Genomic DNA, 115,343 nt, shown 5'->3' on the forward strand with positions numbered 1-115,343 from the left:
AGTAATACCAGCGCAAATCCTACCCCCTTATACTTCAGGAAACCAAAAGACGCGCCCTCTGGAATCAGCTCTTTCGGAATAATATTGTCTATGGTAACAAAGGCCCAGTACAAGGTGAGCGCCGTAATCCCAATGGGTGCCAGTATAAGCAGTCCCTGAAAGAAGTAACGCAACAGTCTCGATGCAAATACTTTAAATCTAAGCTTTGGCGACATGGTTCATGATTAGAGCCGCAAATTAGTCAATAAAGCAGAAAGCATAAAGCACCCCGCCCTTTCCATGTTGCCACATGTAAAAAATAGTTACTGGAAACTTTGGAAGTTTGGAAAGTTTCCATAGTTTTGTCCTGCATAACAACAGGGTTATGCCGTAAACAATATGGAAGCACAGGAACGCATTATGGACACGGCTTTCGGCCTTTTTCGTCAGTTTGGTACCCGCTCGATTACCATGGATGACATCGCTGAAAGAATGGGTATCTCCAAAAAAACACTATACGCCCATTTTACCGACAAGGATGATATGGTCACACAGACCATCAGCCGGTTCATAGAGGTAGTAAACGAGGAATGCCTGACCGACCGCAGGAAATCCAGGGACGCCATCGAAGAGCTTTTCCTGGTAATGGATATGATCGACCGCCGTTTGCGGAATATGAACCCGGTAATTATGCTGGATCTCCAGAAATTTCACTCAAAAGCTTTCCAGGTTTTTGAAGAATACCAGAATAACACACTGGCCACCATGATCCGTGAAAATATGGAAAGAGGTATCAGCGAAGCAGTGTACCGGCCCGATATTGATATCAATATATTAACACAGTACCGCGTTCACGGGTGTATGCTCTGTTTTGAACCTGAAGTCTTCCCCGGTACATATGATATGAACAAAGTGCAGAGAGTGTTGCTGGAGAATTTTTTATATGGGGTGGCTTCTTTAAAAGGATACCAGCTTATTGAAGAATATAAACAACTATCGCAAAATAAATAATACTATGTTATCAATCAAAAGGCTCACCAGTATGGCTTTTATGGGGTGGCTGCTATCAGTGGCCACCAACGTCATGGCCCAACAGCAGGTTACCACCGAGCCGATTAGCCTGTCTGCCCAGGAAGCGGTAGACTATGCACTGGCTAATCAGAGCGCCGTGAAAACCGCGAAACTGGACGAACTGATTCAGCTGGCAAAAAATAAAGAAATCAGCGGTATGGCACTACCCTCCATTACCGGCGCCGGCTCTTATCAATACAATCCTATTGTACAGAAGCAAATGTTCAATGCCAAAAACTTTGGCGCACCCACTGATTCCTTTACTGCCATATCATTCCAGCTTGCACACAATATGCTGGGAGAAGTAAAGCTGACACAAACCCTCTTTGATCCCAGCGTACTCGTGGCATTACAGGCACGCAAAACCCTGGAAACACTGGTGTCGCAAGGCGTTGCCAAAAGTAAGATCGATGTAAAGTCAAACGTATATAAGGCCTACTATAACGTACTTTCCGCCAACAAGGCATTGGATATCCTTTCCGAAAATATCACTTCGCTGGAAAAAATTCTCAGCGAAACAAAGGAAATTTATAAGAACGGACTGGTCGAAAAATTGGATGTAGACAGGCTGGTAGTGCAATATACCAACCTGCAGACAGAACAAACCAAACTCCGTAATCTCGTTGAGCTAGGCACCGCCTCCCTCAAATACCAGATGGGAATGCCGCTTAAACAGGCTATCACGTTAAGGGATACACTCTCTACAGAAAAAATCGTAGCCGATGTACTCGATATGGATAAATTCGATTACTCGCAACGTATAGAATACCAGTTACTGGAAACACAAAAGAAAGCGAATGAATATGACCTGAAAAGATACAAGCTGAAAGGTCTGCCATCTCTGCAACTGTTTGCATCTACCGGCGCACTCAGAGGCAGCGATAAATTCGATTACTTCCAGGGCCCCATGTGGTATGGCTACGTAAATACCGGACTTAACCTTTCTCTCCCTATCTTCACCGGTTTCCAGCGTAAACGGCAGGTAGATCAGGCATGGCTCGCCGTAAAGAAAAGCGAGGTAGCCATCGAAAATGCAAAACTGGGCATCGACCTGGAGAGGGAGCAATCGGCTTCTACTTTCCGGAACAACGTACTTACACTGGAAGCACAGGAAAAAAATATGGAACTGGCGAAGGATGTACATCATACCACCCAGATCAAATACAGGGAGGGCGTAGGTTCCAGCCTGGAAATGACAACAGCTGAAAACGATCTGCTCACTGCACAGAATAATTATTTTACCGCTTTGTTCAATGCCATCGTTGCCAAAATAGATCTGCTGAAATCATACGGCAAACTATAAGCTTAATTATTTCAATCACCATTCACTACTAATTATATGACCAAAAGATATTCCTTCCTGATCCCCATCATCACAATTGTACTGGCTGCCTGCGGCGGCGGTGGTGAGAATAAAGCCGCAAAGCTTCAGCAGCTGAAGCAGGAGAAAGTGAAATATAATGAAGACATTGATAAGAAAATTGCAGCACTCGAAAAAGAAATAGGCGTAAAAGATTCTGTACAGAAAATGAAAGATGTAACTGTTACAGAAGTAACAGATACTTTATTTGAACATTATATTGATGTGCAAGGCAGTGTAGACGCCCGCGAAAACGTAAACGTTTCTGCCCGTGTACCAGGCGTTATCACCGGCATCTTCGTAAAAGAAGGACAACAGGTGAGCCAGGGACAAACATTGGCGCAGGTAGATGACCAGGTGCTGAAAGCAAATATGGCGGAACTGCGCACCCAGATGGAACTGGCCAATACCCTGTTCGAAAAACAAAAAAACCTGTGGTCACAGAAAATAGGATCTGAAGTACAATACCTCAATGCTAAAAACCAGAAGGAAAGCCTCGAAAGGAAAATGGCAACCCTCCAGGATCAGCAGTCGCAAACCCGCATCATTGCTCCTATCAGTGGTACCGTGGATGCCGTTATCGCTAAAGTAGGCGACAATACTGCACCCGGCGCTCCGGCATTCCGCGTGGTAAATGCGAATAACCTGAAAATCACCGCCAACGTTGCAGAAGCCTATGCAGGCCTGCTCAAAACAGGAGATCCGGTAGTGATTTCCTTCCCGGATATTAACCGCGAAATACGCAGCACCATTGGTTTCGCTTCCAGAACTATTGACCCCCTCAGCCGTACCATCAAAATAGAAGTACCGCTGAAACCAGATGCCGGCCTTCGTCCAAATATGATAGCCCATATCAGGATCGTGGATTATACTGCAAAAGATGCAGTGGTGATCCCGGTTAGCGTAATACAATACACCTCCGGTAAACCTTATGTAATTGTAGCACAAAATGCCAATGGTAAACTGGTTGCACAACGCAAAACCGTTGAATTGGGCCGTACCTATAACGATAGGGCAGAAATAAAGAATGGGTTAGGGAAAGGTGATAAGATTATCACTACAGGTTTTCAGGGGCTGAATGATAACGACCTGATTAAATTATAAAGCTCGTTCAAACGGCTAAAACCAAGTGTATGCAAGACAATCTCAATAAAGAATTTAAGCCTACCAGCTGGTCCATTGATAATAAGGTGAGCGTTTACGTAGCCACTATTATCATTGCGCTCGCAGGTATCCTTTCCTATATTAATCTGCCGAAGGAACAGTTTCCGGAGGTGGTGTTCCCGCAGTTCTATATCAATACCATCAATGCCGGTACTTCTCCGGAAGATATGGAAACAACGATCACCAAACCTATCGAAAAACAGCTGAACGGTATTTCCGGTGTAAAGAAGATCAAAAGTACTTCTATGCAGGATTTCTCCGCTATCACCATCGAGTTCAATGCCAACGAAGACATTGAAGCCGCCCGTCAGCAGGTACGCGAAAAAGTGGATGATGCGAAGAAAGATCTGCCAACAAACCTTACCCAGGAACCGCAGATCGTGAAAATAGATGTGTCGCAGATTCCCATCATGAACGTAAACCTCTCCGGTGACTTCGACCTGCAAACCCTCAAAAAGTATGCAGATGATATGAAAGACCGTATCGAGGCGCTCAATGAAATTACCCGCGTAGACCTGGTGGGGGAGCTGGAACGCGAGATACAGATCAACGTCGATAAGTACAAAATGGATGCGGCCAAGATCAGTTTCGATGATATCATTGGCGCCATACAGGGCGAAAACATTACCATCTCCGGTGGTCTTGTAGCCATGGATGGACAAAAACGTACCCTGAGTGTAAAAGGAGAATACAAAGACCCCGCAAGAATAGGTAATATCATTGTACGCGGGCAATCCGGTGCCACCGTGTACCTGAGAGACGTTGCCGATGTGGTGGATGGTTTCCTGGAACAGGAAAGCTATGCCCGCCTTGAAGGTAAAAACGTAATCACACTGAACGTAATCAAACAAAGCGGTAAAAACCTGATCGACGCATCCGATAAGATACAGGCGATCACAAAAGATATGCAGGAAAATTATTTTCCTAAAAATCTGAACATTACTATTACCGCAGATCAATCTAAGTCTACCCGCGTAACCTTACATGACCTGATCAACACCATTATTATCGGCTTCCTGCTGGTAACCATTATCCTCATGTTCTTCATGGGAGCGGTGAATGCGATCTTTGTGGCGTTGTCAGTACCGATCTCCATGTTCATCGCATTTTTGCTGATGCCGATGTATGGCTTTACACTGAACATGATGGTATTGTTTTCCTTCCTGCTGGCATTGGGTATAGTGGTAGATGATGCCATTGTGGTGATAGAAAACGTACACCGTATTTATAATGAGCGAAAGGATCTGGGTATTGTGAAGGCGGCGAAGATCGCCGCGGGAGAGGTGTTCCTGCCGGTGTTTTCCGGTACGCTGACGGTGTTGGCGCCTTTTGTTCCGCTGCTCTTCTGGCCTGGTGTAATCGGTAAGTTTATGTTCTACCTGCCGGTAACCCTCATTACTACACTCGGTGCTTCCCTGGTAGTGGCCTATATTATTAACCCCGTTTTTGCCGTGGATTTCATGGACCGTCATGAAGGAGAAAATCATCCAAAACCAAGGTTTGATAAGAAGTTTGCGATTCTCTCCGGTGTATTTGCCCTCGTGGCATTGATTGGCTATGCCAATGGCAGCGTGGGCGTGGGCAACTTTGTGATCTTCCTGTACCTGTTAATCGTACTGGAACGTTTCTGGTTAGGTGGTGTGGCACGCCGCTTCCAGCATAATTTCTGGCCCAAAGTGCAGGAACGATATAAGCTGATCCTGAAGTGGTGCCTGTTGGGATGGCGTCCTGTATGGATTGTGATCGGTACTTTTGGTTTGCTGATATTTAGTATTGTACTCACGGCTATACGAAATCCACAGGTAGTGTTTTTCCCGCAGGCAGATCCGAATTTTATATTTACTTATATAGAACTACCTAACGGTACTGACCAGAAGTATACGGATTCTATCACGAAGATTGTGGAAAACCGCATCACCAAAGTGGTAGGAAACAAGAACCCGATTGTAGAATCTATTATCTCCAATGTGGCTAAAGGCGCCGGTGATCCGTCGCAGATGGACCTTAGCGTACAACCGCAAAAAGGTAAGGTAACCGTTGCGTTCGTGGAATTTGGCGCGAGGAATGGACAGTCAACCGTTCAGTACCTCGACAAAATCCGTGAAGCAGTAAAAGGAATACCGGGCACCAATATTACGGTAGAGCAGGAGCAGGGCGGCCCGCCAACCGGTAAGCCTGTGAATATAGAAATCAGCGGCGACAATTTTGATGAGCTGACCAGCACTTCGTTCAGGCTTAAACGTTACCTCGACTCGTTACAGATCGGTGGAGTGGAAGAACTGAAAAGTGATTTTGAAGCCAATAAACCGGAGATCGTGGTGAACATTGACCGGGAAAGAGCCAATGCAGAAGGCATTTCCACCCGTCAGATCGGGATGACGCTCCGCACAGCCCTGTTTGGTTTTGAAGCGTCGAAGATCCGTGATGCGAAAGACGAATACAAGATTATGGTACGCCTGGACGAAAATCAGCGTAACAATATCAATAACCTGATGAACCTGAACCTGGTGTACAGGGATATGAATATGAACGGCGCTATCCGCCAGGTGCCTTTATCGGCCGTAGCGGATATCCACTACTCCAATACCTATGCAGGTATCAGGCGTATAGATCAGAAAAGGGTTATTACATTATACTCCAACGTATTGACAGGGTTTAATGCCAACGAGGTGGTGCAGCATATTGAAACATCCCTGCACGACTTTACCCATCCGGCTTCCGTGGTCATCAAAATGACCGGGGAGCAGGAAGATCAGCAGGAAACGATGAACTTCCTGATGATGGCGATGCTGGGGGCTTTTGGTTTGATCCTGATGATTATGGTAACCCAGTTTAACTCCATTGGTCGTCCGATGATCATTTTCATGGAAATCCTCTTCAGTATCATCGGGGTGTTCCTGGGCTTCTCCATCTTCAAGATGAGTATTTCCATCGTAATGACCGGTGTAGGTATTATGGCGTTGGCGGGTATCGTGGTACGTAACGGTATCGTACTGGTAGAATTCACTGATTTGCTGATCCAGCAGAAAATGCCGGTATATGATGCTGTAGTGGAAGCTGGTAAAACCCGTATGACCCCTGTAATATTAACGGCAATTGCTGCAATATTGGGACTTATTCCGCTGGCAGTGGGCTTTAACATCGATTTTGCATCGTTGTTCAGTGAGTTTAAACCGCATATTTTCTTTGGTGGGGATAACGTGGCGTTCTGGGGGCCGCTGGCCTGGACCATGGTGTTCGGATTGGTGTTTGCCACCTTCCTTACACTGGTAATGGTGCCGGTGATGTATGCCATGAATAAGCGCTCCATCGATGTGCTGGATAGGTATAATATGCCACGGTGGCTCAAATACGTGCCATTCCTGGTATTAGTTATAAAAATATTCATGAAACGGGACGATGTCAGAAAAATGCATGATCCTAAGTATTTATCTCCCAAGCCATACGACTTCTTCCCGGAGCCGGAAGCAGCAACAGAGGAGCCGGTACAGGGAAAAAAGGCAGATAGAATCTCCGTTAATTAAATTTTTTTTCAATACAGTGTAACAGTTGTAGGTTAACAGTCTCCGTCCCGATTCTTCGGGACGGATTTTTTTTTGTATATTGGGGTCGAAATCGTTTTTTTTCTTTCATTAACAAATTTTAACATTTGGAATGAGCGGCATTTGAATTGCCTTTATTACTTTTGACCCTTCAGACAGTTACACGTTACTAGCCATATACAGCCTTAGCCTTATATGCCATATGATAAGTAGGAAATAAAACATTAAAAGACAGTCTGTTTTGAATAGTTAGGCGACATTTAGCCTGTAATAGCAATCAAAAAGAGAAATAAGATAATCAGTACAGCTTTCTTGACAACAAAAGGACCGCCATTAAAAGAATACGAAGGCGCAAGATTGGAAGACCATGGAGTACGTAGCATCGTTAGCATTTGCTGAAGAGAAGGACCGACAGGATCCATTGCATAAATTCAGAGATCAGTTTTATTTTCCACAACGTAACGGAAAGGATGCTATTTATTTATGCGGCAACTCGCTCGGACTACAGTCAAAGAATGTGAAAGCGGCGATAGAACAGGAACTGGCGGATTGGCAACAATGTGCGGTGGAGGGTTATTGGTTGGCAAAGAATCCATGGTTATATTATCAACAATATTGCAGTAAGCCGCTGGCGGGCATTTTAGGGGCCAGTCAGCAGGAATTGACGGTGATGAATACGTTAACGGTAAATCTGCATCTGATGATGCTTAGTTTTTACCGGCCAAACAAAGAGCGGTTTAAAGTGTTAATGGAGGCAGGTGCTTTTCCCAGCGATCAATACGCTGTAGAAACCCAGGTAAAGTTCCATGGCTACGATCCGGAGAGTGCAATTTTAGAAGTTTCCCCGCGACCCGGAGAACATTTGATAAGATTAGAAGATATTTTGGAGATTATTACCAGAGAAAGTGATAGCTTAGCACTGGTTTTATTTGGAGGTATAAATTACTATACCGGACAGTTTTTTGATATACCCGCTATAACAGCAGCTGCCCACAAGGCAGGCGCTTACGCAGGTTTCGACCTTGCACACGTAGCTGGAAATATACCGGTAGAATTGCACAATTGGGAAGTAGATTTCGCCGTTTGGTGCTCTTATAAGTACCTGAATGGCGGTCCCGGCGCGGTAGGAGGCGCTTTTGTGCATGAAAAACACGCCAGTAACCGCGATTTTCTTCGTTTAGGTGGCTGGTGGGGCAATGAAGAGAGTGCACGTTTTAAAATGGAAAAAGGGTTTGTGCCTAAAAAAGAAGCTGAAGGATGGCAGCAAAGCACCGCTCAGGTGTTTAATATGGTAAGCCTGAAAGCCTCCCTGGAATTATTTGAAGCTGCTGGTATCGGCGCTTTAAGAAGCAAGAGTGAAGGAATGACCAACTATCTTGAATTCCTTTTGCAACAGTTGAACGGCATAAATTTCCAGATTATTACACCGGAAAATTGTAATGAACGCGGCGCTCAGTTATCTTTGTTGTTCCAGAACAAAGGTAAAGAAATACATCAACGGATGACCGATGCCGGTATAATCGTTGACTGGAGAGAGCCCGGAGTTATCAGGGTAGCACCGGCACCCTTGTATAACTCCTATCAAGACGTATTTCATTTTTATGAAATCATAGCTAATATTGCTTCAAACGCTTAATTAAGTAAGATGACTTTTGAGAGAAACGAACGCCCCCGCAGGCCTTATTCTTCTGATACCAACAAAGAGAATGATCCCAATAAGGAGAAAGGCGATGACAAACCCAATTTAAATAACGAGCGGGAAGGCGGCAAACCCGACTACAACAGTGGTGGCTCTGAGGGGCGCACTGGTTACAATCGAGAAGGCGGATATCGTCCGCGTACTGACTACAATCGTGATGGCGGCTCAGGTGGCGGCTACAACCGCGAAGGCGGAGGTGGTTACGACCGTGGCGGCGGCGGTGGCTACAACCGTGATGGTGGTGGCGGTGGTTACAATCGTGATGGCGGCTATGGCGGCGGCGGTGGATACGATCGCGGCGGTGGCGGCGGTGGTTACAATCGTGGCGGCGGCGGATATGATCGCGGTGGCGGTGGTGGTTATGATCGCGGCGGTGGCGGCGGTTATGATCGCGGCGGCGGCGGTGGTTACAATCGCGGTGGCGGCGGCGGTTACGATCGCGGCGGCGGCGGTGGTGGTTACGATCGCGGCAGCGGCGGCGGTGGATACGATCGCGGCAGCGGCGGCGGTGGATACGATCGCGGCAGTGGCGGCGGTGGTTACGATCGCGGCGGTGGCGGCGGTGGTTACAATCGCGGCGGCGGCGGCGGTGGTTACAATCGCGGCGGTGGCGGCGGTGGTTACGATCGCGGTGGCGGCGGCGGTGGTTACAATCGCGGCGGTGGCGGCGGTGGTTACAACCGTGGCGGCGGCGGTGGCGGTGGTTACCGCGGCGGTGGAAACCCAAGACAGGGTGGAAGACCTCAACGCTTTGAGCCAAAACCTGATAACAAAATTTACTTTATCGCCCTCCTGCCAACTGCAGAAGTAGGTAAAGAAATTATAAAGATCAAACAGGAATTTGCAGAACAATATGGCCCGATGTACGCATTGAAAGTACTTCCCCATATCACCCTGCAGGTGCCTTTTACAGCTGATCCGGCATTGGAAAAAGCTTTCTGCGACGAGCTGACAGAGTTTGCCAAAACACAGGCACCTTTCGAAGTATCCCTGAAAGGCTTCGGTACTTTCCCGAACAAACAAAACCGCGTACTCTTTATTAACGTGGAAAAAAGTGAAACCATGTCGGCTATGCACCGTCAGCTGATCAACTTCCTGCGTAAGGAATTTGGATTCAGTACCATGCTGGCACGTACAGGATTTACACCACACGTTACCGTGGCCTTTAAAGACCTGGAAGACGAGCAGTTTAATAAAGCATGGCCCGAATATGAAAACAAGGAATACGAGGCTACCTTCAAGGTAAACAACCTCTACTTCCTCCGTCACAACGGTAAGTCATGGGAAGTGCTGCAGAAATGCAAATTAGGTGGTGCCTGATAAAGTCCCTCCTCTAAAATAAAAAAGGCCTCCGCAAATGCGGGGGCCCTTTTCGTTTAAAACACAGACAGTATAACAGTGTAGGTTATACGAAGTTAATATCTCTATTGCCGGATCACCTTGCCCGATCCTCTGATATCTGCATCCACACTGGCATCGCCGGAATAATATACCCGGCCGCTTCCATTGATCCGCGCATCCAGTTTTTGTCGTACCACCAGGCTATGCTCGCCTGAACCACTGATGGTAATATTGGCTCTTTGCACTTCCATACCCATACCAGCCACTCTGCCACTGCCGTTAATTTCACTGTTGTGTGTATTGGCAATGCCTTTCAACGCAATATCCCCCGAGCCGTTGATGGTGGTGTTAAGATTGCCGGTCGCCAGCAATAATGAAGCATTGCCACTGCCGTTCAACTCATACTTAAATAAGGCAGTATGTATGGTATCCTGATTATCCAGGGAGCCCGAACCATCATACTCTACCCGCTGAAAAATCGGGTTATGGATGTATATCCTGACAGGCAAATGATTCCGCAAATGTACCCGGTTACGTAAACGAACATATAAATTGTTGCCGCGGGTACCGGTTTCCACTACACCTATAATATTATCTTCTGCCTTGATCTCCAACGTAGTACGATTGTCCTGTGTAAGGTGCACCTCGAAATCCCCGGATACCTCTATGTCCGTAAAAGGACCAGTATTGCGGGTTTCCGACACTACATTGCCGGACCCGCTGATATTATCTTTCGTGCAACTGGAAAGTATAATGCTGAAAATCACGATCATTAACAGCAGCCATCCAATGCTTAAACTGGTGTACGTTATAATCACTTGCTTTTTCATAGCTGTCATTTTTTAAGGGGCTTTAAGAAATGACGTATTTGAAACCCGTTACCCCTACGTGGTCCGTTATTTTAAAAATGGGGGGAGAGGATCGGGGCAGCAGAAGAGGCCGTGGGAGAGGAAAGCGTCGAAAAAAAATAAGCCGGCCGTACAGACGTACGGAACCGGCTTTTTGATTAACCCCTATGAAAACAAACTATTGCTCTTTTTTATTTTGCTAATTTAATTTCTCCTAAATCGGTGGATTTTCCTTCCTCCACCCTAACATCTGTAACAGTTGCAGGTTTAAAGGGTGCTTTCGCTCCTTTTATAACGGTGTACGCACCCGCCTTCGCATTGGCAAAATTAAAACCGCCATCCGTAACAGGCGATGTTAATGTATCTGTTCCCTGAATGGCCCAGGCCTCGGTGGCTCCCTCTGCCGGTGTTACTTTACCTGCTATGGTTCCACCATCAACGCCCTTAAATGCAAAGGCTCCAAATGCTACAGCTGCAAGTGCTAACATGCTTACTTTTGGTAAGTAAAGATGTCAGCATTGTTCTATAACTGTTTTTATGAGATGTAAAAGAACTTGTTGTTAGTGCCGATTTTGCAATTACGGTGCCACAATATTTTCATCGGCAGCCATTTAACATATCTTTTAGAAAGCAAAAAGTTAAAAGCATAAAGCCCAAAGCTATTAAAGCGAATGACCAGAGCAAATGGATTAATATCCGCTCTGGTCATTCGCTTTAATAGCTTTGGGCTTTATGCCTTCAGTTTTACGCTTATCTTCTGTTTAATTTACTCAGGAGTCGCAGTATTTCCAGGTATAACCATACCAGGGTTACCATCAAACCAAAGGATGCATACCACTCAAAGTATTTCGGTGCACCCTGTGCCGCACCCTGTTCTATCATATCAAAATCAAGGATCAGGTTCAGCGCAGCAATACCTACCACCACCAGCGAAAAGATAATACCAAAAGTACCACTGCTGTGAATAAGCGGCATCTCAATGTTAAAAAGGCGCAGTACCAGGGCAATCAGGTAAAAGACTGCAATACCCAGGGTCGCTGTCATTACAATAGACTTAAAACGCTCTGTAGCGCGGATTACACCGGTGCGATACAATACCAGCATAGCAATGAAAGTACCAAAAGTAAGCCCCACAGCCTGTAACACAATACCCTGCCACTTGGCTTCAAACATCGCAGAAATAGCGCCGAGGAACAAACCCTCTGCGATAGCATAGGCAGGAGCCAGGTAAGCAGACCATTCTTTCTTGAAAATAATTACCATCGCCAGTATAAAACCAACAATAGCACCACCTATGGCAAGTGGTAACACATTGTTACCCCCTCTTGAAAATTCGCCCCAGGAATAAACTGCTGCTGCCATCAGCATCAACAGCATGAAAGACATTTTGTTAACAGTACCACGGATGGTCATGGCGTCCCCTGTAATATGAGGTGCTTTATCAAATACACTTTGCTTCAGTACAGGGTTGTTCGATTGAAATAATGCCATAAAGTATAGTTTAAATTTATGGGTTAAAAATACGATTTGATTTGAAATAAGGACATTAGAATCCGGTAAATCCCGATAAAATTAGCATTTTTATAACCAATAACCAGTGGTTATCACCCATAACAATAAGTAATGGGAATGCCTTATTGAGTTTGTAATAGTCTACTAAAGTTGTGTACTTTTGTGATCGGATCGGGAATATTATTGGCAGGTAGCATATTACTACCGCCCGATTACCTAAATTTACATCTTTAAAAAGAATATATAGATGCCTAATACTTCGATTCAACAGCTGGAGGATGTAGTGATAAAATTTGCAGGCGACAGTGGAGACGGGATGCAGTTAACAGGTACCCAGTTTTCAAATAACACCGCTTTATTTGGCAATGACCTGAGCACATTCCCGGATTTCCCGGCAGAAATCCGTGCCCCGATAGGTACCTTGCCCGGTGTGAGCGGATTCCAGCTACATTTCTCTTCTAACAGAATATTTACCCCGGGCGATGCCTGTGATGTACTGGTAGCCATGAATGCTGCTGCATTAAAAGCAAACCTGAAGAGTCTCAAAAAAGGAGGGATCATCCTGGCCAATACCGATGGTTTTGACAGCAAAAACCTCCGCCTGGCCAACTATCCGGAAGGAATCAACCCCCTGGAAGATGGTTCCCTGGCTACATATCAGCTCCATACCATGGATGTCACAAAAATGACACGCGAAGCGCTGAAAGACATGAACATGGGGATGAAAGAGAAAGACCGTGCAAAAAATATGTTTGTACTGGGTTTCCTCTACTGGATGTATGACCGTAATATGGAGAATACCGAAACCTTCCTGAAAGAGAAATTTGGGAAAAAACCGGAAATTCTCGAGAGTAACCTCCGGGTTTTGCACGCCGGTTACAACTTTGCTGATACAGTGGAGGCCTTTACTACCCGTTACAGGGTCGAAAAAGCCCGCATGGAACCTGGTACCTACCGCAGCATTACCGGTAATACCGCCCTGGCCTATGGCCTGGTAGCGGCTTCCCAGAAGGCAAACCTGCCGATCTTCCTGGGTACCTATCCCATCACACCAGCTTCTGATATCCTTCATGAACTGAGTCGCTTCAAAAATTTTGGTATCCGCACCTTCCAGGCGGAAGATGAGATTGCAGGGATCACCTCTGCCATCGGTGCTTCCTATGGCGGACATATGGGGATTACTACCACCTCCGGTCCGGGTATGGCCTTAAAGGGCGAAGCCATGGGACTAGCTGTAATGCTGGAAATTCCCCTGATTATTGTAGATATCCAACGCGGAGGACCCTCTACCGGTTTGCCTACCAAAACCGAGCAATCTGACCTGCTGCAGGCCTATTACGGCCGTAACGGAGAATGCCCGATGCCGGTAGTTTCCGCATCTACACCGGCAGATTGCTTCGACGCTGTATTTGAAGCATTCCGCATTTCGGTGCAACATATGACACCCGTGATTTTCCTCAGCGATGGGTATATCGCCAATGGTTCCGAGCCATGGCGCTTCCCTAAAGCTGCCGATCTGCCTCAGATTGAAGTGAAATTCAAAAAACAACTGGAAGAGGGAGAAGAAAATTTCCTGCCTTATCACCGTGATGAAAACCTGGTGCGCCCATGGGCGGTTCCCGGCACACCCGGCCTCGAACACCGCATTGGCGGCCTCGAAAAACAGAACATCACCGGTAACGTAAGCTACGATCCGGAAAACCACCAGCTGATGGTGAAGATCCGCCAGGAAAAAGTAGATAAGATTGCTGATCATATTCCGCTGCAGAAAATAGAACTTGGCCCCGAAAAAGGTAAAGTACTGGTGCTCGGCTGGGGCTCTACCTACGGCGCCATTAAAAGCGCAGTACTGGACCTGCTGGCAGAAGGACATGAAGTGGCACACGCTCACATCCGTTATATCCGCCCCTTCCCCAAAAACCTGGGAGAAATACTACACAGCTACGATAAAATACTGATTCCGGAAATTAATAATGGTCAGCTGATCAAAATTATCCGCGATCAGTTCCTGATCGATGCACAGGGCTACCATAAAATTATGGGCGTACCTATCACCAAAGGCGAACTGATTACAAAGATCAGAGAAATGCTGGCATAGGCGCTGCTGCAACATATTTTATTTTATTGCACAATAAAAAATCCTGTCCGTAGTGACAGGATTTTTTGTATTTTCCTTTATGGGGAGACAATTTACAGCTACTGCTGCCCATGTATTTCTTGTTTAAGACAACTATTATGTATAACCTTTTTCGTGTATTGCTAACCGTTATTACTGTAGCTGTATTGTTTTTGCAGGCACACGCCCAAACCAATACCTTTGAAGTGCGGGTCGCGAACCATGCAGTAGGTACAATAGAGGCTAACCGGAAGGTAAACGGACCTGCCAAAACCATTATAATTAAAACGCGTATCCAGGTAATGTTGTCTAAAGTAAACAGCGATATCCTGAATGAATACAGTAATAACGTGCTTACTACTGCAAAATCTTCCCGCATCTCCGGGAAAAACGGGGAAGATAAACGAACCACAACGCTTCGTAATGGTAAAGAATATACGGTTACTGTAAATGGAGAAAAATCGGTTATCAATAACGCTGAAATAGAAGAATGTGTGGCCGACCTCTATTTTGTTGAACCCAAACAGGTTACACGGGTATTCTCTGAAACATTAGGCCGCTTTCTGCCATTAAAATCTATCGGTGGGGGAATGTATGAGCTGATACTGCCCGAAGGGAAAAAGAATGTGTTTAAATATGAAAACGGCACCCTTGTACTGGTAGAAGTGAATCATACTTTTGGCAAGGCCCTCTTCGTGAAACTATGATGAATGTGATTACAATGATTATCCTGATAAATGAAGGCCGGCGCGGGGAATATATGAACCGCTATAGTTGTCGCTTATCAGGATAATCATTTTAATCAAATTAATCACCGTCATTGTTTACTGTCTCTGAAAAATAACATAAACAACACTAATACTACTGCTGCGATCCCTGCAGGAATGAGCCAGATGGCATGCCAGTCGTGCATTGTTTCGCTTGTTTTGTAAGCGGCTACAATTGGGCCGGAAATAAGAAACCCAATCAGCATACCTACACCATAGGTGGCCAATGTAACAAACCCCTGGGCAGAACTCTTGAATTCTTCACCGGCTACCCTGTCGGTATATATCTGACCGGTTACAAAAAAGAAATCGTAACAGATGCCATGTAAAATGATTCCGGCTATCAGCATCCAGTAATTGGTATCCACATTGCCGTAGGCAAATAATGCATAACGCACTACCCATGCCAGCATACCCAGCGCCAGCATCTTTTTTACACCTAAACGGGCAAAGAATAACGGCATTACCAGCATAAACAGGAATTCCGACATCTGCCCCATTGACTGTTTACCGGCAGCAGCTTTCATCCCTATTTCATTGAGGAAGGGGTTGGTAAAGTTATAGTAGAAGGCCAGCGGAATACAAATAGCGATAGAGGCGAGGAAAAACAACAGGTAAGAGCGATTTTTTAACATTCGGATGGCATCCAGTCCCAGTATTTCTCTTACAGAGATCTCAGTACCTTTTTTAGCAGGAGGTGTTTTGGGCAAAGTGAAGCTGAATATACCCAACAGCAAAGACACGCCTGCAGCCATTTTAAAGGTAAGGTCAAGCGAATTTGACTGCTCCCATTGCAACCATCCGATCAGCAGGCCTGCAATGATCCATCCTACGGTGCCAAATACGCGAATAAAGGAAAACTCTTTGCTTGGATCACTCATTTGCCGGAAAGAAATAGCGTTTACCAGCGCCAGCGTTGGCATATAAAGGATCATGTACACCAGCAGTACCGGGTAAAAACTATCAAAGTCTGTCATCCCGGAACAGATCCATAACAGTGCAGCCCCCACCAGGTGGATGGCGCCCAGGATAACCTGCGCGGAAATGAACCGGTCTGCAATAATACCAACAATGAAAGGAGCTATCACGGCTCCGATCGACTGGGTCAGAAAGGCATAGCCCACTCTTTCATCGGTGGCGCCCTGCAGATTCTTTAAGACAAAAGTGCCTAATGTTACAAACCATGCTCCCCAGATAAAGAACTCGAGGAACATCATAAACGAAAGTTGTACCCTAACAGCTAATCTCATAACGACGAATGCTTTTATTGATTGAATCTTAATGAACTATTTAAGATAGTAAAATACAGCTAACTGTTACGCAAATTAATGATGGATAAAAGAAACTCCGGTGGTTCACAAAGTACTTGTCCTGATTTTTTTACCTGGCATTACGGCTATCTCAGAACCTGCGGCCAGCAAGGCGCTGCGGGGTGTTTGCTGTAGCATGTTTTCAAAGTTGGCGCCATAGAGGGCACGGGTGTTGCAATGAAAATCGAAACTGGTAACCGGATGGGTATGCCATTGCGGATGTGTTACCTGGTATTCACCGGTAGTAAGCTGATCCACTTTGGTATATCCCCAGTAATGTTCTGTAATAAATTCTTCTTCGCTGCCAGTTGTGATGGGTTGGGTAGCCTGGAGTGCAGTGGCGGTTAAATGATTCCATTCGTCCTGCACTTTCCACCGGTAGGCTACTTTAAAAGTGCCTGCATCCGGGTATTCCCAGCTGTGTTCCATGGGATGGGTGGCATACTTCTCCTTGTAAATGGTGTTGGCCACAAACGTGATCAAGGGTTTAGGCACAAGCTCTTTTACGAATACCACTCCTCTTTTCCAGGTCCCGTTTTCTTTATAGCGCACATAAAAGCGAAGGTTTACTTCCTCAAAGGTGCGGTGACCGGGAAGATAGAGCCCTTTTACCCTGGTGTTCTGGAACAGGAAGCCTACCAGGCTGGCATAGCAGGTATTATTCCAGGTATCCAGCTCTGTGTGTACAGGCAGATATGGCCGGAGTACGGCCGGATCAGCTTCAAAGTTGATCATCAGCAGGTTTCTCCAGGCTGCAGTAAGGAATGGGCGCATAGTTAACTGGCTTTTACTAGCTTGGCATAATACTTACAGGCCGGTCTGAGTCCGCATTCGCCGCATTTAGGGCTCCTGGCCACACAAATGTAGCGGCCATGCAAAATGAGCCAATGATGGGCTATATGGACTTTATCTTTTGGAATATGCTTTAGCAGTTGTAATTCTGTTTGCAGTGGGGTGGTAGCATTTACCGTGAGGCCAATCCGGGCAGATACCCTGAATACATGTGTATCTACCGCCATATTGGGTTGCTGATGAACAACGGAGGTAATCACATTGGCTGTTTTCCGGCCCACACCGGGTAGTTTGATCAGTTCCGGTACCGTAGCCGGTATTTCGCCGTTGAAGTCTGCTACCACCATCTCTGCCATGCCTATGAGGTGCCTGGTTTTGTTGTTGGGGTAGCTGATACTTCGGATAAGTGGAAACAGGTCGTCAAACGTGGCCTTGCTGAGGGCATAAACATCCGGGTACTGCGCAAAGATAGCAGGGGTGGTCATATTCACCCGTTTATCAGTGCATTGGGCAGACAGGATAACAGCTACCAGCAGTTGGTATGGATTGTCGTAGATAAGTTCCGTTTCGGCATTGGGCGCATGTTCCTCAAAGTACTTGAGAATAAATGCATAACGCTCTTTTTGAGTCATGCCATAAAGATAGGAAAAATGAAAAAAGTAAGGCTGCGATTACTTTTCTTCCTGGGCTTGTTTGTTGGCAGCGTAGTCAAAAATCACCTGAAGGGTAGCCACTCTGGGAGCATAGCGAACGGTATTGAGGGCCGCTTTCGTGTTCTCAAAGCATTTTTGCTCTTCCTGGGTCAAGGAAAGTTCCTCCTGGTGATGTTTTATATCGCTTTTTGTAACAAGACACAGGGTTGATAGTACAGAAAGTGTAAAATTACTCATGCATTATTGTTTTAATACTAAGAATAGGTTCTGTTTTATAACGAAAGAAGCGCGGAATCTATTGTTAATTTAAGATAAATTTTTAAGATCTGCAAGGGTAGGGCGTGCTTACTGTTTGGGGGCGGGGGCAATGATGAAGAGGTCTTCATTGTCCTTCTTCATATAATATTTCTCCCGGGCGAATTTCTCCAGTTTTTCGGGACTGGAAAGGAGTTCCTGTTGTTCTTCCCGGGTTTGTTTGATTTCCTGTATAAAAAATGCCTTTTGGTTCTCCAGCTTATTGACTTCTGACTGGAACTGGTATTGCGACATCAGGTTGGTTTTGTCCAGGAAGGCGATCCAGATGATAAAGGCAGCAAAGGCTATGAAGAACTTATTCTTCAGAAACTTTGGCACTTTATTATTGATGGATGTGGTCCAGGACATAAGGCAATTTACTAAAGAATTACGAATTATAAATTACGAATTACGGGATTAGAGATAATCCCCAATTCGTAATTCATAATTCGCAATTCGTAATTTTTATTTCTTTACGCTGATGGAATTAGTAGGGTAGATAGCTACTTCGCCCAAAGCTTCTTCGATGCGGAGTAACTGGTTGTATTTCGCCATGCGGTCAGTACGGGAAGCAGAACCGGTTTTGATCTGACCGCAGTTCAGTGCCACGGCGAGGTCAGCAATAGTGGTATCTTCTGTTTCGCCGGAACGGTGACTCATGATGGAAGTATAACCGGCTTTGTGGGCCATGTTAACTGCATCGATGGTTTCAGTTACAGTACCGATCTGGTTTACTTTTACCAGGATGCTGTTAGCGATACCTTTATCGATACCTTCTTTCAGACGCAGTACGTTGGTTACGAATAAATCGTCACCTACCAGCTGAACGCGGTCGCCGATAGATTCGGTCAGTTTTTTCCAGCCGGCCCAATCATCTTCTGCCATGCCGTCTTCAATAGAAACGATAGGATATTTGTTAGCCCATTCTGTCCAGAAAGCAACCATTTCATCGCTGCTGATCACTTTTTGGGAGCTTTTGTAGAATTTGTAGCTTTTGGTTGCTTCGTCGTACATTTCGCTGCTGGCAGCATCCAATGCAATAGCTACCTGGGTGCCTGGTTCGTAACCAGCCGCTTTGATAGCTTCCAGTACAGTTTCGATAGCTTCCTCGTTGCTCTGGATTTCTGGCGCAAAACCACCTTCATCACCTACGTTGGTGCTGTAACCTTTCTTTTTCAGTACAGATTTCAGGTGGTGGAAAATTTCCACGCCCCAGCGCAGGCCTTCAGAGAACGAAGGTGCACCTACCGGTACGATCATAAATTCCTGGAAGTCGATTTTGTTGTCCGCGTGCGCACCACCATTGATGATGTTCATCAATGGAATAGGCAGGGTGAAAGCGTTTACACCGCCGAGGTAACGATACAGCGGCTGGTTGCTTTCTTCAGCAGCAGCTTTGGCTACAGCCATGCTCACTGCCAGGGTAGCGTTAGCGCCCAGTTTGGCTTTATTTGGAGTACCATCGAGCTGGATCAGCATTTTATCGATGCCGGCCTGGTCTGTAACTTCCCAGCCAATCAGCTCTTCAGCAATGATATCATTTACGTTGTTAACGGCCTGCAGTACGCCTTTGCCCATGTAAACACTCTTATCATTATCACGCAGTTCCACAGCTTCGTGCTTTCCTGTAGAAGCGCCGGATGGCACTGCTGCACGACCAAAATGTCCGTCTTCGGTGGTTACATCAACCTCAATTGTAGGATTACCACGGCTGTCGAGAATTTGCCTGGCATGGATTTCTGAAATAATACTCATAATTCGAAAATTGTTATTGTTAGCGATAGATAGCTTTTTAGCTATTAGCTTTTAGCGGTTAGCTTTTAGAAAATGCAGCAAATCTTAATACATGGTAATTCCGATACATTTACTCAAAGCTAACCGCTAAAAGCTAATAGCTGGCGTTGCCAGTCGTTATTTCCCGGAAAATTGTCTCCAGGCTTTGCGAATTGCTCTGCAAAGAAAGTATGTTCCGGTTATTAATCAAAGCAAATTGTAACAGGTTTTTTCTTACCAGATCCACCTCACTGGTAAATAATTGCCAGCTACGGTCTTCCCGGGCCACCACACGGGTGATTCCGCCGATGGCCAGTAACTCGGCTTCAGTGACCGGCTCCGCAAAGGTAACCTGTAAATAATGCTGGGCAGTATTGTTTTGCTGCAGATTGGATAATTTATCGTCTGCAACAATTTTTCCCTTGTTGATGATGATCACCCGGTCGCAAATCGCCTCCACTTCCTGCATGATATGGGTGGAAAGGATCACGGTTTTATTTGCGCCTAACTCACGGATCAGCTGCCGGATGTCTGCCAGTTGATTGGGATCCAGACCGGTAGTAGGTTCGTCGAGGATCAGCACTTCCGGGTCGTGGAGTAATGCCTGGGCCAGGCCTACCCGCTGCTTGTAACCGTTAGAGAGCGCCCCGATCTTTTTATGCTGCTCCGGTTCCAGCCCGGTGAGCCGGATCACGTCAGAAATCCGCCCTGCACCCGCTTTGCCCAGCTGATGAACACCCGCAATAAATTCAAGGAACTCCCTCATATACATATCGTAGTACAGCGGATTCGATTCGGGCAGATAGCCTACCCTTTTCCGTACTTCCAGCGACTGTGTTACAACATCAAAACCGCATACGCTGGCTTTGCCGCTGCTGGGTGGCAAAAAACCGGTAATCATTTTCATGGTAGTGGATTTTCCGGCGCCGTTAGGCCCCAGGAAACCAGTGATCTCCCCCTTTTTCAGTTCAAAGGAAATACCATCTACCGCCCGCTGTTCGCCGTAAATTTTGCTGAGTTCTGATACCTGGATAGACATGTATGCTTGCACGTTTTGCGGGGGCTAAAGTACTATAAAAAGGGGATAAACGATAACGCCTCCGGCAGAAGGCTGGGCAATGACCTTTCTGTGCCGGCATCGCCGGGCCGCCGCTACGCTTTTTATCTAGTAAGGAACGGTTTTAGGACCTTCCATCACGCTTTTAGACTAATAAGGTACTAGTTCTCCGAATTATATATATATTTAGGCCTGAATTAACGACCGTTATTATGTGAACTAAAACAGGGAGCCCCAGATTGGCATATAAGTTGCATTTATGCGGCTACCTATACGTTATATAACCTATACAGGCAAAGCACTACATATAAAATCACCTTCATGCTTCAACCCAATATTTGATGTCAAACTTTCTAAAAAAAGCAATGGGCCTTTTTGTGGAATTTGAACCCGAAGAAAACAGCGATGTCAGGAGGCCGGAAGAGCCTTCCCTGTCGCAAAAATTCCCGCTTAGCAGTTCTTCAGGATCCGCGCCCGCCAGGCCACCAGGGCCTGTTGCCCTGTCTGTTGCAGACATGGATAAATTTGAACAGCACTTCAGTGCGCTGTTTGAAAAAAGCAACTTCCCGGGGCCAGACTATTACGAGTTCTGGAAAATGATGGAAACACTGGAAGCGCATGTAAAGGACGAAAACGCCCGCATGCAGGCGGTGTATGCTACCCTCAGCATTCAGGGGCTTACAAAAAATAAGCTCGTTGAAAGTGCTGCGCAGTACAAACAAATCATTGAAAAGGACAGAGCCGAGTTTGAAAAAGCAGCCAACGACAGAGCCGCTACGGAAGTAGATGGCCGTCATCAGCAGCTGAAAGACATGGAAAAGAAAATGGCCGATAACGCCGCCCTGATCCAGCAACTCACTAAGGAAATTACCGAAGCACAGGCTAAAACAGAACAGTTGAAGGCGCAAATGGCAGAACAGGAGGAAAAAATAGTTGCCAACCGCCAGGGCTACCAGGTGGCTTGTGAGGCTATGGTAAGAAAAATAAACACTGATATTCAAAAAATAGAAACATCGCTCTAAACGCTATGGAAACGCAAATCTTCCCTGCCAATGAATCTGGGCAGAAACTGAAATCTTACTGGAACAGACCGGGTGGAAAATTCGGAATCCTGATCGGAATAGGATTACTGGTGCTGATCGGATATTATGTAATCCCCATCCTGACTGCCGTAGTATGGAATACCCTGAATTTCGGTATCGCACTCGTATGCCTTGGCATTTTCCTGTACTGTGTTACACACCGTAAACTCCGTTTAAGTCTGTTTTACCTGTACGAATGGCTGATGAAAAAACTCGTGGGCCTCGTCATTGAACTGGACCCTTTCCTGATCGCAGAAGATTACATCGGCGACATGGAAGAACAACGGGAAAAACTGTACAATCAATCAGTAGAGGTAGACGCACAGAAAGAAAAGATTGACCTCAAAATCAGCGAAAAGGAAAAGGAAATGACCCAATTGCTGACCCGTGCCAAAGCTGCGCAGAACAATAACATGCTGCCGGAACTGGGTAACGCTACCCGCCAGATCGCGCGTGTAAAGGAATACATCGCACAGCTGACGCCAATACGCGATAACCTCGCCCGCATCGGTGACTACCTCACCAAAGTACATAAGAACAGCGGTTACATGATTGAAGATGCCCGCAATGAACTGGAATTGAAAAGAGACCTTTACAAGTCTGTCACCTCCGGTAACAAAGCGTTGTCATCTGCACTCAAAATTTTCAACGGAGATCCGGAAAAGAAACTGATGGTAGAACAGTCGATGGAATTCCTGAAAGAGGATATTGCCACCAAACTGGCCAGCATGAAAAAGGCCATCAATTATTCTACGGATTTTATGCGCTCTATAGACCTGGATAATGCCACCTATGAGCTGCAGGGCCTGAAAATGCTGGAATCTTATGATCCTGATAAAACATTCAAACTGGACATACAGAAATGGGAGCCTTCCCGTGAACCCCAGCAACCTGGTACGGTACGTACCGATAACTACAACGATCTGTTAAGCTAAACAAACATTAACCTCTAATAAACAAATATTACAACTATGGCTGTGAAAGTAAAACCTGGTGGAAAGGTGGTGGGCATCGTACTGTTGTTAGGTGCCATCTATGCAGGAAAAGTTTTATGGTGGGATAAACGCCCGAAAGAAGCCAAAGCGGCTACCGAAATTGGTAAAGTATCTTTGCCCGATGCAGCAGAAGCTTCCCTGAGCGGCAACGCAGTAAAATTACCGTTGCCTGAAAGTACAGAAGCATTAAATGGAGGTACCAAAATATCCTGGCGTGTAATGGCATGGAACTCCCAGTTTGCACTGATGTATGCCAACGGTGGCGCCAATACCACCAAAGGCTCCCTGATCGATAAAGCAAAATTGCAGCTGCAATTGGTACGCCAGGACGACTGTAATAAATCCCTGGCCGACATGGTGAAGTTTGCACAGGACTATAAAAAGAACCCTAATACCACTGGTATATTCGCTTCCTTTATGGGAGATGGTATGCCGGCATTCTTCGCCGCACTGGCTAAAGAACTGGAGCCTCTTGGCCCGGACTATCAGCCTATTGCTTTCTACACCATGGGTAAAAGTTATGGTGAAGATAAACTGATGGGACCTGTAGAATGGAAAAGAGATCCCAAAAGCGCTCTTGGTAAAACAGTTGCAGGGGTACTGCGCGATGGTGATATCAATATCATGCTGAAATGGGCCGGTGATAACAATATTCCCGTAAATCCGGATGAAACTTCGTACGACCGCAATGCCATTAACATCATTGCTGCCAACGACTTCCTGGATGCCGGTGCAAAATATATTGCCGGTTACAAAGAAACCCGTAAACTGGTGATCGATGGTAAAAAGACCAGCAAAGATACCACAGTTGGTGTAGATGGCGTAGCCACCTGGACCCCGGGCGACGTAAACGTGGCGCAGAAAAAAGGCGGTCTGGTAAATATCGCATCTACCCGTGAGTACTCTTCCCAGATGCCGAACATTACTATCACCATCAAGAAATTTGCTTACGATCACCGTACAGATATCGAAAACCTGATCATTGCATTGGCACAGGCCGGCGACCAGGTACGTTCTTACAACGAAGCAAAAGCTTTTGCCGGCGATGTGTCTGCAAAAGTGTATAACGAACAGAATGGCGCCTACTGGCTGAAATACTATAACGGTGTGGAGGAAAAAGATGCGCAGGGCCTGAACATTCCTTTGGGCGGATCCATGGCATTTAACCTGACTGATGCCGCTAATACTTTCGGCATGGGTAAAGATGCGATTGACCGTTATAAAATTGTGTATGGTACTTTTGGGGAAATCCTGACCAGGATGTATCCTGAAATTATGCCTACTTACCCGGTATATAGCCAGGTAGTGGATAAATCCTTCCTTGCATCAGTAGTGGCTAATCACCCTGAGTTGCTGGAAGGTGCTGCGATCAAGGAAAAGTATGCCGAAAACATCACTTCAGAAGTGTCTTCCAAATCCTACCAGATACAGTTTGAAACAGGTAGTTCTGTGATCAAGGCCGGTTCCCATGCTGTATTGGATGAGATCCTGAAAAGTGCGGTAGTAGCAGAAGGACTGAAAGTAGGTGTTTATGGCCATACCGATAATGTAGGTAATCCAACCGCCAACGAAAAATTATCCAACGAACGTGCAGAAGCGGTAAAAAATTACCTCATTGGCAAAGGCCTGGCAGAAGCGCGTATCGAATCAAAAGGTTATGGCGATACCAAACCTATTGCGGATAACACTACCAACGATGGTCGCGCAAAGAACCGCCGCGTACAGATCGTATTAGGTCAGTAACTGTGATGAATATGATTATTTTGATGGTCCTGATGAACGAAAATTTAATTTGGTTATCAGGATCATCGAAATAATCATTTCAATCATTGTCTCCATTCCTTGACTGAAGCACTTTAAACGTGATAAAATCTTTTTTTGAACCGCTACGTGTACTTAACCGCAGAGCAATGTTATCGCTCATCATTGCGGAAGTAATTATCGCCTTGATATGCTGGCAACTCAGCGGTGGTGGCTTAATTCCAACGCCACTGAAAGTGTTGCAAACACTGGGCAAAATAATACAGGACCCTTCGTTTATCGATAACCTTTTTAGCAGCTTGGTGCTGACGATCAAAGGGATGTTCATCTCTATCGTTATAGCTTTGATCATCAGTTATTTGTCTATCGTTCCGTTTTTCAATCCTATTGCGCGTTTCGTTATCAAGTGCCGCTACCTCACCCTCACCGGTTTAACGTTCCTGTTCACCCTTTGGACACAGGACGGCCACGAACTGAAACTTAGTTTGCTGATCTTTGGTATCGTTCCATTCTTCGTTACGTCCCTGCTGTCTGTAATAGACGGCATTAACAAACAGGAATTCGAACTCTGTACCACATTGCGTATGAACAGCTGGAAAACGCTGTGGGAAGTCATTATAGTAGGACGGCTGGACCAGGTTTTTGAAGTAATGCGTCAGAACTTTGCTATTGCCTGGCTGATGATCACCTCCGTAGAAGGACTGAGCATGAGCGAAGGCGGCCTGGGGGTAATGCTCATCCGTGCCAACAAATATGTACAGCTGGATGTGGTATTTGGTACCCTGGTAATCATTTTTCTGCTGGGTATCTTCTTTGACTATATTCTCGGTAAATTCCGGGAATGGTTGTTTCCTTACACTAAACTTACGACCCGCTGATGAACGCAAACGTATATACGAAACATGCACCGTTACTAACAGCGGAGCATATTACACTGCAGTATGGTGAAAAAACGATTCTTCGTGATATCAATTTCACCATTCATGATATTCATCGCCCTGATATGCAGCAGGGACAGGTAGTTTCATTGATCGGACGAAGCGGTATCGGTAAAACCCAGTTGTTTAAGATACTGTCGGGCCTCATTCAACCCACGCAGGGAGTAGTGAAAATAGACAGCGACCAGCACTCTGTAAAAGCGGGCGAAGTAGGTATTGTACCACAGAATTATATTCTCTTCAATCACCGTACTATTTATCATAACCTGAAAATAGGTTTGGACAACGCCACCGTGAAGCTAACGGAGGATGAGAAAAAACGCATTATTGAAGATTATGCAGGCACTTTTCAGCTGACCGAACACCTGAAGAAGTACCCTGCACAGATCAGTGGCGGGCAACGGCAGCGTGTAAGCATTATTCAGCAGGTACTTACCGGTAACAAATTCATTTTGCTGGATGAGCCCTTTTCCGGATTGGACATTCTCATGATAGATAAGGTTATTCAGCTGCTGATAAAGGTGTCCACCCTCCATGAGGAAAATACCCTGATCATTGTAAGCCATGATATTGAAAATGCTGCCGCTATTTCCGATACCGTTTGGATATTGGCAAAAGAAGAAAATAAAGAGGGTGCTACCATTGTACAGGAATATGACCTGTGTAAAATGGGATTCGCCTGGCAGCCTGAAATCCGTAAAGAGCCCGGATTCCAGGAGCTGATCAGCACTATCAAAAAGCAACTATGATTTTTCTTGCCCAGGATTAACGGTGATTACGGTGATTTTCAGGATTGTATTTTTTTAATTTTATTAGATTCAAAAAGATTAGCGAAGACAAAAGCGGGTATTATATCCGTTTTTATCTTCGCTAATCTTTTTAAATCACTACAAAATACAATCCTGAAAATCATCGTAATCACCGTTAATCCTGGGCAAGAAAAATTCCGCTAAATGCTCTTTTCCCTACATTTGCATATTATGAAGAGAGTCATCGGTTTATTTTGTTTACTACCACAATTATTACAGGCGCAATCCATTCCGGTAAAGGACTACCCGAAGGGCTATTTCAGAAACCCGTTGAATGTTCCGATAGAGCTGGCCGGAAATTTTGGTGAGCTGAGGCCTAATCATTTCCATTCGGGAATGGATATCAAAACCCAGCAAAGGGAAAACCTGCCGGTGCATGCCGCGGCAGATGGTTATGTGAGCCGCATTGGCGTTTCCCATACGGGATTTGGAAATGTATTGTACATCACCCACCCTAATGGGTACACGACTGTATATGCGCATTTGAACAGTTTCTTTCCTGCGCTGCAGCAATATGTAAAGAAGCAACAGTACCAGGCCGAAAGCTGGGCAAGCGATCTGACCATTCCAGCCGGCATGTTTCCGGTAAAGAAGGGGGATTTTGTTGCCTGGAGCGGTAATACCGGAGGCTCTGCCGGCCCGCACCTCCACTTCGAAATAAGAAATACCCAATCGGAAAAGCCATTGAATCCATTGCTCTTTGGTTTTGATATTGCAGATACCCATGCCCCTGATGTGTACCGCATTGCGGTTTACGACAGGGAGAAGAGTGTGTATGAGCAACAACCTATCATGCTGCCCGTGAAAAAGGTGGGTGGCGAGTATGTTACCACGCAACCGGTTATTAAGATCAATGCTGCTAAAGTGGGACTCGGCGTCAGTGCAGTAGACCGTATGAATACCGGCAACATCTATGGCATATATGAGGTTACGCTTTACAAGGACGGGGAACCGGATATCGATTTTCAACTGGATAATATCGGCTATGAAGAAACCCGTTATCTCAATGCACATATAGATTATAAAGTAAAGAAAGGCGGTGGTCCTTACTACCAGTTGCTCTTTTCTTTACCGGGTAACCAGCTGGATATTTACCACGACCTGAAAGGCGATGGCACTATTGATCTGCAGGACGGTGCGGTACATGAGGCGAAGCTGCTGGTAAAAGATGCTTATGGCAATACTTCCACCGTAAAGCTGCATCTGCAACAGGGCGGACCGGAACCAGCGGAAAAAAGCTGTGCCAACACCATGTATCCTGACTCACGCAATATCTTCGAAAATAACCAGGTGGAGTTTTACCTGGATGAGCAAGCACTGTACGACAACATCTGTTTTAATTACCTCGAAACAGCGGCTGTTGGTACCAAAGCTTATTCCAACATTTATCACCTCCATAACGCATTGGTGCCGGTGCATGATTTCTTTGATGTGCGTTTGCGCGCTTCCAGGACTGTACCGGAAAATTTGCAATCTAAAATAGTAATGGTAAGGGAAGGACTCGGCAGCAGCGTTTCTGCTACCACCCTGGAAAACGGTTGGTATAAGGGTACTTTCCGCGACTTTGGTAACTTCCACCTGGAGGTGGATACCATAGCGCCCAAAGTAACACCGCTGGGTGCAAAGCAGGGCGCCAACCTGTCGAAGGCAGCGAAAATAGCTTTTGCCATGAATGATGCCAGCGGGATTAAAAGTTACCGGGCAGAGCTGGATGGCAAATGGCTGCTGTTTTCCCGTAAGAGTAATGTGCTTACTTATACTTTTGATGAACACTGCCAGCCGGGTACGCATCTCCTGGTGATGAAAGTAACAGATGTAGCCGGTAATGAAGGAACATACCGGTTATCTTTCAAACGCTGATCGTGTGTCAGCATGATTTGTAAAAAACATTTCAAACAGCTAAAATTTTTATATGAAAAACCTAAAAGAAGGTAGTAAGGCTCCTGTTTTTAAAGGACCTGATCAACATGGCAACGTTGTATCCCTGACCGATTTTAAGGGGAAACGCGTGGTGCTGTATTTTTATCCGAAAGATGATACACCAGGATGTACAGCCCAGGCCTGCAACCTGCGCGATAACTATGATGCCTTGTTGGAAAAGGGATATATAGTGGTAGGTGTAAGTACCGACAGCGAACAAAGCCACCAGAAGTTTATAAAAAAGTTCGATCTGCCATTTACCTTACTGGCAGATGAAAACAGGAAGATAGTGAACCAGTATGGTGTTTGGGGCGAGAAACAAATGATGGGACGCGTATATGACGGTATACATCGTACTACCTTTCTCATCGATGAAAAAGGTGTGATTGCACATATCATTAAAAAACCTGACACAAAAAATCATACAGAAGAAATCCTGGCGCTTTGGGAATAACCAGCGGATATTGTCTTGCTCAGGATTAAACTGATTAAGATGATCAGCAGGATTTTTTATTACTGATAATAAGATTAAAAAAGATTAGCGAAGATAAAAGCGGGTATCCGCTTTCGTCTTCGCTAATCTTTTTATAATCAAAAAGTAAAATCCGGTTGATCATCTTAATCAGTTTAATCCTGAGTAAGACAAAATTCCCATTATCTCTTCTGGCGCTGTTTCTTGAACAGGTTACCAGTTTTAAACTTATTACCTTCAGGGCTACCTACACGATCCATTGCACAACGGAAACCAACAGTGTTAGTGGCCATGTCTTCCTGCATGTAACGGCGTGTACCTGGTGAAAGCCAGTAAGCACGGTCGTTCCAGCTACCACCCTTGATCACGTGTGATTTATCGTTGATCAGTGTGGTTACGCCATAACCATATTCCACCTGTGAAAGAGAGTCACCATCCAGGTAGTTGATCACATCACCTTTCTGGTAGTTAAGGCGGTTCGCACTTTCTTCATCGGTTACGTCACGCATTTTCAGGTGACCGAGACTGTCTTTTTCGAACTCTTTATTTTCATTCTGGTAAACAGTCTGGAATTTATTACCACGGAAGTAGTTGAAGTCTTCACCATCGATCGGGTTCAGTGGTCTGTAAACGTCCAGTACCCACTCAGCTACGTTGCCGGACATGTTGTAGATGCCGAAGGTATTAGGGTAGAAGGAGCGGATAGGACCAGGGATGGAAGCACGGTCATTCAAACCGCCGGCCACACCCATGTTATCACCGGAACCACGCTTGAAGTTGGCCAGGAACTGACCCTGCATGGTACCACGGCGGATATCACGCAGTCCGCTGGTGTTAGTACCCCAGGAGTATACCTGTTTGTTCATGATCAGCTCTTCCCCGTGTTTGCCTTCTTTTTTGGAAGGACCAGGGTTTTGACCGATATATCCCAGCGCGGCATATTCCCATTCAGCTTCTGTAGGAAGGCGGTAGTTGGGTAACATTACGCCGTCTTCAAAAGCAGCGTTACGCGGTGTTCCGTCTGCATTTTTAAATTGATCCTTGGCACTTTTACTCATTTTGCCGGGAGTACCTTCGTACAAACCTGCGGTGTAAGATTTGGTGTCAAAGGTGTTGTCGTCTGACTGGTTACCAACGTCTGCTTTAGACAGCAGCCCTTTGTCCATCAGCAACTTTTCGTTCACGCGGTTGGAACGCCATTTACAATAGTCGGTTGCCTGTTTCCAGGTAACACCCACCACCGGGTAGTCGTTGTAGGCCGGGTGACGGAAATAGTATTCTACCAGTGGCTCGTTATAGGCCAGTTCACTACGCCATACCAGGGTATCGGGCAGTGCATTGCGGTAAACATCCGGGAAGGACTCGCCATAAACGCGGTTCAACCAGTAAAGATATTCACGATAATGTACGTTGGCTACTTCAGATTCATCAATGTAGAAAGAAGAAACAGTAATACGACGTGGAATATTATTCCAGTCGCCCATTACATCCTGCTCCGTGGCGCCCATGGCAAAGGTACCGCCTTGTACAAAAACAAGTCCCGGCCCCGTTTGCTGGGCTACATTTTTAGCTACGCTGAAACCGCCCATTTTCTGGTCGTTGTAGTTCCAGCCCGTAGCGGAAGAAGATGTCTTCTTCTTACCGAAAAGTCCCCCGCCGTCTTTATGACAGGCGCTCATGGATAGCATTACGCTGGTACCTACGAGCAATGATAAAGAGGTTAATCTACGCATGCGATACAGCTTTAGTCTAGTATATTTACAGTAAACGCAAATGTACTCTTTTTTATTTTATGGCGAAAAAAATTAATTTGTAATTTGCTGCCAATCGTCCCCGCTGACAAAGGCTCTCCTATATCAACCGGTCGAAAAACTGCGATTAAGATAATGAAACTCAATTATATTTTTATAGGGATCATGCTGGTTTTCTTTTTAAAGAAACAGGAAGTGTATGCCCAAAGCAGTCTTCGGCAATATAAAAAACATTCCATCCTGGCTGCCGGCGCCTGGTATAAACTGGCTGTTGCCGCCCCCGGGGTCTATAAAATAGATGTGGCCTTCCTGAAAAGTATGGGTATCGGTACACAACAATTAAAGACCGCCGCCATTCGCATTTTTGGTACCGGTGGCCGTATGCTGGGAGAGCCGAATAATACCCCCCGGTATGATGATTTACCGGAACTGGCCTTGCAGGCATCAGATGGAGGGGATGGTTACCTGGATGGGAGTGACTACCTTCTTTTTTATGCCCCAGGGCCTGATGGCTGGCAATTTAACCCATCCTCCGGTACATTTAACCATCAGCACCACCTCTATGCAGATAAGGCCTGGTATTATTTAACGGTAGGAGGAGAAGGACTTCGGATCCAGACAGATACCAATCCTCCGGCAACGGGGATACCTGAATACGCTTTCGACTATCACACGTTTTATGAACGCGATAGTATCAACTTCCTCAACAGCGGTAAACAATGGTGGGGACAGGAATTCAGCCAGGTAGTGGGATTGTCGCGCAGTTATCGGTTTACACTGCCTGCGGCGCCTGCCGGCCCGGTGAAGGTAAATATGCGGGTGGCAGCCCGCAGCAGTGGCGGATGCAACTTTAACGTCGCTATCAATAATGTAGCTGCCATCAGCAATTTATACCTGCTGCCGGTAACAGATAATATATTTGAAGGCGTGGCTACCGCTGCTACCGGCAGCGGTACTGCCAATACCGCCCGGACGGAGCTGGAAGCATCCGTGGTTTTTTCTCCCAATAATATCAATGACAAGGGCTGGCTGGATTACCTGGAAGTACAGGCACGCTGTGCGCTGGTAATGCCGGCAGCCGGCGTACTGGATTTTCGCAGCGCCCTTCACGCCGGCAGCGGACAAAACAGCCGCTTTGCCCTGCATAACGCCGATGTGCAAACGAAGATCTGGGATGTTACAGATCCGCTGAAACCAATATCGGTAATATCCCGGCAGGAGGGCGACTCACTATTGTTTACCGGGGAAAACGACCGGCTGCACGAATATGTGGCCTTCCGGGATGGAGCGGCATTATTGCCCGTTTTTGAAGAACAGGTACCTAACCAGGACCTGCACGGCAACGGGGCGGCGGATATGATTATTATTACCACTCCTGCGCTGCAGGGACCTGCAGAAAGGCTGGCGGCGATGCATCGTGCAATGGACCAGCTTTCCGTACAGGTTACTACCGTTGACCAGGTGTATAACGAATTTGCTTCCGGTTCTCCAGAACCGGGCGCCATCCGCGACTACGTGAAAATGTTCTATGACCGGCGGCCAGCGCCCCGTTACCTGTTGTTGTTCGGGGCCGCCTCCTACGATTACCGGCAACGCATAAAGAACAATACCAACGATGTTCCGTCGTGGCAAAGTGAGGCCTCGCTGGATGCCATCCGTTCCTACGTATCGGACGACTATTTCGGTATCCTGAAAGATGGAGGGGATATCACCCAAACCGGAGTGCCTGACCTGCTGGATATTGGTATAGGACGTATCCCTGCGCGTAACGCGAGCGAAGCTAATCTAGCGGTAGATAAGATAATCCGTTACCGGCAACCGGCAGGCTTTGGCCCCTGGCGTAATCAGGTGGCGCTGCTGGCCGATGATGAAGACAGTAATCTGCATTTTAAGGATGCCGAAAAGATGGGCGCTATCCTCACGGCTGCTGCCCCGGTAGTGAATACCGAAAAAATATACCTGGATGCTTATCCCCAGGAGGCAGGCGCCGGAGGCGCCACATACCCGCAGGTAAACAAAGCTATTGCGAACAGGATTAACAGGGGAACGCTGATACTGAACTATGCAGGACATGGCAGCAGTTCCCGCCTGGCCGCAGAAAATATCATGGATGGCAATAGTATTAAGGATTGGCATAACGACGATAAGCTGCCGCTGTTTATTACTGCCACCTGCGATTTCGCACCATATGATGATCCGGGTATCACTTCCCTTGGTCATAAAATACTGTTGCAGCAAAGTGGTGGGGCTATTGCGCTGATGACAACCACCCGGGCGGTTTTTGCAGCATCGAACCAGTTGATGAATGCAAATTACCTGAAAGTGGCTTTTACCCCCGGCGCCGATGGCCGCATGCCCGCATTGGGAACTGCTGCCATGCTGGCAAAAAATGCGACCTACAGCGGCTCGGCAGATGCAATAAATAATCGCAAGTTCCAATTGTTGGGCGACCCGGCACTGACACTGGCGTTTCCAACCTATAAAGTGGTAACAGACTCCATCAACGGAAAGGAGGTAGCGGGTACAGATACGGTAAAAGGCCTGGGACAATACACTATCAAAGGACATATTACAGATGCCCGGGGCAATGCAGTAACAGACTATAATGGGATGCTCTATACGACAGTGTTTGATCAGGCTTCCCTACAAAAAACCAGGGGTAATGACGCCGGCAGTGAAGTAGCTGCCTACCCCGTGCAGCGTAATGTACTCTTTCAGGGAACCCAAACCGTGGCCAATGGCCGGTTTTCAGTTACATTCGTTGCACCGCAGGATATTCGCGAAGGAAATGGGAAGGGCAAGGTTAGCTATTATACCAGCAACGATCAGCTGGATGGTAACGGTTATTTTGATAATTTTGCGACCGGTGGCATAATAACAGGACCTGCTGCGGATGCAACCGGTCCCGCAATAACTGCCTGGTTGGATAACCGGCAGTTCAGAAACGGGGATATCACTGGCCCGGACCCTTTGCTCATCATTGACATGGCAGACAGCAGTGGAATCAATATTTCCGGGAACAATGATCGTCATAGTATAACAGCGCTGCTGGATAGTGCAGAATATATTGTATTAAATGATTACTTTGAGGCAGCTTTGAACAGTTATAAGAAAGGAAGTATACTGTTTCCACTAAGTGGGCTGTCGACAGGAGAGCATAGGATTACCATCAAAGCCTGGGATTCCTATAATAATTTTACTACGACGACCATTTATTTTAAAGTAACTGAACAGGGGGCGCTTTCTGTAGAAGAGGTAAGGAATTATCCGAATCCTTTCCGGGATGTAACACGTTTTACTTTCCTCCATAATCAACAGGGGGAAGAACTACAGCTTACATTACAGGTATTTACAGTGGCAGGAAGTCTGGTGAAAACCCTGCATAGCACAATAATTTCCACAGCGGGCCGTTATGATGGCATGCCTTGGGATGGCCGTGATGATTCGGGAGCAAAGCTATCCTCTGGACTGTACCTTTACAGGTTAACCATCAGAACCACTAAAAAAACGAAGATAATGGGCGGTAAGCTGGTGTTATTATAGCCTATGCAAGGAAAATAGTTTAACCATTATCCCAATTAAACCCCTTTCAGCGTTATATTATAAATAAGATTATTTTTACATCCTTATCAAATACAAAATCTGCATGATCCGAAAGGTAACAATGGGCCTCGTGTTCATTTACGGTACTTTCATAAGTTTAAGAACCTCAGCACAAATCTCCTCTGGGCAGTTAGATGGCCGTTCAATACCCATCAACACGGCTGTACCTTTCCTGAGAATTACACCGGATGCGCGCAGCGGAGCTATGGGAGATGTGGGAGTTGCCATTTCTCCGGATGCTTATTCTATTTATAATAACCTGTCAAAGCTGCCATTTGCTGAAAAGAATGCAGGCCTGGCAGTGACTTATACCCCCTGGTTAAAAGAACTGGTGAACGACGTTTTCCTGGCCAGTCTTACAGGTTATACCAAACTGGATGAGCAACAGGCGGTTTCCGCTTCCCTGCGTTATTTTTCTTTAGGAACGGTTACTTTCACCGATTACGCGGGCACGGTATTGCAGGACTTCCATCCAAGGGAGTTTGCAGTGGACGCAGGATATGCCCGTAAGCTGTCTGATCATTTCTCGATTGGCCTAACCGGGCATTTCATTTACTCCAACCTGGCCAGCGGGCAAACAGTGGGTGGCGGAAGTGCCCCCATCAAGGCAGGTAAAGCTTTTGCAGTAGATCTGTCCGGATTTTACACAAAAGACTTTGAAAAAGATGACGGCCTTGTGAACAAACTGAGTATCGGAGCGGCTATTTCTAACATAGGTACCAAAATTTCTTATGTAAGCTCGGCCCAGGATAAGGATTTCCTGCCTACCAATCTGGGTATCGGTACTGCCTATACATTGGCGTTGGATGAAACCAACCAGCTTACCTTTGCCCTGGATATCAATAAATTATTGGTGCCAACACCTGACTCTGCCGGAAAATACAGGACAAAGAGCTCACTGGAAGGGATGTTTAGCTCTTTTGGGGATGCCCCGGGTGGGTTTAAAGAAGAGTTGCAGGAGCTGATGTATTCAGTTGGCATGGAATACTGGTACAATCAACAGTTTGCAGTAAGGGCCGGTTATTTCAACGAGAACAAATACAAAGGAAACCGCAAATATTTTACTGCCGGTATTGGGGTGAAGTATGATGTTTTTGGTTTGAACTTTTCGTACCTGGTGCCTTCCGGTTCAGGTATCCAGCGTAACCCGTTATCAAACACATTGAGGTTTACACTGACTTTTGACCTGGGCTCCAGGGATGAAGATAGCCGTACGGGTTGGTAATGAACAATTTGCCATTTATTTTACAAAATAATTAACTGGTTAAACGGTTGAATCCCTCCGCTAAACGGGGGGATTTTTATATTTATTGCCTTACCTTGCGGATTGGCAAAATGATTAAAATATTATAAACATGAGCAGGATACGTATTGGACTGGGGGTAGATTTTCATCAGCTGGTAGAAGGCCGGGAATTTTGGCTGGGCGGGGTGCTGGTACCTCATCATAAAGGAGCGTTGGGACATAGTGATGCTGATGTGTTGTTACATGCAATCTGTGATGCAATGCTGGGTGCGCTCTCATTGGGTGATATCGGTGTGCATTTCCCTGACACAGACAATACCTATAAGAACATCGACAGCAAAATATTGCTGGCCCGTTGTGCGCAGCTGATCGGTGAAAAAGGGTACCAGGTGGTAAATGTGGACAGCACGCTTTGTTTGCAGGCGCCTAAAATCAAGCCATACGTAACCGCTATGCAGGTTGTAATTGCCGAAACCCTGCATATCAGCGTGGAAGATGTATCAGTTAAAGCCACCACCACCGAAAAATTAGGCTTTGTAGGCCGTGAAGAAGGTGTAACGGCGCATGCGGTTGTATTGCTGGAGCATATCACGCAATAGAATTACGGAATTACGAATTTACCCGGAGATTGCCTCGTAATTCATAATTCGTAATTCGTAATTCCATAATTCGTAATTATTTTAAAATATCTTTGTTCAATGGCGGATATTATAGTGAAAATCATCAATAAGTCTGGTAACGAATTACCGGCCTATGCAACGGCGGATGCGGCAGGAATGGATCTCCGCGCACATTTGGAAACAGCAGTTACACTGCAGTCATTGGAAAGAATGCTGATCCCTACCGGTTTGTTTATGGAATTACCGGCAGGATACGAAGCACAGGTTCGCCCGCGTAGCGGCCTGGCTATCAAACAAGGTCTTACCCTGCTGAACACACCCGGCACGATTGATGCGGACTACCGCGGGGAGATCAAAATTATAATCATCAATTTATCTAACGAACCGCAAACCATTCAACCAGGTGACCGTATTGCCCAGATGGTCATCGCGCCTTTTGTTCAGGCTGTCATAGAGCCGGTAACCGTGCTAACTGATACAGTAAGAGGCGCAGGTGGTTTTGGACATACCGGTAAATCCTGATAAATGCGGATATACTTCACCGTTATAGGGCTGGCTGGTATTTTATTAATGGGGGCGTGTAGTGGTGCCAGGAAATCTGCGTCACATAATAAAGCCAACGTTAAAACGGCCGCCGTGTTGGCACAGCGGGCGGATAGCCTGTTTTTTGCCGCTCAGCGTTCTAAAATGCTGGGTGACTATCGTACGGCTATTACCCAGTATGCAGACTATCTGCGGTTGAATAAAAATAATGCAACAGTTAACTATGAACTGGCCCGCCTGTTCATGGAAGAACAAAATGCGGGCAACGCCCTCATTTTTGCGCGTCGCGCTGCTGCACTGGACTCGCAGAATCATTGGTTTCAGGTAACGCTGGCCGATGCCTATGCCGTGAATGAGAAATTTGACAGCGCGGCTTATGTTTTCGACGGGCTGACCAAACGTTTTCCCGATAACGAAGATTATCTCTATAACAAAGGGGTGTTACTGGCGAAAGCCAATAAACCTGCATCTGCACTGGCAGCTTTTAACCAGCTGGAGAATAAAGTAGGGGTGGTGGAAGAACTCATCTACCAGAAACAAAAACTGTTGCTGAAAATGAGCATGGTGGATGAGGCAGCAGCGGAAATAAAAAAGCTTATTAACCATGAGCCGCAGGAGATCCGCTACTATTACCTGTTGGCGGAAGTATATGATGCTAACGACCGGGTGGCGGATGCCGCCGAAGTATACCATACCATCCTGTCAAAGGATCCGAATAACCCGAGGGCATTGATTGCTTTAGCATCTTATGCAAAGAAAAATAATGACACTAAAACCTACTGGTCCAATCTTACCAAAGCATTTGCCAATCCGGGTTACAGCATCGATGAAAAAGTGGCGTACGTGTATCCTTACCTGCAAATGATGAATATGGATACCAGCAAGCTGGAAGAAGGACTGCAGCTGACCTCACTGATTATAAAAGCACATCCCAAAGATGCCAAAGCCTATGCGCTGCGTGGCGATATGTTTTCACAGGCTGATATGCTCGATAGTGCGGAAGCCAGCTATAAGAAAGCCCTGAACCTCGATGATACCCGTTTTTCGGTATGGTACCAGCTGATGTGGATTTATTCCCGCAAGGAAGATCCTACCGCTTTGCTGACACTCAGCAACAATGTAACCAGTAAGTTCCCCAAAGAGTTTATGGGCTACTATTTTAAAGGAGTGGCCAGTTTCCTTTTACAGCAATATCCTAATGCCATTAATTCGTTGAACGCGGCACTGGAAATAGGTAATGGAGAGAAGAAATTTCTCGGCGATATCTATTCACTCCTGGGCGATGCCTATCATGCTACCGGTCAGCACCGGCAGTCAGACAGCAGCTACGAAAAAGCGTTGGTGCTCCGTCCCAAAGATGCGCTGATCATGAACAATTACAGCTACTACCTGTCTTTACGCGGTGAGAACCTGGAAAGAGCGGCTGAAATGTCAAAACAGTCCCTGGAAATAGAACCGGAAAGTCCTACGTACATGGATACCTACGCCTGGATCCTTTTCCGTCAGGAAAAGTTTGCAGAAGCAAAACAGTGGATAGAAAAAGCATTACAGTACCCTGAAGCGCAGAAGAATCCGAATGTATTGGAACATTACGGGGATATCCTGTTTAATCTGAAAGAAGTAACAAAAGCAGTAGAATACTGGCAGATGGCCAAAGACAAAGGAGCTTCCTCTGTAGACCTCGTCCGTAAGATCGCTGAAAAAAGATATATTCAATAAGCTTTTAGCTATAAGTTCATCGCTCAATGAAGAGAAAAACCATAGTCACACTTTTAATAGCAACGATCGGCCTGGGTATGGTGGCCTGCCGCCATCCCAAAAAACTGGCCCGTAGCTCCTTTCCGGCTGCAGATACCAGTAAACTACCGGTGGTGAAAGACAGTTCATCCAATGAGGAACTGGCCCGCTTTACCGCCGATATGCTGAAGGGAATACATGCTAATCATATCGATTTTGCCACTTTTTCCGGCAAAATGAAGCTGGCATTTGAAACAGATAAAAAGAGTCATAATAACCTGAATGCTACTTTCCGTATAAAAAAAGATAGTATCATCTGGGTATCTATATCGGCGCCATTGGTAGATGAAGTAGTGAGAGCCGTTATTACGCCGGATAGCCTTAAAATGTATAATCGCCTGGACAAACAATTATTCCTTCGGAGGATGGCAGATGCAGAAGAGTTGCTGGGAATACCATTCGACTTCCAAACCCTGCAGGATATGCTGATCGGTAACCCGGTGTATCTGACAGATTCAGTGTACCAGGTGGTAAAAACACCATCCATTATTTCTTTTAGTTGTGATCATGCAAAGTTTGTGAGTCTTTTTAACGTGTTTGCTGATGATTATGGATTACAACAAAGCAAGGTGATGGATAAGGATAGCAGTAATGCCATAAAACGCTCCTGCGAGCTGACCTATGGTGATTATACCAAAGTAGCAGGACGTAAATTCCCTACCACCCGCCGCATCTATGTGGAAGAGAAAAATGTTACCAAAGTAGCGCTGGATTTTACACGCTATGATTTTGACATCCCGCTCAGCTTTCCGTTCAATATGCCTTCCAGCTATAAACGAATGTAAAATGACAACCGGGTAAATGTCATCTCCATTAAACTAATAAACGTTGTATATTTATTTAATTTGCAGTTACTAAAATCAGTCATGTTGTATTTGAAGAAGATTATCCCGTTTATGTTGATGCTATGGTTAATGCCAGCCATGTTGGTTGCCCAGAATAACGGGCAGCAGCAGCAATCGCGGGAGGAACTGGAGCGAAGAAAAAAAGAGCTGCAAAGAGAAATAGATGAGGCAAACGAACAACTGAAGGAAACCAAGAAATCAACAAGGGAAAGCCTGGGGCAACTACGTGCCCTGCGTGATAAAATCACGCTGCGTTCCCGGCTGATCAATAATATCAACGAAGAAATCAATTTTATTAACGGTGATATTAACGCCGCCTACCGGGATGTAAAAACTCTGCAGAAAGACCTGGATACGCTTAAAGCGCAATATGCGCTCCTGGTAGTGTATGCCTATAAGAACCGTTCTTCTTATGATATGCTCAACTTTGTGTTTTCTGCACAAAGTTTTAATGATGCGGTAAAACGCTTTCAATATTTAAAGCAATACCGCGAATACCGCCGCCGGCAGGCAGATAATATTGTGACCACACAGGATCAGCTGAACCGGAAAATTCAGAACCTGGAATCACAGCGGGTAAAACGTTCTGATGCACTTAAAACCGAGCAGGATCAGAGAAGCACCCTGGAAGTGGATAAGAAGGAGAAGGATGAGGTGTTAAGCAAACTGAAAGGCCGTGAAAAAGAACTGGTGGCAGATATCAACCAGCGTAATAAAGATGCTCAGAAAGTACAGGCAGCCATCAGGGCGGTAATCCGTAAAGAAATTGAAGATGCCCGTCGGAAGGCCATCGAAGAAGAAACTGCCCGCCGTAAAGCATTGGAAGAAAAACGCAGACGCGAAGAAGAAGCCCGTAAGGCCGCGGCGCTTGCTGCCGCTGAAAAAGCCAAAGCTGCCGCCGCTGCTGCTGCAAATAATAATAACACTGCTAATAATACGCCCGCGCCGGCAACACCTGCGCCGGCTCCTCCGGTAAAAACACCTGAGCCAACACCCGAGCCAGAAAAGGCTACAGCCCGTACAGAGAACGTACTGGAAGCCACCCCGGAAGCGCTGGCATTGTCGGAAAGTTTTGAGGCCAACCGCGGAAAACTGCCATGGCCGGTGGACGCAGGTAATATCATCGAACATTTTGGTATCCATCAGCACGCAGTTATGGAGCATATCCAGGTGCCTTCCGATGGTATTGTGATTGCCACCAATAAAGGAGGTGCAGTGAAATCTATCTTCGATGGTGAAGTGAAATCAGTAGTCGTAATGCCCGGGTCAGGATATGTAATTATTATTCGTCATGGACAATACTTCACTACTTATGTACGTTTGCAAACTACCCGGGTGAAGAAGGGAGATAATGTGAAAACCGGGCAGGTAATAGGTACTGCCAGCACCAACGATATTGAAAACACCGGTGAGGTGGAACTGCAGATCTGGAAAGGTATTACCAAACAGAATCCCGAGCAGTGGATCCGGAGACGATAATTTATAAAGCTGAAGGCTGAAGGCATAAAGCAAAAAGCTATTAAAGCGGATGATAGCTGACATGATGTAATCATCCGCTTTAATAGCTTTTTGCTTTATGTCTTCGGCCTTTGGCGGGCTTACTAACCAAATGCATTTTTTTTGAGAAAGTTGATCCCTCTTTTGATGGCGCTATGGCTATTGCCTGCACTGTTGTATGCACAGCGGGGCAATAAATCTTCGCGCGCGGCACTGGAAAACCGCAAACAAATGCTGTTAAAGGAAATTGAAGAAGCAACCAGGACCCTGCAGCAAACCAAGAAATCGACCCGCCAGAACCTCAGCCTGCAACGGGAATTGCAGGCAAAGATTGCCAGTCGCAATGCCCAGATCGTAAGTATTAATAAAGAAATCAGCGTCATAGAAGGAGACATCAGTCACACTAACGACAACGTACAAACGTTGGAGAAGGAAGTAGATTCTCTGAGGGCCCGGTATGCACAGTTAGTGGTATACGCCTATAAAACGAGGGACTCTTATGATGTGCTGAGTTTCTTTTTTTCGTCGACCAGCTTTAACGATGCCATCCGTCGTTATCAATACCTGCAGCAATACCGGGAAAACAGGCGGAAACAGGCCGAAAATTTATTGTCGACCAAAGCGCTGCTGGGCCAGAAACTGGTAGCATTACAGGAACAGCGTGCAGAAAAGGCGGGAGCATTATATACCGAACAACGGCAGCGCGGAACGCTGATAGCAGATAAAAAAGAAACAGATCAAACTATTGCGCAGCTGAAAGACCAGGAGCAGGAGTTACAGCAGCGTATCAATAAAAGCAAGGCCGAAGCCAGGCAGGTAGATCAGGCCATCCAGGAGGCTATCCGCCGGGAAATAGCTGCTGCCCAGAAGAAGGCGGCAGCACAGGCCCTGGCCCGGAAAAAGGCCGCAGACGCCAAACGCCGGGAACTGGCAGCCGCCCGCAGGAAGGCCGCCCTGGAGGCCGCGAGGAAAGCGCATAAAAAGCCTCCTGCAAAACCAGTGGAGGAAGAGAAAGAAGAAGATGATGCGCCGGTGGCGAAAGCTTCCAGCGAAGACGTATTGGTGGCTACTCCGGAAGCATTATCGCTGTCGCGCGATTTTGAATCCAACCGTGGCCGGTTGCCATGGCCGGTAGATGCGGGCAGGATTACCGGCCATTTCGGCGCCGGAAGAGTAGGCAAAATCGAAGTGGATCATAATGGCGTTATCATAGCTACTGCCAGAGGCGCCGCCGTGAAAGCCATTTTCGATGGGGAAGTTATTATGGTGTTTATGGTACCAGGCGCAGGGTATATGGTTACCCTACGCCATGGAAAATATTTTACCAACTATGTGAGATTACTGGATATACGCGTCAGCAAAGGCGCTGCCGTGAAACGTGGTCAAACATTAGGGGTAGCTGCTTCCGGAGCAGGTAGTAATGCTGGTGAAATAGAATTACAGATCTACCGGAATATGGTGAAACAGAATCCTGAAAGATGGATCCGCGCCCGTTAAAGCAACTGTACCTGTTTGAGTAATACTTCTTCATATAAAGCCTCGTATTGAGGAATGATATTGTCGATATGGAAACGTTGCGCCTGTTCCCACGCGCCTTTCCGTATCTGTGCCAGCAGTGTTTCATCTTTCAGCAACCGGATGGCCTGTTCAGCCATACCTGCTACATCGCCCACATTGCTCATAAAGCCGGTTTGACCAGGTATATTGATTTCAGGTAAACCTCCTGCATTGGAAGATATTACCGGTACCTGCGCCGCCATTGCTTCCAGTGCGGCCAAACCAAAACTCTCGTATTCTGATGGCAGCAAAAACAGGTCGCTGATAGACATTACATCTTCCAGTTGCTCCTGCTTACCCACAAATCTTACATCTTCACAAATGCCCAATTCCCGGCAAAGGCATTCGATAGAAGGCCTGTCCGGACCATCGCCAACCAGCAACAACTTGGCAGGGAGCTCCTTGCGTACTGCTGCAAACACCTTCACTACATCAGGTACACGTTTCACCTTACGGAAGTTGGAAACGTGGAGCAGGATCTTTTCTCCGTTGGGAGCAATGGCCTGTCTGAAGTGAGGGAGGTCCCGGCGACTGAAGCGCTGTGTATCCACAAAGTTGTAGATCACAGATATATCTTTTTCTATCGGGAAGGATTTATAAGTTTCATCCCGCAGGTTTTCAGATACAGCAGTGATAGCGTCTGATTCATTGATGGAAAAGGTAACTACCGGTTCGTAGGTTTTATCCTTACCAACCAGGGTGATATCAGTACCGTGTAATGTGGTAATAAAGGGAACGGTTCTGCCATGTTTTTTCACAATCTGCTTGGCCATATATGCAGTAGATGCATGCGGGATAGCGTAGTGCACATGTAATAGGTCCAGTTTCTGGTTAATGATCACATCCACCATGGTGCTGCTGAGGGCCGACTCATAAGGAGGGAAATCAAAAAGCGGATATGTTGGAACCTGTACTTCGTGATAATATATATTAGCGTGAAACGCGTTAAGCCTTACCGGCTGTTGATATGTAATAAAGTGGACCATATGGCCTTTGTCTGCCAGGGCCTTGCCCAGTTCAGTGGCCAGTACCCCGCTACCACCGTAGGTAGGGTAACATACTATTCCTATGCGCATGAGTTCTTTTTTTGCATTCTGCAAAGGTACTAAAAAGCAGAAAGGTTAAAGCATATAACAAAAAGCCGCCAGCCAGGGGAGGTAACACGAACGAATATATATTTTATACATATTACTGCCTGGGCGTCTGTATGTCGTCTGCTGCTCCCTGCTTTTTGCTTTATGCTTTCTCCCTTCGGCTTTTTTAGTAGTTTTAACCATAAATTAACCTGCTTCATGAAAAAGTTTATAGTGCCAATTTTAGTAGCCTGTTCGCTGCCGGCCTTCGCAGTGGCGCAGGAGGGGGATTCTGCAACACTGAGAAAATTAGCTGACGAAGTATTAACCCATAGTACCGCTTATGAGAACCTGCGCGTACTGACCAAACAAATCGGCGGTCGCCTGGCGGGGTCACCGCAAATGCCGAAGGCTGAGCAATGGGGGGTAAAAGCCCTGAAAGCTGCCGGAGCAGACACGGTATACCTGCAGGAGTGTATGGTGCCGCACTGGGTAAGAGGAGCCAAGGAAGAAGCCCGTATTATCTCTAAACGTCGTGATTTCATACCACCTTTAAATATCCTCGCGCTGGGCAACTCTGTAGGGAGCGGTCCCGATGGCGTAACCGCGGAGGTATTGGAAGTAGCTTCTTTTGATGAACTGGAAGCAAAGAAAGACCAGGTAAAAGGAAAGATCGTTTTTTATAATCATCGCTTTATTCCTACCAATATAAAAACTTTTCATTCATACGGCGAAGCCGTGATGTATCGCGGTCAGGGCGCCAGCAGGGCTGCCAAATATGGCGCGGTGGCAGTGATCGTGCGCTCTATGTCGCATGGCGCCAATAACTTCCCGCATACCGGCGCTATGCGGTACGACAGTGCTTACCCCCTGATACCGGCGGTGGCCATCGGTCTGGAAGATGCGGATCGCCTGAGCCTCCGGATCAAAGATGATACAGATGCCAAGGTATTTCTGCGCACCAATTGTGAAATGAAGAAAGATACTATTGGCTATAATGTGATCGGGGAGCTGAGAGGCAGTAAGTACCCCGACCAGTACATAACAGTAGGTGGTCATCTCGATTCCTGGGACGTGGCAGAAGGCGCGCATGATGACGGCGCTGGTTGCGTACAATCTATTGAGGTGTTACGCTCTTTTAAAGCACAGGGAATCAGACCGGCGCATACGCTGAGAGTGGTATTGTTTGCCAATGAAGAAAACGGCACGCGTGGAGGTACCCAATACGCAGCTGTAGCCAAAGCCCGGAACGAAAAACACATTTTCGCCCTGGAAAGTGATGCCGGCGGGTTCACCCCCCGCGGTTTTTCCACTACCGTGCCCGCTGCAATGAAAGCAAAGATCGTAAGCTGGAAACCGTTGTTTGAACCTTATGGCATCAATGATTTCGAAGAGCCGGGAGGCGGAACAGATGTAGGACAATTGAATGCCGCCATTGGTACGCCTATGGCTGAACTTTATCCTGATTCACAGCGTTATTTTGACATTCACCATGCAGCCAATGATGTTTTTGAAGCAGTGAATAAAAGAGAATTAGAATTGGGTGCTTTTGGTATGGCAGGTTTGATTTATCTTGTAGATCTGAATTTCTGATTAACTATCACTAAAAGATCCTTATGGGTAAGTTTGTCTTTATCGTTGTAAGTATTATCATACTGGTACTGGGAGGCATATTCTTCTACAAATATTATTTTGTTTTTGGACAGGGTGTAAAGGCAGGTGAGCTGAATTATTTTGTGCAGAAGGGATATGTCTTTAAAACCTATGAAGGCAAATTGATACAGGCAGGTTACCGGGGTAAGGTGGCCGGCACCATCCAGTCAAATGAATTCCAGTTTTCCGTGAGCAGCGAGCGTATTGCCCAGCAATTGATGACTGCCAGCGGTAAAGTTGTAGAACTGCATTATAAAGAATACCTGGGAGCCATTCCCTGGAGAGGATATAGTCCATTTATTGTGGATAGCATTATTTCCATCACAAATCCTAATAGCCAAGGGGTGCCGTGAACCAGCTTTTAGCTTTTAGCTATTAGCTGTTAGCAAATGCAGCGAATACTACCATAACATAATCTTCTCTGCATTTGCTAACAGCTAAAAGCTAATGGCTAGCAGCTATTAAAAATATCGCCGGCCTTTTATGCAAATCCGGTACCTGTTGTTTCCACTCTTTCACCGTCTTTGTTTTAATGTATTCAGTCGGTGCTGTAAGGTCGGCCGCCACGCAAATTTTCGTATGGTCCTTACAGTTATCAAGTATATCTTTCATCAGCTGGTTATTGCGGTAAGGCGTTTCTATAAAAAGTTGTGTTTGATTTTTCCTGGCCGATTCCTGTTCCAGCTCCCTGATCATTTTTGTTCTTTCCGGCGGTTTGATAGGCAGGTACCCTATAAACTGGAAATGCTGACCATTCATACCGGAGCCCATGAGGGCCAGCAATATGGAATTGGGGCCTATCATCGGGATTACCCTGGCGTTGACGCTGTGCGCCACCTGTACAATGAGGTTGCCGGGATCTGCAATAGCAGGACATCCGGCTTCACTCAATACCCCGATATCTTTTCCTTCCAGTAAAAGTTTTTTGGCAAGTGCGAGGTCCGGGGGCTGATTTTCATTCATGATCAGCAACTGCAGCGCGTCAATATCGATATTCCTGTCGAGCGCCTTTAAATAGCGGCGGGCAGTGCGTTCATTTTCTACATAAAAAACAGAAAGCTGCTGTACAATATTGGTAATATATGCAGGAATGCTGAATAAGGCATCGGCGCTCAGCACTGTTGGAACAAGGTACACTTTGCCCGGAGTATTCATTATTTCAGTCTTTTATTTTGTAAGTCAATAGTGGCAGCAATTACCGCGTAAGAAGGAGCCAGCATCCAGCCAATTACCGGAATAAGCATAAACAGGTAAAACACCATTCCATTGCCAATGGCCATGCCACGGTGCTGACGGATAAAATTTATACTCTGCGACATATTCAACTTATGCCGTTCGCAACTATAGTCCATCATGGAGAATCCATAAAAGTAAGATTCAATAAAGAAGCCCACCATTGGCGTCAGCCAGCCGATAACCGGGATAAAGGATACCAGCAATAAGATCAGGATGGCAGCTGTCTGGTAAACGATATTACGGCACGACATCTTGATGCCACGAAGAATATCCTGACCCAGCTGCGACCAGCTGAAAGGAAAGTCTTTATGATCAAGAATGGCTTCTGTCTTCTCAGATAAATAAGAAAAAACAGGCGATGCTACAATGAGAAACAGGTATTTGAAGTAGGAAAAGTACCAGAACACAAATACGATCCGGACAGAAAACGCTACGAGAATAAACAGAAAACTTATCCAGCTGCTTTCCAGGTCCTGTACCCACTCCGTAATGTGCATCAGCCTGGTCAGGTACTCCACAAAATAACCGGAATAGCCCCACACAAAGTAAAAACCCGTGAAAAATAACAGGCAGTAAATAATGCCTGGTATTAGTATCCATTTCCACAACTTATGCTGCAATATGAACTGGTGGGCTTTTCCGTAAGACTGAACAGCCGACAGTACTTCTCTGAATGAAAACAACGCCTGAATATTTTAGTGTGAATGTGTGTTTGTTCCCGGTTTTTATGAAAGAGCAACGAAACTAAGGCAAAAATAAGTATGAATGCCAATGATTTTAATGATTATCCCATTTTGGGAAGATCATAGCAAAGGTACTGCTGCTATCATCTTCCCAAAATGGGATAATCGTTAAAATATTGATAATGTATGTCCTAGAAACGTGGACAGAGTGTTTTATACTTGTTGTTTTCGTTCCGGGTGTGGATATAGATCAGCGAGATCTCCATACCACCGCGGTAATGGGAGGCAGGGTTAAGTGTAGACACGTTGGTGTCGTAGGTGAGACCAATCTGGAATCCCTTAATTTCCAGTCCAACATAGGGTATGATCGCATCTTTTAAACGATACCAGCTACCCAGGTAAAAGGTAGTTGGGTTGTCGTCCATATCATTGAGCATGAATCCGTAAGCACCACCAAAGGTAAACTCGGATGCTGTACTTTGTTTCATATACAGGATGCTGGTGTGAAACCGGTCTTTCCCGTTAACCGGAACAGATCCTCCGCCATGTACCGTCCAGCGGTAGCTGAGGCGGTTTTGGGTGAGATCCATAAAGGATTCTGTTGGTTGGGTAATATGATAATAAGAGGCGCCGAGGTAAATATTAGAGGATTCTCCGATCAGGCCATTGTATAAGATACCGACATTGGGATCGAAATAGGAAATCTTCGGATTCACCAGCGTTTCGTTGCTGGGAATAGCCGGGTTATAGCCGTTGTTATCGATCTGATTTTCGAACTGCAATTTGGTATTATCCAGTCTTTTTTGCACAAATGTTCCTTGTAAACCAATGGCAAGCGTGTGGTTACCTTCCGGGTCAAGCCCTTTGTGATAGGCTGTGCTGAAGGATACATAGCTCGATGTGAGGGCGCCGCCGCCACTTCTGTCGTACATCGCCATCAATCCCACTCCCCATATATCTGTGTAGGAAATTACATTCTTTAAAATACCAAAATCAATCGCAGCGGTACCGGTTACAAAAGGTGTGGCAATGCTGCGCCATTGTGAGCGGTAGTTACCGGATAAGCGATAATCTCCCGAAAATAAGCCTGTATAAGCCGGATTCAGCGTAAGCGGTGATGCAAAAAACTGCGAAAAGTGCGGATCTTGCGCCCGCAACGGATTTAAATAAAGTAATATGGCTAGTAAAAGTAAAGCTCTTTTCATATTAATAAAGCTTAAAGCATAGGGTATTATGCAATACCGGTGAAGGTACATCAATTAAATCATATCTCAAATTAAATCCATGTATAAAAAAAATAATGAATAAAAAAAACGAATAGCAATATGATCTTCTTTAAAGATACAAACTGCTATTCGTAAAACGATATATTCAGTGTTATTGTTGTAATTTATTTCCAAATGCCAGATCACCGGCATCGCCAAGGCCGGGTACTATATAGCCTTTGGCAGTTAACTCATCGTCAATATCTCCTGCCCAGATGGTAAGGCTTGACTTGGTATTACGGATAACATATTCAATTCCAACGGTGCAGGCAATAGCAACCACTAGGTGGATATGGCTGGGTTTCCCGATTTCTTCCAGGTGCTCTATTGTTTTCACCAGGGAAGCGCCGGTAGCCAGCATGGGGTCGGAAAGAATCAGCACCTGTCCATCTATGGAAGGGGTACTAACATATTCCAGGCTGATGTCAAAAGAACCGTCGTGGTTGTGTTTGCGATAGGCCGATACAAACGCGTGGTCCGCTTTATCAAAGTAATGAAGCAACCCCTGATGCAATGCCAGTCCAGCTCTCAATATAGTAGCCAGTACCGGTTGGGATTTCAATACGCTACAGGTAGCAATACCCATGGGGGTGGTTACTTCCTTGTCTTCGTAATCCAGCGTTTTGCTGATCTCGTAAGCTGCTACTTCTCCCAGCCTTTCCATATTACGCCGAAAGCGCATACGGTCCTGCTGAATGTCCACATTTCTGATCTCGCTTAACCATTCTCCCACCAACGAATTGGTTTCACTTAAATTGATAATCATGAGCTATCCCTTTGAGGCCGCAAATTACCGAAAAATAGTGTAACTACTCCTTGTCCAGCAGCTTCGCTTTTTTCACCAGTTGTATAAATTCGGCCCGGTAGCCCTCGGCATCTTCCCCGCGTGCGTTTCCTGCCCACGACAGCACCTGGTCGTAGGTGGCAGTGCCTTTAAATGCAGAGTGGCGCAGTAACTGGCCAAAGGCGGCTACAGCGGTCGCCATCCGGAAATCTTCCGGCGCCGAAGTGATCTGTTGATTATTATAAGGCAATACTTTTTGCATTAACTGGCTGGCATCCGCATTGGGCTGTTTATAGCGCAGTTTTACCGTGAGTACCTCGCTTTGATTACCCAGCACTTTGCCCTGCTGGTATTTCAACGGGTCTACCCAGTTAACGGTTTCCCCTTTTTTACCGGAAGGAATGATCTCGTAAAGTGCGGTAACAGTATGGCCTACGCCCATGTCGCCGGCATCTTTTTTATCGTTGTTGAAATCTTCGTTCTGTAACATCCTGTTTTCATAGCCTACTAACCGGTATGCCTGTACGAACTGCGGGTTGAATTCTACCTGCAGCTTCACATCTTTGGCTACCGTGAAGAGGGTCCCCCCAAACTCCGTAACAAAGGTCCGGCGGGCTTCTTCAAAATTATCAATATAGGCATAGTTACCATTGCCTTTATCGGCCAGCAGTTCCAGCTTATTATCTTTATAATTTCCCATACCAAAACCCAGTACAGAAAGGGAAATACCTTTTTGTCTCTCTTTTTCTATCATCCGGGTAAGTTCGCCATCACTGGAAACACCTACATTGAAATCGCCGTCGGTAGCCAGTATAACACGGGTATTGCTGTTTTGGGAACGAAGTTCTTCCGCGATATGATATGCCAACTTTATACCTTCTCCGCCTGCGGTAGAGCCACCTGCCTGTAATTCATCCAGCGCCGCCAGGATTTTTTTCTTGTCGCTTCCGCTGGTTGCCGGTAATACTACACCTGCTGCGCCAGCATATACCACAATGGCTACTTTATCCTGTGGACGCAATTGTTCCGTCAGTACGCTGAATGCACGCTTTACAAGCGGCAGCTTATTTTCATCTTCCATAGAGCCGGAAACATCCAGCAGGAATACCAGGTTGGCAGCAGGTAGGTCTTTTGTGTCTACCTGTTTACTCTTTAAAGCTACCCTTACCAGCTGGTGCGCAGTATTCCACGGACAAACGGCCATATCGGCGTAAATAGCCACGGGATCTTTACCGGTGGGCGCTTTATAACGGTAGTCAAAATAATTCACCATTTCTTCTACCCGTACCGCGTCCGGCGGCGGCATTTCGCCATTATTCAGAAAACGGCGCATATTGCTGTAGGAAGCCCGGTCTACATCGATACTGAAGGTGCTGAGCGGCTGGTCGGTAGCTGTATGGAAAATGTTTTCGTTGATGGGGCTGTAATCTTCCGTATTAGCGCCAGGACCGGGATAATAGCCGTTAGCGGTTACCCCGGCTACCCGTCCTGCCAGCGCTTTTTGATGCATTTGCTGCCTGGGGAGAGGGGCGACATATTCTACAACAGGCGACGTTGCGATTTCATCTGCCTTACCTGTCATGATATACCGGTTCTTTTCAGCAGCTTTTATCAGTTGCTGTAACATACTCAGTTTTACGTGGAGGGTAGTTTGTTGGGCGCCGAGATTTACTTCCCGCAGTTTATAACTGGTGGCGTTGATTTCGATGATGAGCGCACCGACCGGTACTTTGAGGCTAAACGTGCCTTTTGCGTTGGTGGCGGTGAGATAATCAGTGCCTTTTACCCGTACCACGGCATTGGCAATGGGGTAACCATCAGCACTGTCTTTTACCGTTCCGGTAATCGTTCTTTCCTGCCGGGCAGAGGCATTAATTACCATCAGACAGGTAAGCAGTAGTAGCGCAAGATATTTTCTCATGGCGATAAGTTTTTCTGCCATTAGGATGGTCCCGAAGGCCCTGTTTCCATAAATCGAAAAAAAAATATTTTAAAACTACCTTTGCTGAAATTTTTTGTCGATGGTATATAACGTGATTGGCACCATGTCTGGGAGCTCATTAGACGGATTGGATATAGTTTTTGCAGAACTGACGGAGATACGCGGACAGTGGACCTATGCGATCAAAGCCTCGGAGAGCCTGCCTTATGAGCCGGAATGGATGGAAAAACTGGCACAGGCTACCACCTTGTCAGCCAGGGATTACCTGTTGCTGCATACGGCCTATGGACATTATACGGGACAACGCATCCTCTCTTTTATAGAAAACAATCAGCTGGATCACAAAGTACATTTTATCGCCTCCCATGGGCATACTACTTTTCACATGCCGGGCAATAAAATGACGGCGCAGCTGGGCGATGGTGCTGCTATTACCGCAGTAACAAACCTCCCCGTGATCACCGACCTGCGGGCGGTGGACGTGGCGCTGGGTGGCCAGGGAGCACCTATTGTTCCCATCGGCGAAAAGTACCTGTTGCCCGGATATCAATATTGGCTTAACCTGGGTGGTATTGCCAATATCTCGGCTCAGTTGCCGGAACAATTTGTGGCATTTGATATCTGCCCGGCCAACCGGGTGCTGAACGCCCTGGCAGCAGCGCTTAACAAACCATACGATGATGGCGGCGCGCTGGCTGCAGGTGGTGTGGCGGATATCGGGTTACTGGAGCAGCTGAATCAATTGCCTTATTATAGCGCACCGTGGCCCAAATCATTGGCCAACGACTTTGGTACTGATACTGTACTGCCTATGATAACGCCCATGCGTATATCCGTGCAGGGTAAACTGCGCACCTATGTGGAGCATATTGCCACACAGGTAGCCAGCGCCGTAAAAGCTTTACAGGCACAGCTGCCGGAAGGCGGCGGAAAAATGCTCGTTACCGGCGGTGGCGCGTTTAATACATTCCTTGTTAACACCATCGGTGAAAAGCTGGCGCCGCTCGGCGTTACCATCGAAGTACCGGATGAGCAGACCGTAAGTTTTAAAGAAGCATTGATAATGGCCCTGATAGGCACCTTACGCTGGAGACAGGAAGATAATGTATTGAGTGGGGTAACCGGTGCATCGAGAGATTCTATTAATGGGGCGCTGTGGACAAGCCGGTAGTTTTTAGCCATTAGCTTGTAGCTTTTAGGAAAATGCAGCGGAGATACAAGCAAATTGGCTTATGTATCCGCTGCATTTTCCTAAAAGCTACAAGCTAACGGCTAAAAGCTAACAATCAATACCTTTCTCCCAGGAGCCTAAATCCATCTCCATCAAATAACCCCAGGTCGCTTAGTTTCAGGTGTGGAATTACCAGTAATGCCATGAAGGATAAGGTCATAAAGGGCGAGGCCAGTGTGGAACCAAGCGTTTTCGCTGCTTTGTCGAGTGTGCTGTATTGCGCTGCCACGGTATAACCGTCGAGGTTACTCATTAATCCCGCTACCGGCAATGGCAGTACCTGTAAGGTGTTTCCACCGGCTACGCTGATACCTCCCTGTTCTGCTATTACAGCGTTGATGGCAGCAGCAATACTTTCATCATCTGTTCCCACCGCAATAATATTATGGCTGTCGTGTGCCACAGAGGAAGCGATAGCACCTTGCTGCAATCCAAATCCCTTAATAAAAGCTACTGCCGGTGGCGCTTCCCGGTAACGGTTTACTACGGCCATTTTCAGTATATCCTGTCCGGGATCGCTGTATAGTAGCCCTTTATCAACAGGCAATACTGCTGTGAGTGCATTTGTGATCAGCTGCCCGTCCAGGGCTTCAATAACCTTTGCCAGTAAGGACTGTGCGCTACTATCGCTAACGGATACACGAAAATCTGTTGCTTTCACCGGGTTGCAAACAAAATTGTTGACAGGACTGGATGGAATAGAATCGATCAGGGTACGACCATGTTCTGCTACCTTCAGGCCGGCAATATATGTTGCAAGTATGTTAAAGTTTTGAAGATCATCTACCAGGATAAAGTCTGCCGGATCATTTTCACGCAGCAGGCCGTTGTCCAGTTTATAGTGGAGAACAGGGTTTATGCAGGCTGCACGCAATACGTTGAACAGGTCGATTCCGTGTGCCAGCGCACGTTTTACCAACAGGTTAATATGTCCTTCTTCCAGGTTGTCGGGGTGTTTATCATCGCTGCAGAACATGATTTTTTCCGGATGATCCCGGAGGAGAGGATACAGTGCGTCAAAGTTTTTGGCGGCGCTGCCTTCACGGATAAGGATGTGCATACCATAACGGAGTTTATCCAGCGCTTCTTCAATGGTAAAACATTCATGATCCGTACTGATGCCGGCTGCAATATATTCGCGGGCTTCTTCGCCGCGAAGGCCGGGTGCGTGGCCGTCTACGGGTTTGCCGGCTTTTTTCGCGGCGGCTATTTTTGCCAGTACTTCCGGTTCTTTGTGCAGTACGCCCGGAAAGTTCATCATCTCCGTGAGGTACCTGATATCATCCCTTTGCAGCATGGCTTCAATATCGGCTACTGTGACGGTGGCGCCGGCGGTTTCAAAAACGGTGGCCGGTACGCAGGAGGGGGCGCCGAAGTTAAACCGGAACGGAACTTTTTTGCCATTTTCCAGCATATATTCCACGCCTTTTACACCCATTACGTTGGCGATTTCATGCGGATCGCTAACAGTGGCAACAGTGCCGTGCACAACGGCCAGCCGCGCAAATTCAGACGGGATGAGCATAGAACTTTCTATGTGTACGTGCGCATCAGTAAAGCCCGGAAGCAGGTAGTTCGGGTATTCGCCATTATTACGTTCAATCCTTTGGATAGTGCCGTTTTCTATATGAAGTGTGGCCGGGTATATTTCCTGTTGCAGTATATCTACCAGGTTCCCTGAAATCTGGAATGTATTCATGCTGTAAATCTAAGGAATAGGCGGGATTTTCAGCCCTGGCGTATTTTTTGGGAGGGTGTGCGGAGAGATGTTTTTTGGTTATCTTTATTAGCTTAAAAAAGAGCACAAAAATTTTTTTATGACAAGAACCAGGTTTTACTCGCTGTTAGCAGTGTTTTTGATAGCAGGCGTTAGTACTTACGCCCAAAGTGTTGATGATATCATCGCAAAGAATATAGAGGCCATGGGTGGGCAGTCCAAGCTGCAGGCCATTAAGTCGCAGTATGTGGAGGGGAATATGGAAGTACAGGGCCAAACGGTTCCTATCAAGCGGTGGGTGAAACAGGATCAGGCGATGCGCCTGGAGTTCAGCGTAATGGGTACCAACAATGTACAGGTGGTAACACGTACCGCTGGATGGAGCCTGATGCCGGTAATGCAGCAAACGGAGGCCCAGGAGATGGATCCGCAGATGACGAAGCTGATGCAATCCCAGCTGGATGTGAGAGGGGAGTTGTATGATTATAAATCCAAAGGAAAGAAAATAGAATTGGTAGGAAAGGATTCGGTTAACGGATCACCTGCGTATAAGCTGAAAATCACTTCTGCAGATGGTATGGTAGGCAATGCTTTCCTGGATACCAAAAGTTACCTGCTGGTAAAAGCTACCAACAAAGTAACGATACAGGGACAGGATATGGAAGTTGTTACGCTGCTGTCGGACTACAAGAAAACGCCGGAGGGGCTTGCCTATCCGGGTATTACAGAACAGAGTCCGGGAGGTGTGAAAATTAATATCCTGAAGATAGAAACCAATCAGCCGGTAGCTGATAGTTTGTTTACAAAACCGCAGTAATATTATTTGTTCAGATCAGCTGGTGCAGGAAGACATGATTCTTCTTCACCAGCTGATCTGTTTTAACTACTTATACAGTGTTGTCATAGCTTTGGCTTCTTCTGCCATTTTCTTTGCCAGATGGGCCGGTTCCAGCACTTTCACCTGGGCGCCATAGCTAAGTAAGGTCATCGTAAGCTCCGGGTTAATTACCACGTTCAGGGATATACGGCATTCCTTACTGTTATCTTCCACCACTTTCTGAGACGCATGAATGGGTTGCGATTTAATATATTTTCCCTGTCTCGGTGCAAAGCTCAGCAATACATTTTCCGGTTCCCCATCATGTACTGTAATGCCGATGGCGTGTTGAAAATAGCTGGCATCATCAAAATTCTTTTCGTCAAAATGTTTCATGGTAGGCCAGAGTTTTACGACCCTGTCCAGCGCAAAAGTAACCACGGCTCCCCCGCGGGTTTTCTGGCTTTTCCCGATGAGGTAAAAACGGTGCTGATATTCACGCAGGTGATAGGGCTCTACCCAATGTTCCTTTGGTTCATCGCGGTCAAAGCTCTGGTAGGCAATACGGATTACTTCCAGGTTTTTGATGGCATCCACTATTTCCGGAATATGTTCTGCGCCTTTATATTGTGAGGTGCGGGTAAATTTAATCAGCCCTTTATGTTGAAGGGCTTCCCTGTTCATTTTAAGACTCGCCGCTATTTTCAGGATAGCGTCTTCAAACTGTTGTACAACCGGCAGGCTGCGGAATTGTTCCAGTATGCCAATAGCAATCTCCAGCCCCTGCAGATCTGCTTCTTCTATAGGGGAATTGCTAATGGAAAAACTATCGTCCGAATAGCGGTAGGTACCGCTGCTGCGTTCGTATACAATAGGCGCCATGTAGTTCAGTTCAGGGTCCTGGCGCATGTCCTGTATGTCTTTCTGTATGGTCCGCACAGATACGCCTGTGCCCATTTTATCCGATACATATTCAATCAGGTTTTCCAGGGTGGGTTTGGGCTTCTGCTTGTTGCGCAGCCGCTCGTCAATCCAACGGTAGCGCGACACCGCGTCTTTGTTCTTTGGCAAAAGATAAAATTTAGATAATAAAAATACGCAATTCCCGCTTTTACGATCATCATTTAAAAAATTATAGCGAAAAGATCACTACGCAAATTCCTTGCGTGGAGCGCCGGTAGATTTGTAGTGTTATTAAAACCTGATGTTATGAATAAGGTAAATACAACAACAGCCATTACACAGATGCAGGCCATTTCAATTGGACAGATCATTATGGATGATTCCAATTACCTGACGCTCTGGGGACAGGTGCTACAAGATAATGTGTGGTACTCCTGTGATTTTGTAACAACCTATGAAGTAATGAATACCATGCTGCGTTTCGGACACGATAAGCATGATGCGGTGCAAATGACGATTGTGAAGAAGCTGGAAGATATGCGCCGGGTTCCGGACATTATTGACCTGGAAACGGAGTTAGGCGCCGCTGTGATTTTTGATAACCTCACTTTTTATATGAGAAGACCCTGCCTGCAACAGGATGATAACTGGGAAGCTTATGCAGATGAAGAATGCTATTATATCGAACGGGTAGTACAAATGCCGGTAATCCCTCCTTTACCCCCGGCCGCCCGTCGCGATAGTAACGATATTAATGAAAAAATGGAGTATTGTATACAGTTACTGCATGATGCCTATAACCTATACCTTGGATTTATTGAGATAGAAGTCGGGGATGAAGTTGCCAGAATGAAAGCCGGACTGGAAGATGATAATAAGTTCAGCATGGCTTATTATGCCTGGCAACTACATACCTTAAATGATTAAACTGTTGTTATTCATATGATTATCCATTGAGTTAACCCGTTTTATCTGTTGAATAACCTCATAAGCCCCTTTTTATCCGTTTGAATTAACCCTGTTTTCCATTGTTTGTTAACCTTAATTTCCCTGCCCCGGAAAAAATATCGCTTAAATTGAGAAAAAATTCCCTTAAAGTCTATAAATTTTGTAGGAAAATGCTATTTTTGGTCAATTAAATCGTAAAACTATGAGTTTAAGACTGGGAGATACCGCACCTAATTTTAAGGCCAATACCACAATAGGGGAAATAGACTTTTACGATTTCCTCGGTGAAGGTTGGGGAATACTGTTTTCTCATCCCGCAGATTTTACCCCGGTATGTACCACAGAGCTGGGTAAAACGGCCTTGTTGAAAGAGGAGTTTGCAAAACGCAATACTAAAGTACTGGCTGTCAGCGTAGATCCACTGGATAAACACCTGAGCTGGATAAATGATATTAACGAAACACAACAGTGTGACGTAACTTTTCCTATTATTGCAGATGAAAACAGAACAGTAGCGAACCTGTATGATATGATTCATCCAAACGCTTCTGAAACTTTTACCGTTAGATCCTTGTTTATCATCGGCCCTGACAAAAAAGTAAAACTCATCATCACTTACCCGGCCTCTACCGGCAGAAACTTCGTAGAAGTACTGCGTGTACTGGATTCATTGCAGCTCACCGCTAAATACAGCGTAGCTACACCAGCAGACTGGAAAGATGGAGAAGATGTAATTGTTACCGCAGCTGTACCCACAGCAGACATTCCTGCCCGTTTTCCGAAAGGCCATAAAATTATTAAGCCTTACCTGAGAACAACACCGCAGCCAAACAAATAGTAAAACAAAGAAGCCTGAAAGGCTTTTATTATAAAGATTTTTTAATGGTTGGTTTTTGATTTTTACGAAACGGGGATTTCTCCCCGTTTTTTTTTGTCTGTCTTTCCCGGGATTAGGCTGATTTTGATGATTACAGGAATTATATTTTACAGATTATACCCGAAAAAAAAGATTAGCGAAGATAGAAGCTGTTATGCTTTTGTCTTCGCTAATCTTTTTTATCATCAAAGGAAAAAAATCAGGTAATCATCAAAATCAGTCTAATCCTGGGAAAGACATTACCCTTCGTTCGTTTCTCCAACCGACTGCTTGCCTCGGTGCTTGCGCAGTTGTGTCAGCAGTGCGCTTATGTCCTTGGGCAAAGGCGCCTCCACAGTATATTCTTTCCCGTTAGGATCCTTAAAGATAAGTACAGAAGCATGCAATGCCAGCCTGCTCAGTAAAGGACGCTCCTCTTCTGTATGCTTGCCTAACTTGAATTTCTTTTTGATGGTAGACAAGAGGACAGGCTGTGCACTGCCATAAAACTCATCTACCGCAATGGGATGGCCCAGGAATTTCATGTGAACCCTGATCTGGTGTGTACGGCCGGTATGAATCTGCATTCTTACCAGGCTGTACAATCCGAACTCTTCCAGTACTTCATAGTCGGTAGAAGAGGGCTTCCCTTTCCGGTTAGTTACCATTTTCCCCTTCTGTACCGGGTGTTCCATAATAGCTTCGCTCACATTGCCCTGTTTAGGCATAGGCTGGCCACTCACAAGACCCAGGTAAAACTTCTTTACATCCCTGCTTTCAAAAAGCTGGGAAAAGTATTTATGGGCTGCTTCTGTCCGTGCAAACAGGATAATACCACTGGTATCGCGGTCGAGCCGGTGTACCGTGTATATTTCTCCATAAGCCTTCTTCATAATAGCAATCAGCGATGCCAGCTCATTATCATGACGGTCGGGCAGGGTCAGCATTCCTGATGGCTTGTTTACCACAACAAAATCAGGCGTTTCCAGTATAATATGATCTACTAATCGCATCAGGTTATCAGGCAGTTATTTTTTAAAATGTTTTAACAGGATCACCTCTTTTTCACTGAGGAAGCGCCATTGGCCGCGGTTCAGTGTTTTTTTGGTAAGACCTGCATACATGACACGATCCAGTTTTTCTACGGTATACTCCAGGTGTTCAAAGATGCGGCGCACAATACGGTTTTTACCGCTGTGGATTTCAATTCCCACCTGTTTTTTATCCTTAGGATCTACGTAGCCCAGGGCGTCTACAAAAGCAACACCATCTTCCAGGGTTACACCCTCAACAATTTTTTCAAAGTCAGCTTTTGTCAGCGGTTTATCCAGTTCTACCTGGTAGATCTTTTTGATATTGTGCTTAGGATGTGCCAGTCGCTGTGCCAGTTCACCATCGTTGGTGAGCAATAACAGGCCGGAGGTGTTACGGTCCAAACGGCCTACAGGATATACCCGCTCATTTTCAGCAGCGTCCTGGATCAGGTCCATCACAGTTTTGCGTCCTTCAGGATCATCGGTGGTAGTGATGTAGCCTTTGGGTTTATTGAGAAGGATGTATACAAGGTTTTTGGTAGGCGTAATTTTTTTATCCTGCATGGTCACCACATCGCTGTTGGTCACTTTGGTAGCAGGTTCGGTAACTACTTTACCATTCACGGTTACTTTTCCTTCTTTGATCAGGTCCACCGCTTTTCTGCGGGAACAAAGACCACAATGGGCCACAAATTTGTTCAGTGGCATTTCACCAGGGCCAAAAATGCTTTCTTTGGGTTCCTTGTTATTTTTCGTTTGTTCGTAGTCGTTATTATCCTTTGACTTACCGCTTCTTTTTTTGTCTTGCTTGTCAGCAAAGCGTTCGTTGGTTTTATCAAAGAATTTCTTGCGGTTAAACCCGCTGGGAGTGTCCCGCTGTGCGGATTTGCCACCTTTTTTATTTTCTCCGTGGAAATGGAAGGCGCTATCGTCATTTTTGGTGCCGTAGGTGCGTTTGCGGGGAGGCCTTTCGCTGCTGTCTTCTTTATCGAAGCTGCGGGTGCGTTCAGGTCGTTCGCCATCTTTTCTGAATGCGCTGAAAGCGCGTTCTCCGTCTGGCTTTGCTTTTTTATCGTCGCTGCCAAAGCTTCGTTTATGCGAAGGTTTGTCGTCGTTGTCGAACCGTTTGCGTGCACCGGGTTTATCATCACGTTTGTGACCGCCGAAAGCGCGTTTTTCATCGCTTTTTCCGGCGCCCCAGGAACGCTTTTCTTCTTTTTTATCGCCAAAACTGCGCTTATATGCCGGTTTTTCATCGCTATCGTCAAAGCTGCGTTTGCGTGCTGGTTTGCTATCGCTGTCGCCACCAAAGCTGCTTTTGCGTGCTGGTCTCTCTTCACTGTTGCTGCCATAAGTACGCTTGCGCTGCGGCTTATCATTGCCCAGGCTGTCGGTTGCCGGTCCTTTTTTGCGCGCTGGTCTGCCGTCACTGTCAAAAGTGCGTTTACGGAAAGAGGGTTTTTCGTCGCCTGCTTTTCCGCCATCAAAGCGTGGTTTACGGGAGAATGAGCTGTCGTCTCCGCTTTTTGCAGATGCCCTTCCTGGCCTTTCGCCATCAGCGGAGGGGCGGTTGCGGTTGCCTGCTGGTTTGTCGCTTTTACCAAACTTATTATCCCTTGATGGGCCAAACCCTTTTTTAGCAGGTTGTTTTTTCTTCATAAATTATTATTGATTGATGATCATGCGCGCATGACCAATAGGAATATTATAGTAATGATCAGCCTTTATTGGCGAGTTGTCCGCAAGCCGCATCGATATCTTTACCACGGCTGCGACGTAATCTTGCATTCACCCGGTGTTTGGTCAGGTATTCCATGAACTCTTCTGCAGTCTGGGAATCCGGTTTCTGAAAACGTGCATTATCAATAGGGTTGTATTCGATAATGTTTACCAGGTCCGCAGGCACCTGTCTGTAAATTTTAATCAGCTCATCCGCATCTTCTTTTGAGTCGTTAAAATCCTTGAACAGAATATATTCGAAAGAAATTTCATTTTCAGTAGCCTTGTAGAAATAATTCAGCGCAGCTATCAATTCCTTGAGGTTATTGGAATCGTTGATAGGCATGATTTCGCTGCGTTTCTTATCATTGGCGGCATGAAGGGAAATCGCGAGGTTAAAACGCACTTTATCGTCTCCCAGCTGACGGATCATTTTGGCCACGCCGGCAGTAGAAACGGTAATGCGTTTTGGCGACATTCCCAGTCCGTCGGGGGCGGTGATGCGCTCAATAGACTGTAATACGTTTTTATAGTTGAGCAGGGGTTCTCCCATACCCATAAATACAATATTGCTCAGTTTTTTGCCATAAGAAGAGAGGGCTTGCTGGTTCAACAGGGCCACCTCATCATAAATTTCGTCGAAGTCCAGGTTGCGTTTGCGATCCATAAAACCCGTGGCACAGAACTTACAGCTAAGGCTGCAACCTACCTGGGAAGATACACAGGCGGTTTGCCTGCTGTCGGTTGGAATCAGTACGCCTTCCACCATATGATTGTCATGCAGGCGGAAACGGCTCTTGATAGTACCATCATTACTCTGCTGTACGGTATCTACCTTTACGGCAGGCAGTACGAAGTGTTCGTTGAGTTTTTGGCGTAATTCTTTGGAGAGGTTGGTCATGGCTTCAAAACTATCCGCATGACGCAGCCAGAGCCACTCATATACCTGTTTTGCGCGGAAAGGCTTTTCACCTATTGACACGAAATATTCCTGTAAAGCCGGTAAACTTAAATGCCGGATGTTCTTATTGTCAGACTTCATTATTGACCATTAATTGAGCAAATGGCTGCCTTACGGCAGTCGGAAAGTAACGGCAAAGATACGTAATATTGGCGTACTGACAGAATGTCCCCTAAAAAGTAGTGCCATAGCTGTTTTTAGCTATGGCACCCTGTTTAGTTATGTATTCGGTTTATTTCATCCATATAGCAGCAAAATGGGAAGAATTGTCATATCCCTGTATGCGGAACAACTGGTAACCCTGTGCCGTCAGGTCGGTAAACTTCGCCTGGTAGTCGGCCGGGCTCATGTTCATATATGAATAATAAGCTTTGTTTCTGGGCCACCAGAGACCACCTACGTTATTCTGGCTGCCATTTTCTTCAATATTTACATTCACCGTCATCAGGCCGGCTTTATTCATTTCATCGAATTTCTTGGTGAAGTCACTGGTATTCATGCCATAATACATGTAGAAGCCACCGGGATTGCTGCTGCCAAATACACCGGCATGATAGCGTTTGCCGCCGGCATAATACACCACATGCTCTGTTACACGCATTTTGCCCTGTTCTACGTAGGCTTTCCATTTGGCGGCATAGGCATCGTCGGTGAGATTGTGCACTGCCGCAAAGTTTTCACCACCACGCAGCTTCCATATCACGGTAAACAGCGGATTGCCACTGTTGTCGTTGGTCACAGAGATCTGCCGGGGTATATAGCCCTTTCCGTAATACTCGTCAAAATATTGCTGGTACTGGGCAGAGGTCATATTAATGCGGCAATACCATTGTGATGGAAGTCCGTACTGGAAGGAACCTGACGCCAGGTACTTGCTGCCGGATTTATGAACGCTCAGGGTTTGGAGGCCCATACCCATGCTGGTATAATAGCCCCAGTAGCGGATCACATGTTCTACCGGCACGTTATGAAATGACGGATAGAACGGCGCGAAGAAGCGGTTAAACGCGCTGTTGGCGCCTACTTCATAACAGTCGCTGTTGCTGTTATCGGATTTGGCATATACACCATAGGCATCTACTTCCATCCAGTCCACGCCTGTAGCGGGATTAGGACTCTTTATCCATAACATGAAATGGAGGTGGTTGTTGCCGGTATTGGGATCGGAAGGGGTGCCATCCTGGTTAAGTCCCCAGCCTGCGCCCCCAAAGCCGGTGTTACCGGCCCAGGCGATCTGCTGCCCTGCTGCCACCATATCTCCAGCTTTCACTTTTAACTTTTGATCATTGGTTCCCCATAACTGTTTGGAAGGGTTAGGGAGATTAGCAAACTTTTTATACTTGGTATCGCGTGCATCTTTGTTGGAAGGATCGCTCACCGGGGTGTTCTTTGCATTCTGCAGGTCGTGGTCAAAGCCATCGCGCAGGTGGAAATAGCCCGTGCGATAGCGGGTGCCGTCGGCAGCGGTGTGTTCTATAATCACCACGTTACCAAAGAAAGGATCCCACATGGCTGTTACTACTTTCCCGGAAGCAGAAGCATACACACCAAAACTGGGGTCAATACCGGGACCATACGCGTCGGAAGTTTTAAGAAAATCTACAGAGCCATGTCCTGAACCACTATCGTAGATCCATGCGCCCGCAGGGTATACCTTGTTGTTTTTGAAAGGCATGAAGAACGGAAGCTTGGGGGTGAGGCTTTCTGCAAAGGTCCGTGCATCTGCCTCATTGTTGAATATGGAGGCGGGGGAAGCATAGAACAGGCTCTTATTGGCTACCTGGTCTTTGATGCTGTATCCGCAGCAGCCAATGGTTACAGTAGGAGTGGTACAAAAAGAAGGCGCATTTCCTTTCATCACCGTAACCTTGTTGGGGGGCAGCAAATGGAGGTTGTCTGCGCTGATCATCTGCCCGTTGTTATCGCTTATACGATTCCATTTGGGAGCGGCTTTCAGCGCTCTGACATTTACATTACCGCGTATGGCGGGATTAGCTACCGGCCTTTGCTGGATCGAGGGCTCCACGCCTTCCATCACCTTAGCAGTAGGTTTAATAGGTCTGTATAATAATTCAGACAGATTTGCATCATTTTCTTCCGGTGGTACCTGGGCTTTTGTGATCATAGGAATGGTGCACAATAGGGCTGCCAGCCACAGAAGGCTACATAGATGTTTCATTCTTTTTGGGGTTAATTTATTAAATAATTATTGGGTGCAAAGCTAATTATCCGTTCCAACCTGCCAAGTGCCATTTCCTGAAAGGCGGTAATCCGGTTATATCTGGCGGTGTTTTCCGTTTATTTTGCATTTTGGTGGTGGGGGATGTTTTATTGGCCGAGTTGGCGGGATGTGTTTTATTTGCATATAAACCAAAACAACCACATGCAAGTTGCTTACATAGTAGATGCGGTTCGCACGCCTATAGGCCGCTATGGTGGCGCTTTAAGCACTATCCGCCCGGATGATATGCTGGCGCATCTGATCAAAGCATTAATGAAAAGAAATCCAACGCTCGATCCTGCTGTCATAGAAGACGTGATTGCCGGAGCTGCCAACCAGGCTGGAGAAGATAACAGGAATGTAGCGCGTATGGCTGCCCTGCTGGCCGGTTTGCCGGTAACGGTTGCCGGTAATACGGTAAACCGGTTATGTGCATCGGGCATGCAGGCCATTATGGATGCTGCCCGTGCAGTGATGTGCGGAGAGGGAGACGTGTACCTCGCAGGAGGTGTGGAAAGTATGACCCGCGCACCATTTGTGATGGCTAAGCCAGATGCTGCTTTCAGCCGCAAAACAGAGGTATATGATTCCACCATTGGCTGGCGCTTTACCAACGAGCGGCTCGCCGGGATGTACCATCCTTATGCTATGGGAGAAACCGCCGAAAACGTGGCGACCCAGTGGAACATAAGCCGGGAGGACCAGGATATTTTCGCTTTACGCAGTCAAACCCTTTACAAACAGGCATTGGATGCCGGCAAATGGGAAGATGAAATTATACCGGTGGAAATCACCGTGAATAAAGAACCGGTAATATTTTCGAAAGATGAGCATCCGCGCGAAACCACGCTGGAAAAACTTTCCGGCCTGCGTCCGGCATTCGCCAAAACAGGTTCCGTTACCGCCGGTAATTCGTCTGGTATCAACGACGGCGCTGCGGCGGTGCTGATCGTTTCTGAAAAAGCATTGAAGCAATTTAACCTGCAACCGCTGGCTCAGATAAAAAGTATGGCGGTAGCCGGTGTAGATCCTTCTATTATGGGTATAGGGCCGGTACCGGCTTCCGGTAAGGCATTACAGCGGGCAGGCATCACCGCTGACCAGTTGCACCTGGCGGAGCTGAATGAAGCGTTTGCCGCTCAATCGCTGGCTTGTGTACGGGATCTGGCACTAAACCCGGATATCGTGAACGTAAATGGCGGGGCTATCGCCCTGGGTCACCCGCTGGGTTGCAGTGGGGCACGTATTACCGCCACCCTGTTACATGAAATGAAACGCAGACCAGGCGCTAAATACGGCCTTGCTACTATGTGCGTGGGAGTGGGGCAGGGGGCTGCAGTAGTATATGAGCGCTTATAACGGATTTTGTCTTTGCCCAGGATTAGACTGATTATGATGATTTACCCGATTTTATTTTCAAGATTTTTATAGTGATTTAAAAAGATTAGCGAAGATAAAAGCGAGTACAGCACTCGCTTTTATCTTCGCTAATCTTTTTAAATCACTATAAAAAATCCTTTAAATCATCATAATCAGTCTAATCCTGGGCAAAGACAAAATCCCAACCAGGGATACCCCTAAAATAGCGAGCGGTCGGACATTACATCCGGCCGCTCGTTGCTGGCAAGCAAAAAAAAGGGTTCATCATAGACAGATTTGTTTCTCCGTCATCATTTTCCGGAGATTGATCAGACCATATCGCATCCGACCCAATGCTGTATTGATACTCACTTGCGTGAGATCTGCAATTTCTTTAAAACTAAGTTCTGCGTAATGTCGGAGAATAATTACTTCCCGTTGCTCTTCCGGCAGCATGTCCAGCATCCTGCGCACGCGATCGTGACTTTGACGGGTAATCATTTTTTCTTCGGCACAGGTATCGCTGAATCCCAGCACATCAAAGATGTCCTTGTCATCACCGGTTCTTATCATCGGGGTACGTTTGATCTTTCTGAAATGATCTACACACAGGTTATGCGCAATACGCATGGCCCAGGGTAAAAACTTTCCTTTCTCTGTATAACGCTCAGCCCTGATGGTATCAATAATCTTAATGAAGGTATCCTGGAAAATATCCTCGGCGAGGAAAGAATCTTTCACCAGTAATAGGATGGAAGTGAACACCTTGTCTTTGTGACGGTGTACCAACTCCTCTAATGCGGAAGAATGTCCCTTTTTAAAGAGAGTAATCAACTGCTCATCGCACAATTTGTACATTACTTGCATAAACTTCTACAACTAGGCGGGTTAGTAAATAAATTACAGACTTTACAGCCAGTTTGGTTGTTTTAATTAAGTAGAGTTTATGCGATACTGAACAGTTTTAGTTAAAGATATTTACGATAATTCCAGTGAGATAGATCTGGTCTTATGCAAATATAAAAGATTAGATCAATAAAACAAATTATAAAAATACCTTTTAGCCCTTAGGTACTAGCTTTTAGCGTATTACGAACACGTGTAAAAACCCGGTCGCGGAACTAACATCTTTTCCCTTAAATTTGTTCCGTCATGGCAACAAAAGTAAAGAAACAAACAAGCATAATTGATCCTCAGGAAGTTAGCCCGCAGGACCACATTTTCATAAAAGGAGCCAGGGTACATAACCTCAAGAACGTAAGCGTATCCATTCCCCGTAGTAAGCTGGTAGTAGTTACCGGTGTGTCCGGTTCAGGGAAATCCTCCCTTACCATGGACACCCTGTACGCAGAAGGGCAACGCCGGTATGCGGAAAGCTTAAGTTCTTATGCCCGTCAGTTCCTGATGCGTATGAATAAACCTGATGTAGATTATATCAGGGGAATTTGTCCGGCTATCGCAATCGAACAGAAAGTTATTACCCGTACCCCACGGTCTACCGTAGGGTCAATGACGGAAATTTATGACTACCTGCGGTTACTGTTTGGCCGGGTGGGTAAAACGTATTCTCCGATCTCCGGAAATCTGGTAAAAAAACATGAAGTAAGTGATGTGGTGGATTATATCACCAAACTGAAAAATGGAAGCAAAGTATTGCTGCTGGCGCCTTTTCGCCGGCATGCCAAACGCGAGGTGAAAGAGGAGCTCAATATCCTGCTGCAGAAAGGCTTTTCCCGTTTATACGTCCCCGGTAGTGAAGGCACCGGTTTGTTACGTATCGAGGAATTGCTGGAACAGAAGAAGATAACCGTTCCCGCCAACGCATGGGTGCTTATAGACCGCCTGGTAGTAAAGGATTTTGAGGAAGATGATAAGCATCGTATTGCAGATAGCGTGCAAACTGCTTTTTATGAAAGCGAAGGCGATTGTTATGTGGAAGTAGATGGAAAGGAAACCATTCATTTTGCCAATCGTTTTGAGCTGGATGGTATTGCCTTTGAAGAACCGGTACCCAATCTTTTTTCCTTTAACAACCCTTATGGCGCATGTCCTACCTGTGAAGGATTTGGACAGGTGCTCGGAATCGATGCGGACCTGGTGATACCGGATAAACGCATGAGCGTTTTCGAAGGCGCCATTGCTCCCTGGCGTGGTGAAAAGATGGGCGAATACAAAGAAGCGCTGATTAAAACCGCCCGTAAATTTGGCTTCCCGGTACACAAACCGATCGCTGAACTGACAGACGAACAGGTAAAATTACTCTGGACAGGCAACGAACATTTCTATGGCCTGCAGGAGTTCTTTAAAATGGTGGAGCAAAACCTGTATAAAGTACAATACAGGGTACTGCAGGCCCGCTACCGTGGCCGTACCATCTGCCCTGAATGTGGCGGCGGACGTTTGCGGAAGGAAGCGCTGTATATCAAAGTGGGTGGACGCAATATTGCCGAACTGGTAGACCTGCCGGTATCGGATCTGAAAAAATGGTTTGATGAACTGCAGCTGAATGAATATGAACAGCAGATTGGCAAGCGTATCCTGATTGAAATAAACCATCGTCTTAAAACTTTACTGGATGTAGGTTTGGGATACCTTACCCTTAATCGCGTGGCCAATACCCTCAGTGGAGGAGAAAGTCAGCGTATACAGCTTACCCGTACCCTGGGCAGTAACCTGACCAATTCCATGTACATCCTGGATGAACCCAGTATTGGATTGCATGCCCGCGACACCCATCGGCTAATTTCGGTGCTAAAGGAACTGCGCGACCTGGGTAACACGGTAGTGGTAGTGGAACACGATGAACAGATGATGGAAGAAGCCGACTATATCATTGATATGGGACCGCTGGCCAGTCATCTTGGCGGAGAAGTAATTTTTGCAGGTACCTATCCTCAGATATTAAAAGATGGTAAAAGTCTTACGGGTAAATATCTCAGCGGACAATTTACCATTGATCCGCCTGCTAAGGTACGCAAGTGGAAAAAGGCCATCACCATTGAAGGCGCAAGACAACATAACCTGAAGGATATTACCGTTGATTTCCCATTACAGGTGTTAACGGTCATCAGTGGAGTGAGCGGTTCCGGCAAAACCACGCTGGTAAAGCAGATCCTCTACCCTGCATTGATGAAGCTGAAAGGCGAATTTGCAGAAAGGGTGGGTAACTACCGGGCATTGAAAGGCGCGGTGGATGATATTACGCAGGTGGAAATGATTGACCAGAATCCCATTGGTAAATCGTCTCGTTCTAACCCGGTTACCTATATCAAGGCATACGACGAAATCAGGGATTTATATTCAAAGCAGCCGCTGAGCAAGATGCGCGGCTTCCAGCCAAAACATTTTTCCTTCAACGTTGATGGCGGTCGCTGCGATGCATGTAAAGGAGAAGGAGAGGTGATCGTAGAAATGCAGTTCCTCGCGGATGTACATCTCACCTGCGAAAGCTGCGGTGGTAAAAGATTTAAAGATGAAGTGCTGGAGGTAACCTATAAAAACAAGAACATCTACGAAGTGTTGGAAATGGGAGTAGATGAGGCGTTGGACTTTTTCAAAGAAGAAAAAGATGTGTGCAACAAAATACGTCCGTTGAGCAGCGTAGGATTGGGATATGTAAAACTGGGCCAAAGCAGCGATACCCTGAGCGGCGGGGAAGCGCAGCGTGTTAAGCTGGCTTCATTCCTTGGTAAGGGCAAAGCGCAGGGGCATATCCTGTTTATCTTTGATGAACCTACTACCGGTCTGCATTTCCATGATATCAAAAAATTGCTTGATTCCTTTAATGCCCTGATAGAACAGGGGCATACGGTGTTGGTGATTGAACATAACCTGGATGTGATCAGGAGTGCCGACTGGGCCATTGATCTGGGCCCTGAAGGCGGCGCCGGCGGCGGTAATTTATTATATGCCGGGGCTCCGGAGGGATTGAAAAATGTAAAGGAAAGTTATACAGGAAAATACCTGTAACAGCAAATAAAATAAACGGGCCGGAGTCCAACTCCGGCCCGTTTATTTTTTACCGGCAGCGATGCGCCGGTATTTATCTTTCGATCCAATCCTGTTACTTCAGCGCTTATCTAAGCCTGTCGAGGGATTTGATCAGTTTTTCATCTTTGTATATTCCCCTCACAGCCAGGAATAAAAGAATGATGATCACAATGGGTAAAAAGGAGGCCGGCAGGTAGGAAGCAGATACAATAGCAACACCGCCGGTGCTTAACTTATTGGCTGTTTGCTGCACTACATAATATTGATAAGCCAGTGCTGCAAAACCAAAAAGAATGTTAAAAATGGTGAGACGAAACTGGAGTTTGCGCTTCTTAAAAAGAAAGATCGTTGCTAATGATAACAGTATAATAATGATATACAGTACAAACAGCAAATAGTTACTGGAAGCGTTTACATAAACAGGGTTGGTGCTATTGCTAAGCGTAGCTTTCCACAGGTCGAAAGAAAGAGCAGCAGCGCCTGCGGCGGCAGCCAACAGCAAATAGAGACTCTGGATGCGTTGTATCATGATATTTACGAATGTTTAACGCTGTAAAAGTAAGTAAATTTAATGGTTAGAATGCTTAATTATAGGCCGATATCCCACTATTTGGGTGGATGGCCTTTATTCAATACTTCGTATATTGCACGCCCAATAACAATCTTAATATTTATATGGCAAAGAAACTGAATAAGCAGGATGCGTTAGACTATCATGCAATGGGCAGGCCGGGTAAAATTGAAGTCATACCTACGAAAGACACTAAATCGCAATGGGATCTTTCACTCGCCTACTCTCCCGGAGTAGCAGAGCCATGCAAGGAAATTTACAATGATGTAGAAAACGTTTATAAATATACCGCGAAAGGTAATCTCGTAGGCGTTATCAGTAATGGTACCGCAGTACTGGGTTTAGGAGATATTGGCCCCGAAGCCGGAAAACCGGTAATGGAAGGGAAAGCGGTATTGTTCAAAATATTCGCTGATATCGACGTATTTGATATTGAGCTGGATGCAAAAGACCCGGATACCTTTGTTGCTGCTGTAAAGGCGCTGGAGCCTACCTTTGGTGGTATTAACCTGGAAGATATCAAAAGCCCGGAGTGTTTTGAAATAGAAGAAAGGCTGCGCAAGGAGTTGAAAATTCCGATCATGCATGATGATCAGCATGGCACTGCCATCATTTCTTCTGCTGCCTTGTTAAATGCGCTGGAGCTGGTAAAAAAGAAAATAGAAAAGGTAAAGATCGTGGTAAATGGCGCAGGAGCTGCTGCCATGGCCTGCGTAAAATTATATGTGGCGCTGGGCGCCAGGCCGGAAAACTTTATCATGTTTGATAAAGACGGTGTTTTAAATAAAGAGCGTAAGGATCTTTCCGAAAGACATAAACAGTTTGTTACCGCCGCCAAGGTAAAATCACTCGAAGAAGCCATGAAGGGTGCGGATGTATTTCTCGGGTTATCCGTTGGTAACGTGGTATCGGCAGAAATGATCAAGAGCATGGCTAAAAACCCGATCGTATTTGCGATGGCGAACCCTGATCCTGAAATTGCCTACGAAACTGCCATTGCAGCCCGTCCGGATATCATTATGGCTACCGGCCGTTCCGATTATCCCAACCAGGTAAATAATGTACTGGGCTTTCCCTATATTTTCCGTGGGGCGCTCGACGTTAGAGCTACCCAAATCAATGAGGCCATGAAACTGGCTGCTGTAAGGGCTTTGGCTGAAATGGCCAAGTCGCCGGTACCGGACATCGTAAACCTGGCCTATAACGAAAGAAACCTTTTCTTCGGACCCAAATATATTATTCCCAAACCATTGGATCCTCGCCTGCTGAGCACCGTGGCGCCTGCCGTGGCAAAAGCGGCCATGGAAAGCGGGGTGGCACACCGCCCGATTACCGATTGGGAAGCTTACCGGAATGAACTCAATCATCGCCTGGGACTGGATAACCAGCTCTTCAGGGTGATCGGTACTAAAGCCCGTCGTGATCCAAGGAAAGTGGTGTTCGCAGAAGCCGACAATCTCAAAGTGCTGAAAGCAGCGCAGGTAGTCAACGACGAAGGCATCGCTTACCCGATCCTGTTGGGTAACGAAACCCGTATCCGTGAACTGATGCTGGAAAACGCCATTGAAATCGATGATGTAGTGATCATTGATCCTAAAAGTGAAGAGATGAAGGAAATGCGTCATCGCTTTGGTGACCTGTTCTTCGCAAAACGCCAGCGCAAAGGATTAAATCTCTACGAGGCGCGCAAAACCATGCGGGAACGTAACTACTTCGGCTGTATGATGGTGGAAACCGGTGAAGCGGATGCTCTCATTTCTGGTCTCACCCGTAAATACCCCGATACCATCCGTCCCGCGTTGCAGGTGATAGGTATGGAAGAAGGGGCCAAACGTGTTGCCGGTATGTATATTATACAAACCAAACGCGGACCGTTATTCCTTGCTGATACTACCGTCAACTTCAACCCTACTGCGGAGGAACTGGCCGATATCACGATGATGGTGGCCAAGGAAGTGAAGAATTTTAATATTACACCGCGCATCGCCATGTTGTCGTATTCCAACTTTGGCAGCAGCCCAACACCGGAAGCACAAACCATGAGCAAGGCCCGCGAAATTGTAAAACAGCGCGATCCTTCCCTCATTGTTGATGGTGAAATTCAGGCGGCCATGGCCTTTAACAAGGAGATTCTGAAAGACAATTATCCGTTTACAGAATTACTGGAAGAAGAGGTAAATACCCTCATCTTCCCGAACCTTGCTGCTGGTAATATTGCCTATAACCTTTTGCAGGAAGTTGCCGGTTTTGATGCCATAGGCCCCATCCTGCTGGGAATGAAGAAGCCGGTGCATATTCTGCAGCTGGGCAGTACTGTAAGACAAATCGTTAACATGGTGAATATCGCCGTGGTGGATGCGCAGGAAAAGTGCTGCAAACAGGCAAACGACGAAAAGGGAAAAAAGAAGAAAAAGAAAGCATAAAGGTATGGAGGGATCGCCTTCGGCGATTATCTTTGGGCAGGATTAATGTGATTGGGATGATTATTACGATTTTACTTTTTTTTGAAAGATACTTACTTCTATTCCTAAAGTGTTTATCAATAGGATAAAGGCATAGATCAGAAAAAGCTGGAATCATAATAGTCATCCCAATCACATTAATCCTGCCCAAAGATAATCGCCGAAGGCGATCCCTCTCCGCTTTATGCCTTTCGCTTTCAGCTTTTTCCTATATTTATCCTATGCAAACCATTTCGCGTAAGAAAATATTTTTCCCGATCAATGCTGCTTTCCGCAATTATCTCAAAATGTACGAGCGGGAAGTGAAGCTGCCTATATCTTACGAGGAACTGCGTTATTACGACCAGTCTATCGCCGTATATGATAAAGAAGGAAAAGACACGCTGTGGGAAACGGTGTTTTATCCCCAAAGTATGGTCCATGCCATTCACGCCGGTTTAAAGCGGGTATACTCTATACTGAAAGCGGGAGGAGATCAGGCCGCGGAAGAACATCTGCATATCGAAAATATTGACTACTGCACTTTTGGAAACTCCCATCCGTTCCGCATCAAAATTGTCAATAACTACAACGAAGTATACGATTATTTTTATATCAAGATAGCCGATGCATCGCGTCTTTATGGTCTGGAACTGGAACATATACTGTCTCCCTATTGGATGAACTTCCTGATAGATGGCAATACATTGGTAGAAGAGCATATTGCCGGGGTGCCGGGCGACCAGTTTATTCTTCATTACCTGAACCGGCCGGAATTTAATCCCAAGCGTATCGCCAAGGAATTTGTGAAATTTAATGAGCGGTGTTTTGTACGGCTGTTGGGAGATATGCGTTCCTATAATTTTATTTTTGACATCACCCCTGATTTTGACGATGTACAATTCCGTATCCGCGCAATTGATTTTGACCAACAATTCTATGAAGGCAGGCGTACGCTGTATATGCCACAGTACTTTAAGGAAAACCGGGTATTCGTGGAGCTGGCCATCAAACATCTCAATGCAGAAGTGGTGAAGCAGTATCAACAGGAGGAACGGGCGGTGATTGCCCGCCGTATCAAAGTGCAGCGGCATCGGATCAAGGATCTGCGGGATGTGATTATGACAGACCGGGTATCGTTCCCGGAAAAAATACAGCAGTTGGGCAATGAATTGGCGGAATATTATCATGATCCGGTTTTTGCCCGGTGTAAAACCATGGGTGAAATCATTGAGCGCAGCCTAAAACGTTTGTTGGTGAGTAGTTTACGTTAACGGCTGTATTAAATCTTAAATTAGGATATGTTTGAAAAAATCCTTCCTATCTTTGACCAGTTATGGAGTTCAAATTCTTCTATCATTTCGGAAACTTCCTGCTCATGCTTAAAGGCATGTTTTCCCGCCCGGAAAACATGAAGATGTACTGGAAGCAATTTATGCAGCAATGTGTGGATATCGGCGTAGGGTCGTTTGGGATAGTATTTATTATTTCCCTGTTTATGGGAGGCGTAACTACGCTGCAAACAGCTTATCAGCTGGTAAGTCCTATCATACCCAAAAGCACCATCGCGCAGGTGGTGCGTGATACCATTATCCTGGAATTCGCCCCCACACTGACTTGTATTGTACTGGCCGGCGTAGTGGGTTCTAAAATAGCTTCTGAGCTGGGTAACATGCGGATCTCTGAACAGATCGATGCCCTGGAAATCATGGGTATCAATACCAAAGGGTACCTGATCGCCCCCAAAATTATGGCGGCGTTACTCATGATACCTGTACTGGTGGCGATTGCCGGTTTCCTCGGTATCTATGGCGGCAAGGCCGCCGGAGAGCTGTCGGGCGTTCTTTCCGGAGAACAGTTTATGCAGGGCCTCCGGCAGGAGTTCAAGGCTTATAACGTATTTTTTGCAATGGCAAAATCCTATACGTTCGGGTTTATTATTGCCAGTGTATCGGCCTACTACGGCTATAATGTTTCCGGTGGCGCACTGGAAATAGGTAAGGCCAGCACCACCTCCGTGGTGGTAAGCTGTGTGCTGATATTATTCATGGACTACGCATTAACGGCTATATTACTGTAATCATGATTGAACTGCAAAACATAAGAAAAGGCTTTGGGGAGAAGGAAATATTAAAAGGCGTTTCTACGATTATGGAGCCCGGTAAGGTAAACCTGATCATTGGTTCCAGTGGTAGCGGAAAAACCGTGATGATGAAGTGTATCGTGGGACTGATGAACGTAGACAGCGGAAAAGTACTGTATGACAACCAGGATTTTACCGCTATGGAGGAAAAAGAAAAGAAAACCATCCGCCAGGAAATAGGGATGCTGTTCCAGGGATCAGCCCTTTTTGACAGTATGACCGTGGAACAAAATGTGATGTTTCCCCTGGACATGTTTGGCACCGGCACCCTAAAGGAAAAGAAAGCCCGTGTGGAAGAATGCCTGGAAAGGGTACAGCTGAAAGAAGCCGCGAAGAAATTTCCCGCAGAAATCAGTGGTGGTATGAAGAAAAGAGTGGGTATTGCCCGCGCCATCGTACTCAATCCCAAGTACCTTTTCTGTGATGAGCCCAACTCCGGTCTGGATCCGCAAACATCGTTGCTCATCGATAAGCTGATTACCGAACTTACCAAAGAATATAATATCACCACTGTTATCAATACCCACGATATGAACACCGTAATGGAAAGCGGTGATCATATTGTTTATATGTACCAGGGCCAGAAACAATGGGAGGGAAGTAACAAAGACATTGTATTCAGCAAGGACCAGAAATTAAACGACTTCATTTTTGCCTCAGAATTCCTTCGCGAAGCCAAGGAAATGCGGCAGTTGGAGATGTTTAAGGACGGCAAATGGCGCGAGCAACTGAAGAAAGAACAGGGGAAAGAAGGGAAATAGGCTTCTTTTTAAAATTCCATCATTCATTTTGTGATAAAAACATATAATTATAAATCGGTATATTTTTAATTATGGCTCCTGAGAGGTGTTTTTATACACCTGGACAGCTACTTTTGCCAAATATTTTCTAAACCAATTGGTAGCTTTATCTTAAAGGCACTAAATTGCAGAATTATGGAAATCGGCTTATTTTTGCCGTCCAGAAGAATCAGACACATAATATTAAACCAATAAAACAAGCGCGATGAGTGTTTTAGTTAATAAGGATAGCAAAGTGATTGTTCAGGGATTTACCGGTACTGAAGGTACATTCCATGCTACTCAGATGATTGAATACGGTACCCAGGTTGTGGGTGGTGTTACACCCGGTAAAGGTGGCAGCACGCACCTGGAACGCCCTGTGTTCAATACAGTAGCCGACGCGGTAAAAGCAACCGGTGCAAATGTTTCCATCATTTTTGTACCTCCGGCTTTTGCAGCTGATGCAATCATGGAAGCTACCGAAGCTGGTATTGCTCTGGTGGTATGTATCACAGAAGGTATTCCTGTTCAGGATATGATCAAAGCGAAAAATTTCCTGCAGGGTACAACTACCCGCCTCATCGGACCAAACTGCCCTGGTGTTATCACCGCAGACGAAGCTAAAGTAGGTATCATGCCCGGCTTCATCTTCAAAAAAGGTAAAATCGGTATCGTTTCCAAATCAGGTACTTTGACTTACGAAGCTGCTGACCAGGTAGTTAAAGCTGGTTTAGGCGTTTCTACTGCCATTGGTATTGGTGGAGATCCAATCATCGGTACACCTACCAAAGATGCGGTAGAACTGCTGATGAACGATCCGGAAACAGAAGGTATCATCATGATCGGTGAAATTGGCGGAAGCATGGAAGCAGATGCCGCTAAATGGATCAAAGCGCATGGCACTAAGCCGGTAGTTGGTTTTATTGCTGGTCAAACCGCTCCTCCGGGACGCCGTATGGGCCACGCCGGTGCTATCATCGGTGGTGCTGAAGATACCGCTGCTGCCAAAATGAAGATCATGGCAGAATGTGGTGTTCACGTAGTGGAAAGCCCTGCTAACATTGGTAAAACAATGGCAGAAGTACTGAGCAAGAAAGCAGCCCTGGCATAATTATCTGCCGGAAAAATATATAAAGGTGAAAAGTGAGGCGGAACAAGTCCATCACTTTTCACCTTTTTTTGTCCCCATTTATGGAAACCATGCGGACGTCTGCATCCTCACTAAAAGAAGTAACTTACTGTAAATAACGATCCTATATGCGTTTATTCATTGGAATATTCATTGTTTTAATCTTTAGTAGCAACAAGATGATGGCCCAGTTTAATTATGATAACTCCTGGAAGAAAATAGCAACCCTGGAAGAAAAAGGATTACCTAAATCCGCACTGGAAGTGGCAAACGACATCTACGCCCATGCGGTAAAAGATAAAGCCACCGCTCAACAGATCAAGGCCCTGATCTTTCAACTAAAGTATAATTCACAGATCAACGACAGCAGCACCCTGCAGAACATGCAGAAAATGGACCAGCAGATTGCAGGTGCAACAGGCGCTCCGAAAGCAATACTGCAAAGCATTAAGGCCGAAATGTTGCTCCGCTATTTCCAGATGAATCGCTACCGGTTCTATAACCGTACCGCCATCGCCAACGATGAAGGCACGGATATCAGTACCTGGGGCGCCGAAAAGCTTCACCAGGAAATTACCCGGAGTTACCAGGCCTCCCTGTCGGACAAAGCGCTGCTGGAAAAGACCAGTCTCACCCCCTTTGATCCCATTATTATCAAGGGGAATACCCGGGAACTACGGTCTACCCTGTATGATTTACTGGCCCACCGTGCCCTCGACTATTATAAATCCGGCGAATCCGGTATCACCAATCCAGCCAACCAGTTTGAGCTGACAGATCCGGCAGCCTTCGCGCCGGCAACTACTTTTGCCGCACACCAGTTTGCCAGCGCCGATAGCGCCTCCCTGCAATATCATGCCCTGCTCATTTTACAGGAACTGATTCGCTTACATACCGCCGATAAAGCCGCCCTGCTGGATATCGATGCGGAAAGGATCAGCTATATGAACCAGACGGCCGTAATGGAAAACAAGGAAACGTTGTACCTGCAGGCGTTGGACCAGATGGTGCTGGCTTATACCGGTTTGCCGGAAGTAACAGGCGTAATGGAGCTACAGGCCACTTACTACCTGCAGCAAAGTAACGCTGCCGAAAATGGGAAAGGTGATGCCATGAGAAAAGCTAAAGCGATTTGTGAAAAAGCCGTACAACTGGCTCCCACTTCCATCGGAGGCGCTGCCTGCGCACATATGCTGGATGAAATTTCTGCATTGTCAATTGAAATGGTAACAGAAGCCGTAAATATACCCGCACAGCCATTCCGCACCCTGGTAAGATATAAGAACATCAATAAAATATACCTGCGCATAGTGAAGGTGGACGATACCTTCCTCAAAGCTTTGCAGAAAGCCCAAAACAACTACGCCACCAGGGAAAATGCCTATTGGAAAATGATCCTGGCGCGCCCTGTATTAAAGGCCTGGGAACAAACATTGCCCGATCCGCAGGATTATGTTACCCACAAAACAGAAATAAAAATAGATGCTTTACCGGTAGGGCATTATATGCTACTGTCGAGTGCGGATCCTAAATTCCTATTGAAAAATAATCCCATTGCCATGCAGCTAACCTGGGTATCAGGTATCAGTTATATTGACAATGACAACACATATTATGCCCTGGATCGTAACAGTGGCAAGCCTTTGGCCAGTATTGGGGTAGACGTGCTGAAATTTAAAAACGGCGCCGGTTACGATGACTGGACCCTGCAGCAATCGCTCGTTACCGGGAAGGATGGCAGCGTTAAAATAGCTCCGGCCAAAAACGGCGGACAGCTGCGTACACACTGGAAAAATGGCGCCGATGAACTGTATATTGATGAATACAAGTATTTCTATACTTACGGTGAAAATACTAATACTCCGGAGGCACAAACGTTCCTGTTTGCCGACAGAAGTATTTACCGCCCAGGTCAGATCATTTACTATAAAGGTATTGTACTCCGGAAACGTGCAAAGGAAACCGGCAGCGATATACTGGCTAATTACCAGACGACCGTTTCCCTGTTCGACGTAAACGGCGACAAGGTAGATTCCGTTAAAGTGATCACCAACGAATATGGCGCCTATTCCGGCAAATTCGTATTGCCCGAAGGCCGTTTGAACGGTAGTTTTTCTTTGAGAGATGATAAAAGCAATGGTTACCTCGCATTTAAAGTAGAGGAATACAAGCGTCCTAAATTTTATGTGGAGTTTGATACCATCAAAAACAGCTATCGTTTAGGCGATACCGTTACTGCTTCCGCAAAAGCACTGGCTTATGCAGGTAATAATATTGATGGAGCCAAAGTAAAGTACAGGGTAGAACGCCAGGTACGGTTTCCTTACCCATGGTTATTTTATAAGATAGCGATCCCGTACGGTACTTCCCGGGAAATAGTACATGGTGAAACTACTACGGATGCCAACGGTACATTTACAGTGAAGTTCCCGGCCCTGGCCGACAAAAACGTAGATCCGGCCGGTAAACCCATCTTCACCTATGTGGTACATGCTGATGTAACGGATCTCAATGGTGAAACCCGCAGCTCAGATCAATCCGTAAGCGTGGGATACCAGTCAATGGAAATAGCTATTGATGCATCTGATCGCATGGAACAAAAAGAACTGTCCCGGATAAAGATTTTTTCGCGGAACCTGAATGGTACCTACGAACCGGCCAATTTCGCCGTACAACTGAAACCGCTGCAGCCCAACAAACGTCTCCTGCGCCCCCGTTACTGGGAAGCCCCGGATCAGTTTGTAATGGATGAAACCAGCTACGTACAGGCGTTTCCGGTAGATATCTATAAGGATGAAAATGACCCGAAAAACTGGGCGCGCGAGTCTGCCGTGGTTACCGAATCCATAGCCAGCAGCCCGGACGGAAAGATCACGCTGAACACTGCGAAATTAGCTCCGGGCTTTTACGAACTGGAAGTAAGCGCAAAAGATAAAAACAACGAACCGGTTATACAGAAAACTACCTTCGAGCTGATCGATGTGAAAGCTAAAACCCTGGCGGCGCCAGCCTACCTCTGGTCTTACCAGCCGGAACAAGCCACCGCTCCGGGTAATACGGCAGACATCTTACTGGGTACATCAGCCAAAGACCTGAATATTTTACAATCCAAACTTACCGCAGTTACCAAAGAAGAACGCAGCAACCTGGATTTGTCTGATATCAAAAAGCTCAGCTACCCGGTTACAGAAAGTAACAGGGGAGGTATCAGCCTGGTGTATGTGTTTGTAAAAGATAACCGTGTATTTGCCATGCAGGCAGGGATCGATGTTCCCTGGAGCAATAAGGAACTGCAGGTAAAACTGGGCACACACCGTGATAAGCTGTTGCCGGGTGAAAAAGAAAAATGGACCGCACAGATCACGGGTTATAAAAACGAAAAGGTAGCCGCTGAAATGCTGGCTTCCATGTACGACGCTTCCCTGGATGCTTTCCAGCCGCATCACTGGACAACACCTTATATCTATCCCAATGTTTCCGGCCTGACCCAGTTTAATGGCAATGAGAATTTTAAAATGGAAGTATCCACGCTTCAATATGACCGAGATCTTCCTGATCATCGCAGTGTGGCTAAAGAATACGATGTCCTGAACTTATTTGATTGGGAGATGGCGGAATATCCTGTCAGTGGCGGAGTGCGCGGACGCACACCGGATATGAGGGTGATGGCTAAACAAAAGGGTGTACTTGCATTAGAAGATGCAGCAGGAGCTGCCAGAGTTGCAGCGCCAGCGTCCCCGCCGGCACCAGCTGCAGCGCTAAACGAATCTGTTGTAACGGTAGGTTATGGATCTAAGGAAAAATCTTCAGCAAAACCTGGGCTACCAGCAGCTAATGAAACGCCCGCTCCGTCTGTCCGTAAAAACTTCCAGGAAACAGCTTTCTTCTTCCCAGACCTCCATACCGACAAAGAAGGTAACATCACCTTTGAATTCACTATACCGGAAGCACTTACCAAATGGAACTTCCAGGCGCTTGCGCATACAAAGGATCTGTCGTTTGGCATGGCTAATGCCAGCATTGTTACACAGAAGGTGTTGATGGTGCAACCCAATACCCCGCGTTTTGTACGCGAAGGTGATAAAATGGAATTCACCGCCAAGGTGAGCAATCTCTCCGATACGTTATTAATCGGACAGGCCCACCTGGAACTGCTGGATGCCAATACCATGCAGCCGGTAGACGGATGGTTCCAAAACATTTCCCCGCTGCAGCATTTCACTGCCCAGGCAGGACAAAGCACGCTGGTGACCTTCCCCATCCAGATTCCGCATGGTTTCCAGAGTGCGCTGATCTATCGGGTTACCGCACAGGCAGCCAATTTCAGCGATGGAGAAGAAAATGCACTGCCGGTATTAACCAACCGGATGATGGTAACGGAAGCGATGCCGCTGCCCGTTCGCGGTGATGGTAAGCATGATTTTACTTTTGAGAAGTTGCTGCATGGCGATAGCTCTCAAACTCTCGTACAACATGGTGTTACGGTAGAGTATACCAGCAACCCCGCCTGGTACGCCGTACAGGCCCTGCCTTACCTGATGGAGTTCCCGTACGAATGTGCAGAACAGGTATTTAACCGTTATTATGCAAATGCCCTGGCTACACATATTGCTGATGCTACACCGGGCTTGAAAGCTATTTTCGAAAAATGGAAAATATCAGATACAGCCGCTTTGCAAAGTAACCTTCAGAAAAATGAAGAGCTGAAAGCTGTATTGCTGCAGCAAACCCCCTGGGTACTGGAAGCAAAGAATGAAGCGCAGCAGAAAAAGAACATTGCTTTATTGTTTGACCTGCAACGCATGAAACAGCAACGCACATCAGCACTGGATCAGCTGGCAGCAAAACAATTACCGAACGGCGCCTTCCCCTGGTTCACCGGTATGTGGGAAGACCGCTTCATCACACAGTACATTGTAGCAGGTATCGGGCACCTGCAACAACTGGCGCAGATAAAAGATCCGGTTGCGATAGAGATGGCTAATAAAGCCATGGACTACCTCGACAGGGAAATGGATAAAGACTACTATCGCCTGCTGAAAGCAAAAGCAAACATGAAAGATCAACAGATCAATTACCAGGATATCCACTATCTGTATGCGCGCAGCTTCTTTAACCGGCCGGTGCCTGCTGCTATGAAAAAATCTTTTGATTTCTATTTTGCACAGGAGAAACAATACTGGACCAGGCAAGGGAAGTATGCACAGGGTATGATTGCACTGACACTCTCCAGGAAAGATGACGCACTAACGCCAAAGGCTATATTAAAATCGCTGAAGGAAAATGCGATGAACAGCAAGGAAATGGGTATGTACTGGAAAGATATTACAGCTGGTTACGGTTGGCAGCAGGCACCTGTTGAAACGCAGGCATTGCTGATAGAAGCTTTCCAGGAAGTTGGTAAAGATGCAGCGGCGGTGGCAGATATGAAAACCTGGCTGTTGAAAAACAAACAAACCAATAACTGGAATACGACCAAAGCTACGGCAGAAGCCTGTTATGCGATGTTGCTGCAGGGCAGTAACTGGCTGGCGGCCAACCCGGAAGTAACAGTGCAGCTAGGTAGTACGGTGGTGAAACCCGCTGCCACCGAAGCCGGTACCGGTTATTTCAAAGAAAGGATAGATGCCAAATCAGTGAAAGCAGATATGGGACATATCAGTGTAACCGTTCAGGATAGTAAAGGGCAACCTTCCTGGGGCGCTGTGTACTGGCAGTATTTCGAAGATCTGGATAAAATTACCGCCGCTCAAACGCCGCTGGTGCTGGAAAAAGAACTGTATAAAGAAGTAAACAGCGATAAAGGACCGGTGCTGACGAAGATTGCAGATGGTAACGAACTGAAAATCGGAGATAAGGTAAAGGTACGTATTGTATTGCGCGCCGACAGGACCATGGAATACATTCATCTGAAAGATATGCGGGCAGCCTGTTTTGAGCCTACCAATGTGATCAGCGCCAGCAAATGGCAGGGCGGACTGAGCTATTATGAAAGCACCAGGGACGCGTCAACTGATTTCTTTTTCAGTTACCTGCCTAAGGGAACTTACGTATTCGAATATACGTTGTTTGTAACCCATCAGGGTAAGTTCTCCAATGGTATCAGCACTGCGCAGTGTATGTATGCCCCGGAATTTTCTGCACACAGCGCTGGTCTAAATGTGAAAGTGACGGAATAAATAGAATTATGAATTACGAATTTGCGAAGAGGTTGTCGCTGTTATCTCCCCGCAAATTCGTAATTCCGTAATTCGTAATTTCTATATTTGCATTCCATGAGAAAAGCAGATTACCTAATTATAGGGCAGGGAATTGCGGGAACCATGCTGAGCTGGTTCTTACTACAGGCGGGGAGGAAGGTAATCGTTATCGACGACGCCAAACCCAATAGTGCTTCGAGGGTGGCTGCCGGGATTATTAACCCGGTATCGGGCCGCCGCTTTGAGCCAGCCTGGATGTACGACACTATTTATCCGTTTGCAAAAGCTACCTATCTGCAGCTTTCGGCTTTGCTGCAGGTGCCGGTTTTTACAGCACGTCAGCTATGGACCGTATTCCCATCCGCCCAAATGAGGGATGCTTTCTTACATAAAACTACCGTTAACGATTATACGGAGTTGCCGGGATCCATGCGGTATGAGTCATTCCTGGAGCAGCCTTTTGGAGCGGCCATTGTAAATGGCGCTACGGTAAATCTCCGGGCCCTGTTGCCGGCTTACCGACAATACTTAAGAACGCAGGAGGCTTTGCTGGAAACCCATTTTGATGTGGCTGCCCTGGAAGTAACTCCTGCCGGCGTTATTTATGGAGATATTAGCGTCGATAAGGTCCTTTTTTGCGATGGGGTTGCCACTACGATGCTTCCTTTTTTCAAGACGGTCAAATTTCTGCCCAATAAAGGGGAGGTGTTGATGATAAGCGTTCCCGGACTGGAAACTGCTGATATTATAAAAAAAGGGATCACCCTGGTGCCACAGGACGACGGATTGTTCTGGGCAGGCTCCTCTTTTGTATGGGATTATGAAGATGACCATCCTACTGCCAAACAGCGGGAAATGCTCGAAAATAGCCTTAAACAGCTCCTGAAGGTACCCTATGAAGTAGTGGACCATTTATCGGCAGTACGGCCTTCGGGAAATGACCGGCGCCCGATGGTGGGTTTTCATCCTTTGTACCCGGCCATCGGTATATTCAACGGACTTGGAACCAAGGGATGCTCGCTGGCGCCTTTTATGGCGGCCCATTTCAGGGATGTGCTTGTTGCCAATGCGCCACTGATGCCGGAAATCGACCTGCAACGATATTTTTAACATACTACCGGGATAAAATGCCCAATCCAAACCGTATCTTTGCCCCCCTTATGGGTGTAAGTGAACAACTGGATAGTGGTCGCCAATTGATGACAGCTTATTCCGTATGTCAACCATAAAACTAACTAAATCAACTATTTACGCATGTATAGGACGCACACTTGCGGGGAATTAAGAATGGAACAGGTGGGCCAGGAAGTAACTTTGGCCGGATGGGTACAGACAGTAAGAAAGTTTGGCAGCATCAATTTTTTTGACCTGCGGGATCGGTATGGTATTACACAATTGTTATTCGGCGAAAGCCTGAATGCCAAGCTGGACGCGCAGCCCCTGGGCCGTGAATTTGTGATCCAGGTGAAAGGTACCGTTACCGAGCGTTCCAGCAAAAATAAAAACATCCCTACCGGTGATATCGAAATCACGGTAAGCGATTTTACCATCCTGAATGCGGCGAAAACACCGCCGTTTACTATACAGGATGATACTGATGGCGGCGATGAACTGCGTATGAAATACCGTTTCCTCGATCTCCGTCGCAATGCAGTAAGACAAAACCTGGAACTGCGTTATAATATAGGACGTTCCGCACGTAACTATCTGCATGCCGCCGGTTTCATGGATATAGAAACGCCTTTCCTGATTGGTTCTACCCCGGAAGGAGCCCGCGATTTCGTAGTACCCAGCCGTATGAACCCTAACCAGTTCTACGGACTGCCACAGTCGCCCCAAACCTTTAAGCAACTGCTGATGGTGAGTGGTTATGACCGTTATTACCAGATCGTAAAATGCTTCAGGGATGAGGATTTGCGTGCAGATCGCCAGCCGGAGTTTACACAGATCGACTGTGAAATGAGCTTTGTGGACCAGGAAGACATCCTGGGTACATTTGAGCCCATGTTGAAACATATCTTCAGGGAGATAAAAGGAATCGAGTTCCCGGATGCTTTCCCCAGGATGACCTTCGACGATGCAATGGAATATTATGGTAACGATAAGCCGGATATCCGCTTTGAAATGAAGCTGGTAAACCTGAACGATACCACTAAGAATAGAGGATTTAAGGTATTTGACGAGGCGGAGCTGGTGGTAGCCATCGCTGCAAAAGGTTGCGCCGACTATACCCGTAAACAGCTGGATGAGCTGACAGATTGGGTAAAACGTCCGCAAATCGGCATGAGTGGCCTGGTATATCTGCGGTACAACACCGATGGTACGCTGAAGAGCTCTGTGGATAAGTTTTTTGACGAAGAACAATTGAAATTATGGGCGCAAAAATGTCAGGCTGAACCCGGAGATCTCATCCTGGTGCTGGCTGGCAAGGAAGAGCGTACCCGTAAAGCCGCCAGCGAACTGCGCCTTGAGATGGGAGAAAGGCTCGGTTTACGCAACAAAAACGAGTTTAAACCGTTGTGGGTTATAGACTTTCCGTTATTTGAATACGCCGAAGAAGATAATCGCTGGGTGGCCCGTCACCATCCGTTTACAGCTCCAAAGCCAGAGCAAATTGCCCTGATGGATGATCCTGCTCAATATGGAAAGATTAAGGCAAACGCTTACGATATCGTATTAAATGGTACAGAAATAGGTGGAGGCTCTATTCGTATTTTCCAGCGCGATCTGCAGCAGAAAATGTTTGCAGCCCTGGGAATGAGTAAAGAAGAGGCAGAACACAAATTTGGTTTCCTGCTGGGAGCATTTGAATATGGTGCTCCCCCGCATGGAGGTATCGCATTAGGATTTGACCGCTTGTGCTCGCTATTAGGCGGCAGTGAAAGTATCCGTGATTTTATCGCGTTCCCAAAAAATAATTCAGGGCGTGATGTCATGCTGGATGCTCCGAGTGAGATCAGCCAGGTGCAGCTTAACGAATTGAAAATCAGTTTAGTAAAGTAGTCAGCAGTCGCTGCATTTTATAAAAGCCAGGCGCTAATGGCTAACAGCTGCGGTTGTTGGTATCATTTTTGCAAATAGCAGGGCTTTTGCAGGTAAAAATCCCCTTTGGTATGGTAAATCGCCGCATCAAAGGGGATTGGCACTATTATAAGGTACAATATTTTTAACAAGCGTTTAACGGGATAGATAAGAAAAAGAGAAGAGACGTATTATTTAAATTTTTAAAGTAATATTGCGGTGTGATCATCGTTGATATGTGAGGTAAGAAATGATGCTGAAAACACAGAGAAAACTATCACCTGATACAAAAAATACTACCATGAGAATTTCAACATTCTTTAAGAGGACAGTATGGTTATGTGCGGTGTTATTATTGCTAATGCTCAGCAATGTTGGGTTTGCACAACAATCCACAAACAGTTATTTGAAGAAGTTTAAACCGGTATCTGTAGAACTCATGCAGGAAACGGGTATTCCTGCAAGTGTTATTCTCGGAATAGCCATGCTGGAATCCGGCACCGGAACCAGCAGAAATGCGAAAGTGCTGCACAACCACTTTGGTATTGTTGGTAAGAATAACATGTCGCAGATCAAACCAGGACACAGGTCTGTGTACAAACAATATGTAACTGACATGGCCTCCTATGAGCATTTTGTGGAGCTGCTTGCCAGGAAAAAATGGTTCGGTGAAATGAAAGGCAATCCTGAATTTGCGGTATGGCTCAAAAAAATGAACCATAGCGGTTATTCGTCCGCCGGCCACGAATGGATCAGAAGAGTGACAAATATTATTAACCGCTATAAATTGTATAAGCTGGACGCAAGCATGGATAGCGTGGCCACGGATTCCAAACAATGGTTGACCGTAGGCATGCCGGCAGGCGATCAGTGATGTGCTAACTGATGATTAACTATGTCCGGCAAAAATAAGTCTGCCTATCCGTTCTATATCGTTTTAGGAACATTAGTATGCCTGTTGGGGCTTTCACAGCTTAACTACAGCTTTTCATATAAAGACTTTCAATTCCGGAAAGTGGACATGTTATCAGAACTGAGAACAACTTCTCCTTCCCCGGACAACCAAAAGCTTACTGCTGCCGGCAACGACAGCAGTAAGCTTTCTGGTTTAGACAGCAATGGTATTGCTGCCAACCCGCATGTACCGAACCCGGATCATACCCATGATTTTATGTCGTACGCCGGCATCATGGAATATGCCTCTCCGGTACCCGGTGATACCGTTGTGGGAATGAGACATTTCCTCACCGCCCTGCAGGAACTGAAGGCAGGGAAGCGTCGTAAAGTACGTATCGCTTACTTCGGTGACTCTATGATTGAAGGCGATCTGATCACCGGCGATCTGCGCGACAGCCTGCAGCGCTTCTTTGGCGGCGCCGGAGTAGGCTTTGTGCCGGTTACCTCCGTGGTGGCTTCTTTCAGAACCACCATCACCCATACCTTTTCTACAGACTGGAAAGATTATCATTATAAAAATTCACCCCCCTCCAATATTACACTCGGTTTGTCAGGGCATACCTTTTATCCGGGGGGCGGCAGCTGGGTGAAATATTCCCCGGTGAAAAAGCCATTGCTCGACAAATTCCAGGAAATATCCCTGTTGTACGGGCCTGCCTCCGAAGGCACCGTAACTATTAACGATAAAGCCTATACGCTTTCCGGTAATGCTCCGGTAAACAGGCTGGATCTGCAGCAGGATACAGCTCAGCCTTCCCTCATGCTCCGCTATTCCGGGAGCGCGCAACCTTTTTATGGTGTTTGCTTCGAAAACGGGAATGGTATTTATGTAGACAACTACTCGTTCAGAGGTATCAGCGGTGTGGAACTGGGCCACTTGTCGGCCGATATGATACGCCGCATGCAACAGGAGCGTCCTTACGACCTCGTGGTAATGCACTATGGCGCCAATGTACTGTTCCGCCCTGAGCTAACAGACTACAGCTGGTACGAACGGCCTATGAAAAAGGTAATGGACTCGCTGCGGCAGGATCTGCCCGGAACGTCTTTCCTGATTGTAGGTACCGCCGATAAATCTTACAGAAAAGCCGACAAATATATTACCGCACCCGGCGTAGAAGCCCTGCTGAAAGTTCAGCACGATCTGGCTGCCGGTCATGGTACCGCCTATTGGAATCTCTTTGCTGCTATGGGTGGCGAAGGCTCCATGGTAAAGTGGGTAGAGGGAGATACGGTGATGGCCAACAAGGATTACACACACTTTAACAGAACGGGAGCAGCCAAAGTAGGGGCGCTGCTTTATAAAGCTATTATGAATGAATACAGGCTGGCACAACAACCTTAGTAAAAGATGGGTGGCAGTGCTATCATTGTTACTCGCCGGTATTACAACTTATGCACAACAGGTAAACGTCAACAACATTCAGCAGGACACTGCGCTATACAATGTTTTTCATTCCCTTTCTGCGGCAGACAGTAATGTAATATCCATTCTTCACCTGGGAGATTCCCATGTGCAGGCGGGCTATTTCCCACTGGCTACAGCTTCGCTGCTGCAGCAACAGTTTGGATATGCCGGCAGGGGATATATTTTCCCCTATAACCTGGCCGGTACCAACGGTCCGGAAGATTTCAAATGGAACAGTTCCGTAAGATGGTCATCCGAAAGAGTCGTTGACCGTAATAAATCGGATGTTCTTGGTCCCGGCGCTATTGCTATTACCTCTTCCAACGAGGCGCCCACATTGTCGTTTGCCGCTAAACCGGATGGTAGCATGGACGACAATTTCCGTAAGGTGCAATTACTCTATGATGCAGGCAATACCAATAACACGGTAGTATCCCCGGAAGCTACAGTAACGGTAACGCCGGCGCCTTTCCCTGGTACGTCCACACTAAGCATGGCTACGCTCGACTTCTTACAAACCTCGCAGTCATTCCAGGTAAGATGGGAAGGCACCGGCAACGGTCCATTCCACTTCTACGGCGCGGTGATGACCAACAGTCGTAATGGCGTATTATACCACAGCGTGGGTATCAACGGGGCCATGTATCAGCACTACAATGAAATCAGCAATATTCTCCTGGCGCAGATGGCAGTGTTGAAACCACAACTGGTGATCATCTCCCTGGGTACAAACGAAGCCTATGGCCGCCTGGACCCACTCGCCTTCAGAGACGAAATAGATAAAGCTGTTACCCTCATCCGGGAACAGAATCCTGCCGTAAATATCCTGTTAACAACTCCGCCGGATTGTATGCGCGCAGTTAAAAAAGGTGTCAGGAAAAAGATAGGTAAGAAAAAATACAGGATGGTATATCATACCGCTTACTATCCTAATCCGTATATCTCCATGGTTACACAACAGATCATGGGATATGCCAGACAGCACGGCATTGCCTGCTGGAATTTTAATGCAGTGAATAAAGCGCAGAAGGGTAGATTTGGAGGAGCATGGGCGCCGGATCATATTCATTTCAATGTGAAAGGATACCAGTTGCAGGGAGAGTTACTCTACGAAGCAATGCAACAGTCTTACGCACATTATTTACAGCAAACAAAGAAAAATCCAGTTATACCCAATGATCAACGTTAATGAGCTGCTTTCAGAGCTGTTGTATGATGAGAAAAATCCAGTCCTCTTTAACAGTGGCTTTTTTTTCTATTTCTTTGCTTTGTTTATGTTTTGCTATCTGCTGGCCAGCAGAAGTAAAGCTGCCAGGGTATGGATCTATACCGTGTTTTCGCTGTATTTCTTTTATAAGGCCTGCGGCTACTATGTAGGACTGGTGATACTTTCCGCCATTGTGGACTTTAACCTGTCCCGGTGGATTCATGAGAGCCAGGATAAACGAACAAAAAAATCACTGCTGATAATAAGTATCCTGCTGAATATAGGGCTGCTGTTTTACTTCAAGTATACCAACTTCTTTATCGGGATCATCAATGACTTCACTGCGGGGCATATTCATCCGCTAAGCCTCATACTGCCCATAGGGATTTCGTTTTATACCTTCGAAAACCTCAGCTATACCATAGATGTGTACCGGGGGGAAATTAAACCCGTGAGCAATTTCATGGACTATCTTTTCTTCCTCTCGTTCTTTCCGAAACTGATGATGGGACCGATTGTCCGTGCCGCCGATTTTATACCGCAGATCTCACAACCCTATCGCCTCAGTTCCGAGGACATTGGGAAAGGCATGTATCTCATCATAGCAGGGTTGTTCAAGAAAATCATCATATCAGATTTCATTTACCAGAATTTTGTTCAATACATCTTTGATGATCCCAGCAAGCATACCGGCCTGGAGTGCCTCATTGGTGTGTACGGTTATGCGCTGGTGATCTATTGCGATTTCTCGGGTTATTCCGACATGGCATTGGGCATTGCGCGGTGGACCGGTTTCAAAATTCCGCCAAACTTCGATTCTCCCTACCAGAGCTCCTCTATCACTGAGTTTTGGCGCCGCTGGCATATTTCTTTGTCCAGCTGGCTGAGAGATTATCTCTACATTCCCCTGGGCGGCAACCGCAAAGGACGAGTGCGTCAATATATTAACCTGGCACTGACCATGCTGATTGGTGGCTTCTGGCATGGCGCCAGCTGGAACTTTATCTTCTGGGGAGCTATGCACGGTGGTGCATTGGCGATTGACAAAGTGCGTATCGACTGGCTAAAGAAAAGTAAAACAGTGATCACAGGAGCCAAGGCTACCATCTTTAAAATACTTGGTATACTGATCACTTTCCATTTTGTATGTTTCTGCTGGGTGTTCTTCAAGGCTTCCACCTTCCATGATGCATGGTCGCTGATACACCAGGTGGTATATGACTTCCAGCCGGAAATAGCCATGGAATTGTACAGTGGTTACACCGCTGTATTCTGGGTGATGATCATGGGTTTTGTGTTGCACTTCCTCCCCTCCAAAGCGGAATTTTCCATGGAAAGGATGCTCGGACGCTTACCTGTGGCAGGAAGCGTAGCCATAATGGTGGCGTTTATGTGGTTGCTGGTACAGGTAAAAAGTACCCAGCCTATGATTCCGATCTATTTCCAGTTTTAATCTTATCGTTTTTGCCAGGGGATAAAGATCTCGCATTCATTTTCACCGGTCAGCGAGATAAAGAAGTGGTTACCGCTCATTTTAAAATGACCTGCGCGGCAACTGCTGTTAATAAATTCGTACATCGGCAATCCTGCAGCTACAAAGCTCATAGGGACCGGCAATTTCTTATAGTACCCGCCGGGAACGTTTTTGGTAAAGAGGCCGAAGGCGTCCTGGAAAGCAAGGCGGATCTGCAGATGCGCTATATCATATACTTTTAACACAGGTACCATAATCCCCACATACATCATCATTTTTGCATAATTGGTCACCGGCACTACGTCCAGCGTACCGGTAATGATCATGGCGCCGGGCAGCAACATGGATGCTTTGATGGCATGCAGTTGTTGCTGGTAAATACTCATATATTCCACCATACTTCTCACCGGATCATTGTTGCGGGGAAGAATATTGTAATACAGTACATAATCCGGCAACCGCATTTCTTCTGTTCTGTCCGGTGAAAAAATGAGCCTTTGCGGATCGTCGTGCGGCGTGGTAGCTATTTTGGTGCGTGCCAGCGTGTGTTCTTCATTGGGCAGATACAGCCTGTCGCGGAAGCTGACAGGGGCTTCATTGTATAACTCACGGAATGCCTTAGTAAAGCTGGAATGCGTATAGCCGCACATTTCGCTGATCTGTCCTATACTGAAGTCACTATGACGAAGGTAACCGGCGCCGGCTTCCAGTCTTCGTCTTTTCGTAAAGTGAATATAGGATTCCCCGTATATCTCCACAAACTTGTGTGAAAAGTTGTCAACGGATTCGCTGATCATCGCGGCAACAGTACGGAGGTCGCGTTCTCCGTGAGGGTCGTTATGGGATAATGAAATGGCTAGTTGTATCTTTTTCTCCCAATGGTTAATTGTTGATGTTTTCATGGAGGCATAATTTGGAAGCTGATTCTAATCTAATCAATATGACAGGCAGAATCTCCCCAATGACCGGAACAGGGTTGGATTAACAAGCCGTTAACCAATCATAAAAACAGGGTGTATGAAATAATTGTTAATATTCTACTTTTGCGCAATAATTCGACTGACTGATGCGCATTGCGAGAATATTCCCGATAGTAGTTTTGATGTTGTGCTCTACAATAACTGTTCGTGCACAGTTCCTGATGGATATGATTGACACCACCTCCGAGCTGGGGAAGGGGATGATATCCTTGTATCAGAAATACGATGCCCTGCGTTTCAGCGGTTATATCCAGCCTCAGTTCCAGGCGGCCCAGTCAAAGGGAGCGGGAAGTTATGCCGGCGGCGATTTCGGAGCTGCGGTTAATAACCGTTTTACGCTTCGCCGGGGTCGTATCCGGGTGGATTATGAGCGTTTCAACAAACATGATATGCCGGTAATACAGTTTGCATTTCAGTTTGATGGTTCAGAGCGGGGCGTATTTATCCGTGATTTCTATGGTCGTTTCTTTGAAAACAGGTTTAATGTTTTATCGTTTGTAGGGGGGATGTTTGCCCGTCCTTTTGGATATGAGGTCAACCTGTCGTCTGCCGACCGGGAAACGCCGGAAAGGGGACGTATGTCGCAGATACTGATGAAAACGGAGCGCGACCTTGGAGCGATGGTGACTTTTGAGCCAAGACGGAAAGATCATCCCCTGCGTTTCCTGAGAATAGATGCCGGCGCCTTTAACGGGCAGGGACTTACTGCCACTACAGACTTCGACAGTCATAAAGATTTTATAGGCCGCATAGCGGTGAAACCCCGGAAGATCAAGGGAACAAAAGCCATGTTGTCCGGCGGAGTTTCAGTATTGTATGGCGGTATGGAACAGTTTACCAACTATATCAACACCATGGGCACCATAAACGGTAAGCCCGGTTACCTGGTGGATTCATCGGCATCCAATGCCGGTAAAATTGCCCCCCGGCACTATTATGGCGCTGATATACAACTGAAAATTCCGAATGGCCCCGGTAAAGGCAGTACGCAGTTCCGGGCAGAGTATATCCGCGGACAGCAAAGCTCCACCGCCCTTACCTCCGAAACACCCGGTATTATCCCGGTAACGCCTCAGGGCAAACTACAACCATTGTATATCCGCAATTTTGATGGCGCCTACCTGTATTTTATCCAGAACCTGGGCAGCGATAAGCACCAGGCAGTGGTAAAATACGACTGGTATGACCCCAATAAAAAAGTAAGCGGAAAAGAAATTGGCGTACCCGGAGCAGGGCTTACTGCTGCGGATATACGTTATAATACGCTGGGCATTGGCTACCTCTATTACGCCAATGAGCACCTGAAGTTTATGGTTTACTACGACTGGGTTACCAATGAAAGTACGGAACTGGAAGGGTATAAGGAAGACCTGAAAGATAATGTACTGACGTGCAGGATGCAGTATCGGTTTTAGGAAGCAAAAAGCAGAAGGTAAAAGCAAAAAGCCATCGAAGCGAATAATCAGAGAAAATGGATTAACATCCGCTCTGATCATTCGCTTCGATGGCTTTTTGCTTTTACCTTCTGCTTTTTGCTTATTCTCTGCCGGACTCCATGGTAAATCCGAACGTGCTGCCTATTTCAGGTTTGCTGCGTACGGTAATGGATTGGTCGTGGGCTTCTACGATATGTTTTACGATGGCCAGCCCCAGCCCGGTACCACCGATGTCCCGGCTACGGGCTCTGTCGGTACGGTAAAAGCGTTCAAATACGCGTGGCAGGTGTTCTTCCGCCATACCGATACCATCATCAGAAATTTCTACCAGTACACGTTTGCCATCCATGCTGTAAATGCTGGCAATGGTATGGCCGTCGGGTTTACCGTATTTGATAGAATTATCGACCAGGTTAATAAGTACCTGCCTGATCTTTTCTTTGTCGGCAAACACCGGTTGCGGTGCTTCGCAACCTTTCTTGATATTGAATTTGATGCCTTTGGTATTTGCTTTCAGCGACAGGGTGTCAAATACATCTTTGATCAGGTCCTGGATCACAAATACTTCAGCGTTGACGGTCATTTCGCCACTTTCCAGTTTGGATATTTCGTCGAGATCGTCGATCAGCCGGCAAAGACGGTCGATGTTCTTGGTGGCGTTTTTCAGAAACAGCTTGTTTACGTTGGGATCCTCCAGCGCGCCATCCAGTAATGTGTGAATGTAGCCCTGAACGGCAAAAATGGGCGTTTTCAGCTCGTGGGAAAGATTCAGCAGGAACTCCTTACGGAACTCCTCATTCCGGCGGAGGTTTTCCAGTTCTTCTTTCTTCTGACTGGCCCATTTTTCCACATCTTCACTTACCTCTTCAATGGTTTTCAGGGGAAGGATATTCTTCTGGAAGAACTCTTCCCTTTTAGAGGCCTTGGTTTGATAAATGAATTTGTAGATCAGCTTTATTTTCCTGTAAATGAAATTTTGCAGGGTATAAAGGTACAGGTAGTACGAAACAAGAAAGGTTAGCACGAAGGCTCCCAATACTACCTTCCAATTGCCATCCACCAGCAGGCTTCCCAGGGCAATAACTGCCGATATAACCAGGGCTGTGAATCCCGCTAATTTTTGCGGGGACAGGTTTTTTGCTTTAAACATACTCCAGAGTGAGTAATTAGTATAATAATGGGAAATTAGTTTAAATTTCTTAGTTACCATAGAAAAGCTGTTAGCTATTAGCATTTTGCTATTAGCCAACCAGTATATTGGTGGAAAATTTTCAGAATAGAGACAGAATAGAAATGAGTACCGAAGCAGTAAAGGGTTACACTAACAGCTAATGGCTAACTGCTAACAGCCGTTTTCACTACATCTCAAATTTGTATCCTACTCCTTTTACGGTAGTAATCAAGTCGATGCCTATCTTCTGGCGTATTTTGCGGATATGTACGTCTATCGTACGGTCACCCACAATCACTTCTGTACCCCATACCTGGTTCAGGATTTCGTTACGCAGGAATACGCGGCCGGGCTTGGATGCGAGTAACTGCAGCAATTCAAATTCCTTCTTCGCCAGGATAATTTCTTGTCCCTTGTAAGTAACAGTGAATTTTTCGCGGTCAATGATCAGGTCGCCGAGGGTAACACGGGTTTCTTCCGGCTTGTGTAAGCGGCGGAATAAAGCGTTGATCCTGCTTACCAGCAATTTGGGTTTGATAGGCTTGGCGATGTAATCGTCTGCACCCATATTAAGGCCGTCTACTTCCGACTTTTCATCGTTGAGGGCGGTTAAAAACAATACCATGGTATCTTTGAACTCAGGGATCTTCCTGATTTCACGGCAGGTATCAATTCCGTTCTTATTCGGCATCATGATATCCAGCATAATCAGATCCGGTCTGAATATTTTAGCCTTCTGGATAGCCTCGCTGCCGTCTTTCGCGGTTACGGTATCATAACCCGCTGTTTTTAGATTATAGCTGATAATCTCGAGAATATCCAATTCGTCATCTACTACCAGAATTTTTCCTGCAACCGCTTGGTCTATCATAAATTTTGCTTTTAAAAAGACGGGACAAAATTATAAAGCCATCCCCGTGATTAATGGAAAATTAACATTATGAAATTGTTAATTCAATATCAGACTGGTTTTCCGCGATCAATAGCAAGGTACATCAAATAACAATGTGAGCATGATATGATGGATATTCGGCATTCATACTATTTTGATTTTTATGTAACTGCAATCTTTTGATGTTTATGCTGCCAAAACGCATCTGCAAACACTTTAAAGTGACAGTTGTAGTTATAGATGTAATAATTGTATATATATCAGCCTTAAAAACAAAAGATAGTAATTCAGTGCTGGCAAACTCTGTATTTTGGTTGTAAATTTGCTATCTGGTCCTCGTGAAAAGATCACTTAGTATGAGAAGATTTCTATTAATATTATCGCTGGCGGTATTTACAATCAGCTCGCTACAGGCACAAAGCAGTCATCATCCGATTCCAATCAGCCGGCAGGGATTTCATGATAACATTGACAAAGAACAAGCCGCCGCTGCAAAATTTGACGGAAAGGCCGATGACCTGGTTAAGGTATCAGACGATCAGACCATCAACCTGCAGGTAACAAACGCGCTCCTCAAAGAAGTAGATAACCTTCAACAGGAAATCGAGGATAATGACGCGCTCGATCACCGGTTGAAAGTAAAGTATCTTTCAGGTATCTATGTCATGCTGAAAGATTACAACCAAAAGCGTTCACACCGTAACATAGATCCGGAAGAAGCGCCCGCCATCGTGAGCGCATTCCGTAACATGATGCACGCCGATATCAAAGGGCAGAGCATTCTGCCGTATATCGGGCAACTGTCGTATAGTGCTTCAGAAAGACTGATAGAGTCTTTCCACGATAACCCAGGTTACAAAGAAGCCCGTGGACAGGTATTTACCAAGTATGCTTTTAATAACCTGGAAACAGTTATGCCTAAACTGGGCGAGTACCTGGACTATCCCGGTACCGACTCCATTATAGCCGCAGTGGCACGCAAATACCCTAACCAGGTTCTTACCTACGCTACATCTTTCACCCCTATGGCGACGGTGATAAAACGTAACCAGGATCCTATTGTACAAACTATTGTACGTATCGGGCAGTCGCCACAGAGTACAAAAATATTGCCTTTTATAGATGAGCTGCTGGCGGGCACTACTACCGTAGACAAGCTGGAAACCATTGTGGATAACGATTATCAGTATTACAGACAAATGGTGAAATCCACCATTGCGCTGCAGAAACTGAAAAATGAAGGACAGAATCCCTTCGGTCTGAAAGCTATGATGGAAAACATGCAGGCCAAATCGCTGCTTTATATCCGCAGTGTTAATGACCTGCACGAAGAACCAGCGAATGTTCGATTCGCTATCGTTAAAAATTTTACACCGGAAGAGCTCTACTACCTGATCATCAACGGGCAGGAAGAGTTGTATACTTCCAGTTACACTAACCACAACAACGCCGGTTTATACGACCAGATGATGGTACGTATGAAACCGCCCCGTGGTGATAGTTTACTGATGGTGGTAAATTTTGACCGCTTCAAAAAATTCATCGCCATGGCCGCAGGGTTTAATACCCTGGACAACTTCCTGAAATCCATGGCGCCGGAAAATTCCAACTACCTCATGCAGAAATATGTGCAGAATCTGGAAAAAACAGAAGATTTGGAAGATGCAGTAGACGTAGCCAACTCTTTTGGCAGTATCCGGGATGAGAAATTATTGGATTTTTTACGGGTAGAAGTAAAAAAGAACCTCGCTTATGTAAAGAAGCATAGCGATAAACGCGGTACGGTTATTTACCAGCTGCTGAGCAGCCTGTTTGAAACAGAGTCTAACAAAGACGAGAACGATTCGTCCAAAGCTACGGATATGGCCAGCCGGTTATCGCTGCCCCCGATCAACTTTGTTACCGGCGCCGCGCTGGAAAGCGATAGCGGCCGGGTGTACCAGCAGGTATTTTTTTATGGAGACAAAGACGGACAGGAATCTTTTGCCAGCTTCATGACTAATTTCCCTTCTTCTGAATGGAAAATAACCCGCAATAAGTACTGGGCTACCATTTCCTCTACGAAAGGAAAGGCCACCACTATTTTTGCCAACTTACCGACGGATGAACCGGCAGATAAAGAAGCGATTGCCAAGCTGTCGGACTACCTGGATGAAAATGATATTCACCCTACTATTTTTATTCACCGTGGTCACAGTTATCATATCAACACCACCCTGGAAAACCTGCAGAGCTCTGCCAAAATAGTGGTGCTGGGTTCTTGTGGCGGTTATCATAACCTGGCTACTGTATTGGAAAAATCGCCCGAAGCGCATATTATTTCCTCCAAACAGGTAGGTACCCGCTTTGTAAATGAACCCATCATTCACACCCTGGAGGACCAGGTGCGTGCCGGTAAAAATGTAGACTGGGTGATTATGTGGGCGCAACTGACCAAACGATTTGCGGGAGATGCCCGTAACAAGGATCTGTTCAGCGACTATGTTCCGCCTCACAAAAACCTTGGCGCCATCTTCATTAAGGCCTATAAGCAAATCATGAAGGATGTGAAGAAATAAGACCATGATTCAGGTGATTGATATGATTATCCTGATGAGAGAAAATAAAACGAGGACCCGTTTGAGAAATGCTCAAACGGGTCCTTTGCTTTATAATTAAGCACAGGCATCATTGTTAATCTCCGCTCATCAGGATAATCATATCAATCACCTGAATCACCGTCAAAATTCGTAGGTTTGTTAAGTAGTTTAAACCTGGCACATTGGAAAATCTTGCGGTAAAGAAAGTATTTGATTTTAGTTTATTACGGCGCATATTCTCATTCGCGGCTCCCTACAAACGGTCCTTCTACATCTCGATGGTATTAACGGTAATACTGGCCGCCATATCTCCGTTACGTCCTTATCTGATACAGGTAACTGTTGATAAATACATTGCCAATCAGTTAATGCAGATGCTGGTACTGGTAACGGTTATACAGGTGGGGTTGCTGATATTGGAAACAATTGTACGCTTCTTCTTTTCTTATCTTACCAACTGGCTGGGGCAGTCGGTGGTAAAGGATCTGCGCGTAACGGTATATAAGAAGATTGTACACCTGAACCTTGCTTTTTTTGATAAAACGCCCATTGGTACCCTTACAACCCGTACCATCAATGATATTGAGGCCATTAATGATGTGTTTTCTGAAGGGATCATTTCCATTGTGGCAGACCTGTTGATGATTGTGGCCATACTGGTGGTGATGTTTATGGAAGACTGGCGCCTGACGCTGATCAGTTTGTCGCCTTTTCCCATCCTGATCTTTGCGACATATATTTTTAAAGAAAGTGTGAATAAATCCTTTTACCGGGTACGTAATGCGGTGTCGGCCCTGAATGCCTTTGTGCAGGAGCATCTTACAGGAATGGTAGTGGTACAGGCCTTTACAGCAGAGAAACGGGAGTTTGCCCGTTTCAAGCATATCAATAAAGAGCACCGTAAAGCCAATATTGACGCTATTTTCGCCTATTCGGTATTTTTCCCGGTGGTGGAAATTATCCTGGCGATATCGCTGGGACTTATGGTTTGGTGGGGCGCCAACAAGGTCTTGAATTATGAAGTGACCCAGGGAGTGATGATTGCCTTTATCATGTATCTGAATATGTTGTTCCGTCCGCTTCGTATGCTGGCTGACAAGTTTAATACCCTGCAGATGGGGATGGTGGCCAGCGAACGGGTATTCAAAGTGCTGGACAACCAGGATTACATTGCAGATAAGGGACATGAGCGTGCTGAAAATATGAAGGGGGCTATCACTTTTGAAAACGTGAGCTTTGCGTATGTGGATGAACATTACGTGTTAAAAAATATCAGTTTCAATGCTAAGCCCGGCGATACCGTAGCGATTGTGGGGCATACGGGATCGGGAAAAACTACCATCATCAGCATTTTGAACCGGCTATATGAAATTCAGAAGGGAAGTATTAAGATAGATGGAATTGCATTACCGGCTTATTCGCTGGAGTCGTTACGCAGTAAGATCGGGGTGGTATTGCAGGATGTGTTCCTCTTTGCGGGTTCTATCTATGATAATATAACGTTGCATAACAACAGCATCAGCAGGGCGCAGGTGGAAGAGGCTTCCAGGTTGATCGGTATCCATGATTTTATCATGCAGTTGCCTGGCGGATATGATTACCAGGTAATGGAGCGGGGCAGTACGTTGTCGCTCGGGCAGCGGCAGCTGATCTCCTTTGTGCGGGCTTTGTTATATGATCCGGCTATACTTGTTCTTGATGAGGCGACTTCTTCAGTAGACACTGAATCTGAAATGATGATACAGCAGGCGATAGATAAGCTCATTGCAGACCGTACCGCGATTATTATTGCGCACCGGTTATCTACCATCAGCAAGGCGGATAAGATTATTGTGCTGGATAAAGGAGAGATTAAGGAGATGGGTACCCATGAAGAGTTGCTGAAGCTCGAAGGATTTTATTACAAACTCCACAGTATGCAGTTTAATGTGAGCAAAGTGTAAAATATACACTATGGGTATGGCATACAAACCGGAAATATCTGCAATTGTCACCGCCTGATAAATGATAAAAATATTAATATGAAATACTTTAAGTGACCGCTGGTTTCAGCGGTCTTTTTTTATGCGTAAACCGGCTATTTTTCTTAATACAAGGGGCTGGTTATCAATATAATTGCAATATATCGCTCTTTTTTTTCGTAGTCGCTTAATTTTGAAGATAAAAACGAGTATCTTTGCGCAAAATTTCAGAAAACGGTGATTTCTTTCAATTGGTTCAAACATAGAATGGTAGCACTTGTGATGGTTTTAGGCCTTCACAGTTTTAGTAATTTTTCCTTCGCACAGGACAGTCATCATGAGAAAACAGCAGCAACCGCTGTTGAAGGTGAGGCGGTAACACATGGAGAAGAGGCGACTGAACCTAAGAAAGTAGATATTAAGGAAACAATTTTCGGCCACGTAAAGGATGCTCATGACTGGCATCTTTTTGAGCTGGGTGAAACGCATGTAACAATCCCGTTGCCTGTGATCATCTACAACCCGACCCGTGGTACATCTGTATTTTTGTCTTCTGCATTCCATCATGGTCACGAGGCGCATGACGGATACCGTCTGGTAACAGAACACTATCGCGCGGAGAAAGGCCTGGATGCTGCCAAATATCCAAATGGCGATATTATTGCAGTGGATGGCAGCGACAATCCAACCGGTGAGAAGATCTATGATCTTTCTATGACCAAGAATATCACTTCCATGATCATTGCAGCGTTATTGCTGATTTTGATTATGCTGAGTGTGGCGAAATCCTACAAAACGCGGGGTTCCAAGAAAGCGCCTAAAGGCTTCCAGAGCCTGATTGAGCCGGTAATTATCTTTATGCGTGATGAAGTGGTGAAGCCTAATATCCCGGGCAAAGGCGCTGCAAAGTATACTCCTTTTATTCTGACTATATTCTTTTTTATCCTCATCAATAACCTGTTGGGTCTGTTACCTGGTTCTGCCAACGTAACGGGTAACCTGGCGGTGACAGCTGCATTGGCTATTATCAGCTTTGTGGCTATCCTGCTCAGCAGCAACAAGCATTTCTGGGCGCACATCTTTAATCCTCCGGTACCTTTTGGTGTAAAAGTGATCCTGGTTCCGGTGGAACTGATTGGTGTATTTACCAAGCCCGTATCATTGATGATCCGGTTGTTTGCCAATATCCTGGCGGGTCACATCATTATCCTGAGTATTATCTGCCTGGTATTTATATTTGGTTCATTGAATCCCGTAGCTGGTTATGGTTTCATGCCTGTAACTGTACTGTTCAACATCGTTATGATGATGCTGGAGTTGCTGGTTGCCTTTATCCAGGCTTTCATTTTTGCTAACCTGACGGCGGTATTTATAGGCCAGGCGATGGAAGGTGGACACGATGAAGCTCACGGACACCACTAGAGCTGTTAGGCATTAGCTGTTAGCTTTTAGTCTTCAGTGAACGGAAGAGTACTAACCGCAAAGTATCATTAAAGGCCGGAGGCCAACTGCGGGATGCCATTAATGGCTAACTGCTAAAAGCTAAAAGCTTCCGATATTAAAACGAACTTTTTTTATAATTCAAATACATATTCATTATGGCACTTTTGTCTATTTTATTGCAGGCTGCTGCTGCATCTGGTCTGGCTAAGGCTGGTGGTGCTGTTGGTGCTGGTATCGCGGCTATCGCGGCTGGTATTGGCGTAGGTAACATCGGTAAGAGCGCTCTGGAGTCTATCGCTCGTCAACCAGAAGCTGCTAACGACATCCGTGCGAACATGATCCTGGCTGCTGCGCTGGTTGAGGGTGTTGCCCTCTTCGGTGTAATCGCTGGTCTGTTAGCGGTAGTTATGTAAGCCGAACTTTTTACTGCATCCGGCGCACAGGGCAATGGATGCAGTAATCTTTATGCCAATTTGAAATTAGTAAGTATCAACATAACAACATCATAAAATTCTAATTATATGGATCTGTTACAACCCGCGTTAGGCTTGTTTCTTATTTCATTTATCATTTTCATCATCGTTTTCCTGATCCTGAAGAAATTTGCCTGGACTCCGATCCTCGCTACTCTGAAGGAAAGAGAAGATTCCATCACTGATTCCATTACTACAGCAGAAAGAGTGAAGGAAGAGATGGCACAGATGAAAGCAGAACATGAACACGTGCTGGCGGAAGCTAAAGCTGAAAGAAGCAAGATCCTGAAAGAAGCGAAAGATGCGAAAGACATGATCATCAGCGAAGCCAAGACTCAGGCGCAGGCGGAAGCGAAGAAGATCATCAGCGAAGCTTACACTGCTATCGAAAACCAGAAAATGGCTGCGTTAACAGATGTGAAAAACCAGGTAGGTAACCTCGTAATTGAAGTGGCAGAGAAAGTGCTGAGAAGAGAACTGGCTGATAAAACAGCACAGGAAGGTTACGTGAAACAACTGGCAGGAGAAATCAAATTAAACTAAAGGCTACAGGTTAAAAGCCCAAAGCTAAAAAAAGCTATATGCAGAATCCCCGTTTAGCATCCCGGTATGCAAAATCATTGATCGATCTGGCGCAGGAACTGAACCAGCTGGAAGCGGTGCATACTGACATGCTGTTTTTACAACAGGTGATGAAAAGCAATCCTGATGTGGTGAATTTGCTTAAAAGCCCGATCATTAAGGCAGATAAGAAACAAAAAATATTAGCTGCTATACTGGACGGCCGGATCAGTGCCACCACTGCTTCTTTTGTGAACCTGTTGGTCAGCAAAGGCCGTGAAAGCGCACTGGCTGAAATGACCACTGAATTTTCACGCCAGTACATGGTGCTGAAAAATATCAGCCCTGTAAAAATCACTACTGCTGTGGCATTGGATAACGCCACACTGGATGTTATCAAACAAAAGATCGCGAGTGCAAGTACACAGCAGATCGAACTGGAAACAGCTGTAAATGCTGACCTGATCGGTGGTTTTGTACTGGAAGCCAATGATCAGCTGTTTGACGCATCTATACTGCGTGATCTGAAAGATATTAAGCAGCAGTTTAACAAGAACATTTACGTATCCGATTTACGTTAATCAATACAGCAGCCGCTGCGTACACGCAAAGCTGTTGTCGTTATACTAATTTTCTCTAACGACTTTTTTTAAAATCATAATTATGGTTGATATTAAACCTGATGAAATTTCGGCGATATTACGCCAGCAGTTGAGCAACTTCAATGCTTCTGCCGACCTGGAAGAGGTAGGTACCGTGTTGCAGGTGGGTGATGGTATTGCCCGCATATACGGTTTAGGTAATGTTGGTTATGGTGAACTGGTTGAATTCAGCAACGGCGTTAAAGCTATTGCACTGAACCTGGAAGAAGACAACGTGGGTGTGGTATTGATGGGTCAGTCAGCAGGTATTAAAGAAGGAGATAAAGTGCGTCGCACCAACAAAATCGCTTCCATTAATGTGGGTGAAGGCGTTGTTGGCCGCGTTATCAATACACTGGGTGAGCCAATCGATGGTAAAGGCCCGATTAAAGGTGAACTGTATGAAATGCCACTGGAGCGTAAAGCACCCGGAGTATTATACCGTGAGCCGGTAAAAGAACCACTGCAAACAGGTGTAAAAGCAATTGATGCGATGATCCCTGTTGGTCGTGGTCAGCGTGAGCTGGTAATTGGTGACCGTCAAACAGGTAAAACAGCTATCTGTATTGATACCATCATCAACCAGAAAGAATTTTATGAAGCAGGTAAACCTGTTTATTGCATATACGTAGCGATTGGTCAGAAAGCATCTACTGTTGCCGGTGTAATGAAAACATTACAGGAAGCGGGTGCCATGGCTTACACTACCATCGTTGCTGCAAATGCTGCTGATCCTGCTCCGTTGCAGTTCTACGCTCCGTTTGCCGGCGCAGCTATCGGTGAATTTTTCCGTGACTCAGGTCGTCCTGCACTGATCGTTTATGATGATCTGTCTAAACAGGCGGTTGCTTACCGTGAGGTATCCCTGCTGCTGAAACGTCCTCCAGGCCGTGAAGCTTATCCGGGTGACGTATTCTATCTGCATAGCCGTTTACTCGAGCGTGCTGCGAAAATCATCAGCAATGATGCCATCGCTCAACAGATGAATGACCTGCCGGAATCTATCAGACACCTGGTAAAAGGTGGCGGTTCCCTGACAGCATTACCTATCATCGAAACACAGGCGAGTGACGTATCTGCTTACATCCCAACCAACGTAATCTCCATCACCGATGGTCAGATCTTCCTGGAAGGTAACCTGTTCAACGCCGGTATCCGTCCTGCGATCAACGTAGGTATCTCGGTAAGCCGCGTAGGTGGTAACGCCCAGATCAAATCCATGAAGAAAGTATCTGGTACCCTGAAACTCGATCAGGCGCAATACCGTGAAATGGAGGCGTTCTCCAAATTCGGTGGTGACCTGGATGCTGCTACCAAAGCAGTTATCGATAAAGGTGCCCGTAACGTGGAAATCCTGAAACAGGCACAGTTTAGCCCGTACGCCGTAGAAAAACAGGTAGCTATGATTTACCTGGGTACCAACGGTTTGCTGCGTGATGTTCCTGTAAAACAAGTACGTGCTTTCGAAGAAGCGTTCCTGAACGAAATGCAGGTACGTTTACCAGAAGTACTGGCTGAGTTCAAGAAAGGTAACCTGCCTGAAGATGGCCTCAAGAAAATGGTTACACTGGCAAATGAACTGAAACCAAGATTTGCATAGTAGCGGTCTTTGACCACTGAAAATAAAAAGTGCACCCTGCATCATCATGATGCAGGGTGCACTTTTTTTATATAGGACTCCTTATCTTCTGGGATATTAAATATTCTATATATTATTAATTTCAAACCTTTTAAAAAAATAATTATAATAGACGTGATTTTTTTATAAAAGCCTTGCAATACATTTGTTGCATATCAAGTCCTTAACACCAAAGTCGTATATACCGTTTTTGCCCGTTCATAACCTTCTCCCACCCAGAGTAATACAGCCAGGATTTATACGTTAGCGCCTATTGTTTCATGTGAGAACAATCATTTAATCACGCTTTTTTTCTTTTCCCCCACAAAAGAAATCGGTTATGCTTTACCTGAACCCGGTATTGTGACAATGAATTGTGTCTGTTCAGCCCCTTTTTGAGATACAAAGACCTTATATGAAAAGAATTTTCCCCGTTTGTGTATTGGTATTCCTTTACCTGGTTTTGGCTATTGAGAGTTTTGGAGAAGGCAGCAAAGATATGTATCCCTCGGGAGCATTGGGTAACCGTGCCTATATGACGAGTTCCTCAACCGCCACCAGCTCACTGATAGGTAATATTTACAACCCCGGCAGAATGTTCGTATATGCGAAGGCGGGAGAAGTGATTTATATAGGATCGAGCGCACAGGGAATAGGTTCGGGCACCACCCGTCTTGTTGCACCCAATGGAACAAGCTATAATACAGGATCCTCCACCATAACAGGGCGTATTAATAACCGCGCAGAGGAACTCGCAGGGCCATCTGCCCTGGCGGTAGGTGGATATAGCGCCTATTCAAGAACAGTCCTCGCAACGGAAGAAGGTATATGGACCATAGAATTTGGTCCGCCCAACCCAGCCTCCACCTCATTGGGAACAGGATTCAGCCCGCCGGCTGCAAACGCTGCCTGGACTACCGCTAATCAGAATGCAGTAAGCACCCTGGCGTTAATAGTTGCCTGGGATATTACCGTTGCCAGTGGAGGTGTGGCACAATCCGGACGCGCCTACGTAAATATTTTTACAGGTAACGCCGGTACCGCCTCTTCCGCGTTTTATGGTAAGTTTAATGTACTCACAAAGGATGGCTTTACGTATACCGCTGCCGGCAATGGTATACAGCCTTTCCTGTTTGCTTTTTTTGTTAACAACAAAGGTACCCGCGACAAAACAACAGGCGTACCCGTATATAAAAGTGTAGACCTTGGTAGCGTTACTTCTTCTAACGGCGCTTACTCTTTTCATAATCCTACATTACCGGACGACGCAACCAACATTACCCAGAAACTATTTTATAATGCACCGGATAATACGCTGCCATCCAGCGCTTCGCTATGGTCCGGCGGGGCTGCGGCTACTACCTGGTTAATTAGCACTCCTATTAATCCTGTAGTGAGCCTGGTATTTTTTACAGGGAGAGAAGGCACACCGGGGCGCTCCGGTACTCCGCCACTGGGAGGTGGTTATGTACATTTTACTGCTAATCAGAATGGTAATTTTAAAATATCTATCGATGTAAATAATAATGGCAGTACTGCCGATCCGGTAGACCGGATCATTACCGGGTCTTCTGTATCCGGAGATAATGCCATTTTATGGGACGGTAAGAATGGATTGGGCGCCGATGTCGCCAGCGGGACAAATATCACCGTTTCGGTTGTGCTCTTTTCGGGTGAAGTACACTTCCCATATATGGATGTGGAAAATAACGTGAATGGTATCAATATTACGCGTACCAACGGTTCCAATGCACCGGATCCTACCGTTTACTGGAATGATGAATTACTGGGAAGCGGCGTTGGCGCTCCGGTTCCGGTGAATGCATCCGCCAGTCCGGGCGTAAACAGCACACTTAACGGTCACAGGTATACGAATAGTTATGGTGATAATAGTTTGCTGGATACCTGGGCCTATATTTTCAGCGCGCCCCAGGTAGCCAGTGTAACTGTGAAGCAATACCAGGCCGACCTGGAAGTGGTGAATAACATTCCATCGCTCACGGCTATTTGTGCCGGTAAGCCAATCACATATACTACCATTTTAAGAAACAATGGTCCGGATTCCGCTAATGGCGCGCGTTACATCTTTTCATTTCCTGCACAGTTAGCGAATGTGGTGGTAACTCCTGTTGTTAGTGGAAATGCGGTGATCGTTACCAGCGCTATCACAGGCAATGCTTATAATGCTACGGTGAACCTGCCCAATGGCGCCACTATCAGTTATACCATTACGGGTACTTTAACGGATGTACCTGTAGGAGGAAATCTCATCACCAAATCAAGTGCGCTGCGTCCGCCGGATGTAACAGATCCTGATGCCACCAGTGCCGCCAGCGGCAATCCTGTTGATCCGGACATAGAATGTAATGGAGCCCCATCGGGCGCTGGCTGTAACAATATCAAAACCAGCAGTATCCCTGTGTCTACCGCTATTGGCAGTAATATTGTCAACGCATCCCAATCTATTTGTATTGGCAGCACGCCGTCGCCGCTCACCGGTAATGCTATTACCGGCAGCCCGGTTTATCTGTGGCAGTCCAGCATAACCAGCGCCACCGCCGGATTTGCCCCGGCAACAGGGACTAATAACGGTAAAGACTATACGCCAGCAGCACTTCCTCAATCCACCTGGTACAGAAGAATTGTTAACTCCGGCAGCTGCAGCGATACCAGTGCCGCTATTATGATTACTGTCAACCCGCTGCTGCTGCCCGGTGTAATTGCAGGTAATCAGACATTTTGCGGCAATGGTGATCCTGTTGCATTTACACAAACAACACCAGCTACAGGAGGCTCCGGCACATATACTTATCGCTGGCAGTCTTCTGTAAACAATAACACATTTAATGATATTGCGGGGGCTACACTGGTTACCTATGATGCGCCTGCCGTTTCACAAACAACTTATTTCAGGCGTATTGTCAGCAGCACAGGTTCCGGCTGTGCCGATATGATCAGCGATACACTCACCGTGTTGATCAACGCCGTGCCTACAATTGCAGCTGCAGGAGGCGATCAGCAGCTTTGTGATGTTAATGCCACAACGTTGTCTGGTAATACGCCGGTAACAGGTACCGGCGGATGGCGTCAGCTGAGTGGTCCTAACACAGCACTCATTGCAGATACCGCGTTGCCTAATGCCGGCATCACCGGTCTTACAAGTGGGACCTACGCCTTTGTATGGACCATTCGCAACGGTGTTTGCGCGCCTTCAACAGATACGGTGCTGATTACGATAGCGCCGTTGCCTTCTGCCGCCAGCGCAGGTGATGACCAGGCTTTGTGTAATGCAAGCACCACTACGTTGACAGGGAATATCCCTGTAAATGGCACCGGCACCTGGACCACTATCAGTAGCCCGGCGTCTCCTGTTTTTGCCAATGCTAACCTGGGGACTACCGGTATACAGGGTCTTCAGCCAGGCGTGTACCAGCTGAAATGGACGATCAGCAGCGGAGCTTGCGCATCAACCGCAGATACCATGCAAATCACGGTTAACGCATTACCAACTACCGCCAATGCAGGTCCGGATCAAACTAAGAATAACAGCGGCCTGTTTAATATGAACGCTAACACTGCAACCAGTGGCACCGGCGCATGGGCAGTTGTGGGCGGAGCCGGCAGCATTGCTGATCCATCAAATCCAAATACTACTGTTACGCTGCAGCCTAATACCACTGCCACGCTTACCTGGTCTGTTACCAACGGTAATTGCCCGCCATCAGCAGATACCGTTGTATTGAGATATGTAAGACAGGCTGACCTGAAAGTCACCAAAACTGATGCAGGTAATACCTATAAGGCAGGTGGTCCGGTTACCTATACTATTACGGTAGAGAATCTCGGACCTTCAGATGTAAGCGGTTTCCAGATACAGGACGTGTTGCCTTCAAAGATGCAGAATGCTACCTGGACTTCCGCAGTAAACGGTGTAGGCGTAAGCGTTAGTCCGGCCAGCGGCAGCGGCCCTGCCGTTTCAACAACCGGCAACCTGCCTTTTGCAGCCGGTAACCAAATAGTGATCACTGTAAAAGGTATCGTAGATCCTGCTGCGTTGGGCGGCGATTCGATGGTGAACCAGGCCATTGTTCCTATCCCGCTGGAAACACCCGATCCAAATGAAAGTAATAATACCTCGACCGTAAAAGGTATTGTACCTAATAATCCACCGGTAGCGGCAGACGATCAATACACCACGTTGCGTGACGTACCGGTGCAGGGCAATGTATTGACCAATGACAGCGATCCTGAACACGGAGCACTGACTGCCTCGTTGGTAAGCGGGCCTTCAAATGGTATCCTGCAACTGAACCCCGATGGCACCTTTACCTATACGCCGAATCCTGGTTATACGGGTACCGATAGTTATGTGTACAATGCCTGTGATGACAAGGGTGCCTGCAGCCCGGCTACCGCTACCATTGAGGTGAAACCGGCTGTACTGGATCTTTCTGTATCAAAGGCGGCAACTCCGGCTAATGCCGGCGCAGGAGAGGCGTTAAGCTACACCATTACTGTTACCAATAATGGTCCTTCCAAACTATTGGCAACGGAAACGTTTACCGTTGCAGACAGTTTACCACAGGGCTTTGTTGCGAATAGCTATACGCCATCTGCAGGCACTTATACACCGGCATCCGGTCAGTGGACAGGCGTTGCGCTTGCGCCGGGACAAACGGTATCGCTGGTGATTGCAGGCGAAGTATCCGCAGCATATACCGGCAACGAGTTATCCAACAGGGTAATCACCAAACCACCGCCAGGTACTACTGATCCTACCCCTGCCGATACTACTATTGTTACACCGGTAACACGTAAAGTAGAAGTAGTTGTAACGAAAACGGATAACACTACACTTTATACGCCGGGTACTACAGTAACTTACAATGTTGCCTATACCAATAACGGACCCTCCGATGTGCTGCAGCTGCAGGTAACAGATCCGTTGCCTGCGGGTATTACAACCGCCAGCTGGAATTATGCATTTACAGCCGGTTCTCAGCCCAACGGGCAAGGCACCGGGGCTATAGATCAAAAATGGGATTTGCCGGCCGGAGCGGGCGTTATTTACACCTTAACGATGGTCATTCCATCTAACTTCACCGGCCCGCTGGTGAATAAGGCAACAGCCATTGTTCCGCCAGGATACACCAACATTAATCCCGCTGCTAATACTGCTACTGATACTGATACCGCTGCACCGCGCTATAACGTAACAATTACGAAAGATGGCCCGGCAAGCGAAATTGCAGGGACATCGATCAGCTACCATCTGCAGATCATGAATACCGGTCCATCCGATCTTCCTGCAGCAGTTGTCAGCGATATATTGCCATCGTTTGTTCAGAATGCCACCTGGACGGTGACACCGTCTGGTACTGCCACTGCAGATGTTAGCAATGGTAATGGCCATGTTGTCTTCACAGCGAAACTACCAGCAGGAAGCGCCAATAAACTGGATGTAACTATTACAGGCACGCTTAGCGCTGCCGCCACCGGTAGTTTTGAGAATATAGCCACCGTTAATATTCCCGGTCAGCCAGTCATCACTTCCAACAACGTTATTACTACCGTACAGAATCAAACAGGCCTCAATATCACGAAGGAAAGCACGCCTGCCGGAAACGTTACCGCCGGAGAAGCCATTCAGTATAAGATCAGTGTTACCAACAATGGTCCTTCAAATGCCACCGGGGTAGTGATTACGGATGTGATACCGGCAGTCATCCAGAACCCGCAGTGGCAAGCCGCCGGCAGCGGAGGAGCTGTGGTAACGGGTGCAGCAGCAGGTAGCGGCAGCAACATTAATACTACTGCCGATATCCCGGCAGGCGCCCCAAATGTGATCATTGTAACTGTATCAGGTACGGTGAGTGCTGCCGCAAAAGATACTATTATGAATACGGCAACAGCAGGAACGCCGGCTGGTCCGTCTGTAACAGCCGGCAGCGAAGTAAAAGTGCTGAACAAACCCGGATTGCAGATTGTGAAAACAGGCCCTGGCACTGCGGATGCGGGCACCAAGGTGAACTATACCATTACCGTTACGAACAACGGACCATCTGACGCAGTAAATGCCACTGTTACTGATGTGTTGTCTTCCACACTCACGGGTGTTAGCTGGACGGCTACAGCAGCTGGTAGTGCCACTGTTACAGGCGGAGCCTCCGGCAACAATAATAATATATTGGTAACCGGTGATATCCCGGCAGGTGCAGGTAACAATATTATCATCCGTGTAACGGGCATTTTAATCACAGAAGCCAGTGGTACTATCACCAATACTGCAAAGGTGCAGGTGAATAATGATTCTCCTGTGCCATCTAACGAAATCGTTACCACGATTAATAATAAACCGGGACTGGTGATTTCGAAATCCGGTCCGGCTGCCGCCAGCGCAGGGGAAAGGATCACCTATACCATTGAAGTAAGTAATACAGGGCCATCCGATGCCTTTAATGCGCAACTGCGGGATACATTGTCTGCCTTCTTAAAGGATTTGCAGGTGCAGGTTAATTCCCATGGAAAAACAACAGTAGCTTCCGCTGTGATCAGCAACAGCATATTGCAGCTGAGTGGTGATTTCCCTGTAGGCGATACCAATTATGCAGTGATATTATTAAGCGGGGTTATTGATCCGGCGTTTAAAGGGCAGATCCCTAACCAGGCATTCATATACGCTGCCAATAACACCTCTGTGGCTTCAGATCGTGTGATAACAATTGTTACCAGCGACCCCAAACTGATCATTAACAAGAATGGTCCGGACACTGTTGCCGCTGGTCAGCTGATCACCTACAAGCTGCTGGTGACCAACACCGGTTTATCAGATGCGCAAAATATTACCATCCACGATATTGTAGCCACGTTAAGCGGCGTATCCTGGAATGCAACGCCAGGAGGCATTGCCAGCGTTACAGGAGGAGCAAGTGGCAGTGGTAATACTATTGCGGTGAATGGAACTATCCCTGCGGGTACAGGCAATTATATTGCCATTACTATTGTGGGTAAAGTATCGCCGGGGGCAGCCGGACAGCTATCTAATGCCGCAACGGCCGATGGTCCCGGTATTCCGCCGGTGCATTCCGATACCGTTATTACCAATGTATTGAACAAACCGCAATTGCAGATCAGTAAAACCGGTCCACAAAATGCGGTCGGTGGGGAACGGATGATGTATACGCTGGATATCACTAACAGCGGACCATCCAACGCTACCGCCGTAAATATTGCAGATGTGGTGCCGGCGGCGGTACAGCATCTCGACTGGACAGCCGTAGCCTCCGGCGGTGCCGTGATCAGCGGACCCGCCAGCGGTAACACCAACAATGTAACGGTTACCGCCAATATACCCGCTGATACCGGCAGGATACGTATTACTATTAATGGCACATTTGATCCTGCAGCGGCGGGTACCATTACCAATACCGCAACAGCTGGTGTGTCTGGCGGTACGCCGGTATCGGCATCACTGCAAACCAATATAACGAATGAACCGGCGCTAAGCATTGATAAATCCGGCCCGGCCACCATTCATGCAGGTGAGCAGATTACCTATACTCTCGTAGCTACAAATACGGGGCTCTCTGATGCGAAAGAAATATTTATACAGGATGTAATAGCCGCGCAGGTATCGAATGTAAGCTGGACTACCAGCGTTGTTGGCAATGCAGCGGTAACAACCGGCGCTACCGGTACCGGCAATAGTTTACTGATCAGTGGCGACCTGGCAGCAGGCAGCGGAAATCATATATTCGTTACCGTTACAGGAACCGTGTCGCCGGATTTCATAGGTACGCTCCGTAACGATGCAGCCATTTATCAGAAAGGACGGGATACTACAAAGAGCGAAATAGTAAATACCACTGTAACCAGCGCCTCCGCATTACAGTTGGCGAAGAGTGCGCCGGATACACTTGCGGCAGGCAGCGCTATTACCTATACTGTTGTCATTACCAACAACGGGCCTTCAAATGCAAAACAGGTCACCATTTCAGATGTAGTGCCTGGCAGCGTGAAAAATGTAACCTGGACAGCGGTAAGCAATGGTGAAGCAGCTGTAACCGGTGGCGCCGGCAGTGGCAATAACATCAGCTTTACAGGTGATATCGAAGCAGGTACGGGTAACAGTATTTTGCTTACCATTGAAGGCACCATTGATCCGGCATTTACGGGAGATATTAATAACACAGCTACTGCCACCATCACCGGTCAGCCGCCGTTTACTTCCAACGATGCAGTAACCCATGTAGTCAATACTCCCGGCGTTAGTATCTCCAAATCCGGCCCGGCCCAAAGTCCGGCGGGAGCAGATATTTCGTGGATCATTACCGTCACCAATAATGGCCCTTCCGATGCAATTGGTATAGTTGTAAAAGATACTATTCCTAATGGCGTTACGAATGTAAGCTGGACAACGGTTAATAACGGCGCCGGACTCGTAACTGCCGGCGGTACCGGTAGCGGCAATACTATTTCCGTTACCGGAAATGTACCTGCCGGCGCTGGTAATACTATACAGGTGATGGTAACAGGTAATGTGCTTTCATCGTATAGCGGGGCACCATTGGTGAACAGGGCTGTAGCCGTTGTTCCCGGTCAGCCGGTTACTTCGGATACGGTGAGTACCACTATCACCAACAATCCAGGATTGCAGGTTGTAAAAACAGGTCCGGGTGCCATCAGTGCAGGCGAAAAAGTTACTTATACCATCACTATCACGAACAATGGTCCATCCGATGCCGTGAATGTGGCGATCGCTGATGTGCTGGATCCTGCATTGTTAAGTCCGCATTGGACGGCTGCGACCACAGGCGCCGGCACCAGTATGAACAATACGGAGGACACTGTTAACATCAACACGACGGGTAATATACCGGCAGGCCCCGGACACAGTATTGTAATAACGTTAACGGGTGTACTTAACCCTGATTTTACCGGAACACAACTGGTCAATACGGCGAGCGCCACTCCGCCAGGATTACCTGGCGTTTCATCAACAGTAACGTCTACGGTTACACGTAAGGCTGATCTGCAAATAATTAAGAGCGGCCCGGCAAATGCGATAGCGGGAGAGCAGGTAACGTATAACATCACCATAACCAACCGTGGTCCTTCCAATGTAAAAGGCGTTGAGATAGCAGACATTATCCCCCCAGGTATCATTAATGCCTCCTGGACGGCTATAGCCACCGGAGCAGGAGCTGCTGTATCCGTAGCTTCAGGTACAGGTGATGTGGCCACTACTGCTGATATTCCTGCCGGCAGTGGTACTATCACCATAGTGATTAGCGCCCAGGTGAATCCGGGTGCATTAACAGGCGCTATCGACAATACCGCTACCGCCACACCACCGGCGGGTGTAACAGATAACACCCCGGCAACTTCTACAGTAACTACCAACGTTACAAGGGCTGCCGACCTGGTCATTGTAAAATCGGGTCCGGCCAACAGGAATGCCGGTCAGCATATCACCTGGCAGCTGGTTGTTACCAACAGAGGTATTTCAGATGTATCCAACGCGGTGATCACGGATGTTGTTCCGAACTTTGCCACTATCAGCAGCGTAACTACCAGTACCCGGGGTAATGCTACAGCCGGTGTTCCGGTAATCGTTGACAAGAATATAACGCTGAGTGCCGACATCGCAGCAGGCGCCGGTAATGAAGTGATCGTTACTATCAACGGACAGGTAATGAGTGAAGCGATAGGCACCCTCACTAATACAGCTACCGTAACACCGCCGGCAGATGTAACAGAAACAATACCTGCCAATAACACCAGTAGTATTAGTACCAATGTTACTTCTGATGTTGGATTGCAATTATCCAAGTCCGGACCGGCAACGGTAAACGTGGGAGACACTATTCACTATGATATTGAACTGACTAACACCGGCTTGTCTGTAGCCGACAACATAGCCATTGCAGACCTGGTGCCGGCAGATATTTCGGCGGTTACCTGGACTGCTGTTCCCATTGGTACTGCATCAGTATCTATTCCCGGCGGAAGCGGTAATAACATTAATCTCACAGGCATGCTGGGAGGCGATCAGTCAGGCACTATCCTTATCAGTATAAAAGGACTGGTAAGTGCTACTTCTGCCAGCACTATTACTAACGTTGTTACTGCTACATTCGGGGGCGTTAAGAGCAGCCAGGTGGTAACTTCTGTCAATAAAACAGCAAACCTGCGGATCAGTAAAACAGCGCCATCGGCAATCGCTGCCGGGCAGCCAATCACCTATGTGATAAAAGTGAATAATGCCGGCCCTGCCGATGTTACAGGTGCAACTATTGCTGACGCTATTCCTGCCGGCATTACCAATTTAACATGGACCGCTGCTGCTACAAACGGAGCTTCCGTTACGCCAGGCAGCGGCACGGGCAACACGGTATCATTGTTGGCAGATATACGTGCGAATACAGACACCATTACCCTGGTTGTGAAAGGAATGGTAGATGTTGGTTTCACAGGCACGTTAACTAATACAGCTACAGCAACACCTCCGGTTGGTGTTACTAACCCGGTGCCTGCAATTGCTACAGTAAATACCGTTGTAACAAGTCAGCCAGGATTGGTACTCGTGAAATCGGGTCCTGCTGAAATTGCGGCAGGTACAGCTATTACTTACCGGCTGGAACTCCGTAACAACGGACCATCCAACGCTACCAACGTAAAATTGCAGGATGTAATACCTGCTGAAATACTGAACGCCACCTGGGTGGGCACCGGCAATGGCACCACCAGCTCAGGCTCCGGCAATGTGGATGTGACACGCGACGTTCCGGTAGACAGCGTAATTACGGTGCTGGTATCGGGTATGACCGATCCCGCTTTTAACGGTGTAATGACCAATATCGCTGTGGCTAACGGAAACGGACAAACGGTAAATAGCAATGTTGTTAATACAAATGTAATCAGTCGGCCATCCCTGCAAATCAGCAAGGCAGGCCCGGCAAACCTGGCAGCCGGCCAGTCTGTCAGTTATGTGGTGAAGGTTACCAACAACGGTCCTTCTACGGCTAATAACATTACTATTGCCGACGTAATTCCGGCCGCCATTAAAAATGCAGTTTGGAATGCGACCGCTGGAGGCAGTGCTGCCATTACCGGGGGGAACGTCAGCAATAAACCCGGGAATGTGGTGC

81 protein-coding genes (2 of these 81 only partly in view) are annotated in these 115,343 nt (G+C 46.5%); 52 read left to right on the forward strand and 29 right to left on the reverse strand.

What is annotated here, in order from left to right:
* Positions 1-215 carry the 5' end (the start) of a DUF502 domain-containing protein gene (locus KE626_RS15010; protein ID WP_211973725.1) on the reverse strand. The gene continues 394 nt to the left of window position 1, outside the view, so 215 of the gene's 609 nt are visible here — the first part of the coding sequence; its start codon is at positions 213-215; its stop codon lies off the left edge, out of view.
* Between the two features lie 163 nt (positions 216-378).
* Here KE626_RS15010 and KE626_RS15015 point away from each other — a divergent pair, with 163 nt between their 5' ends.
* From KE626_RS15015 to KE626_RS34870, 6 genes are all read left to right on the forward strand, one after another.
* Positions 379-990, forward strand: coding sequence for a TetR/AcrR family transcriptional regulator (locus KE626_RS15015; RefSeq protein WP_211973726.1), 612 nt, complete (start codon positions 379-381; stop codon positions 988-990).
* 4 nt (positions 991-994) lie between these two features.
* On the forward strand, positions 995-2,353 hold the full coding sequence (locus tag KE626_RS15020; protein WP_211973727.1) for a TolC family protein: 1,359 nt from the start codon (positions 995-997) through the stop codon (positions 2,351-2,353).
* 36 nt (positions 2,354-2,389) lie between these two features.
* Entirely contained in the window at positions 2,390-3,514 is a 1,125-nt protein-coding gene (locus tag KE626_RS15025) for an efflux RND transporter periplasmic adaptor subunit (RefSeq protein WP_211973728.1), read from the forward strand.
* A gap of 29 nt (positions 3,515-3,543) precedes the next feature.
* Positions 3,544-7,098: an efflux RND transporter permease subunit gene (locus KE626_RS15030; protein WP_211973729.1), complete on the forward strand. Its 3,555-nt coding sequence runs from the start codon at positions 3,544-3,546 to the stop codon at positions 7,096-7,098.
* Positions 7,099-7,483: 385 nt separating this feature from the next.
* Complete coding sequence (gene kynU / locus KE626_RS15035; RefSeq protein WP_211973730.1) at positions 7,484-8,752, forward strand: kynureninase; 1,269 nt, start codon at positions 7,484-7,486, stop codon at positions 8,750-8,752.
* 9 nt (positions 8,753-8,761) lie between these two features.
* Positions 8,762-10,135, forward strand: coding sequence for a 2'-5' RNA ligase family protein (locus tag KE626_RS34870; protein ID WP_283093155.1), 1,374 nt, complete (start codon positions 8,762-8,764; stop codon positions 10,133-10,135).
* A gap of 104 nt (positions 10,136-10,239) precedes the next feature.
* Here the strand turns inward: KE626_RS34870 and KE626_RS15050 are convergent, their stop codons facing one another.
* The 3 genes from KE626_RS15050 to KE626_RS15060 all read right to left on the reverse strand — a co-directional run bounded on the left by KE626_RS15050 (position 10,240) and on the right by KE626_RS15060 (position 12,495).
* On the reverse strand, positions 10,240-10,986 hold the full coding sequence (locus tag KE626_RS15050) for a head GIN domain-containing protein (RefSeq protein ID WP_211973731.1): 747 nt from the start codon (positions 10,984-10,986) through the stop codon (positions 10,240-10,242).
* A 209-nt stretch (positions 10,987-11,195) separates the two neighbouring features.
* Entirely contained in the window at positions 11,196-11,492 is a 297-nt protein-coding gene (locus KE626_RS15055; protein ID WP_211973732.1) for a carboxypeptidase-like regulatory domain-containing protein, read from the reverse strand.
* Between the two features lie 262 nt (positions 11,493-11,754).
* Positions 11,755-12,495, reverse strand: coding sequence for a Bax inhibitor-1/YccA family protein (locus tag KE626_RS15060; protein ID WP_211973733.1), 741 nt, complete (start codon positions 12,493-12,495; stop codon positions 11,755-11,757).
* 268 nt (positions 12,496-12,763) lie between these two features.
* On the opposite strand from KE626_RS15060, the gene KE626_RS15065 reads away from it, so the two are divergent.
* A complete protein-coding gene (locus KE626_RS15065; RefSeq protein WP_211973734.1) occupies positions 12,764-14,614 on the forward strand; it encodes a 2-oxoacid:acceptor oxidoreductase subunit alpha in 1,851 nt (616 codons plus the stop codon).
* A 137-nt stretch (positions 14,615-14,751) separates the two neighbouring features.
* A complete protein-coding gene (locus tag KE626_RS15070; protein ID WP_211973735.1) occupies positions 14,752-15,339 on the forward strand; it encodes a DUF6134 family protein in 588 nt (195 codons plus the stop codon).
* Positions 15,340-15,449: 110 nt separating this feature from the next.
* Here the strand turns inward: KE626_RS15070 and KE626_RS15075 are convergent, their stop codons facing one another.
* The 7 genes from KE626_RS15075 to gldA form a co-directional block, all read right to left on the reverse strand.
* A complete protein-coding gene (locus KE626_RS15075; RefSeq protein ID WP_211973736.1) occupies positions 15,450-16,649 on the reverse strand; it encodes a nucleoside permease in 1,200 nt (399 codons plus the stop codon).
* A 105-nt stretch (positions 16,650-16,754) separates the two neighbouring features.
* Entirely contained in the window at positions 16,755-17,483 is a 729-nt protein-coding gene (locus KE626_RS15080; RefSeq protein WP_211973737.1) for a YqjF family protein, read from the reverse strand.
* Between the two features lie 2 nt (positions 17,484-17,485).
* Positions 17,486-18,133, reverse strand: coding sequence for an endonuclease III (gene nth, locus KE626_RS15085; protein ID WP_211973738.1), 648 nt, complete (start codon positions 18,131-18,133; stop codon positions 17,486-17,488).
* 39 nt (positions 18,134-18,172) lie between these two features.
* Positions 18,173-18,391 (reverse strand): hypothetical protein, encoded by a 219-nt coding sequence (locus tag KE626_RS15090; protein WP_211973739.1) that lies wholly within the window; start codon positions 18,389-18,391, stop codon positions 18,173-18,175.
* 108 nt (positions 18,392-18,499) lie between these two features.
* Complete coding sequence (locus KE626_RS15095; RefSeq protein ID WP_211973740.1) at positions 18,500-18,817, reverse strand: FtsB family cell division protein; 318 nt, start codon at positions 18,815-18,817, stop codon at positions 18,500-18,502.
* 96 nt (positions 18,818-18,913) lie between these two features.
* On the reverse strand, positions 18,914-20,203 hold the full coding sequence (gene eno, locus KE626_RS15100) for a phosphopyruvate hydratase (RefSeq protein WP_211973741.1): 1,290 nt from the start codon (positions 20,201-20,203) through the stop codon (positions 18,914-18,916).
* A gap of 133 nt (positions 20,204-20,336) precedes the next feature.
* Positions 20,337-21,260, reverse strand: coding sequence for a gliding motility-associated ABC transporter ATP-binding subunit GldA (gldA, locus tag KE626_RS15105; protein ID WP_211973742.1), 924 nt, complete (start codon positions 21,258-21,260; stop codon positions 20,337-20,339).
* 359 nt (positions 21,261-21,619) lie between these two features.
* Between gldA and KE626_RS15110 the strand changes: the two genes are divergently transcribed.
* From KE626_RS15110 to bcp, 7 genes are all read left to right on the forward strand, one after another.
* Positions 21,620-22,300 carry a hypothetical protein gene (locus tag KE626_RS15110; RefSeq protein WP_211973743.1) on the forward strand — a complete coding sequence of 227 codons (681 nt, stop codon included), beginning with the start codon at positions 21,620-21,622 and terminating at the stop codon, positions 22,298-22,300.
* A gap of 5 nt (positions 22,301-22,305) precedes the next feature.
* Complete coding sequence (locus tag KE626_RS15115) at positions 22,306-23,295, forward strand: PspA/IM30 family protein (RefSeq protein ID WP_211973744.1); 990 nt, start codon at positions 22,306-22,308, stop codon at positions 23,293-23,295.
* Between the two features lie 36 nt (positions 23,296-23,331).
* Positions 23,332-25,098 carry an OmpA family protein gene (locus tag KE626_RS15120; protein WP_211973745.1) on the forward strand — a complete coding sequence of 589 codons (1,767 nt, stop codon included), beginning with the start codon at positions 23,332-23,334 and terminating at the stop codon, positions 25,096-25,098.
* 167 nt (positions 25,099-25,265) lie between these two features.
* On the forward strand, positions 25,266-25,994 hold the full coding sequence (locus tag KE626_RS15125; protein WP_211973746.1) for an ABC transporter permease: 729 nt from the start codon (positions 25,266-25,268) through the stop codon (positions 25,992-25,994).
* On the forward strand, positions 25,994-26,803 hold the full coding sequence (locus KE626_RS15130; protein WP_211973747.1) for an ABC transporter ATP-binding protein: 810 nt from the start codon (positions 25,994-25,996) through the stop codon (positions 26,801-26,803). The genes KE626_RS15125 and KE626_RS15130 overlap by 1 nt, the downstream gene beginning before the upstream one ends.
* Positions 26,804-27,034: 231 nt before the next feature.
* Positions 27,035-28,723: a M23 family metallopeptidase gene (locus KE626_RS15135; RefSeq protein ID WP_211973748.1), complete on the forward strand. Its 1,689-nt coding sequence runs from the start codon at positions 27,035-27,037 to the stop codon at positions 28,721-28,723.
* A gap of 52 nt (positions 28,724-28,775) precedes the next feature.
* A complete protein-coding gene (bcp, locus tag KE626_RS15140; protein ID WP_211973749.1) occupies positions 28,776-29,237 on the forward strand; it encodes a thioredoxin-dependent thiol peroxidase in 462 nt (153 codons plus the stop codon).
* Between the two features lie 200 nt (positions 29,238-29,437).
* Here bcp and KE626_RS15145 read toward each other — a convergent pair whose 3' ends face one another.
* A complete protein-coding gene (locus KE626_RS15145) occupies positions 29,438-30,988 on the reverse strand; it encodes an SUMF1/EgtB/PvdO family nonheme iron enzyme (RefSeq protein ID WP_211973750.1) in 1,551 nt (516 codons plus the stop codon).
* Between the two features lie 153 nt (positions 30,989-31,141).
* Here KE626_RS15145 and porU point away from each other — a divergent pair, with 153 nt between their 5' ends.
* From porU to KE626_RS15185, 8 genes are all read left to right on the forward strand, one after another.
* On the forward strand, positions 31,142-34,549 hold the full coding sequence (gene porU / locus KE626_RS15150) for a type IX secretion system sortase PorU (protein ID WP_211973751.1): 3,408 nt from the start codon (positions 31,142-31,144) through the stop codon (positions 34,547-34,549).
* 103 nt (positions 34,550-34,652) lie between these two features.
* Complete coding sequence (gene porV, locus KE626_RS15155; protein ID WP_211973752.1) at positions 34,653-35,834, forward strand: type IX secretion system outer membrane channel protein PorV; 1,182 nt, start codon at positions 34,653-34,655, stop codon at positions 35,832-35,834.
* A 130-nt stretch (positions 35,835-35,964) separates the two neighbouring features.
* Complete coding sequence (gene ispF / locus KE626_RS15160) at positions 35,965-36,453, forward strand: 2-C-methyl-D-erythritol 2,4-cyclodiphosphate synthase (protein WP_211973753.1); 489 nt, start codon at positions 35,965-35,967, stop codon at positions 36,451-36,453.
* A 99-nt stretch (positions 36,454-36,552) separates the two neighbouring features.
* On the forward strand, positions 36,553-36,996 hold the full coding sequence (dut, locus tag KE626_RS15165) for a dUTP diphosphatase (protein ID WP_211973754.1): 444 nt from the start codon (positions 36,553-36,555) through the stop codon (positions 36,994-36,996).
* Positions 36,997-36,999: 3 nt separating this feature from the next.
* Positions 37,000-38,736 carry a tetratricopeptide repeat protein gene (locus KE626_RS15170; protein WP_211973755.1) on the forward strand — a complete coding sequence of 579 codons (1,737 nt, stop codon included), beginning with the start codon at positions 37,000-37,002 and terminating at the stop codon, positions 38,734-38,736.
* A gap of 26 nt (positions 38,737-38,762) precedes the next feature.
* On the forward strand, positions 38,763-39,599 hold the full coding sequence (gene lolB1, locus KE626_RS15175) for a lipoprotein insertase outer membrane protein LolB1 (protein WP_211973756.1): 837 nt from the start codon (positions 38,763-38,765) through the stop codon (positions 39,597-39,599).
* A 90-nt stretch (positions 39,600-39,689) separates the two neighbouring features.
* A complete protein-coding gene (locus tag KE626_RS15180; protein WP_211973757.1) occupies positions 39,690-41,138 on the forward strand; it encodes a murein hydrolase activator EnvC family protein in 1,449 nt (482 codons plus the stop codon).
* 141 nt (positions 41,139-41,279) lie between these two features.
* Positions 41,280-42,653, forward strand: coding sequence for a murein hydrolase activator EnvC family protein (locus KE626_RS15185; RefSeq protein ID WP_211973758.1), 1,374 nt, complete (start codon positions 41,280-41,282; stop codon positions 42,651-42,653).
* Here the strand turns inward: KE626_RS15185 and bshA are convergent.
* Positions 42,650-43,789, reverse strand: a complete 1,140-nt coding sequence (gene bshA, locus KE626_RS15190) for an N-acetyl-alpha-D-glucosaminyl L-malate synthase BshA (protein WP_211973759.1) — start codon at positions 43,787-43,789, stop codon at positions 42,650-42,652. The two genes, KE626_RS15185 and bshA, sit on opposite strands and share 4 nt — an antisense overlap.
* 216 nt (positions 43,790-44,005) lie before the next feature.
* Between bshA and KE626_RS15195 the strand changes: the two genes are divergently transcribed.
* Both KE626_RS15195 and KE626_RS15200 read left to right on the forward strand, forming a co-directional pair.
* Complete coding sequence (locus KE626_RS15195; RefSeq protein ID WP_211973760.1) at positions 44,006-45,379, forward strand: M20/M25/M40 family metallo-hydrolase; 1,374 nt, start codon at positions 44,006-44,008, stop codon at positions 45,377-45,379.
* Between the two features lie 23 nt (positions 45,380-45,402).
* Positions 45,403-45,792: a hypothetical protein gene (locus KE626_RS15200; RefSeq protein WP_211973761.1), complete on the forward strand. Its 390-nt coding sequence runs from the start codon at positions 45,403-45,405 to the stop codon at positions 45,790-45,792.
* 91 nt (positions 45,793-45,883) lie between these two features.
* Here KE626_RS15200 and KE626_RS15205 read toward each other — a convergent pair whose 3' ends face one another.
* The 5 genes from KE626_RS15205 to KE626_RS15225 form a co-directional block, all read right to left on the reverse strand.
* Positions 45,884-46,594, reverse strand: coding sequence for an SAM-dependent methyltransferase (locus KE626_RS15205; protein WP_211973762.1), 711 nt, complete (start codon positions 46,592-46,594; stop codon positions 45,884-45,886).
* Positions 46,594-47,358, reverse strand: coding sequence for an EI24 domain-containing protein (locus tag KE626_RS15210; protein WP_211973763.1), 765 nt, complete (start codon positions 47,356-47,358; stop codon positions 46,594-46,596). Before KE626_RS15210 ends, KE626_RS15205 begins: the two co-directional genes overlap by 1 nt.
* A gap of 191 nt (positions 47,359-47,549) precedes the next feature.
* Complete coding sequence (locus KE626_RS15215) at positions 47,550-48,563, reverse strand: PorP/SprF family type IX secretion system membrane protein (RefSeq protein ID WP_211973764.1); 1,014 nt, start codon at positions 48,561-48,563, stop codon at positions 47,550-47,552.
* A gap of 172 nt (positions 48,564-48,735) precedes the next feature.
* Positions 48,736-49,389: a uracil phosphoribosyltransferase gene (gene upp / locus KE626_RS15220; protein ID WP_211973765.1), complete on the reverse strand. Its 654-nt coding sequence runs from the start codon at positions 49,387-49,389 to the stop codon at positions 48,736-48,738.
* Positions 49,390-49,432: 43 nt separating this feature from the next.
* Complete coding sequence (locus KE626_RS15225) at positions 49,433-51,328, reverse strand: vWA domain-containing protein (protein WP_249207479.1); 1,896 nt, start codon at positions 51,326-51,328, stop codon at positions 49,433-49,435.
* Between the two features lie 100 nt (positions 51,329-51,428).
* On the opposite strand from KE626_RS15225, the gene KE626_RS15230 reads away from it, so the two are divergent.
* Entirely contained in the window at positions 51,429-52,520 is a 1,092-nt protein-coding gene (locus KE626_RS15230) for an anhydro-N-acetylmuramic acid kinase (RefSeq protein WP_211973767.1), read from the forward strand.
* A gap of 115 nt (positions 52,521-52,635) precedes the next feature.
* Here KE626_RS15230 and ade read toward each other — a convergent pair whose 3' ends face one another.
* Positions 52,636-54,279, reverse strand: a complete 1,644-nt coding sequence (ade, locus tag KE626_RS15235; protein ID WP_211973768.1) for an adenine deaminase — start codon at positions 54,277-54,279, stop codon at positions 52,636-52,638.
* A 118-nt stretch (positions 54,280-54,397) separates the two neighbouring features.
* Between ade and KE626_RS15240 the strand changes: the two genes are divergently transcribed.
* Positions 54,398-55,114, forward strand: coding sequence for a hypothetical protein (locus tag KE626_RS15240; RefSeq protein WP_211973769.1), 717 nt, complete (start codon positions 54,398-54,400; stop codon positions 55,112-55,114).
* Positions 55,115-55,180: 66 nt separating this feature from the next.
* Here the strand turns inward: KE626_RS15240 and KE626_RS15245 are convergent, their stop codons facing one another.
* Positions 55,181-56,185 (reverse strand): helix-turn-helix transcriptional regulator, encoded by a 1,005-nt coding sequence (locus tag KE626_RS15245; RefSeq protein WP_211973770.1) that lies wholly within the window; start codon positions 56,183-56,185, stop codon positions 55,181-55,183.
* Between the two features lie 138 nt (positions 56,186-56,323).
* Here KE626_RS15245 and KE626_RS15250 point away from each other — a divergent pair, with 138 nt between their 5' ends.
* A complete protein-coding gene (locus tag KE626_RS15250) occupies positions 56,324-56,944 on the forward strand; it encodes a hypothetical protein (protein ID WP_211973771.1) in 621 nt (206 codons plus the stop codon).
* A gap of 223 nt (positions 56,945-57,167) precedes the next feature.
* The gene (locus KE626_RS15255; protein WP_211973772.1) at positions 57,168-57,803 is read left to right on the forward strand and encodes a peroxiredoxin; all 636 of its coding nucleotides are present in this window, start codon (positions 57,168-57,170) and stop codon (positions 57,801-57,803) included.
* 278 nt (positions 57,804-58,081) lie between these two features.
* On the opposite strand, the gene KE626_RS15260 is transcribed toward KE626_RS15255, so the two are convergent.
* The 4 genes from KE626_RS15260 to KE626_RS15275 form a co-directional block, all read right to left on the reverse strand.
* On the reverse strand, positions 58,082-58,834 hold the full coding sequence (locus KE626_RS15260) for an RluA family pseudouridine synthase (RefSeq protein WP_211973773.1): 753 nt from the start codon (positions 58,832-58,834) through the stop codon (positions 58,082-58,084).
* Positions 58,835-58,849: 15 nt separating this feature from the next.
* The gene (locus KE626_RS34685) at positions 58,850-60,514 is read right to left on the reverse strand and encodes a pseudouridine synthase (RefSeq protein ID WP_249207481.1); all 1,665 of its coding nucleotides are present in this window, start codon (positions 60,512-60,514) and stop codon (positions 58,850-58,852) included.
* Positions 60,515-60,572: 58 nt separating this feature from the next.
* Positions 60,573-61,616, reverse strand: a complete 1,044-nt coding sequence (rlmN, locus tag KE626_RS15270) for a dual-specificity RNA methyltransferase RlmN (RefSeq protein ID WP_211973774.1) — start codon at positions 61,614-61,616, stop codon at positions 60,573-60,575.
* 151 nt (positions 61,617-61,767) lie between these two features.
* Positions 61,768-63,714, reverse strand: coding sequence for a hypothetical protein (locus KE626_RS15275; protein WP_211973775.1), 1,947 nt, complete (start codon positions 63,712-63,714; stop codon positions 61,768-61,770).
* A gap of 204 nt (positions 63,715-63,918) precedes the next feature.
* On the opposite strand from KE626_RS15275, the gene KE626_RS15280 reads away from it, so the two are divergent.
* Complete coding sequence (locus KE626_RS15280; RefSeq protein ID WP_211973776.1) at positions 63,919-65,115, forward strand: thiolase family protein; 1,197 nt, start codon at positions 63,919-63,921, stop codon at positions 65,113-65,115.
* Between the two features lie 285 nt (positions 65,116-65,400).
* Here the strand turns inward: KE626_RS15280 and KE626_RS15285 are convergent, their stop codons facing one another.
* Entirely contained in the window at positions 65,401-65,982 is a 582-nt protein-coding gene (locus KE626_RS15285) for an RNA polymerase sigma factor (RefSeq protein WP_249207482.1), read from the reverse strand.
* A gap of 285 nt (positions 65,983-66,267) precedes the next feature.
* Between KE626_RS15285 and uvrA the strand changes: the two genes are divergently transcribed.
* Positions 66,268-69,084, forward strand: coding sequence for an excinuclease ABC subunit UvrA (gene uvrA, locus KE626_RS15290; RefSeq protein ID WP_211973777.1), 2,817 nt, complete (start codon positions 66,268-66,270; stop codon positions 69,082-69,084).
* A 106-nt stretch (positions 69,085-69,190) separates the two neighbouring features.
* Here uvrA and KE626_RS15295 read toward each other — a convergent pair whose 3' ends face one another.
* Complete coding sequence (locus KE626_RS15295) at positions 69,191-69,634, reverse strand: DUF4293 domain-containing protein (RefSeq protein ID WP_211973778.1); 444 nt, start codon at positions 69,632-69,634, stop codon at positions 69,191-69,193.
* Positions 69,635-69,780: 146 nt separating this feature from the next.
* Between KE626_RS15295 and KE626_RS15300 the strand changes: the two genes are divergently transcribed.
* The 12 genes from KE626_RS15300 (at position 69,781) to KE626_RS15355 (ending at position 90,417) form a co-directional block, all read left to right on the forward strand.
* Complete coding sequence (locus KE626_RS15300) at positions 69,781-72,099, forward strand: NADP-dependent malic enzyme (protein ID WP_211973779.1); 2,319 nt, start codon at positions 69,781-69,783, stop codon at positions 72,097-72,099.
* Between the two features lie 260 nt (positions 72,100-72,359).
* Positions 72,360-73,391: a hypothetical protein gene (locus KE626_RS15305; RefSeq protein ID WP_211973780.1), complete on the forward strand. Its 1,032-nt coding sequence runs from the start codon at positions 72,360-72,362 to the stop codon at positions 73,389-73,391.
* 62 nt (positions 73,392-73,453) lie between these two features.
* Entirely contained in the window at positions 73,454-74,197 is a 744-nt protein-coding gene (locus tag KE626_RS15310; protein WP_211973781.1) for an MlaE family ABC transporter permease, read from the forward strand.
* Positions 74,198-74,199: 2 nt separating this feature from the next.
* The gene (locus tag KE626_RS15315; protein WP_211973782.1) at positions 74,200-75,021 is read left to right on the forward strand and encodes an ABC transporter ATP-binding protein; all 822 of its coding nucleotides are present in this window, start codon (positions 74,200-74,202) and stop codon (positions 75,019-75,021) included.
* 244 nt (positions 75,022-75,265) lie between these two features.
* The gene (gene sucD, locus KE626_RS15320; protein ID WP_211973783.1) at positions 75,266-76,153 is read left to right on the forward strand and encodes a succinate--CoA ligase subunit alpha; all 888 of its coding nucleotides are present in this window, start codon (positions 75,266-75,268) and stop codon (positions 76,151-76,153) included.
* Between the two features lie 146 nt (positions 76,154-76,299).
* Positions 76,300-82,350 (forward strand): alpha-2-macroglobulin family protein, encoded by a 6,051-nt coding sequence (locus KE626_RS15325; RefSeq protein ID WP_211973784.1) that lies wholly within the window; start codon positions 76,300-76,302, stop codon positions 82,348-82,350.
* Positions 82,351-82,446: 96 nt separating this feature from the next.
* The gene (locus KE626_RS15330) at positions 82,447-83,481 is read left to right on the forward strand and encodes an NAD(P)/FAD-dependent oxidoreductase (RefSeq protein ID WP_211973785.1); all 1,035 of its coding nucleotides are present in this window, start codon (positions 82,447-82,449) and stop codon (positions 83,479-83,481) included.
* Positions 83,482-83,625: 144 nt separating this feature from the next.
* Positions 83,626-85,374, forward strand: coding sequence for an aspartate--tRNA ligase (gene aspS / locus KE626_RS15335; protein WP_211973786.1), 1,749 nt, complete (start codon positions 83,626-83,628; stop codon positions 85,372-85,374).
* Positions 85,375-85,693: 319 nt separating this feature from the next.
* Positions 85,694-86,266: a glucosaminidase domain-containing protein gene (locus KE626_RS15340; RefSeq protein ID WP_211973787.1), complete on the forward strand. Its 573-nt coding sequence runs from the start codon at positions 85,694-85,696 to the stop codon at positions 86,264-86,266.
* A 21-nt stretch (positions 86,267-86,287) separates the two neighbouring features.
* A complete protein-coding gene (locus KE626_RS15345; RefSeq protein WP_211973788.1) occupies positions 86,288-87,694 on the forward strand; it encodes an SGNH/GDSL hydrolase family protein in 1,407 nt (468 codons plus the stop codon).
* Complete coding sequence (locus KE626_RS15350; RefSeq protein WP_211973789.1) at positions 87,666-88,946, forward strand: GDSL-type esterase/lipase family protein; 1,281 nt, start codon at positions 87,666-87,668, stop codon at positions 88,944-88,946. The genes KE626_RS15345 and KE626_RS15350 overlap by 29 nt, the downstream gene beginning before the upstream one ends.
* Complete coding sequence (locus KE626_RS15355; RefSeq protein WP_211973790.1) at positions 88,933-90,417, forward strand: MBOAT family O-acyltransferase; 1,485 nt, start codon at positions 88,933-88,935, stop codon at positions 90,415-90,417. The genes KE626_RS15350 and KE626_RS15355 overlap by 14 nt, the downstream gene beginning before the upstream one ends.
* Positions 90,418-90,419: 2 nt before the next feature.
* Here KE626_RS15355 and KE626_RS15360 read toward each other — a convergent pair whose 3' ends face one another.
* Entirely contained in the window at positions 90,420-91,340 is a 921-nt protein-coding gene (locus KE626_RS15360) for a helix-turn-helix transcriptional regulator (protein ID WP_211973791.1), read from the reverse strand.
* A 164-nt stretch (positions 91,341-91,504) separates the two neighbouring features.
* Between KE626_RS15360 and KE626_RS15365 the strand changes: the two genes are divergently transcribed.
* Complete coding sequence (locus tag KE626_RS15365) at positions 91,505-92,833, forward strand: porin (RefSeq protein ID WP_211973792.1); 1,329 nt, start codon at positions 91,505-91,507, stop codon at positions 92,831-92,833.
* Between the two features lie 121 nt (positions 92,834-92,954).
* On the opposite strand, the gene KE626_RS15370 is transcribed toward KE626_RS15365, so the two are convergent.
* Positions 92,955-94,004 carry a sensor histidine kinase gene (locus tag KE626_RS15370; RefSeq protein ID WP_249207483.1) on the reverse strand — a complete coding sequence of 350 codons (1,050 nt, stop codon included), beginning with the start codon at positions 94,002-94,004 and terminating at the stop codon, positions 92,955-92,957.
* Positions 94,005-94,212: 208 nt separating this feature from the next.
* Positions 94,213-94,896, reverse strand: coding sequence for a response regulator transcription factor (locus tag KE626_RS15375; RefSeq protein WP_079471020.1), 684 nt, complete (start codon positions 94,894-94,896; stop codon positions 94,213-94,215).
* A 377-nt stretch (positions 94,897-95,273) separates the two neighbouring features.
* On the opposite strand from KE626_RS15375, the gene KE626_RS15380 reads away from it, so the two are divergent.
* From KE626_RS15380 to KE626_RS15415, 8 genes are all read left to right on the forward strand, one after another.
* The gene (locus KE626_RS15380) at positions 95,274-97,475 is read left to right on the forward strand and encodes a hypothetical protein (protein ID WP_211973794.1); all 2,202 of its coding nucleotides are present in this window, start codon (positions 95,274-95,276) and stop codon (positions 97,473-97,475) included.
* Between the two features lie 203 nt (positions 97,476-97,678).
* On the forward strand, positions 97,679-99,439 hold the full coding sequence (locus KE626_RS15385; protein ID WP_211973795.1) for an ABC transporter ATP-binding protein: 1,761 nt from the start codon (positions 97,679-97,681) through the stop codon (positions 99,437-99,439).
* Between the two features lie 285 nt (positions 99,440-99,724).
* Entirely contained in the window at positions 99,725-100,879 is a 1,155-nt protein-coding gene (atpB, locus tag KE626_RS15390) for a F0F1 ATP synthase subunit A (RefSeq protein WP_249207484.1), read from the forward strand.
* 176 nt (positions 100,880-101,055) lie between these two features.
* The gene (gene atpE / locus KE626_RS15395; RefSeq protein ID WP_089758700.1) at positions 101,056-101,313 is read left to right on the forward strand and encodes an ATP synthase F0 subunit C; all 258 of its coding nucleotides are present in this window, start codon (positions 101,056-101,058) and stop codon (positions 101,311-101,313) included.
* A gap of 108 nt (positions 101,314-101,421) precedes the next feature.
* Positions 101,422-101,916 (forward strand): F0F1 ATP synthase subunit B, encoded by a 495-nt coding sequence (atpF, locus tag KE626_RS15400; protein WP_211973797.1) that lies wholly within the window; start codon positions 101,422-101,424, stop codon positions 101,914-101,916.
* A gap of 38 nt (positions 101,917-101,954) precedes the next feature.
* On the forward strand, positions 101,955-102,515 hold the full coding sequence (atpH, locus tag KE626_RS15405) for an ATP synthase F1 subunit delta (RefSeq protein WP_211973798.1): 561 nt from the start codon (positions 101,955-101,957) through the stop codon (positions 102,513-102,515).
* Between the two features lie 82 nt (positions 102,516-102,597).
* The gene (gene atpA / locus KE626_RS15410; protein ID WP_211973799.1) at positions 102,598-104,175 is read left to right on the forward strand and encodes a F0F1 ATP synthase subunit alpha; all 1,578 of its coding nucleotides are present in this window, start codon (positions 102,598-102,600) and stop codon (positions 104,173-104,175) included.
* Between the two features lie 433 nt (positions 104,176-104,608).
* Positions 104,609-115,343: the 5' portion of a T9SS type B sorting domain-containing protein gene (locus tag KE626_RS15415; protein WP_211973800.1), read on the forward strand. The gene runs 5,423 nt beyond the window's last position; 10,735 of the gene's 16,158 nt are visible here — the first part of the coding sequence; the start codon lies at positions 104,609-104,611; its stop codon lies beyond the right edge, outside the window.

The organism is Chitinophaga hostae (assembly GCF_018224885.1).
Classification (GTDB): Bacteria; Bacteroidota; Bacteroidia; order Chitinophagales; family Chitinophagaceae; genus Chitinophaga; species Chitinophaga hostae.

Excerpts from the sequence above, each read along its gene's own strand:
- KE626_RS15015 (WP_211973726.1), top strand. The coding sequence starts at position 379 with ATGGAAGCACAGGAACGCATTATGGACACGGCTTTCGGCCTTTTTCGT.
- KE626_RS15020 (WP_211973727.1), top strand. The coding sequence starts at position 995 with ATGTTATCAATCAAAAGGCTCACCAGTATGGCTTTTATGGGGTGGCTG.
- KE626_RS15025 (WP_211973728.1), top strand. The coding sequence starts at position 2,390 with ATGACCAAAAGATATTCCTTCCTGATCCCCATCATCACAATTGTACTG.
- KE626_RS15030 (WP_211973729.1), top strand. The coding sequence starts at position 3,544 with ATGCAAGACAATCTCAATAAAGAATTTAAGCCTACCAGCTGGTCCATT.
- kynU (WP_211973730.1), top strand. The coding sequence starts at position 7,484 with ATGGAGTACGTAGCATCGTTAGCATTTGCTGAAGAGAAGGACCGACAG.
- KE626_RS34870 (WP_283093155.1), top strand. The coding sequence starts at position 8,762 with ATGACTTTTGAGAGAAACGAACGCCCCCGCAGGCCTTATTCTTCTGAT.
- KE626_RS15050 (WP_211973731.1), bottom strand. The coding sequence starts at position 10,986 with ATGAAAAAGCAAGTGATTATAACGTACACCAGTTTAAGCATTGGATGG.
- KE626_RS15055 (WP_211973732.1), bottom strand. The coding sequence starts at position 11,492 with ATGTTAGCACTTGCAGCTGTAGCATTTGGAGCCTTTGCATTTAAGGGC.
- KE626_RS15060 (WP_211973733.1), bottom strand. The coding sequence starts at position 12,495 with ATGGCATTATTTCAATCGAACAACCCTGTACTGAAGCAAAGTGTATTT.
- KE626_RS15065 (WP_211973734.1), top strand. The coding sequence starts at position 12,764 with ATGCCTAATACTTCGATTCAACAGCTGGAGGATGTAGTGATAAAATTT.
- KE626_RS15070 (WP_211973735.1), top strand. The coding sequence starts at position 14,752 with ATGTATAACCTTTTTCGTGTATTGCTAACCGTTATTACTGTAGCTGTA.
- KE626_RS15075 (WP_211973736.1), bottom strand. The coding sequence starts at position 16,649 with ATGAGATTAGCTGTTAGGGTACAACTTTCGTTTATGATGTTCCTCGAG.
- KE626_RS15080 (WP_211973737.1), bottom strand. The coding sequence starts at position 17,483 with ATGCGCCCATTCCTTACTGCAGCCTGGAGAAACCTGCTGATGATCAAC.
- nth (WP_211973738.1), bottom strand. The coding sequence starts at position 18,133 with ATGACTCAAAAAGAGCGTTATGCATTTATTCTCAAGTACTTTGAGGAA.
- KE626_RS15090 (WP_211973739.1), bottom strand. The coding sequence starts at position 18,391 with ATGAGTAATTTTACACTTTCTGTACTATCAACCCTGTGTCTTGTTACA.
- KE626_RS15095 (WP_211973740.1), bottom strand. The coding sequence starts at position 18,817 with ATGTCCTGGACCACATCCATCAATAATAAAGTGCCAAAGTTTCTGAAG.
- eno (WP_211973741.1), bottom strand. The coding sequence starts at position 20,203 with ATGAGTATTATTTCAGAAATCCATGCCAGGCAAATTCTCGACAGCCGT.
- gldA (WP_211973742.1), bottom strand. The coding sequence starts at position 21,260 with ATGTCTATCCAGGTATCAGAACTCAGCAAAATTTACGGCGAACAGCGG.
- KE626_RS15110 (WP_211973743.1), top strand. The coding sequence starts at position 21,620 with ATGTCAAACTTTCTAAAAAAAGCAATGGGCCTTTTTGTGGAATTTGAA.
- KE626_RS15115 (WP_211973744.1), top strand. The coding sequence starts at position 22,306 with ATGGAAACGCAAATCTTCCCTGCCAATGAATCTGGGCAGAAACTGAAA.
- KE626_RS15120 (WP_211973745.1), top strand. The coding sequence starts at position 23,332 with ATGGCTGTGAAAGTAAAACCTGGTGGAAAGGTGGTGGGCATCGTACTG.
- KE626_RS15125 (WP_211973746.1), top strand. The coding sequence starts at position 25,266 with ATGTTATCGCTCATCATTGCGGAAGTAATTATCGCCTTGATATGCTGG.
- KE626_RS15130 (WP_211973747.1), top strand. The coding sequence starts at position 25,994 with ATGAACGCAAACGTATATACGAAACATGCACCGTTACTAACAGCGGAG.
- KE626_RS15135 (WP_211973748.1), top strand. The coding sequence starts at position 27,035 with ATGAAGAGAGTCATCGGTTTATTTTGTTTACTACCACAATTATTACAG.
- bcp (WP_211973749.1), top strand. The coding sequence starts at position 28,776 with ATGAAAAACCTAAAAGAAGGTAGTAAGGCTCCTGTTTTTAAAGGACCT.
- KE626_RS15145 (WP_211973750.1), bottom strand. The coding sequence starts at position 30,988 with ATGCGTAGATTAACCTCTTTATCATTGCTCGTAGGTACCAGCGTAATG.
- porU (WP_211973751.1), top strand. The coding sequence starts at position 31,142 with ATGAAACTCAATTATATTTTTATAGGGATCATGCTGGTTTTCTTTTTA.
- porV (WP_211973752.1), top strand. The coding sequence starts at position 34,653 with ATGATCCGAAAGGTAACAATGGGCCTCGTGTTCATTTACGGTACTTTC.
- ispF (WP_211973753.1), top strand. The coding sequence starts at position 35,965 with ATGAGCAGGATACGTATTGGACTGGGGGTAGATTTTCATCAGCTGGTA.
- dut (WP_211973754.1), top strand. The coding sequence starts at position 36,553 with ATGGCGGATATTATAGTGAAAATCATCAATAAGTCTGGTAACGAATTA.
- KE626_RS15170 (WP_211973755.1), top strand. The coding sequence starts at position 37,000 with ATGCGGATATACTTCACCGTTATAGGGCTGGCTGGTATTTTATTAATG.
- lolB1 (WP_211973756.1), top strand. The coding sequence starts at position 38,763 with ATGAAGAGAAAAACCATAGTCACACTTTTAATAGCAACGATCGGCCTG.
- bshA (WP_211973759.1), bottom strand. The coding sequence starts at position 43,789 with ATGCGCATAGGAATAGTATGTTACCCTACCTACGGTGGTAGCGGGGTA.
- KE626_RS15195 (WP_211973760.1), top strand. The coding sequence starts at position 44,006 with ATGAAAAAGTTTATAGTGCCAATTTTAGTAGCCTGTTCGCTGCCGGCC.
- KE626_RS15200 (WP_211973761.1), top strand. The coding sequence starts at position 45,403 with ATGGGTAAGTTTGTCTTTATCGTTGTAAGTATTATCATACTGGTACTG.
- KE626_RS15205 (WP_211973762.1), bottom strand. The coding sequence starts at position 46,594 with ATGAATACTCCGGGCAAAGTGTACCTTGTTCCAACAGTGCTGAGCGCC.
- KE626_RS15215 (WP_211973764.1), bottom strand. The coding sequence starts at position 48,563 with ATGAAAAGAGCTTTACTTTTACTAGCCATATTACTTTATTTAAATCCG.
- upp (WP_211973765.1), bottom strand. The coding sequence starts at position 49,389 with ATGATTATCAATTTAAGTGAAACCAATTCGTTGGTGGGAGAATGGTTA.
- KE626_RS15225 (WP_249207479.1), bottom strand. The coding sequence starts at position 51,328 with ATGAGAAAATATCTTGCGCTACTACTGCTTACCTGTCTGATGGTAATT.
- KE626_RS15230 (WP_211973767.1), top strand. The coding sequence starts at position 51,429 with ATGGTATATAACGTGATTGGCACCATGTCTGGGAGCTCATTAGACGGA.
- ade (WP_211973768.1), bottom strand. The coding sequence starts at position 54,279 with ATGAATACATTCCAGATTTCAGGGAACCTGGTAGATATACTGCAACAG.
- KE626_RS15240 (WP_211973769.1), top strand. The coding sequence starts at position 54,398 with ATGACAAGAACCAGGTTTTACTCGCTGTTAGCAGTGTTTTTGATAGCA.
- KE626_RS15250 (WP_211973771.1), top strand. The coding sequence starts at position 56,324 with ATGAATAAGGTAAATACAACAACAGCCATTACACAGATGCAGGCCATT.
- KE626_RS15255 (WP_211973772.1), top strand. The coding sequence starts at position 57,168 with ATGAGTTTAAGACTGGGAGATACCGCACCTAATTTTAAGGCCAATACC.
- KE626_RS15260 (WP_211973773.1), bottom strand. The coding sequence starts at position 58,834 with ATGCGATTAGTAGATCATATTATACTGGAAACGCCTGATTTTGTTGTG.
- KE626_RS34685 (WP_249207481.1), bottom strand. The coding sequence starts at position 60,514 with ATGAAGAAAAAACAACCTGCTAAAAAAGGGTTTGGCCCATCAAGGGAT.
- rlmN (WP_211973774.1), bottom strand. The coding sequence starts at position 61,616 with ATGAAGTCTGACAATAAGAACATCCGGCATTTAAGTTTACCGGCTTTA.
- KE626_RS15275 (WP_211973775.1), bottom strand. The coding sequence starts at position 63,714 with ATGAAACATCTATGTAGCCTTCTGTGGCTGGCAGCCCTATTGTGCACC.
- KE626_RS15280 (WP_211973776.1), top strand. The coding sequence starts at position 63,919 with ATGCAAGTTGCTTACATAGTAGATGCGGTTCGCACGCCTATAGGCCGC.
- KE626_RS15285 (WP_249207482.1), bottom strand. The coding sequence starts at position 65,982 with ATGCAAGTAATGTACAAATTGTGCGATGAGCAGTTGATTACTCTCTTT.
- uvrA (WP_211973777.1), top strand. The coding sequence starts at position 66,268 with ATGGCAACAAAAGTAAAGAAACAAACAAGCATAATTGATCCTCAGGAA.
- KE626_RS15295 (WP_211973778.1), bottom strand. The coding sequence starts at position 69,634 with ATGATACAACGCATCCAGAGTCTCTATTTGCTGTTGGCTGCCGCCGCA.
- KE626_RS15300 (WP_211973779.1), top strand. The coding sequence starts at position 69,781 with ATGGCAAAGAAACTGAATAAGCAGGATGCGTTAGACTATCATGCAATG.
- KE626_RS15305 (WP_211973780.1), top strand. The coding sequence starts at position 72,360 with ATGCAAACCATTTCGCGTAAGAAAATATTTTTCCCGATCAATGCTGCT.
- KE626_RS15310 (WP_211973781.1), top strand. The coding sequence starts at position 73,454 with ATGGAGTTCAAATTCTTCTATCATTTCGGAAACTTCCTGCTCATGCTT.
- KE626_RS15315 (WP_211973782.1), top strand. The coding sequence starts at position 74,200 with ATGATTGAACTGCAAAACATAAGAAAAGGCTTTGGGGAGAAGGAAATA.
- sucD (WP_211973783.1), top strand. The coding sequence starts at position 75,266 with ATGAGTGTTTTAGTTAATAAGGATAGCAAAGTGATTGTTCAGGGATTT.
- KE626_RS15325 (WP_211973784.1), top strand. The coding sequence starts at position 76,300 with ATGCGTTTATTCATTGGAATATTCATTGTTTTAATCTTTAGTAGCAAC.
- KE626_RS15330 (WP_211973785.1), top strand. The coding sequence starts at position 82,447 with ATGAGAAAAGCAGATTACCTAATTATAGGGCAGGGAATTGCGGGAACC.
- aspS (WP_211973786.1), top strand. The coding sequence starts at position 83,626 with ATGTATAGGACGCACACTTGCGGGGAATTAAGAATGGAACAGGTGGGC.
- KE626_RS15340 (WP_211973787.1), top strand. The coding sequence starts at position 85,694 with ATGAGAATTTCAACATTCTTTAAGAGGACAGTATGGTTATGTGCGGTG.
- KE626_RS15345 (WP_211973788.1), top strand. The coding sequence starts at position 86,288 with ATGTCCGGCAAAAATAAGTCTGCCTATCCGTTCTATATCGTTTTAGGA.
- KE626_RS15350 (WP_211973789.1), top strand. The coding sequence starts at position 87,666 with ATGAATACAGGCTGGCACAACAACCTTAGTAAAAGATGGGTGGCAGTG.
- KE626_RS15355 (WP_211973790.1), top strand. The coding sequence starts at position 88,933 with ATGATCAACGTTAATGAGCTGCTTTCAGAGCTGTTGTATGATGAGAAA.
- KE626_RS15360 (WP_211973791.1), bottom strand. The coding sequence starts at position 91,340 with ATGAAAACATCAACAATTAACCATTGGGAGAAAAAGATACAACTAGCC.
- KE626_RS15365 (WP_211973792.1), top strand. The coding sequence starts at position 91,505 with ATGCGCATTGCGAGAATATTCCCGATAGTAGTTTTGATGTTGTGCTCT.
- KE626_RS15370 (WP_249207483.1), bottom strand. The coding sequence starts at position 94,004 with ATGTTTAAAGCAAAAAACCTGTCCCCGCAAAAATTAGCGGGATTCACA.
- KE626_RS15375 (WP_079471020.1), bottom strand. The coding sequence starts at position 94,896 with ATGATAGACCAAGCGGTTGCAGGAAAAATTCTGGTAGTAGATGACGAA.
- KE626_RS15380 (WP_211973794.1), top strand. The coding sequence starts at position 95,274 with ATGAGAAGATTTCTATTAATATTATCGCTGGCGGTATTTACAATCAGC.
- atpB (WP_249207484.1), top strand. The coding sequence starts at position 99,725 with ATGGTAGCACTTGTGATGGTTTTAGGCCTTCACAGTTTTAGTAATTTT.
- atpE (WP_089758700.1), top strand. The coding sequence starts at position 101,056 with ATGGCACTTTTGTCTATTTTATTGCAGGCTGCTGCTGCATCTGGTCTG.
- atpF (WP_211973797.1), top strand. The coding sequence starts at position 101,422 with ATGGATCTGTTACAACCCGCGTTAGGCTTGTTTCTTATTTCATTTATC.
- atpH (WP_211973798.1), top strand. The coding sequence starts at position 101,955 with ATGCAGAATCCCCGTTTAGCATCCCGGTATGCAAAATCATTGATCGAT.
- atpA (WP_211973799.1), top strand. The coding sequence starts at position 102,598 with ATGGTTGATATTAAACCTGATGAAATTTCGGCGATATTACGCCAGCAG.